This window comes from Mucilaginibacter rigui, assembly GCF_014773275.1.
GTDB classification, from domain to species: Bacteria; Bacteroidota; Bacteroidia; order Sphingobacteriales; family Sphingobacteriaceae; genus Mucilaginibacter; species Mucilaginibacter rigui_A.
This window is the reverse complement of record NZ_JACWMW010000001.1, coordinates 346,030-461,372: the sequence shown is the minus strand read 5'-3', so window position 1 is coordinate 461,372 and position 115,343 is coordinate 346,030. Positions and strand designations below refer to the sequence as shown.

Here is a 115,343-nt window from a genome sequence, read left to right as displayed (position 1 = left end):
GCTGTTACGTACTGTAGCGCCAAGTTTATTCCACACGCCTTTTAGTTTCCACTCATATAAAAATTGCGTGTGGTTAGGGCCATCCTTTGTTATAGAATGCCGCATGGGTAGGGCACGATAATGTTCTTTATATAGGTTATTGGCTATCAGCACAATCATACTTTTGGGCACTATCTCGCTCACAAATACCGCCCCGCGTTTCCATTCTTTTCCATCAAAATGGCGTACGTAAAAGCGCAGGTTAACTTCTTCAAAATTGACATGGAACGGCCATTTTATGCCCAATACACGGGTATCTTTAAACATAAAACCCACCATGCTTACCAAGGCTTTACCCTCCTCCCACAAATCAACCTCGGTAGCAGCGGGCAAATAGGGTTTTAATATCTCGGGGTCAACCTCATAGTTAAGCATCACCAGGTTGCGCCATTGGGCGGTTAAAAAGCGGGATTTAGAAGTGGGCATATTGGTAAAATTAAAAAATGCACGTATTGTTTTTTTTACCACAAAGGTCATAGAGAGAAAACACAGAGACTTCTATAAATATTAATAGGTAAAAATCACTGTGATCTCTGTGAAACCTTGGTGTACTTTGTGGTTAAATCATTAACCAAAAAGGCCACAGAAATTTAAATCTCTGTGACCTCTGTGAAAATCTTTGTGCCCTCTGTGGTTAAAATCACCACAAAAAACTATTTGCCTTTATAATATTTCATTGCCTCAGGTATCAACTTTTGGATGTTGGCTATACGTGTGGCATCACTTGGGTGGGTGCTTAAAAATTCTGGCGGGGCACCCTGGCTTTGTGCTGCCATACGTTGCCAAAAGGCAACTGCCTGGCGTGGGTCATAACCGGCCATAGCCATAAAGGTTAAGCCAAGCCTGTCGGCCTCATTCTCTTTATCGCGCGAATATTTCAGGGTAGCCAATTGGCCGCCAACACCATATAGTGTACCTATTAAGGCCTGCGTGGTTTGCGATTTATTGCCTGTTGCAGCGTTAATTGCTGAGCCGCCTGCCTGTACAGCCATTTGCTGTGAAAGCGCTTCGGCAGAGTGATGGGCAATAGCGTGCCCAATCTCGTGGCCCATAACAGTTGCTAAACCGGCATCAGTTTGTGTAACAGGCAATATGCCGCTGTAAACAGCAACCTTACCACCCGGCATACACCACGCGTTAACTTCTTTACTTTGTATCAGGTTAAACTCCCATTGGTAATTGTACTGATCGCCGTAACCATTAGCTTTTAAATATCTATCAATAGCTACAGCAAGCTGGTTGCCAATACGTTTTACACGCTGTGCATCGGTACCGCTGCTAATAACTTTTGTGCTGGGGTCTGATAACAACTGGCGGTAACTTTGCGCCGCGGCAGGGTTTATCTGATCATCGCTTACTAAGCTTAATTGCGAACGGCCTGTAAGCGGCACTGTTGAACAGGCGTAAACGGCAATAGCTATTACAGCCAGTGCCAATAGGGGTTTAATTCTCTTCATGGGATTCAGGTGGTTTTCTTTTTAAATAAATTAACTTTCGACTCCTTACCCTTTAATAATCGTTCAATATTTTTTTGATGTGTTACTAATACCAATATAAAAATACACATCCCATATATAATGACCGATTTAATATACACCGGAAAAATAAATGTTACACCGATAGGATATATAAACCCCGCTAATATGGATGCTAATGATACATATCTGGTTATTAGCAACGTTACAATAAATACCAATACGCAAAGTAAGGCAGCCGGTAAGTTTATAGCCAATATCATTCCAAAAAGTGTGGCAATACCTTTACCACCCCTAAATCCGGCAAATACCGGGAACAAATGGCCCATTACTGCGGCTATACCAAGCGCCAGTTCGTAGTTTGTAAAAGCGATAGAATGGTAGGCTCCCGTTGTGGTAACCCCAATAACATAAGCCAGGTTGGTGGCTGTCCACCCCTTTAAAATATCGAGCAGCATAACCGGGATACCGGCCTTTTTGCCCAAAACCCTAAAGGTATTGGTAGCCCCGGCGTTACCGCTGCCGTATTCGCGTACGTCTACATTGTAAAATGCCTGCCCTATCCATACTGCAGTAGGAATTGATCCGAATAGGTAAGCCAGAATAAGCGCTGAAATCGAGTAGATTGATAGCATCTGCCTGCAATATTATTAATTTGATGTTATACTACCGCAATATATCATTATAATTTTACAGCCTTTAAGCTGAGGTCTAAACTTTTTATAGAATGCGTGAGGGCACCTACCGATATATAATCTACACCGCATTCGGCATAGCCGCGTATATTATCAATAGTTATCCCGCCCGATGCTTCGGTAATGTACCGGCCTTCTATCATATTAACAGCCTGTTTCAGATCTGTAAAGTTAAAATTATCAATTAATATACGGTTAACATTGCCGGTTTGCAATACCTGTTCCAATTCATCAAGGTTGCGTACCTCAATTTCTATAGCCAGCTTTTTGCCGGTTTGCTGCAAATACCTGTTGGCATTTTCAATTGCCCTGCGGATGCCGCCCGAGTAATCCACATGGTTATCCTTTATCAGGATCATATCATACAAACCAAAACGGTGGTTAACGCCCCCACCTATGCGAACGGCCCATTTCTCCAGGTATCGTAAACCAGGCGTGGTTTTACGGGTATCTAAAACTTTTGCGTTGGTTCCTTGTAAAAGGTCAACAATTTGGCGGGTAGTAGTAGCAATACCGCTCATGCGCTGCATACAGTTAAGCACCAGTCGCTCGGCTTTTAAAATAGCCCGGGCATCACCCTCAACTTCAAATGCAACGTCCTTAGGTTTAACTTCGGTGCCATCCTGTAAAAACACATTCAGTTTCAGGTTAGGGTCAACCTCTCTAAAAATTTCTGCAGCGAGTTCAACACCTGCCAGTATGCCGGTATCTTTTACCAATAACTTTGCTTTGCCTTGTGTGCCGGCTTCAATGGTAGCTAATGAAGTATGATCGCCGTCGCCAACATCTTCACTTAAAGCATTAACTATAAATTGATGTATAATTTCTTTGTCCAAACCTTTGTTTTTTTGAGCTTCAAAAGTAAGAACAATTGATGATTAATTAGGTTTTTTCGGTTTCAATACGCAACTCAATGACAACCATTACCTTATTAATTTCCCTGAGGGTATATGATATGCGAAACTTGCCTTTATCAGTACTTAAAATAGCCACGCCAAAGTTATAATTGGGGTTTGAGCTAACGCGATGTAACAGCTTTACCGTATGTGGTTTATTCTCTTTAAAAAACTTATCCAATATCATTTCAGACTGCGCCTTTGAGTAAACATTGGTTTCGTCTAAAATATTCATATCAACGTTTGATGAGAACATTTTGGCAAGCTCATGCGCATTGCCTTGTTTAAGCAGGTCGGCAATTTTTTCAATATCATCCGCCTTTACTGCAAGGGGCAGTAAAAATAAAAGCGTTACCAGCGGAAAGTATTTTAGTTTCATATATGTATATGACCAATAACTTACAAAATTGTTGTAGCAAAAAATAAAACGCTGTTAAAGTACAATGTTTAAACGTTGCTTTTATATTTGCATTGTGGAAAACAATAAAAAAGTTGCATTAATTATACTCGACGGCTGGGGTTACGGCCGTAACGACAGATCGAACGCGATAGTAGCGGCAAATACGCCGTTTTTCGATTCTATGATAGCAAAATATCCAAACTCCAAACTGGAAGCATCGGGCCTTGCCGTTGGTTTGCCCGAAGGGCAGATGGGTAACTCGGAAGTTGGGCACATGAACCTTGGTGCAGGCCGAGTAGTTTACCAGGAGCTTGGCCGCATAAACAAGGCGGTTACCGATAACGAATTTGTACAGAACGAAACCCTGCTTGAAGCATTTAACTATGCTAAAAACAATAATAAAGACCTGCACCTGATAGGCCTGGTGAGCGATGGCGGTGTGCATGCGCACATTAACCACGTAAAAGGCCTGGCTGATGCTGTAAATGCATTAGGCTTGCAAAGGGTATTTATTCATGCGTTTTTGGATGGCCGCGATACCGACCCTAACTCGGGAGCTGGTTTTATTACCGAACTGCAGCACCATATTGCCGATACCCCTGTTACCATTGCTTCGGCCATTGGCAGGTATTATGCAATGGACCGCGATAACCGCTGGGAACGCGTTAAAAAAGCGTACGACCTGCTGGTGAAAGGTGAAGGTGAGGCATCAAAAGACATCATCTCTTCTATCAAAACATCATACGCAGCCGGTGTTACCGACGAATTTATACTGCCAATAGTAAAAACCGGCGACGATGGCCAGCCTGTTGCTACCATAAAAGATGGCGATGTGGTGATCTGCTTTAACTTCCGTACAGATAGGGGCCGCGAAATTTCGCAGGCACTTACCCAAAAGGAGTTCCCGGAGTATGATATGAAACCGCTTAACATCGATTATGTAACGATGACATCGTACGATGAAACTTTTAAAAATGTAAAAGTGGTGTTCCGCAAGGACGATCTGAGCAAAACATTGGGCGAGGTTTTAGAAAGTGCCGGTAAAAAACAGATCCGCATAGCCGAAACTGAGAAATACCCGCACGTAACATTCTTCTTCTCCGGCGGCCGCGAAACTGAATTTAACAATGAGAAACGCCTTTTAGTACCCTCGCCAAAAGTTGCTACTTACGACTTGCAGCCCGAAATGAGCGCCGAAGGCATTCGCGATGCCATTATCCCTGAACTGGAAAGCGGCTGGCCCGATTTTGTGTGCCTAAACTTTGCCAATACCGATATGGTTGGCCATACAGGCGTTTTCAGCGCGGTAATGAAGGCTGCCGAAACTGCTGATGCCTGCACAAAAGCGGTTGTTGAAACCGGCTTAAAAAACGGCTACTCGTTCATCATTATTGCCGACCACGGCAATGCCGATTACATGATAAACGAGGATGGATCACCAAACACGGCGCATACCACCAACCTGGTTCCTTGTATTATTATTGATAATGATGTAAAACAGGTAAAAGATGGTAAACTGGGCGATATAGCACCAACCGTTTTAAGCATTTTAGGCGTGCCTATCCCGGCCGAAATGACTGGTAATGTACTGGTATAAACCCATCCAAAAATATACTATTTATACAAGCGTGCTGCTGCTTTTATGCGGCAGCTACGCCTGTACTAAGCCCGAAATAAAGGAAACCGGTGCCCGGTTAAAATACTTCGACCTGAAGGAGTATTTTAAGAATGAAGCTGCCCGGCTTAACAAACAAAACCCCGAAGTTGATAAAACAGTTGGCCATAACGGCACTGCCGAAAACAAAAAGGTGCATATTGGTGACTGGGAAAAAGAGCTAAACCTTTTTACCGAAAGCGATATCAATAAACCCGCCTGGAAGCTTAGCTACAACGTACAGGCCAATAACGACAGCATTGTTTACAAAGCCAAATACCCTGAACTGGAAACCCGCGAGATCATCATCAGGAAAAAGGCCGGGCAGGTAACCGAAATAACTATTGTAAACAACACCCACAACATCCTTTACAACACTACCGAAAAATTGGTATATGCGCCAAACGCCTATTATTTAATTGAGAAAATGCAGCAGGTAAAAATAATGGGGGCCAACAATTACCGTGTTAAAGGTAATTTTTAATGATGCCCGTTAGCAGTTGCCAGCTTTTCTTTAGATAGCTCTATCAGAGCAGATATATCAGACCTTCCCGGATTATCATTCAGTACTTTTTCCAGGTCGGTTATGGAAGCCTTTAACGAGTTAATGCCGCGTGCTTTATCATAATTATGCGCGTTCTTCTGATCCAGCTTAAAAATGCCGTATTCGCGGTAGGCAATGCCCCGTGTCTGGTAGCATTTACCGTGGTCGTTAGGTTCAATGGCGATAGCTTTGGTCAGGTCGAATATAGCCCCCAGCAGGTGTTTCTCGCGCTCAGTTGGCGACAGGTAGGTATCCTTCCCTAAATAGCCCTTTGCCCTTGCACGGTAGTAATATGCCGAAGCATCAACCGGGTTTATGAAAATAACTTTTGTATAGGCGGCTATTGATTTGCGGTAGTTCTCGCTGTGATAATAAGAGTAACCCAACATCCAGTAAGCGTTTGCGTTGGTAGAATCAACCATACAGGCCTTTTCCAGTTGCGCAACGGCAGCTTTAAAGTTACCATCCATAAATGCCTGCTGCCCCAAACGCACATAGGTATTCTGTGCCGACGACGTTTCGAACGAGGTAAGTATAAAAAAAGATATTATAGCGGATAGCCTCATTTAATACTTTCGGGATTTAACCGATAACAATACATTAACTACTAAGTAGCTAAATTATTATCCGGCGCGTGCAATTTGTTAATATTTTAGGTAATGTATACAACTATTTTTAATAAATATTGGGTTAGTTATTTTTCATATCCCATAGGCAAATAAAGTTTTCTATTATTTAAAAGATAATGCCTGCTTGTTCGTCTTAAGCAATATAGGCTGTAAAATCCCACTACAATTAACAGTAAGAAATGAATACTATAAAATATAAAAAGATAGCCATTATTGGTGGTGGCCCGGGCGGTTTAACCCTTGCCCGGCTTTTACAATTAAAAGGTGCCGATGTAACCGTTTACGAACGCGACCTTCACCAGGATGCCCGGGCACAGGGCGCCACGCTCGACCTGCATGAAGAATCGGGCCTGGCCGCTTTGCAGGCAGCTGGCTTAATGGATGAGTTCAGAACAAACTACCGCCCCGGGGCTGATAAAATGCGTGTTACAGATGAACATGCAAACATTGTTTTGGATGACCACATAGGAGAGCAGGACGAGACATACCGCGGCCGCCCCGAAATAGACCGCGGCCCCTTGCAGAAATTATTGCTTGAGTCGCTTACCCCCGGCACCGTAGTTTGGGATAGCCAATTTGTATCACTTACCCAATATAACAACGGCTGGAAAATTGAGTTTAAAAATGGCAAACTGGCGGTTGCCGACCTGGTTATAGCCGCCGATGGCGCAAATTCAAAACTACGCCCCTACCTTACCCCCGTTAAACCCTTCTATTGCGGTTATACAGCTGTAGAGGGTGCAGTGTACCACTCAGAAACAACAATCCCCGAAATGCACCAACTTTTAAGTGGTGGTAAAATTTTTGCCATGGGCGATAACAGGAGCCTTATAGTAAGCGCCAAAGGCGATGGCAGCATGATATTTTATCCCTGCTTTAAGGCCGATGAAAACTGGGTAAAAGATTCGGGCATTGATTTTACAGATAAAGCCCGGGTACTTGCCTGGTTTAAAACCGAATTTGCAAACTGGGGAGATATATGGACCACGCTATTTGAGCACGCAAGCGGCACTTTTGTACCCCGCCCCTTATACGCTATGCCTTTAGAGCAGGCATGGGAAGCGCAGCCCAATCTAACCATGCTTGGCGACGCCGCCCATCTGATGCCACCGTATGCCGGAGAGGGGGTAAATATGGCCATGCTTGATGCCTTAGAGCTTAGCAATGCCCTTACTGATGAAAGCTATCCCGATACCCTATTGGCCATTGCGGCCTTTGAAAAACAGATGCGCAGCAGGGCAGCCGTAGCCGCGAATGAGTCTATCCAATCGTTAGAGATATTACATTCGCCGGGAGCTATTGATTTTATGGTGCGGATTGCGGGATAAATTTAATTATAGCGAAAAAGTTATCTGATGTATTTGGTTTATACATTTTTGTTAAGTTAATTGCGTTAATACTTAAGCAAGCATAGTATTAACCAATTTATCAAATTATGGACTTTTTTAAAGAGGTAGCTAACGAGTTTACAGGCTTTTGGGGACTTGGCGGTTTATTAGACATCATCAAATCGGGCGATTACAGTAAGTTTCTTACTTATGGTGGTATCACATCATTGCTGGTACCCCTTACCCCTTTTCTGCTTTTGCTCGAAATTATACGTGCCGCTTTTTACAAAAGGTTTAAGGTTATCCATTATAAGATCTCTTTCTTTACCTATGTATTAAATGCCTTTGTAGGCCGGGTAATATCCATTGCCATGATAGGGCTTTGCATTAAATGGTTTTTACCCATCGCACTTTTAAAAACCACTTTTACCTGGTATTGGTTTATTTATGGCTACGTGATATGGGAGTTCGCTCATTTTATATATCATTACCTGGCGCATAAGGTTCGCCTGCTTTGGTGCCTGCACTCTACCCACCACGCGCCCGAAAGCATGAATCTTTCGGTTACCTACGCACACTTTTTTTTAGAAGCCCCCTATGCCGACCTGATCCGTACCAGTATTTGTATTTTGCTGGGTGTAAACCCTGCCATGCTTTTTGTAATTATGTTTATTGACGGCACCTGGGGCGCTATGATCCACGTTGGCGAAAACATTATAAAAGATGGCCGGCTTGGCTTTTTAAACAATATTATACTTACCCCATCGCATCACCGGGTACACCATGCCCGCAATATTGTGTATATGGATACCAACTTTTGCAACCTGCTTAATATATGGGATAAGGTTTTTGGCACTTACTACCCCGAAGATCGCAGCATCCCTATTGAGTACGGCATTAGCAGGCCTATGATCAAAAACAGCTTTTTGGATGCTTATTTCGGCGAGATAGTAGCCTTAGCCAAAGATGTTTACAGGGCACCGGGCATCAAAAACAAGGTTTTCTACATTTTTATGCCACCCGGCTGGAGCCATACCGGCGACCATAAAATGACCCATGTGGTACGCAAAAAATACTTTGAGGAACTGGAAGCGGAAAAAGCTAAAGGAGAAAAAGTACTGGTGTAAATTGTGTTTGATTAAGTTTCACACAATAGTTAATTAGGGTAGCCCTTACAGGGCAAAGCCTTATTTATTTGCTTTTCTACAAAGCGGTTGTCCCTACAGGACATAATTACCCTTTTACATTTATATTTTTATGCCCCATCAGGGGCTATCGCTTTGTAGTAACGGTTCCTATAGGCCTTTTGCTCCGTAGGAGCTACCCTAAAACCTGGAATGTATAAACCTGATAGCAGATACCGGACCCCGCGCCTAATGCAGTGCGCGTGTAAGCGGATGCCAGGGCTGGTAACCCAAAGCGTCACTGCCTTTGCTTTATATACAACTATATACACAAATTCCCCCGCATGACTTTTTTTCCACTTTAGTCAAAAACTTATAAAAAACTGTCTCAATTATTTAACCTCCATAACACGCAATAAATCAACAAATTACAAACACATGGCGTTTACAGGGGCTAATTAACTTATATTGGCATAGCTCTTGAAACTGTATATTTGAATAATTAACTACTGCTGATTAACCCATAATTTTAAGGGCGGAGTTTCCGCACCTGCCAATATGACGTTACCGGCATACATAAAAGGTGATTGATGAGTTTTGATCCATTCGATTTTAAGAATACCATGCCTTCCATTAATGAGGATTCTGAGTTCTTCCCACTAATGTCATCAGAGGATGAAGAAGAAATGAATAATGAGCAGGTGCCCGATATTATTTCTATACTTCCGCTGCGCAATACGGTATTATTTCCGGGCGTTGTTATCCCAATTACTGTTGGTCGCGATAAATCCATTAAACTGATACGCGATGCCAACAAAGGCAACCGCCTTATTGGTGTTGTTGCCCAGCAGGATGTAAGTATTGAGGACCCTACCTTTAGCCAGCTAAATAAAGTGGGGACGATTGCCCTCATCATAAAAATGCTGCAAATGCCCGATGGTAACACCACTGTGATACTACAGGGCAAAAAACGTTTTGTGCTCAAAGAAGAAGTACAAAGCGAACCCTATATAAAGGCCACTATTGAACCGTTTAAAGAGATAAAGGCCAAAGAGGATAAAGAGTTTAAAGCCATGGTATCGTCTGTTAAAGACATGGCTATGAACATTATACAGCTATCGCCAAACATACCGAGCGAGGCTGGTATCGCTATCCGTAATATCGAGAGCACATCGTTCCTGATCAACTTCATATCATCAAATATGAATGCGGATATGGCTGATAAACAGCAGTTACTGCAAACCCCCAGCTTGCGCGACAGGATAAATATGGTACTGGAGCATTTAACGCTCGACCTGCAAATGCTGGAGCTTAAAAATCAGATCCAAACCAAAGTAAGGGTTGATCTTGACAAACAACAGCGCGATTACTTTTTAAATCAACAGCTAAAAACCATACAGGAAGAACTTGGCGGCACATCGCCCGACCTGGAAATAGAGAACCTGCGCCAACGTGCCCTGAAGAAAAAATGGGACAAAGAAGTGAAGGCACACTTTGCCAAAGAGCTTGAAAAACTTACCCGCACCAACCCTGCCGCGGCAGATTATTCGGTGCAGATAAATTATCTGGAACTTTTGCTTGACCTGCCCTGGAATGAATTTACAAAGGACAATTTCGACCTTAAAAGGGCACAAAAGGTACTTGATAAGGATCATTTCGGCCTTGATAAGGTAAAGCAACGGATCATTGAATATTTGGCTGTTTTAAAACTAAAACACAACATGAAAGCGCCCATCCTTTGCCTGGTTGGCCCTCCGGGTGTTGGGAAAACATCGCTGGGAAAATCAATAGCAAAAGCTTTAGGCCGTAAATATGTACGGATGGCGCTTGGTGGCGTACGTGACGAAGCCGAGATACGCGGGCACCGTAAAACTTACATAGGAGCCATGCCGGGCAGGATCATACAGTCGGTTAAAAAGGCAGGTGCTGCAAACCCGGTATTCATACTTGATGAGATTGATAAGGTAAGTACCGATTTCCGTGGCGACCCTTCATCAGCCCTGTTAGAGGTGCTTGACCCTGAACAGAACAGTACTTTTTATGATAATTATGTAGAGCTGGATTTCGACCTGTCGAACGTGATGTTCATTGCTACGGCAAACTCGCTAAGCAGCATACAGCCAGCCTTGCTTGACCGTATGGAGATCATCGAGGTGAACGGTTACACAGTTGAAGAAAAGATTGAGATAGCCAAGCGCCACTTGTTGCCAAAACAACGCGAAGCACACGGTTTAACCGTAAAGGATGTTGTTATAAAAAGCGATGTTGTTGAGAAACTGATAGAAGATTATACCCGCGAATCGGGTGTACGTGCTTTAGAGAAAAGGATAGGATCTGTGATACGTGGCGTTGCCAAAAACATTGCCATGGAAGAGCCTTACAACACGCTGGTAAGCAAAAAAGAAGTAGAGAAGATACTGGGTGCCCCGTTCTATGATAAAGACCTTTACGAGAATAACGACACCGCCGGTGTAGTAACGGGCCTTGCCTGGACATCTGTTGGCGGCGATATATTGTTTATAGAAGCCAGCTTAAGCCCGGGTAACGGTAAGCTAACTTTAACAGGTAGCCTTGGCGATGTAATGAAGGAATCGGTAACCATAGCATTGGCTTACTTGCGTGCCCACGCTACCTACTTTAACATCAACCCAAAACTGTTTGAACAGTGGGATATCCACGTGCACGTACCTGCCGGCGCTACACCTAAGGATGGCCCATCGGCAGGTGTTACCATGCTTACAGCACTGGTATCGGCATTTACGCAACGTAAGGTAAAGCCACATTTAGCCATGACAGGTGAGATAACCCTGCGCGGCCGCGTATTGCCTGTAGGCGGTATCAAAGAAAAGATCCTGGCTGCCAAACGTGCCAATATCAAAGAGATAATTTTATGTAAATCGAACCAAAAAGATATCCTTGAAATTAAGGAAGGTTACATTACCGACCTTAAATTCCACTACGTTACTGATATGCGTGAGGTAATAAACCTGGCGCTATTGGATGAACTGGTAAAAGAGCCGCTTGACTTAACGGTGAAGGAAAAAGAGCCAAAGGCAGCACTAAATTAAATAAGAGATGCTGAATTGAGTTCAACATCTTTCAGTCACTTTCGCACATATACCAAATTACATATGCTGTTATGGCCTAATAAATTTCGGGGGGTGACCATATATAAAAAAGCAGGGATAAATACCTGCTTTTTTATTTTAAACCTATTTCGGTTTGTTAAGTCAAAAACAATACCTTCATAGCCATTTAAACCTTATATGATTAAACTATTAAAATCTTTTATGCTGATTGCATTGTGTATCAGCTCTATCTCTGCCAATGCCCAGCAAGCAAGCACTACCAAAACCGATTCAATTAAAAACAATTACGCCAACAAACGTGTGCAAAATGTATTTTTTGAGCTACTGGGGCCAGGTTCTGTTTATTCTGCCAATTACGATACCCGTTTCAGCAAAAAACAAGATGGGCTTGGCGGACGTATTGGGGCAAGCTTTTATGCAGATGGTGAAACATCTTTTTTCACAATCCCTATTGTAGTTAATTACCTGTTGGGTAAAAATGGCAAATATTTTGAGGTGGGGGCAGGTATCACCTATTACACCTTCAAGTCCGACTCGTATTACACTTTTTTTAATAACAGGGGATCAAGTAGTTACGATGTTAACGGTGTTAGCTATTACAAAGGCGCAAGCCGCGACAACGGCGTGCTGGGTAATTTAAACTTTGGCTACCGTTATCAACCTATAGATGGTGGCTTTAGCTTCAGGACAGGCGTAAGCCCGGTATTTTCTACAGAAAGGATTATACCTTACTGGCCTTATGTAAGTTTTGGTTACGCTTTTTAAATAAAAGCGTGGAATACCATCCTGCTTTTTTTACATTAGCATACTTTTATAATCCTGATGAATAAAAAACTATTCCTGTTAGCCGCAAGCCTTTTAGCGGGCATCGGCTCATACGCGCAAAACCGCACAAACGAGATCGGCTTCCAGTCTGATAATGATTCTTTTCTTGGCCAGGGGTCTGACCGTTACTACACCAACGGTTTCTTCCTATACTACCGTCATGCAATGGATGTAAGCAAAATGAAGAATGATAAACTGGCCAATGCAGTTTTTGGTTTAGAGCTTGGGCAAAAGATCTATAACGCGCAATCGGGCCAGTTGCCATCGGCTGCAGAGGTTGACAGGCCTTTTGCCGGCTATCTATACCTTGGCGCATCAGCCAACCTTTTATATAAGGATGAAACTACCCTTAAGCTAACTGCTAAGGCCGGTATAGTTGGCCCCGCTGCAGGTGGCTATCCTATTCAAAAATTCATTCACAATACCTTTGGCTTTTATGAGCTAAACAGCTGGCAGTACCAGGTACGCAATGCGCCACAGTTAAATTTAAGTGCCGAGGTAAACAAACTGCTTGCCCGTGGCTCATGGGCCGACCTTACTTTTACGGCTTACGTTAACGCCGGTACAGGCTTTAATGCCGCAGGTATTGGGCCAATGGTGCGTTTGGGTAATTTTAACCAGTTATTCCAATCGGTAAGCACGCAAAGTTCAGTAAGCAAAAGCAGCAACAATACCTTACTGCATAATAACGAATTTTTCTTTTACTACAAGCCACAGATAAATGCGGTAGCATACGATGCTACCGTACAGGGGAATATTTTTAAGGACCACCCTGAACCCGGCACACAGGAAATTGTTGGCGATATTAACCACCTGGTATTTAGCAACCAATTAGGCGTTGCCTTAACCACCAGCCGTTTTGTGTTTGATGTTGGCGCAGTAATTAATACCCGCGAAGTGAAACAGATGGTAAAAAGTACCCACCAATGGGGATCATTAACAGTGCTGTACCGCTTTAATTAATAATCAAAGTTAAAAACCCACCGTCATTTAATTAGTCATTCAGCTTTAACCCTTCAACGTAACAGTTATTTACTGTAAACATCAAATAACAATGAAACCTATCCTCGCGTTGCTTGCCAGCCTGCTATTTTGTTCCGCATCTTTTGCTCAAAACATAGAAACAAAACTATGGGCATATGCAAAAAAACAATACCCCGACGATGCCAGCATGCAAAAATTCGTTTATGAGCAACAAAAAAAGGGGTATAATTACATGACTACCGTTACTGATGCAGAACTTAAACAGTTTGCCGAAAAGGAATATCCTGATGATTACAGCATGCAAAATTTTGTTTATGATAAACAGAAAACAGACAAAGCCTATATGAAAATTGTGACCGATATGGAGCTAAAGCGTTTTGCTATCAAACAATACGCGGAAGATTATTCGATGCAAAAATTTGTGTACGATCAGCAAACACTTGCTAAAGAATACATGCGGCATGCCACCAATAGTTCCGCTAAAGAAGATGCCCGTAAACAATATCCTGAGGATTATAGCATGCAAAAATTCATTTATGAAAAGGCTGTTAATAATTAATATGTTATTACAAAGAGCCCGCAATAAATAACATTCCGTTAAAAATCAAAACTCTTTTTGCGATCAGCTTTCTTGGCTGATTGTATTTTTTTGTTGCCCAGGCGTGCCAGCTTGGCCGCTTTACTTATTTTGCTGGGCTTACGCATTTTGGGTTTATGCAGGGCAGTAGTAAGCAGTACGATCAGGCGCTCTACCGCTATCTCCTTATTCAGGAACTGGCTGCGCTCTTCATCGCATATCACTTGCACAAGGCCATCTTTATTAAAGCGGTTCTGCAATTTATCGTTCAGTAAAAGCTTTTCCTCCTCGGTACATAATGTGGAGTTATTAATATCAAAAAGCAGCTCAACCTTGGTTGATACCTTGTTTACATTTTGCCCGCCTTTGCCCCCGCTGCGCGATGTTTTGTAATAAATTTCGCGTTGCAGGTCGGCCTTATTTAAATTCATAGCGTAAAAGTAATTAATGGTTCATTGAGTTGATTAGGTGAGTGGTGTTTTTTTATCCTAATCAACAACTCCCCCACCAACTAATTGCTAAAAACCGTAACTTCGTTACCCGATGAGCAAAAATATCGTGGTAGCTATTGATGGCTACTCATCATGTGGTAAAAGCACGCTGGCCAAGGCATTAGCCAAAAAGCTGCACTATATTTATGTTGATAGCGGCGCTATGTACCGCGCTGTTGCCCTGTATTTTTTAAGGAACAATATTGACACGCAGAATCATGCGCAGATAGAAGAGGCCTTAAAAAACATCCATCTTAATTTCCATTCGCGCGATTACGAGACTCACATCACCCTTAATGATGAGGAAGTATCTGAAGAGATCCGCCAGATGCCTGTTTCTGAAAAAGTGAGTGAAGTATCGGCAGTTAAAGAAGTACGCCGCGAAATGGTAAAACAACAGCAGCGCATGGGCCAATCAAAAAACATAGTAATGGACGGCCGCGATATTGGCACAGCAGTTTTCCCGGATGCCCCTTTAAAAATATTCATGACCGCCGACCCGGCCGTACGTGCCAAACGCCGTTATGACGAGATCCACCTGAAAAACCCTGAGGTTACCTTAGAGGAGATATTTGAGAACATTGCCCACCGCGATTACCAGGACACCACCCGCGAGGAAAGCCCGCTTGTACGCGCGCATGACGCAATTATTTTAGATAATACTGATTTAACCCCTGATGAGCAGCTGCAGTTTGCGTTGGATAAGGTGGAGAAGCTGAAGGGGTAGCTAAAACGCGATACTGAGCTTGTTTCAGCATCTCTCATGCTTAGTTTACCGCTATAATCATCCGCCCGCTCAATTGCCGCGGGGCGCTGTTACTTTAGTTAGGGAAATCTCACGAATTATAGTCAGAAAATTGGTGGCAAGCATATCTAAGATTGCTTCGCTCGCAATTACGCGCAGGAAAGTCTTGGCTCTTGATTCTCTTAACCTCCTGACTCCTAAACCTACGCCCCTACCTTAACCGTATGCACGCCAAACCTGTTCAAAAAATCAACACCTTCATCGCTGGCTAAGCCTTTGTACTGAGCGTACGATTTATCAAAGTAAACATGTTTGATCCCTGCCGAGAAGATAAGCCTTGCACATGGCAGGCATGGCGATAGCGTGGTGTACAGCGTTGCCCCTTCCAGGTTGGCACCGTTCTTTACGGCGTACAGGATGGCGTTCTCTTCGGCGTGCAGGGCAAGCGAGCAGCTTCCTTTCGAGTCGCGGGCGCAGCCGGTTTCGGGCCATTCCTCGTCGCAGTTATGGGTACCTGCAGGCGGGCCGTTATATCCGATGGATATAATGCGCGTGTCCTTAGCTAAAACGGCACCGACCTGGGCCTTAACGCAGTGTGAGCGTTTGGCCAGGTCGGTTGCCAGGTTCATGAAAATATTTTCGAAACTTGGTTTCATGTTATAATCATTGGGTCATTGAGTAATTGCGTCATTATCAAAAAATGACTCAATGACAGCGAAGCGAATGACTCAATGACAAATCAAATTAGTGTCCTCCTGATGCTTCCATATTATCTACATCAATACCTTGTTTTTTAAGTATCGAACCTGCTTTAAGAGCGAAGAACGCAAGGTAAGCAAATCCTATAACCGGGATAATATATGAATTGTGGATACCGGCTGTATCTGCAAGAATACCCTGCACCGGCGGAATGATTGAACCACCCAATATCATCATAATTAAAAATGCCGAACCCTGGCTGGTATATTTACCCAAGCCTGTAACCGATAAGGAGAAGATTGACGGCCACATAATAGAGCAGCATAAGCCACCGCTAATAAACGCGAATACGGCTACCATACCTGTTGTTGCCAAACCTATAATCATAAATATAGCACCCAGTACACCAAATAATGCCAGTGTACGTACCGGTTTTTGATTACCAATAAGGAAACCTATAACCAATATAGCCACACAACCTGCGTAAGGGTAAAAACTGTGTACATCTGTACCGCTTATACCGTTAACAAGTAATACAACGCCAAATGCAATAAATGGCACTATAACAGTAAGTAAAAACTTCACTTGTTTAGATAAGTTGAACGCGGCAATAGCCCCCGTCCATCTACCTATCATTAAGCTCCCCCAATAAAGAGATATAAATGGCGATACCTGGTCGGTAGTAAAGTTGCCGAATTTTGGAGTTTCCAGTAAAGCGCCCATGTTACTTTGAATAGTAACCTCAACCCCTACATAGGTAAATATTGCAAGCATACCTAAAATAAGCTGTGGATATTGCATTGCCCCCCAACCCTCTTTTTTCTTGCTGCTGGTTGATATAGTTGTCAATAAGGTAATCAGAATTATAGCAAGTGAAGCATAAACCATGTATGATTTGTACTGGTTTACATGTTTCACGTAAAACACAAAATCGGCTTTCTCCTGCGGGGTGATATTCGCAATTTTATCTATTTGCTCCAACGTTTCGCCGCCATGGTCTTTATACAATTGAGCGTTTACGGTGATGTTATTTTGTTCTGCGGTTTTGTTACCAAAATAAGTACTTACTGGCCCTGCGGCTAATATTAGTAGGAACGCTATAAAAATAACGCCCAATGGCCTATTGGCTTTATTACTTGGTTCTATCTTTTCATCGCTGGTTACACGTGGCAATTTAGAGATCCAGAAGAATATAGCTACGGCAATAAACAACCCGGCCAATATCAAATAGAGATTATTTACCGAGGATATCTGCACATCCTTCGCGGGTATTTTTGCTGATGCCGAGCCAAAAAGAACGATACCTACTATAACCGGCCCCCAAATACTACCAAAGTTATTCACACCACCAGCAAAGTTTAATCGGTGAGTACCTGTTTCGGGGCTACCCAGGGCTACTACAAACGGATTGGCAGCGGTTTGCTGTAACGAGAAACCTAATGCTATTATAAAAAAGGTTAATAATATAAACGCGAATGAACCTGAGTTGATGGCAGGGATCATGATCAATGCACCAACAGCCGATATTAGCAAACCGTAAATAATACCATTTTTGTACCCTATTTTATTAAGGATATCAATTTTAGTAATTGCCGAAGCAAAGTATAAAATTAACGACCCGATGAAATAACCACCATAAAAAGTAAAGTCTATAAGCTGCGATTCGAACTGTGATAAGTTAAAATGCGCTTTACAAAACGGAATAAAAATACCATTTGAAGCTGCTAAAAAGCCCCAGAAGAAAAACACGGTAATGATGGTATATAAAGCCGAACCATTACTCTTTGAGTTGTCTTGTGCCATTGTTTAATTAAGGTTAATACTATTGGTGTGTTTAAAACACTAAACATAAATCAAATTTTATAATAATGGCTATAATTTTTTCAATTTATAAATCACAATATTAAGTTTTGTTGTTTAACAGATAAAAGTTGCATATTAGTGTCCTGATTTTTTTACCTGACGGGATTTAAACAAGGATATATAAGCCTATATTGATGATAGAAGCCATTATTTCGGGAATTGGATTTGGATTAGTGCTCACGTTTATAACAGGCCCGGTCTTTTTTGCTCTTATTAAAACCAGTATTGAAAAAGGTTTCCATGCAGGCTTATCACTCGCCCTTGGTGTGGTAATGAGCGATATGGTATTTGTAGGCGCCATCCTTTTCGGCTCACAATATTTTGATATTTCTACTAAGGATAAAACCATCGCCGGTATTGTAGGCAGTATCATCCTGTTCAGCATTGGTATTTATTATATCTTCAAAAAAGCCGATGTAAACTACAATAGTTCTATCCCGAAAAAAATAAACCACGCGGGGTACTTCCTTAAAGGTTTTGTGATGTGCATTTTTAACCCAACCGTGCTGCTGCATTGGACGGTAGTTATCGGCGTAGCCAGTACCCAGTTCCACGAGGGGATACATAACCGCCTGCTCAAAATAGCGGTAATGTTCCTTACCATCCTTATTATCCAGTTCGGTTTAGATGCCGTTAAAGCCTTTTACGCCAACAAGCTCCGCGAAAAAATATCCCCTAAATTTGTACACCGCCTAAACGAGGTTGCCGGTATAGCCCTCATCATTGCATCACTGGTATTGGTAGACAGGCTGGTTACACATTTTATCTTTTCGGCACCAGCGGTAAGTTAAAACAACAAATAAGCTATTAAACAAAGAAAGAGCGATAGAAAATCTACCGCTCTTTTATTTTAAAGGATTAGAAACCACTCTCCAATCTCTATTCTCTAATCACCAACAATTACATGTAAGCCCTTTGGTTATTACCTTCCATCCAGTTAACAAAGGCGCGGTTTACCACCTTGTTACCACCCGGGGTTGGGTAATCACCACTAAAGTACCAGTCGCCGGTATGGTCGGGGCAGGCTATGTGCAGGTTATCAAGGGTTTGATAAAGCACTTCAACCTTAGCCTTAATATTTGGCGGGGTAATGATCCTGGCTATGCGGTCAGATATCTCCTGGTCGGTAAATGGTGCGTAGATAGCTTTTACATAGTTCTCTACTTCCTCTTTAGCCAGTTTAGAGCTATCCTTACATTTTTGATAAACCTCTACAATAATATTTTCTTTGCCTTGCTCCTTCAACAGGCTTATCGCAGCTTCAAAAGCCACAAACTCGCCCATACGCGACATGTCGATACCGTAGCAATCCGGGTAACGGATTTGCGGGGCAGATGATACCACCACAACCTTTTTAGGGCCAAGGCGGTCAAGTATCTTCAGGATGCTTTGTTTTAACGTAGTACCACGCACTATAGAATCATCCAGTACCACTAAAGTATCCGCATCTTTATTGATGAGGCCGTAAGTAGTATCATACACGTGGGCAACCATTTCGCTGCGGTCGGCATCCTGTGTGATAAACGTACGCAGCTTAACATCTTTAATAGCAATTTTCTCCACACGTGGGGCAAGCGCCAAAACTTCTGTTAATTCTTCTTCACTAATTTTATCGTCGCGGTTCAGTAACCTGTCGCGCTGATATTTTTTTATGTACTTATGTACACCTTCTACCATGCCATAAAAAGCAACCTCGGCAGTGTTTGGTATATAGGAAAATACGGTGTTTTTAACGTCGTTATTAACGGCATCCAATATTTGCGGGCAAAGCAGCCTGCCTAATTGCTTGCGTTCTTTGTAGATAGAAGCATCGCTGCCACGGGAGAAATAGATGCGCTCAAACGAGCATGCTTTTTTCTCCAGCGGCTCGCTAAACATATCCTCGGTTATCTTACCGTTCTTTTTAACAATAAGCGCATGGCCGGGTTTTATTTCGCGAATGTCCTCTATAGGGATATTAAAGGCCGTCATGATAGCGGGGCGCTCTGAAGCGGCAACCACTATTTCATCGTTATAGTAATAATACGCCGGGCGTATGCCAACCGGGTCGCGCATTACAAATGCATCCCCGTGGCCTAAAATACCTGCAATAGTGTAACCACCATCCCAGTTCTTTGCCGATTTACGCAGTATCTTGGCAACATCCATATCGTTAGCAATCATCTTGCTAATCTCCATGTTGTCGTCTAACCCTTCGCGTTTGTATTGGTCAAACAGGCCCTGGTTCTCGGTATCAATAAAATGCCCTATCTTTTCCAGCACGGTCACCGTATCGGCTTTCTCTTTAGGGTGCTGGCCCAGGTCGTAAAGTTGTTGCAGTAGTTCATCAACATTGGTCATGTTAAAGTTACCGGCAATAACCAGGTTACGGGTCATCCAGTTGTTTTGGCGAAGAAAAGGGTGGCAGTTTTCAATACTGTTTTTGCCGTGTGTACCATAACGCAAATGGCCCAGTAACACTTCGCCGGTAAAGCTTACGTGTTCTTTGAGCCATTCGGTGTCGGCCATTTTTTCAGGCGTTTCCTTTTGTATCTCAGCAAACTTTTTCTGGATGTACTCGAAGATATCAGCAACAGCATTTGATGCCATTGACCGGTGCCTGCTTATGTACCGTTTACCAGGCTCAATATCCAGTTTAATGGTAGCAACGCCCGCGCCATCTTGCCCGCGATTATGCTGTTTTTCCATTAAAAGGTAAAGCTTGTTTAAACCGTACAGCGCAGTGCCGTACTTTTTCTGATAGTAAGAGAGTGGCTTTAAAAGGCGGATAAATGCCACACCGCATTCATGTTTAATCTGATCGCTCATGATTGGGAATGAGCATGCAAAGGTAAAATTTTATCTTATATAGTGTTTAAACATATTGTCATTAGTTAGTATTTTTTATGATGTGGAAAACTTACGCCTGATTGATACGATTTTAACCTGATTTGTAGGCCTTTCCTGATTATCTCAGGCCCTTTCGAGACTGTGACGAACAGAACGTAACCTCAAAATGCGGCATAGCGTAACGCACGGGTAGCACAACACCAGGGTAAAGCACTAACTTACATAGGGCGGTACCAAGCCGCGACTTTCTTTGGTTACTTTCTTTTGAGAGAAAAAAAAGTAACATTCACTAACGATTCATATTACTCAGTCCCATTCCTAATGAAAAACTGCTTTTGAAAAGCACAGGCAGTAAGTTTTGGAAAAGCCAGCCCCACTATCCGACGAACGGCGACGAAACTGACCCAATATTCGTTAAATTTACCTGCATGAAAGTAGCCCTCGCCTCCCCTGCATTCCCCAAATCAATAGCAGATGGTTTAGCAATAACCGAGAGACTGGTAAAAAATGCCGCCGCGCAACAAGCGGAGATCATCTGCTTTCCGGAATCCTTTATACCCGGTTACCCACTGGCAGATGTTAAAGTTGAAAAATCATCCCAAGAAGAATTACAAGCAGCGTTGAACAAGGTTTGTGAAATAGCCGCTACCAATAACATTGCTATTATTATGCCGATGGATTGGTATGAGGGCGACAAGTTTTTAAACATTGCCCAGGTAATATCTGCCACAGGCGAAGTATTGGGATACCAAACCAAAAACCAGCTCGACCCAAGCGAAGATACCACCTGGCAACCCGGTACAGGGCGCAGTATTTTTGAGGTGAACGGCGTAAAATTCGGCATAACCATTTGCCACGAGGGTTTCCGCTACCCCGAATCAGTGAGGTGGGCGGCACGCGAAGGTGCAAGTATTGTATTTCACCCTCACCTGTCAGGCAGCGATACAGAGGGAGTACAACTCTCCGATTGGGGTAATATCAATAGCCCCTATTACGAAAAAGCTATGATGATGCGTGCGCTGGAAAACACTATTTACTTCGCCAGCGTAGGTTACACCATGAAGTACCAGAAAGCAGCAACATCATTAATAGCACCCAATGGTAAATGTGTTGCCTACCAGGCCTACGGCATAGAGGGTGTTATTGTGGCGGAGATTGATACGGAGATGGCAACTGGCTTATTGGCTAAACGGTTTAAACCCGAGTTGTACCAGAAATAGATTTGTAATGGTGTGCCTGTTGAACCATTAGCCGCATTGCTAATTCTTAGACAAGCACAGTCTGAGAACTCCAACATATCACTTCGAACAGGTACAAGGAGAAATCTTATAAAACATGCTTGTGGGTTACATGCAAAGCGTAAAAGATTTCTCCTCGCTGTCGCTCGTTCGAAATGACACACGGTTATCTATTTTGAGAACCCAACCATCCTATGCAGCGTACCCGGGTCATAAACTTTACCGGCTTTTATAACCACTTTAACATTGCGAACATTGCTGATGTTGGTTAGCGGGTCGCCATCTACAATAATAATATCGGCGTTTTTGCCGGTGGTTATCGAACCCGTTTGTTTACCCAGCCCCATAACTTCGGCCGGTGTGATGGTGCCTGTTTTAAGCGCCTGCGCCGGGGTAAGGCCAGCCTCTACATAAAGCTCCAGTTCACGGGCTACGCTAAAGCCGGGGAAACCCATATCAGTACCGGCCACAATAGGAACACCGGCATCATACAGCTTTTTAACGATCATTTTCATACTGCCAAGCATCGGCGCTATTTTAGCAACCGTTGCCGAATCTTCCCCGTAGGTTTTAAACTGGGTTTGCAGCGGCAATGGCAAGGTATTAAATGCAGGCTCCAGCCTGGTGATATCATCTTTTACGTTACGGCAAGCCAGTTCATAAACCCCAACCGTTGGATCGATAACGGTGTTGTGGTCTTTTATAAATTTAATAGCCGCTATGCTTACACTATCGTCAAAGTTCACAGAGCGGTCTTTATTCTTTTTCATGATACTGTACACGTATTGCACGTGGTTCACCATGTTCATACCCGAATCAACGCCCGATTTAAGCGTCATCCCGTTAGGTATGTGGCCCGTAACGGTTAAGCCTTGTTTATGCGCTTCATCGCATATGGCTTTTACGATAGCCGGTTTGGCCGAACTATATATCTTGATCTGCGCAAACCCTTTTGCTTTGTAAGTATCAACCGCTTTTATAGCTTCTTCCCTGGTATCAGCCTGTATAATACCCAAGGCCATTGGGCCCTTTCCATCAATAATACCGGCCATTAATATTTTAGGCCCTATACCTTTACCACTATCAATTGCCTGCTGTATGGCATCAATAAAACCAAGTTCGTTACCGCAATCGCGCACGGTAGTTACGCCTGCTGCCAGGTAAGCCGGCCCCCATTCGGTTTGCTCGAAATGCGCGTGCATATCCCACAGGCCGGGCATAATGGTTTTACCTGTAGCGTTTATTACCTGTGCACCTTTTGGTATTGGTGTCCCGGCTTTCCCAATTTTGGTTATCAATCCATTTTGCAGCAACAGCACGCCATTTGGTGTTGATGTACCATTCACAACATCAACTATATTACCACCTGTAATGGCAATGGTTTGGCTTGCTGCATTTGGTGCATGGGCAGCTTTAGTAAACGCCGCCATGCCGTAACCTGCTGCTCGTTTTATCAGTTCGGGCAGCAGCGTTTCGTACTGTTCGCGCATCATTTCGGTTTTATCTCCTTCGGCATCAATGGTTAGGATGCAGATAAGTTTGCCCGCATTATCCGTCCATACCAGTTCATTTCCCCAGATCAATCCGCTAATGGTATAGCGTTTAAAAGTGATAGGTTTACCATTGAACGTTAGGTTATCAACCCCGGTATTTTTTATTTGTAAAGCACCAAATGGCAGGGTGGTAATACTTGGCGGTTGTTTTTTATTGTTCCAGTATTGCAGCAGCGCCTGCTGTACCGTGGCAGGCGAGTACCCCGTAACAGGAAAGGTAAAACCGCTAATCGTTTTTTTATAGGTAGCGTCGCTAACCTTCATATCGGCAACATTGCCATTTATCCGGATAGAATCATTTATTACTGAGAACCTGGAAGTATTGCCTTTCACAAAAAGCTCAATTGGTTCGGCTACCGGGTTAACCCGCAGTATCGCCTTGAGCGGAACGGGGCTCCCCCTATCAACAAACTTAAAATCCACTACATATTTTTTACTGTCTTTATAGTTATAGATCTTGTAAGTTTCCTTACCAATATGTTGCTCAAATTTATGCAGTAAGAATACACCGCTGTCTGCAGGAATATCCTGTGCCCGGGTTTGAGAAAGCATGAAAGACAGAAAGAGTAATGATAAAAGGTTTTTCATAGTGATATGGGTTACTTACTCAAATATAAAAGTATTATGAACAAAAAAGTCCGGCTTTGAGGCCGGACTTTTAAATATCTACTTTTTCAATTACAACCTTTCGCCATGCTGGCTAATATCCAAACCTAACACCTCGTCTTCTGTTGATACACGCAAAGGTGAGATCATATCGGTGATCTTTAACAACAACATCGACCCAAAGAACGAGAATAATGATGTTGCCACCAATGCCAACAATTGGATAAAGAATAAATGCGTGTGACCAAAGAAAAGACCATCGCCGGTAACATTGGCCGGGTTAACTGCCTGGTTGGCAAACACTCCGGTTAATAACATACCCACCATACCACCTACACCATGGCAAGGGAACACATCAAGCGTATCATCTATAGAAGTACGTGTACGCCATTCTACCACCAGGTTACTTACAATGGCGGAGATAATACCAATAGCCAGTGAATGCGGAACGGTTACAAAACCCGCTGCCGGGGTAATAGCCACCAAACCAACTACAGCACCAATACAAGTGCCCATGGCCGATGGCTTGCGGCCGCGCAGCATATCAAAAAATATCCAGGTAACACCTGCTGCTGCCGATGCTGTTGTACTTGTTGCAAGCGCCGTTACCGCCAAATGGTTTGCTCCAAATGCCGAACCGGCGTTAAAACCAAACCAGCCAAACCATAATAAACCGGTGCCTATCATCACATAAGTGATACGCGCAGGCGAATGATTGGCCTCATTACGGCGTTTCAGGAACAAGGCCGATGCCAGGGCGGCCCAGCCTGCCGACATGTGCACTACCGTACCACCTGCAAAATCTAATACACCCAATTTGGCCAAAACACCATCGGGGTGCCATGTTGCATGCGCCAATGGCGAGAATATAAAAATGGAGAACAGTACCAGAAATATAATATACGAATTGAAACGGATACGCTCTGCAAATGCCCCTGTAATTAGTGCCGGCGTAATAATGGCAAATTTTAGCTGATACATAGCAAAAAGCAGCAGCGGGATAGTTGGCGCTGCCGGCCAGCTGGCGTTACCCAGCATGCCTTTCATCATAAAAAAGGTTGATGGGTTACCAATAACCCCTCCAATACTGGTTCCGAAGGCTAAACTGAAGCCAAATATCCCCCAAAGCACCGTAATGATCACCATACATACAATACTTTGCAGCATTGTAGAGATTACGTTCTTTTTGTTCACCATTCCGCCGTAAAAAAAGGCAAGTCCGGGGGTCATGATCAAAACAAGAGCTGTGGACATCAGCATCCACGCAATATCACCCGTATTAAAGTTAGATTTTACCGATTTATCGTATTCAACCGATGGAAAAATAAACGTAAGTGATAAAATCACCAAAATTACAAAAAAGGGGAAGTAACGTTTCATATCAAATTAAAACCATTTATTTAAAACGGCCTCAATTTATACATATTTTACAATATATTTTATGAAATATTTAAAAAAAGGAAATTTTTAAAGGAATTTAATCAATAAATCAGGAAAAATTCCAAATATTATTAACAATAATGCAATCACAGAAGAAAAAACTACTAAATTAGTAGAATACGAAATTTCGTTCGGGATAAATTCCGCCCTTTTCAAAAATAAGTTAAGCGGGATCTTAATATAATAAAACAAGCCAACTACCGTGGTTACCGCGCCGGTAATTAATAAGGCCATCAGCCAAACATCATGCGTTTGCTGGTAAACACCATACACAGCCGAAAATACAAACACCTTACCGGTAAAACCCGCGCTGATAGGGATGCCCGTTAATGATATCAGTACAATGACAAAACAAACAGAAGCCAGCGGGTATTTAAAGCCCAGGCCTTTATAATCGGATATATTGGTAATATTCTCGTTATTTTCGAAGTAATTAGCCAGCATCAGGGCGGCTATATTGGCCAGGCCATACATAAACAGGTAATAAGTTAAAGCCGACAAGCCCTGAGGGGTAAAAGTTACCAATGCCATTAAAGCAAACCCGGTATGCCCAATACCCGAGTAGGCGAGCATCCGCTTTACATTATTTTGCAAAACTGCGGCAAAATTACCGCCTATAAGGGTAATAACACCAATTACTGATAGCACCAGCCTAAAATCAAAGGCTTTCCACTGCAGGAAAAAACCGTTTTTTGATACAAAATTTACCAACAGGGCAAAAGCGGCTATTTTAGGCAGGGTTGACAAGTAGGCAGTTACCGGCGTGGCTGCCCCTTCATAAACATCGGGCACATAAAAATGCACCGGCACAAACGATAATTTAAACCCAATGCCAATAAGCACCAGTGCCAGCGCGAACGATGCGCTTAAGCTATTAGTATGCAGTAAGGCATCCGCCATTTCTTTCGAGAACAACTCCAACGAACCTGTATAAGCATATATTAAAGAGATACCATACAACATTACCGCCGATGCAGCCGCACCAAACAGTACGTATTTTAAACCCGCTTCGGTGCTTTTAGCATTTTCGGTACGGTATGATGCCAGCAGGTATGATGCAATAGATACCATTTCTATGGCCAGGTAAACAGATAGCAAGTTGATGGCCATCGTCATTATATGCAAACCCAAAACCGATCCTATTACAATACTATACAGATCAGACAAACCCTTTTTATGCGCTTGCAGTTTTTTATCCCAGGCAAAATACAGCAGCAGTATAATGGCCAGTACATCAATAACAAATTTAAAATTGATAGCCGTACGGTGCAGCATCAGCATATTGCCGAACATGGGCACTGCGTAAGTACCTGCCAAAGCAACCTGCTGCAAATCTTTAAATATCACCAAAAACATGCCCGCTATAGCTACTGTACGGCAAAGCTTAGCCGAATTTTTACCGAATAAAAGATCTGTTACCAACACTATAATGAAAAGCACGGTCAAATAAACTTCGGGCATAAAGTAAGGCAGACTGCCTATTACTTCATTTAACTGATCGTGAATATGTGGTAACAGATCGTTCATAAATAGACTAACGTAATACGTTTTGAGTAAATGCCACCAACGCCAATACCGAATCGTTCACCTTACCTAATACCAATGAGGGCATAATCCCTAAAGCCAAAGCAATAAGAGCCAAAGGCAACAGGGTTACAGTTTCGCGCATGTTCAGGTCTTTCAGAGCAATCTTCCATACTTCGCCCCCTTTGAGGGAAACAGTACCGAAGAACATGCGTTGCAGTGTCCATAAAAAGTAAGCAGCGCTCAGTAAAATACCTACCGAACCGCAAACCGCCATCCAGTATGGCAGCAGGCCATTTACCGAATGTGATTTGAATGCGCCTGCCAATGTGAACGCCTCGGCCACAAAAGCCGAAAAGCCCGGCAATCCTAATGACGCGAAAAACGCCACCATTACATAAACCGTATAGCGTGGCATCAGCGTACCCAAGCCACGGAAATTATAAATATCCCTGTCATGCACCCTATTATACACCACCCCTACCAGGAAGAACAGCATAGTTGATAAAAACCCGTGACTAACCATTTGCAGCACCGCGCCGCTAATGCCCTCGGCAGTGTTTGATGCAAGGCCAAGCAACACAAAGCCCATGTGCGATACAGATGAATAAGCGATCATCCGTTTAAGGTCGCGTTGGGCAAGGGCGTTGAACGCGCCGTATAATATGGATATCACCCCAAGCAAGCCGAGCCAGAACGCACCGGATAAAGCAACCTCAGGGAAGATGCCCATACAGATCCGAATAATCCCATAGCCACCTATTTTTAACAGGATTCCTGCAAGAATAATAGATACCGGAGTTGGCGCTTCTACGTGTGCATCGGGCAGCCAGGTGTGTAAAGGCACTACCGGCACTTTAATAGCAAAGGCTATAAACAAAATTACAAAGCCAACCGTACGTGCAGGCATACCCAATATAGTAGCATGGCTCAACACCGAAAACACCGATCCTTGAATATAATTAGCCGGGTTCATCATGTGAATGATATTGAAGGTATGGTTGCCTGTAACCGGGTCTTTCACCGAAAGGTATAAGCCCACCATCACCAGCAGCATAAATACCGAACCAAATAAAGTATAAAGGAAGAACTTAATAGCCGCATATTCTCGCCGTGCACCGCCCCACATGCCTATCAGAAAGTATAACGGTAGCAGCATCAGTTCGTAAAAGGTATAGAACAGGAAGAAATCCAATGCGCAGAAAACGCCCACCACAGCCATATCCAGTAACAGGAACAGTGCGAAGAACCCTTTAAGGTTGCTGGTTATCTCCCATGATGCAATGGCGGCTATTACCATTACCAGCGATGTCATCACCAATAAAGTTACCGAAATACCATCAATCCCTACAAAATACTCTATCTGCATTTTACCTAAAGTACCCAGGTCGAGGCTGATCCATGGGAGCTTTTGGACGAACTGGTATTGACCCTCATTACTGATGCCCGCGAAGGATGCTCCTGTTTGAAAGTGCATGTAGATATAAACACTAAAACACAGCTGCAACAGGGTAGCAAATAACGTGATGTATTTGAAACTTGCACGCATAGATGATGGCAGCAGCAAAATAAGCAGGCCAAACAGTATGGGTGTAAATATGAGCAGGGTTAATATATTCATCAGGTCCAGATCAGTTTAAAGATAAACACAGCAATGAGCACCAGCAACATGCTGAATAAATAATATTGAATTTTACCGCTTTGAAACCGGCGGGCAAAATTACCTATAGCTTGTACAATGCCGGCAATCAGGTGCAGCAGTCCGTCTACGATATGCTTATCGAACCATGCGGCAATACCGGCCAGCGCTACGCCGATTTTCTCAAGTAAATTTACAAAGCCGTCTATGATGTTTTTATCGAACCAATAAAGAGCATTGCTAAACCACATCACAAAACGCACAATAACGTGGTTGTAAAACTTATCGATATACCATTCGTGGAATGATAAGCGGTAAAGAAAGCCTGTTTGCGGGAACGACCAGCTATTGCGTTTTGCGTAAGCCACATAGGCGCCATACATAACCACCACACTTAAAATAACAACCAGCACCGGGATGATAACATGATACATATTCTCGCGCGCTAAATGATTAACAGGTAAAAAGCCTTTAAACAACCAGGCATCTTCATAAAACACCGGGCTGTAAGAGAATACCGGGAACAAACAGCAAATAGCCAAAAACACCAGCGCCAGTTTATATTGCCAGCCACCATCGCCCATGTGGATATGGATGTGCGGGTTCATTTTTTTCAGGCGGAACTCGCCAAAGAAAACTTTTACTATCAATCTCGCTACATAAAAAGCTGTAAGCCAACTTGTAAGTAAGGCCACATATGGCACCAGTTTTAAAATGCCGGCCTTACCGTCGCTCCAATCGAACGCCTGGATCAGGATACCGTCTTTTGACAGATAGCCCGATGTGAGCGGGAAACCGACCAATGCCAGTCCGCCAATAAGGGCAGCAATAAAGGTTAACGGCAGCTTTTTGCGCAGGCCGCCCATATGCAGGATATTTTGCGGGTCGATATTGAGGTTGTTATCGTCCTTGATGTGTTTCATCTGGTGTATAACAATACCGGCGACAAGGAACAGCAGGCACTTAAAAAACGCATGCGTTGCCAGATGGAACAAGGACGAGGCATAAGCCCCAACCCCCATAGCCATCACCATAAAACCTAATTGCGATATGGTGGAATACGCCAGAATACGTTTCAGATCATTTTGTGTAAGCGCGATGGTTGCAGCCATAAACGCGGTAAAGCAGCCTATCACAGCTAATACCGTTAACTCCGCTTCGTTAAACATAGGGTAGAACCTGCCCAACAGGAACACACCTGCGGCCACCATGGTAGCGGCGTGGATGAGTGCCGAAACTGAAGTTGGCCCTTCCATCGCATCGGGCAACCAGGTATGCAGCGGAAACTGTGCCGATTTTGCAGCAACAGCCAAAAAGATGCCACCAAAAGCGATGTATTGCCAAATGGCCGGGATGCTTCCTAAGGCTGATACCCATTCGCCATTGGCGATGTTTGATAACGAGATGAGTCCTTGATTACCGAACAACGTTTCTAAATCAAATGTATTAAATTGCGTGTACAGGATAATGATCGCCGTAAGCAAGCCGATATCCCCTATCCTGTTCATGATAAAGGCTTTTTTGTTGGCGATGATAGCGCTCCCGCGGGTAAACCAAAATCCGATAAGCAGGTAGGAGGAAAACCCCACCATTTCCCAAAAGGCATAAAGCAGTATCAGGTTATCAACCATTACCAAAGCCAGCATGCTAAAGCAAAACAGGCTTAAATAGCGGAAGTAACGGCTGTAACCCTCATCATCCTTCATGTACGCAGTAGAATAGATATGCACGGGTAAGGCAATAACCGACACCAGCAGCAACATCAACACCGAAAGATTATTAAGCAGGATACCCGCCTGCACTTTTGTAGCACCAATGGTAAACCAAACCTGCTGCGCATGGATGGTATGGTTATCCCAAACCTTAAAAAATACATTGGCAGCCAAAACGGTACTTGCTAAAATAGCCAGTGCAGATACCCAACCCGAAGCCTTGCTTTTACCCAGCAGTAAAAAGTTTACCACAAAGGCAGCAAAAGGCAATACCACTGCTATAATAGCAAGGGTTACGGTTTGCGAGTCGTTGTATGGTAGGGTTGGATTCAATTTTGTGCCTGGTCTAATTCAATGGTTACTGTTGCCCGTTTGCGGCTTTTACGTGTACTGCTTGGCCCGGTAAAAGTTGCCGCTTTAATACCCGAATTATATACTTTTAATAAGTTTATCAGGTCTTCTTCTTTCCCGCCTGTTAAAATAGTGCCATCACCTAATACATAATCTACCCCGGCATCATTGCCTCGGCGCCCCCTGATGTATTTTTTGTAGGCTTTTGATAATGTTCCCAATTTCCATTGGTATAATTTTTTACCATAAACCTTTGTAGTTACGCTTATGGTTGTATCATTATCTTTAGAACCGGCAAACTTAGGCTGTATCAGTGTATCTATGCTTAATATTTTTGCAGGGTCTATATCTTCAACTTTACCATAGGTAACCTCTTCATTAAACATAAATGGCTTTTGGTTACCCTGCTGTTTTGGCAATGGCAGCAAAGTGCCCGGCAGGTCGGCAGGCAAAGCTTGTTTGGTTTTAATGATCAACGCACCGGCCGCGGCTTTTTGCCCGTACATCATTTTGGCACCCTTGCTTTTTACAACCGATATATCCAGGATATTCTGGGGTTTAAGATCTTGCAGGCGGCCATTGTATACGTTGTCGTTCACCAATACAAACGGGCGGTCTTTTTCGTCAGGTGGGTCGGTTAGCACCAGTTTTTTTGTAGTACTATCCACCCTAAAAAATGGATAGGTAGCGCGTTCCTCTTCCTCAACAGGTTCTTCCATACGGGCATCCCCTGCGTTAAGCCGATGCCTTGATGAGCGTTTTTTAGAATGCTTAGCAGTGCTCTTTGCCTTCTTTTTTGTTGCATGCTTCTTACGTGTTTGCGCAAAGGCACACACAGAAAGTAACATCAGCAATATTAAAAGCAGCTTTTTCATTGTTAATCTTTCAACTGGTTAATTTTATCCGGATCAATAGTTTTGTACTGTCGGTACACATTCAATATAATAGCCAACGCTACAGCAGTTGTAGCAGCGGCCAGTACAATAGCAAACAGGGCAAACATTTGCCCGCCGTTGTTAATACGGTCATACTTACCAAAAGCTACCAGGTTTAATATGGCAGCGTTCAACATTAACTCAATGCCTATCAGTATTTGTATGGCGTTCTTTTTTGATACAATGATGAACAAGCCGATGCAAAACAGTACCACGCTTACTATCATAAAATCATTAAGGCCTATCATGCTTTCGCGCCCTCCTTGCGGGATAAGTGCGCAGCACCTACCAATGCTATCATCAGCAAAATAGAGATCACCTCGAAAGGCAGCAAATAGCGCGTCATTAAACTAACGCCGATATTATTGATAGTACCATTTACCGGTACCACATTCTTTGTTGCAATAGCAGCTTTCACCCATGGCAGGTTATTTACATCAGCATTAAAAACTACATTCAGCATTACCACCAAAAACAGGGCGGCCAATAAAAAAGCCGGTAAATTCTTCAAACTGATATATGGCGTGGTGTGTTGTTGTGCAATGGCCAGCGATTCTTTACCTGAGAGCATAAAAGCGAATAATATCAGCACCAATATCCCACCTACATAAATAACTATTTGGGTAACGGCCACAAAATCGGCCAGGGCCAATACATAAAGGCCAGCCAGGCCAAACAGTGTTACAAAAAACATGAAGATGCTGCGCACCAAATTTTTACCCATAGCCACAACCAGGGCCGAGCCCAGCGTTATAAACGCCATTAAGTAAAACATGATCTGTACTAAGTTCATGCCCCGCCCTCCTTCGCTTTCATGGCTGCTAATTTGGCGGCTTGTTTTTCGGCTTGTTGCCTTTCCAGCAGTTCGCGCTTTTCGGCAGCAAACTCGGGCGACATATCCGAAAATTCGTAGTTCAGGTCTTTCAGCTCAAATACTGTTTTATCGTATTGGTTAGTCATAACAATGCACTCCGTAGGGCATACAATAGTGCATAAGCCGCAGTACATGCACTTGGCCATGTCAATATCAAACTTGGCCGCGTAAAGCAGTTTTTTCGACCCGTCGGATGTTTCGCCGATCGAACCCTCGGTTGATTTTATAGACTCGATATCGATGCAGTTAACCGGGCAAATTTTGGCGCATAGGTCGCACACAATGCAATCGTCTATTTCCACATCCAACTGGTAACGGCCAACTTCGGGTACCGGTAGTTCCTGTTTGGGGTATTGTATTGTATTGGTATTATTTTGCTGACTAAAGTAATTGTCGTTAGTGATGGGCGTAATATTACGCTTTGCGTTTGAGGCAAACAAAGCCCTAATGGTAAGGGATAACCCTTTCCATGCTGTAGTAAAACCGTTTATTGCCCTTTTTATCAAATCCTAAATTCTAAAACCCTAATCCCTAAATATTTCTTGTCTCTTTTTTCTAAAAATCTTTCCTCGCAACAAGCTACATTACCCATAAACGCCATATACCCGAGATCAGCATACATAAAAACGCCAGCGGGGTTAATATTTTCCAGCACAGGTTCATTAATTGGTCAACACGCAGGCGCGGCAGCGTCCAGCGGATCCACATTTGTACACCTACCAATAATAAGGTTTTTATCAATATCCATATAATTCCCCATACGGTGCCTGTTGTCCACGTTGCCAAAGTTACCGAACCCATGTTTGGTAACGGCGTGTTCCATGCCCCTAAAAATAAGATCACCCCCACCATTGACACCAAAAACATCATGGAGTATTCGGCCAGAAACACCAATGCAAACTGCAAACCGGTAAACTCGGTGTGGAAGCCTGCTACAAGTTCAGATTCCGCTTCAGGTATATCAAAAGGTGCACGGTTACTTTCGGCCAGCGAAGCAATGAAATAGATGACAAAAGCCACCAGTAAATGCGGCGCCTGGAAAACATTCCACGATAGGAACCCCCCTATCTGTGACACGTCCAAAAAGCCAAAAAACTTTGCTTTATCGGGCGATAGGATACCCTGCTGCATGGCTATATCCTGCAGGTTAAGGGTTTGTGCTATCATTACTACGGATATCAATGCAAACCCCGCCGGTATCTCATAAGAGATAATTTGCGCGGCCGAGCGCATTGCGCCCAGTATAGAATACTTATTATTTGACCCCCACCCTGCCATTAATATGCCGAGGGTTTCGATAGATACGATAGCGAAAATGTAGTATAAACCTATGTTGATGTTTGCGGGGATCAGTCCGGGTGCCCAGGGCAATGCCGCAAAACCAAGGTACACGCCAATGAAGATGATGATGGGTGCCGCCAGGAACAAGATCTTATCGGCCCCAGCCGGGATAATGAGTTCCTTTTGTACCATCTTAAGCATATCGGCTAATACCTGTAAGGTGCCATATTTGCCTGTTTCGGTTGGCCCGAGGCGGTGTTGAATAAACGCACTCACCTTACGTTCGGCATATACGCCAAACATGGTAAACAGGCCTACAAAAGCAAATAAACCTGCTGCTACAATAAAATATGTAATGTAAAAATTCAAGGGCCGTTTACGTTGGCTGCAAACTTAATAAATGCTAAGGATAGTTGACTGTTTTGGTAGTGCTTTTTTACGCTGCGCGATGATTTAACTGATTCCCCTGATCACACCGATCCATGCAAAATTTCTGTTTGCACTCCCGATAGCCATCGGGGTACATATCTATCAACACTCTTCCCTTACATCAACAAACTCACTCTTTACCTGGGTACCAAAGAATAGGGTTGCATGATGGTCAAAATCCGGGGTATCGTCAATAGTGGTATAAAAAAACCGGTGCCCATTTTTACTCAGCCGCTGTTCCATCTCAGGATGGCGTTGCAGATAATCAACCAGGCTGGTGGCTACAATATCGCCCTGGGCAACAACATTAATACCGGCAGGCAGGTAGGCCTTTATCTTATCCTGCAATAGCGGGTAATGGGTACAGGCCAATAATATAGTATCAATACCAGGCGATTGCTGCATCAACTGATCCAGGTACAATTTTACATAATAATCAGCTCCGGGTTTATTGTATTCGCCGTTCTCTATCAGCGGCACCCAAAGCGGGCAGGCCTGCTGGTAAACTTTCAATTCAGGGAAAAAGTGTTCTATCTCTAACAGGTACGAGCCTGATTGTACGGTGCCTTTTGTACCCAACACACCAATTTGTTTGGTTTGGGTATAATTGCCAATAACCTCGGCTGTCGGGCGTATCACACCAAGTACACGCTTATCGGTATGCAAGCCGGGCATATCCTGCTGTTGTATGGTGCGCAGTGCTTTTGCTGATGCAGTGTTGCACGCAAGTATTACCAGCGGGCAACCTTGTTTAAACATCCATTGCACACACTCCCATGTGTACTGGTGTATGGTTTTGAATGATCGGTTGCCATAAGGGGCACGGCCGTTATCGCCAAGGTATAAATAATCATAACGCGGCAACTGCTCCACAATTGAACGAAAAACCGTTAAGCCACCTATACCCGAATCAAATACGCCTATTGGACCGCCTGATAACATACTAACAAAAATAAAAAAGCGCCCCGTAATAGGGGCGCTTTCTAAATAATTTAACTTTTAGATTATTTTAATCCTAATTTAAGCTTTACAGCCGGCATCAAATCATCTGCCGGAGGCGAAACTAATAACTGTGTTTGAGCAGTATTAAGCACATAGGTAAAGCCTTTTTCTTTAGCAACGGCGTTAATAGCTACATTTGCTTTATCGGTTAATGGTTTATAAAGTTCACTGGCTTTATTATCTACTTGCTGTTGTGCACTGGTTTGTAGATCCTGTATGCGTTTTTGAATGTCCTGCAGCTCTGCCTGTTTTGTTGAACGGACAGCATCAGTCATTTTATCCTGTGTAGCCTGGTATTCTTTACCTTTATTCTGAAGCTCAGTATTCATTGTAGAAAGCTGATCAATAAATTGCTTTTGATAAATTTCAAGCTGTGATTTAACAGTATTAAATTCAGGCATTTGTTGTACAAGTCCCTCGAAATTGATATAGCCAATTTTTGATTGTGCCTGGGCAAAGTTGCCTGCAAATAACATTCCTGCTGCAACTAAAGCAACTTTAAATAGTTTTTTCATTTTTGTTGTTCTGTGTTTAATAATAGTCCTAATATATATATAATTTTTATTTGGCAAATACTCCCGGTTTTAAACCTAACCTTGTAACCACCTCATCGCTTTTATTATAACGCGGGCTGGCATACAACATGATCACTTCACTGTTTTTGTCAAATATCATATCAAGGCTTTCACTTTCGGCAACTGCCTGTACAGCTTTAGACACTCTATCCTGAATTGGTTTAATAAGCGCTGTACTTTTCTTAGAAAGTTCGCCATCCGGGCCAAAAATCTGGCGCTGATAATCTTTAGCTATTTTCTCTTTATCAACAATTTCCGCTTCGCGGCGTTTGCGCATATCAGGTGTCATTAAAACCTGGTCGGCCTGATAGGCTTTGTACAAACGGTCAATTTCCTGAAAACGGCTGTCAACATCTTTTTGCCATGATTCTGATAACGATGCCAGTTGCTTTTGCGATGAAGCATATTCAGGCATGTGTTTTAAAATATAATCAGAATCAACATATGCAAAGCGTTGCGCCAACGCTGCTGTGCAGGCTGCAAACGTAAAACAAAGTATTAAAATTATCTTTTTCATAAACTGCTGTACAAATTTAATTAAATCCTCCGCTTAAGCTTTGTGAAATTGTAAAATGGAAATGGCCTTTATTTGCATCAGGCTGGCCCGGTATCTGATCGAAACCGTAACCGTAATCTAAACCTAACAAACCAAATATCGGTAAAAATATCCTTGCACCAACACCCGCAGAGCGCCTTACATTAAACGGATTAAATTGGTTAAAATTATCCCAAACGTTACCACCCTCAACAAACCCAAGTAAGAATATAGTAGCAGACTGGCCTGTAATTACAGGGTGCCTTAATTCCATTGTGTATTTATTGTAGATAGCACTACCCTGGTTTGTATTAGCATTTTGGTTTGAACCTACAGGCACAATTGAGAAGTTTTCATAACCGCGTAAGCCTATTATATCTGTACCTTGTAAAAACTGGTAGCTCTGCATCCCGTCGCCACCCAGTTTAAAGCGTTCGAACGGTGATGGACCAACCAATTTGTTATACTGGCCCAGGTAACCAAAACGCACCTGCGACATTAATACCAACTTACCGGTTATACGCTGGAACCATTGTGCATCAAACTTCCATTTGTAGTACTCTACAAAATGGTAACGCTGCTCTGGTGTAGCTATATTATAGTTTATGCTATTAAATAACGAATATGGCGGAGTTGCCTGTATAGTTAATTTGATGTTTGAACCCGACGTTGGATAAAGCGGCATATCTATCGAGTTACGGCTAAGCTCCTGCGTTAATTTAATGTTATATGATGTACCGTTTTGGAACAGGTAACCGCCGTAGTTATCCAGGTCATAATGGTCAACGTTTAACGAGTAGTTTAGCTGGAAATAGTTATCAGGCCAGTTTAAGCGCTTACCTAATGTTACCCCAACACCGTTTATACGTAATTTGTTATAGTAAGGGCTTGATTTAGGGTAGTACTGCCCTGTTGAGCTCCCTTGTGTATACGCTGATACTGCAAAGTAGATTGGCTTTTTACCACCCAGCCACGGTTCAGAGAAGGTGAACGAGAAGTTTTGATAAGTACGGCCGCTTGACTGCCCCCTTAAGCTTAATTTTTGCCCGTCGCCTTTTGGTAATGGTTTGTATGCTTTTAGGTTAAACAAGTTACGTAACGAAAAGTTATTGAATGTTAAACCCAGTGTACCTACCAACTGGCCTCCACCAAAACCACCCGATAGTTCTATCTGATCTGATGGCTTCTCAACCACATTGTAAACTAAGTCTACGGTACCATCCACAGGGTTAATGTTTGTTGGCCTTGGTTCGGTTTTTTGCTCATCAAAGTTACCCAGTTGTCCAATTTCGCGTGCGCTGCGTATCAATAATTCTTTATTGAATTTTTGTCCCGGTTTTGTTCTTATTTCGCGCCTTACTACTTTATCGTTAGTAACATCGTTACCTTTTAGTATTACACGGTTAATGGTGTATTGCGGTCCTTCATATATCCTTATATCAAGGTCAACAGTATCGTTATATATTCTGGTTTGTACAGGGTCGGCATTAACGGTAAGGTAACCATTGTTTAAATAAAGAGACAAAACATCATCATTATTTGGCGTTGGCCCTGTTAAACGTTTGTTTAACTCGTCTTCGCTAAATACTTGTCCTTTTTCTATCTGTAATATTTTCGCCAGCGTTTCTGAAGGATACTGAGCGTTGCCCGAAAATTTAATGTTACCAAAATAGTATTTAGGGCCTTCAAAAACTTTTATTTTAACATCAACCGTTTTCTCATCATGTTTGGTCACGGTATCTGCTAAAACTTCGGCATCACGGTAACCCTTGGCCTGCATTTTTTCTACCAGGGTTTGTTTATCTTCTTCGTATTTATCCTGCTTAAATTTTTTAGACCCAAATATATTATAGAATTTTTTAACACGTGTATTCTTAAGCATCTTAGCAAGCTTAGCATCCGAGAACGCCTTATTACCTTCAAAATCAACACTGTTTATCTTAACCTTCGATTTTTTATCAACCGCAACATCAAGTATTACACTATTAGCATCCCCGGGATCTTTGGTTTGAGTAATTTTTACCGTTGTATTCAGGTAACCTTTTTCATTAAAGTGTTTTTTAATGATAGCGGTTGTAGTACTTAACAGGTTTTCGTTTACAATCTTCCCTGTTTTATCATTTAGTTTTTTATTTACGTCTTCTATTTCGCCTTTACGGATACCTGTTATGTGAAGGCGCGATAAGCGGGGGCGCTCAACAACGGCAATTTCCAGATAAATGGTATCCATATTTATTTTGGTAACATTTAACTGTACATCATCAAAAAGGCCCTGTTTGTACAGATCCTTTATTACGTTGGCGTTAGCCTCGCCCGGAAGATTTATTTTATCGCCTTTGTTTAATTTAGAGATGGTAAGTAATACATCTTTATCTAAAAACTTGGCGCCTGATACGGTTATGCCACCTATAATATAATCTTTTGGATTAAGATAGCTCAAACTATCGGCAGGTATAGACCCAGACGACGGCCTGATACCATTAACCTGTGCCAGTGCTGCCGTGCTTATAACAGAGAAGAGAAGAGCAAAAAAAACTTTATTCATTCGAATATTTTAGTGGGCTAAAAATAATTTATACAGTTGTTAAAAAGTGTTAAAAGTAAAAATTTAGTTTACCTGCTCGCTTGTCATCCCAAAACGGCGTTCGCGTTTCTGAAAATCAAGTATAGCTTCATACAAGTCTTCACGCCTGAAATCGGGCCAAAGCTTTGCGGTGAAGTATAACTCGGCGTAGGCAATTTGCCATAGTAAATAATTACTTATACGATACTCGCCACTCGTCCTGATCAACAGTTCAGGGTTTGGCATACCGCCGGTATATAAATTATCTTCAAACAATTGTTCATCAATATCGGCAGGGTTCAATTCCCCGCTTTGTACTTTAGCTGCCAAAGCTTTAGCAGCATGTACAATTTCGCCGCGCGAGCTATAGCTCAGCGCAAGTGTAAGCACCAGCCCGGTATTAGCGGATGTTTTGCTTATAGCGTTTTTTAGTTCCTGGTGGCATTTGCCCGGCAGCATGTTTAAATCGCCAATGGCATTTAAACGTACATTGTTCTTCATCAGCTTAGCAATTTCCTTGTTAAGGGTACTGATAAGCAACTCCATTATAGCGGTAACCTCAAATTTGGGCCGGCTCCAGTTTTCGGCACTAAAGGTATATAAGGTTAAATATTCTATACCCAGTTCGCCCGCTCCCTCAACAATATCCCGTACAGACAGCACCCCGTTATGATGGCCAAACACCCTTAACTTGCCTTTTCCCTTGGCCCATCGGCCATTGCCATCCATAATAACTGCTATGTGGCGGGGTAATTTCTGAAGATCTATCTGGTCCTTATAACTCATTTCCCGAACGGTTTTAACAGTTGCATACCAACTGTTGCACCTATTGCTTTATTAATTTTTGAAACGTTTTTGGCAAAGCTTTCAACAACTTATGCGCTTTTTTTCAGGTGACAAAGGTAAAACTTACTTTGTATTATTTTAGTATGCTGCAAAAAAGAAATAATTATCTCCAATACCCTATAAATAAATTCTATTACTCACTATAAGCAGGTTATAAAAACAAAACCCTTTTCTGCTACAGCAAAAAAGGGTTGGTAATAATGAGTTATCCTTTTATTAGTTATTGATATGAGGTTTAATATGCCTGCCTGTCTTTTAACAAACTGATATCCTTTGGTGCTATATCGGCAATAGCGTATTGCTGTACATTGGTAATGGTCATTTCGTCGAGGGTGTTAACCAGATTCTCATAAATTGAGCTTTCTGCAGGTTTTATAATCACCAGCATACTTTTACCGGTTGTTTGCTGCACATACCTGCGGGTATCAAATATGGCTTTGCGCAGGCCGCTGCTGCTGTAGTTGGTAAGCGTAGCGGCTATTATAGGTTTGTCGGCCATACCCAAATAATACATGGCCTGGTTGTTTTTACCCAGGCAAATGGTCATGGTGCGCGATTGGGGTACCGGCTCCTGTAAATCACCAACCGGCATGGCTACATCCATTGCTTTAGGCTTGGTAAGTGTGGTGGTGATGATAAAAAACGTAATAAGCAGGAACGCCAGATCTACCATCGCGGTAAGGTCTACCCTTAAGGCGGTTCTTTTTGTGCGTTTTTTGCTTCCTGATTTTTCCGGGTTTGAATTTAATTCGGCCATGATAGTACAGTTTAAGGTGAAACAATTGGTTAGTAATTATTAAACGTATAAATGTACTGTAAATTTTCAATAATACAGAATTTAATTCTGTATTATAATTAAATTATGATATAATATTTTAAGATATTGATTTTTACTTAATAATAACACTGCTGCGTTACAAAAGTGTACGATATAGTAAAGCCGGCAAAAATGTAAAAATCACGTGGCCTGTAGTCGCCGCGTTGGGTACCCGGTGTACCTATTTTATTGATTGAACGGTCTGCAAGTTGTACGGCTGTGGCGTTAGGCAAAGCACTTGCCGGTGCATATGTCCCGCTTACATCGTCCAGATAATCTGTACGGGTAATACGGTAACCTATATCGGCAGCTAAAGTCCATTTGCCTGATATATTATACTTTATACCTGCACCAAAAGGCAAAACAAGGGTATACTTTGCATAGGGGCTGGCCTGCCCTTCGGTACGGAGCTGCCTTAACCCTACCTGGTTGCCATTTAGCATTGCCCTTGGCGCAAATGATGTGAAACCACCACCAGCATATATATAAGGTGTATACAGGTTTTTACCAGCATCGGGTATATAACTCATAAAGTTAAACTCGGCCACAAGGCTCAGTTCCTTTAAAGGCGTGGTAAAGCTCAGGTTGCGGTCTCTAAACTGCTGATAATCTGATGTGATATCATCACCGCTTATTTGCCCGAAGCTGTAACTGAGTTTTGCGGCCAGATACCTGTTAAAATTGCGTTTTACAAATAAGCCGGCAAAGCCGCCGCTTGGTTTTACAGGGTTATTAACATTCAGATCGCCTATGTAGCCTGCCATGCCTGCGCTCCCTCCTACCTCCCAGGTTTGGGCTTGTACATTTAAAGAAATGAACAGGATAAATAAAGCAGCAATGTATTTAGGCATCAAGGGGCAAATTTAATAATTACGGGCGTCTAAACCCCATAATAGCTTTTTCCTTAACGTAGATAAGTAACTTTCATTATTTAACCGCACCAGGTTAAGCCTGAAACCGGCCTTGTAAACTTTAAACTGCATGGGTTTATCAACAATAACGGTACGGCTATCGCAGGATACTATATAGTTATTGCCGCGATAATCAATATCAAGCGTTAGGGTGCTGGTATCTGGCAACACAACCGGCCTTACATTTAGGTTATGCGGCGCAACGGGTGTAAGCGCTATACTGTTTGATTGCGGGAATATGATAGGCCCGTTACAGCTTAACGAGTATGCTGTTGAGCCTGTAGGTGTAGATATAATGATACCATCGCCCCAGTACGAGTTTAAAAATTCGCCATCAAGCGATACATGTGTGGTTATCATTGCCGAGTCATCACGCTTGTGGATGGTTACATCATTCAGCGCGAAGTTATTATCGCCAAATATTTTTTGTTCAGACTCTATCACCAGCAGTTCGCGGCTATCAAGCGAAAATTCTTTATTTACTACAGCGTGAATAGCTGCCGCAATATCACTTTTATTGATACTGGCCAAAAAGCCCAGCCTGCCAAAGTTTATCCCGATAACAGGTACACCCGAATCGCGGATTACGGTTACCATATCCAGCAATGTGCCATCCCCTCCAAGGGTTAAGAAAACATCAACGTCGTTAGGATCGGTACAGTTTAGTAGTGTACAGGCAGATGTATCAACGTTCCCCTTTAAAAAATCATTTAAAATTGGGTGAATACAAACTTCAACCTTATGCTGTGCAAGACTATCAAACACCTGGCGGATGTACGGGAACACCGATGGATCGTTAAACTGCCTGCCGTAAACTGCTATTTTCATATTTGTAGTACGAATATCGAACTTTGAAAATAAAGTACAGCAGTATAGTTTCAAATAATACTGCTACACGCAATATATTAACTACTGATACCTAAATATACCCTGATATGGGTATTTTATTATCGATTCTTTTTTATTTATTTAACCCCAATTAGAACAAAAACAACAAGCCTGTAATGAAAAAAATTAAACAGATTTCGGTATTATTATTCCTGTTGATCTCTACAGCTACAGGGTACGCGCAAAACAATCAGGATGCTGAAGAAGAAGTAACCACAAAAATAGAATACATATATAAAAACGTAAATTGTTCTAATCATAAAAAATGGCTCGAAAAACAAGGTTTTAAATATGACCGCATGCTTAAGATAGAGCAAACTAACGCTTACGTTTATAGTATAGAGGATGAAGGTATCAGCGTTTTTTTATACTGTCATAATAACGAAGCAGTACATATGAGTTTTAATGTACCGGAAGATGTATTTAGTGAAGCAAAAGATGCGACAAGCAAAAACAGGGAATTTAAAAAAATTAAGCAAACAAGCGAAGACGTTATTTTCACAAAAGGATCATACGCCTATATTTTCAGCAATAAGAATCACAGCATAGGCATCCGTGTAAAAACAGGTGACGATTATTGATATTGGCTACAATTCAACTTAGTATGTATAAAAAAACGCTAACCCATGTAAAATAGGTTAGCGTTTTTTTATACCGGTATTTCCGGAGCTACAAGTTCAGGTAATTCATAAACGAATCAAACCTGTCCATCGAGTTATCGTTATGGTCAGTAAAGTTAAAGGTGGCCTTAACATCATATTTATAGCGTTGAAATGTGGCAAGGATATTAGAGATATCCTGCTTGTTCACCTTTAGGGTAACTTCCATACGGGTGCTATCCGGGAATGTACGGGTGTAAGAACTCAATACCTGGGCGTTATCTGACTCTACCACCTGCGACATATGCGCCAGTGAGTTATTTTTGTTATCAACCTCAAGCACAATAATGCCGCCCGGCTCAGATGCCGAAGTAAGTTTGGCAAAATACTCGTTCATACTGTTGATGGATATTAAGCCCAGGTAATCTTTTTTTATGTTAAGCACCGGCACCACGGTTAGCTGGCGCTCATAAAATAAACGGATCACATCATATATATGCTGCTCTTCCAGCACATAAGGGTTAACCAGCGAAAGCGCTATGGCACCAATGGGCGAATTATAATCAGGTTCCTCTATCAGGTCGTCCTCGCTTACCAGGCCTAAAAATTGTTCTTCGTTTACAATTGGCAAGTGGGCCACACGAAACTCCGCCATACGGTCAAACACTTTCTGTATACTATCAGAGGTATGTACCGGCGGTATCGCGTTAGCTATCAACTCAATTGCAAGCATATTTTATTTTTTTAATTTCTCTAAAAACTGAGCCAGATACTGGTTAAATTCTACCGGCCGCTCCATCATTGGCGCATGGCCGCATTTATCTATCCAGTGTAACTCCGAATTAGGCAACAGTTCGTTAAACTCAACCGCTACTTCGGGCGGGGTTATCTTATCGTCCCTACCCCAAATTAACGATACCGGCATGGTTATCTTACGCAGCTCATCTTTCATGTTATGGCGGATAGCAGATTTTGCCATAGCTAATAACCTGATCACTTTATGCCTGTCGTTGATCATCGCATGTATATCCTGCACCATTTCCTCGGTAGCAATTATAGGGTCGTAAAAGGTGTATTGAACTTTTTCTCTTACAAAATCGATACTCTCGCGGCGCGGAAACGAACCGCCAAAAGCATTTTCATACAAACCCGAACTGCCCGTTAATACTAAAGCCTTTACATAACCCGGGTGTGCAAGTACATAAACCAGGCCAACATGCCCACCCAGCGAGTTACCAAGCAACACCACATTGCTAAGTTTTTTAAACTTTATAAACTTATGTACGAATTTTGACAGTGCCCGAACTCCCGTTGTTAACAACGGCATATCATATATAGGTAATACCGGTATTAAAACCCTGTAATTGGCGCTAAATTCATTTATAACCGCGTCCCAATTACTTAAAGCGCCCATAAGGCCGTGCAGCAGCAATAATGTTTCGCCCTGCCCCTCTTCAATGTAAGTAAAACCCTTTTCCTCTTTAAGCGCAAAATCCATAGTATGATCGGTATGTAAGTAATACTGTAAATATATCAGACCAAATTCAAATTCAGTCTAAAATGTTGTAAAATTATAAATTATAAAAATAGTTAGCGCCGTTTTATCTCAACAATTATTATGGTGCAATTAACCTAACAGTTGTTTTACAACCTCAGAAACTGTTTTACCATCAGCCCTGCCGGCCAGTTCCTTGTTGGCAACGCCCATTACCCTGCCTATATCCTTAACCGAAGTTACACCAAGGCGTTCTATCACCTCCTGTATAAAGCCTTCAATCTCAAACCTGGTCATTTGTTGTGGCAGGTATGGTTCTATTACATACATTTCGGCCATCTCAATATCGTAAAGATCTTCGCGGCCTTGCGTTTTATATATATCAGCAGATTCTTTGCGTTGTTTGATAAGCCTTTGCAACACTTTTATTTCGGCATCCTGCGATAGTTCTTCGGCAGCGCCCTTTTCTGTTTTTGCAAGCAATAAAGCCGATTTAATAGCGCGAAGCCCCCTAAGCCTGTCGGCTTGTTTGCTTAACATGGCTTGTTTTATATTCTGGTCTATTTGGGTTAATAATGACATCTTATTTGTGATTTTAGATTTACGATTTCAGATTTATTTTCATCTGCACATCTGCGTATTTGCACATCTGCACATCTATTTCCTTACAATATTAGTAGCCGTTGCCTGCGCAGTTGGCATAATTACCAGGTCGCTGATATTTACATGGGCCGGGCGCGATGCTACAAACCAAATGGTTTCGGCAACATCATCAGCCACCAGTGGTTCAAAACCCTCGTATACTTTTTTAGCCCGGTCCTTATCCCCTTTAAAACGCACTTCCGAGAACTCCGTCTCCACAGCACCGGGGTGTATAGCCGTTACCCGGATACCGTGTTGCACTAAATCCATCCGCATACCTTTATTTAAGGCATCAACGGCATGTTTGGTTGCACAATATACATTCCCATTGGGGTAAACTTCTTTCCCGGCTATCGAGCCTAAGTTAATGATATGCCCATGGCCGTTTGTTATCATCCAGTTTGATACCACACGGCTTACATAAAGCAGGCCTTTTATATTGGTATCTATCATGGTTTCCCAATCGTCGTAATTGCCGTTCTGTATCGGATCAAGCCCCTGGCTAAGGCCGGCATTGTTTACCAGCACATTAATCTTTTTCCATTTAGCGGGCAGCCCCTCCAGGTTTTGAATAACCTGTTCGCGGCTGCGTACATCAAATGATGATACGGCTACTTCTACGTTATACTTTTTATTAAGCTTTTGTGCCAGCGCCTCCAGCCTGTCCATACGGCGGCCGGTAAGTATAAGGTTATATCCTTCGCGTGCAAATGTGTGGGCACAGGCCTCGCCTATCCCTGCGGTGGCGCCTGTTATTAATGCAATCTTTGCCATAGATAAGTTAACTATCGGCAACGAAATTATGTTTTTATGTCGACTTTATTTGTCTTTTTACCGTAAGGATAGTTTTTGCGGGGTTTGCCATTCAGCATCCATTAATTTGGTTTATGGTATTCACGTGATACAAACTTTAAAATTATCCGCGAAATTTGAATAATCACGGCTTATTGCCATGGTGCATAACAAAACATCACACTATATATGGAATACAAACAATTAGGAGGTTCGGGATTACACGTGCCCGTACTTAGCTTTGGTACTGCCACTTTTGGAGGCAAAGGCGATTTTTTTAAAGCATGGGGCGATACTCAGCTTGATGATGCAAAAAAACTGGTACGCTTATGCCTTGATGCCGGTGTAAACCTGTTTGATACTGCTAACGTTTATTCGCGCGGCGTTTCTGAAGAAATATTGGGGCAGGCGCTTGAAGGTTTACGTTCAGAAGTTCTGATCTCAACCAAAACCACCTTCAGAATGGGCGACGGACCAAACGACTATGGTTCTTCGAGGTTCAACATTATACGGTCGGCAGAGGACAGTTTGCGCCGTTTAAACACCGATTATATTGACATTTACCACATGCATGGTTTTGACGGGGTTACCCCGGTTGAAGAAACCCTGCGCGCGCTTGACGATCTGATAACCAGCGGTAAAGTACGGTACATTGCCTGTTCAAACTTTTCGGGCTGGCATTTAATGAAATCGCTTTCTATCTCCGAAAGATATGGCTGGGCCAAATATATCGCTCACCAGGCTTACTACTCGTTATTAGACAGAGAATTTGAATGGGAACTAATGCCTGCCGGAATAGACCAGAACGTTGGCACCATTGTTTGGAGCCCATTAGCATCGGGCCAGTTAGGCGGTAAATACCGCCGTGGCCAGCCTATTCCGCAGGATAACCGCCGCAGCCAGGGTGGCAGCCACGGACCGGAGACCGACATGGAACGCCTTTATACTATTGTAGATGCCCTTGACGAGGTAGCCGAAGAAACAGGCAAGTCTGTAGCACAAGTATCTATTAACTGGTTATTGCAGCGCCCAACTGTTGCCAACATTATTATTGGCGCACGTAACGAGGAACAACTTAAACAAAACCTTGATGCCGTAGGCTGGAACCTGACTACCGAGCAGGTTAAAAAGCTGGATGCCGCCAGTGACCGCGACCCCATATACCCTTACTGGCACCAACGACAGGATACAAAATTGAACCCGACACCAAAGTTTTATTAAAATAGAAAGGCCCCGATAAATCGGGGCCTTTTAACATATATGTCATTGCAAATAGCGTAGCGCCGTGGCAACCACATAGACATAACGGCTATGCTGAGATTGGCACGCGGCCGCTCATAATAACATAGTTTTAGATTTCTATAACTGCTTTATCCTGATATTTTTAAAGTAGGCTTTATGCCCATGATCCTGCAGTGCGATGTGGCCAATTTTTGACATGCCATACTCCGGGTGATCTTTCCATTTGCCTTCGGCTTTTTTCTTATCCCAATCGGCGTCCCAGGCGGTAAACTCCACTATTTTTTTACCGTTTAACCAGTGCTCAACATGGCCATGGTTAAACACAATACGGCTGGTGTTCCACTGGCCTACAGGCATTACTTTTTTAAGATCATTAGGAATGTGCATAGCGTAATCGGCACCGGTTTTTTGCCATTCCTCCAGTTTATCAGGCACCCATCCAATATCGTCGATGATCTGGTACTCGGGGCCGGTAAGGTAAGAGGCTTCATATTTTGGTTCTTCAACCACGTGATATAAAACGCCACTGTTACTGCCTTTATCTATCTTCCACTCCCAGGCCAGCTCAAAGTTACTGTATTGCTTATCGCTAACAATATCGCCGCCTGTATCGGTTCCTTTAACCGTACCCAGGCAAACCAACGCGCCGTTCTCAATTTCCCAGTTCTTTACCTCTCCTCTTTTATTAAAACCGTGCCAGCCTTTTAGGTTTTTACCATTAAACAAGCTCACCCATCCGGCTTTTTTAGCCTGTGCAAAGCTTTGCGAACCCACAAAAACCATAGCGGCGGCAAGGCCTATTATTTTAAAGTTCCTATTCATGCTATACAAGGGTTTAACTTATTTACTAACCATCTTCATTTTTTCAGGGTCCCAAAACATAGGGCTGTTTTTATAATAGCTATCGTTACACAAAAGCGCCGGCGCTGCCGCACGGTAACCAAAAATGGCGTCCTCGGTTACTTTACCGTTATTACGGATAGCAGTTATCCAGTTATTCATATGATCATACGGGCCACCAAGGTAACCTTTCTCGGCATTGTAGGTAATTTCTTCGGGCGGTAAAATATGCTTACGGGCCGAATCTGTTTGGCCTGCTTTTCGTAATTTTTCGATATAAAACGGATCGTCCGACTGGATAACTTTGTTACGTTTCAGGGTTACACTATCCCAGGTAATGTCCATCGAGCCTTCGCTGCCTACCAATTTAAGATAGGTAGTACCGCTGGTGCCATCTACAAAGTTGCAACGCAACGACAGATTGAACGCCGGGTGGGCTGCGGTTTTACCATAATCAAACGTACCTAATAAAACATCGGGTACTTCGCGACCGTCGTTCCAGTAACGTAAACCGCCGGATGCATATATTTTGTTAGGCCCCATTGAATCGGTAATGAAGTGCAAGCTGCTAAACAGGTGAACAAATAAGTCGCCTGCCATGCCGGTACCGTAATCGGTATAATTCCTCCAGCGGAAAAATCTTTTTGAATCGTAAGGGCGTTTTTGGGTGTTACTTACATAGGTTTCCCAATCTACAGTTTGTGCTGATGCATCGTCAGGTATGGGGTATTGCCAAACCTCAACCGGTGCGCGGCGCGCCCAAAAACCTTCGGCATAGTTTAGTTCGCCAATGGCGCCGCTTTTAAGTAACTCATGGGCTTTCTCATTTCCTAATGATGATACGCCCTGGCTGCCCACCTGGAATATCTTCCCGGTTTCTTTCTGCGCTTTTATTACCGCAGGGCCTTCGGCAACAGAATGTACCATCGGCTTTTCGCAATACACGTGTTTGCCGGCATGCATAGCATCAACAGAAATTTGCTGGTGCCAATGGTCAGGCGTGGCTATAATTACTGCGTCAATATCTTTACGGTTTAATATCTCTTTATAAATTTTTGTAGTGAAAATATCTGCGCCCCAGCGGGTTTTTGCTTCTTTTAAGCGGCCGTCGTATAAATCGCATACGGCAACAAGTTTCACACCCGGCACCTGTAGGGCAACAATGGCATCCTGCGTGCCCATACCGCCGGCACCTATAAGTGCTATATTTACCTGATCGTTAGGGCCGTATTGGTTATATTCTTTTTTTAAATAAGTAAAGCTGCCTGTATGTTTATCGGCCGCAATTAAGCTACTGCCCGCAGTTACAGCGGCAGCGGTTGTAGCCAGTTTTTTTAAAAAGCCCCTACGTGATGCTTCAGAGTTTTCTTTCATAATGATGCGTTAAGGTATTTAATAATATATGGTAATGAATTAGGTAACCGGGTAAGCATGCCCGAAAAGTGAAGGTATAGTTTTTATGTAATAATTGAAAAAGAATTATAAATAGCTAATGAATGATAGCTCTTGGTAAGTACATTATCATAATTCCTACTATCAACCCCGGGCTATGTGACTATCGATCACAAACACTTATCTTTGCCGGCATACTCATGAGCAAAACTGTAACACCATACCAAAACCAGCAAGGCACCAAAAAAGAACAGGTTGCCGATATGTTTAACAACATCTCAAAAACTTACGATTTTTTAAACCATTTCATGTCGCTGGGGATAGATATCATCTGGCGTAAAAAAGCCATTAACGAACTGAAAAAAGACAAACCACAACTAATATTGGATGTGGCTACCGGCACCGGCGATTTTGCTTTTGAGGCTTTAAGCATCCTGAACCCAAAAAAGATTATAGGTGTGGATATTTCGCGGGGCATGCTTGATATAGCTGATCAAAAAATAGCTAAGCGTGGTTTAAGTGATAAATTTGAAGTAAAACTGGGCGACTCCGAAAAGCTGCCATTTGAGGCGAACGAGTTTGATGCTGTTACTGTTGCTTATGGTGTACGTAATTTTGAAAACCTGGAAACCGGCCTGGCCGATATTCACCGTGTGTTAAAACCGGGTGGCAAGGCCGTGGTACTGGAGTTTTCAAAACCCAAAGCGTTTCCGGTAAAGCAGCTTTACGCCTTTTATTTTAACTATGTAACACCGGGTATTGGCAAGCTTTTTTCTAAAGATGCCAGGGCTTATACTTACCTGCCAGAGTCGGTTGCGGCCTTCCCGGATGGTGAAGCCTTTACCGGCCTGATGCAAAAGGCTGGCTTTAAAAATACCAAAAGCCGCCCTTTGGCGTTTGGTATCTGTTCAATTTATACTGGCATTAAATGATCAAAACCCGCCTCTTCATCACATTACTATTGATGGGCTGCAGCAATTTTTTGTTTGCGCAGGCATGGGGTGGCGGCGCCGACCAAAACGACCTGAGTTTTGGTTTCTCTTTCGCGTACGTACAAAGCAGTTTTAAAATAGTAAAACAACCTAACTGGCGCGAACCTTTTTTTGATACTGAGTTGGGTAGCAATGCCACAACGCCATTAAAAGGCATTAGCTCTAAAAACATGCCGGGTTTTGCCGTAGGGTTTTTAACCCGGTACCGTTTAATAGAGCATTTAGAGGCCCGTGTTACGCCATCGCTGGTATTTTCAGACCGATCTGTAAGTTATGCGTTTGAAAACCCGGCGCAGGATGTTACCAAATCTGTACAAACCACTACGGTTGATTTTCCGCTGCAATTTAAACTAAAATCAGATCGTATTGGTAACATGCGTGCTTACCTTGTGGGTGGTTTAAAATATTCGGGGGCTATAGGCTCAAAAAGGGATGAACCCAACACCGCCCCTACCGAACGTTTATTAAGGAACATACGCGGTTACTCATCATACGAGGCTGGTATCGGTTTCGATATTTATTTCGAATTTTTCAAACTATCGCCCGAAATAAAACTGACCAACAGCTTTGGCAATATGCTGGTGGCTGATAATACACCTTATGCCAACCCTATCAGCAAACTATCGCTGCATACTTTTATGTTTAGCCTGTTTTTTGAATAGGCTGCTAAGAAAGCCTTTTCTCAAAACAAACAAACTTTAATCCCGGCCTAAACTCCAATGTAATTTCGCCTTTTAAACTATAACCAAGTTTTGGAAAAAGTTGTTGGGTAGCGTGGTTTTGTGTATTGGTATCAATGCGCAAGATGCCTATACCACGATCAATAGCTACCACTTCAGCCTGCTGCAGCAGATCGGCAGCCAAGCCCCTACCCCTAAAATGTGGGCTCACCGCAAGCCTGTGCGTTACAATAGCGGTTTCATTAACATCCAGTCCAACCTGCGCATACTCCGGATACTGTTCAGTTGTGATAGCAGTTACACCGGCAATTTGGCCGTCAAGCTCGGCCACCCAAAGTTGCCCGGCTTTTATATCTTCTTCAAAAACCTGTGGGTTGGGGTAAGTATCGTCCCATTGTAAATTACCTGCTGCACGCATTATGGGTACAACATCGGCTATTACCTGCATAATTGCGGGGATATCTGTTAAAGTGGCAAGGCGTACGCTCATTCTGTAAAGTCAAAATTAAAAAAATCGAAAAGCACGGGAGTCTCAAATCCCATAGATTAAATCACACCTAAATTAATGGTTATGCTTTTTATGAATATCCTTCACCAGGCACAGCTTTTTTATTTCATCAATACGGATAGGAAATGGTGCATATTTTAAACGGCCCGCAACCATTTCTGTTACATTATCAGAGTGGGCTATCACCTCTTCGGGGTTATCACTGGCCAGCAGGCGCTTGTACATGCGGTAATCGCCCCATTCAATATAATACACCTCACCCGGAAGTATTTTTTTATCACTGATTATCTTAAGGGCTACCCAGCAACCGTTCTCAAGGTAAGGGTACATCGAATGGCCCCAAACCGGCAGGGCAAAATCACACTCCTCAATCCCCGGAAAATTCATGCGCCCAACCGACTGCGAATCGTTTATGTCATTATAAACCTCTACGCCTGATGCGGTAGCGATGATATCATACATAGGGATACCCTCTTCGCGATGGGCGGTAACAGGTTTATCTGCATTCTTTTTGGTACTTCCCAAATACTCGCTGTACTTATCTTTAAAGATCTTAAGTTTCTCCGGGTCGATATTTTGGCGGCTTTTAATAATCTCGGTAATAGAACTTGCCGAATTAAAGTTCAACGCCTCAGCTAACTCGCTATTATTATTAAAGGCACGCCCGCGCAACTGATTATACAGGATAATGAACTCCAGTGTTTCAGGGCGTACTGTTTTTATTTTATTCGGTTTTGACAGGTCATCCATAGCAATAAAAATAATTACAGATATTTCTTTATTTTATTAAAGATATTTCTTTATATTTGTTCATTCGATAATTGCTAATTTAAAACTAATAATCAACAATCAAAACACAATGCGTACAGAATTTAAAGAAAGTACTTTATTGCTTCAGGACTCGGGGCAAGTTTATTCAATGCCTTTTTTACCAAACTATTAAATACAATAAACCAAAAAACATGTATATAGCCTACTCTGCACTACGCACCAAACCCAAAAAAGGTAAGCCCGATTTATTAAGTAAAGAATTAACCCAGCGCTACCAGGGCTACCAAAATGCATGCACTAAATACAAGGCCGAGATTGCCGAAATACAAAAGTATATACCCGGATGGTTGCCGCCTTTTGAATTAAAAGCATAATGCTAAAATCCCCCCCTCTGCTAATTCCATAATCAAACTAAAAACAACACCATGATAAAGATTGCACAAAAATTAAAAAACCAGCTGTGGTGGCTTATCATCACCGTAGATTACAATTACAGCCGCATCAGCATTGCCGACCATGACATGACCGATGACACCCTAACCCTTTGGCTGGAGGATAAACATGATTTTAAAAACTCACTGGATGAATGCCTGCAGTTGGATATTTCGCTTAAGAATTTCGCGAAAGTGATTAAGGCCGAAAACCTAAACAGCTACGAGGGACAGCGATTACACCCAAACAAACAGTTTGTTTACAAAACCCGCGTACAGATCAACGAAGCTATTACCTGGTATAAACAGGATGCAACCCTTGTAGAGCAACAATGGGCGCGAGAAGCGATGTTACGGACCATTTTAACCCAATTAGTGGAAATAGACGTTGCTGTTGACAAAAACTGGTAGCCATTATGCCATTCAGCATTTTTAACATATTATTATAAAAGTATATGTCACCTGTAAGAGGTTATTTGTTCCACACAACCGCATAGAAGATTGAGTGAGGTTGCTTGTATATTATTTAGATTTAACCAACTCTTCTTTATTAACTTCTATCAACTCTTCCACTTCGCTTACTGCTTCTGCAGGTGCAGTAGCGTAGTTGAGCTTTCGGAATCGCCATATAGCAAATGCTGGTTCCTGGAAACGATTTATGAGTTTAAAAAATTTGGGGAAGTTGTGTACTTCATTAAGCAGTACGCCGGTAACGATGCCATTATTGTCAAGGATCTCGCGGATGGTATATTCTTTATCCTTCGTTATCCATATCTCAAAATCGCGTCTTATCTCCTCGTTCTTATCAGGATCAATCTTATCGTTAACACATATCACTTTATCGCCAGGCCTCATAGTAAGTCAAAATTAAAAATTCAAAAGTAAAAAACCTCATTTATTCAACATTAAACCAACCGGCTTAACATAATGTTCTTTTGACTTTTGACTTTTGACTTTTGACTTTTGACTTTTGACTTTTGACTTTTGACTTTTGATTTTTGACTTTTGACTTTTGACTTTTGACTTAATTCCCTGCCGGCATGGATACAAAAAAGGCTGTACCCGCACCGGGAGCGCTTTCAACCCAAATACGGCCGCCCTGCAATTCGGTAAACTCTTTACAAAGCAACAAGCCAAGGCCAACCCCTTTTTCGTTATCTGTGCCAAAAGTTGATTGGGCTTGCAATGAGAACAACTCATTTTGTTTGTCAGAACTCATACCAATACCGTTATCACGGATAATCAACCAGCATTCGCTTCCTATTTGTTTAGCCTTAAAGGATATTTGCCCGCCTGTGCTAGTAAACTTTATAGCATTACTGATCAGGTTTCGTATCACCAGTTGCAGCATATCGCTATCAGCAACAATTTTTATACCCCAGTCAAGTTCAGTGATTAGTGCGATATCTTTTTTTAGGGCAATTGCTTTCTCTAATTCAATTGTATTAAACAAGGCATCGCGCAAGTTAACATAACTAAGTTTAACATTTACGCCATCCATCTGCGCTTTCGACCATACAAGCAGCTTGCCAAGCATATCAATGGTACGGCGGGTAACTTTTAACAGATCGCCCTCCACCATACGGCGTTCAGCAGTATCCAACTCATATTCGGTCACAAGTTCAAGATAATTCTGGATATTACTCAAAGGCGAACGCAGATCATGTGCTATGATAGACATCAGTTTATTTTTTTCTGAATTTATGCGCTCCAGATCGTGATTTTGTTTGGTAATATGGCGATTCTGTAGTTCTATAGCATTAGCTTTTTCAGAAGCAGATCGTTTTTCATGATCATAATTACGCTTCAGATAGGTAATGGTATAATACAACACAATAACTACCACCACATAAGCAGATGACAGGTCCCAGTAACGGCTTTCGCGACTAATGTAACTATTGGATATCCACCCGGGGCGGAAATACTCCACCAGGTGCATGCCAATAATGATAGACAGGTTTACAGCTATCCACATTTTTTGCTGATTTTTGGGCACTACGCAAAGCACTAGCAAAATAGACAAGCCCATTAACAAATCGGTTGGGCCATAGGTACCCGAGTTATAAACAAAATTTATGGCAAAAAGCAGGTTACCAATAATAGTAAAAATGGTTATACTAGATTTTACCTTACGATGATAGCGCGACCGATAGTAAAGGAATAAGAAAATTATAAGCGTTATCAGGCTAAGCAGGGCAATATATGGTAAGCCAATAAGGTAGTTGAAGGGAACATTATAGGCAAGCGCCAGGCTGGCTATAAGGCAAAGAGCATGGAATATCCTGAATTCAAGAGGGAACTCCGCAGTTGAGCCTGTAAGCCTTATCCAAAGCCTGTTTATGTTAACAAATAGGCGCAAATTATTGATCAGTTAGGGTTATACAAGATTACAAATAAAAATTTACAGGGCGAGCCTTAGCTAACAAAAACTTTCTTAAAAAAATAAAGATTTTCTCTGATTGTAATAAGCATAAAAAAAGCCCCGCATTGCGGAGCTGATCTTATTTCAAAGAAAAAATATTATGGGGCTTAATTGCGGCTAAAACCGCCTCTGCCGCCACCACTGTTAAAACCAGGACCTTTATCCTCGGCTATATTAACTGTTATGCGTTTGCCATAATAGCTTTGGCCGTTCATGCAACGGATGGCTTCTTTAGCTTCTGCTTCATTAACCATCTCCACAAAACCAAAGCCCCTGCTCTCTTTTGTTTCACGATCTTTAACGATCCTGAGGGACTTAACAGGCCCAAAATCACCAAAAACCGCATTTAATTCGGCCTCACTTACTTCTAACGGAAGGCCTCCAATAAATACTTTCATTAATCTCCTTTTGTTTTTCTGTAAAGATACGAAAAATAGGCCGATTTTCACAGCGTTGCGGCCAAATGGCAGGCATGTAAGGTGTTTTTTACAATGTGGTGTCAATACAACACTGGCGTGATATTACTGCTTTTTAAGCTTCAGTTCAAAGATACCTTCTACCCTGTAAAGCGATGAATTAGGGTCGTCATCTTTTGAAAGAAAGGTAAAGAAATTACCTTTTGCAAGCATATCATTTTGGCGGTACTGCACCAGGTTTATCTTCCCGGCATCACCGGGTTCGGCGTATTGTGTAAGTGTGTATTGCCTGGTGTGCATTACATCGGCCATCATTAATAACTGGCCGCCTGCTACGGGCCTCGTTAAGCTATCTGCCGCTGCCCCTTTTGAGCTTACGCCAAAACTCATCGTATGTTCTTTATTAATTGCGGTAATACCAAAATAGCGGTTATCGCCGGCACTCATGTTCACAAATGCTACCGAGTCTTTAGCGGCATCAAAGGTGTAGGTTGTATCCTTCATTTTAATAGTAAGGGTACCTTCTGTTGCCAGGAAGTTATCAGGAGAGGTTGCGCTTAAAGCGCTATCTGCATTCAGGGCTATTTTTTTCTGATCTACCGCCTGCTCACCGGTATCTTTTTGGCACGACACTACAAGCACCGAAAGGAGCAGGACAAGTGAAACATACCAATTAGTAAACCGTTTTGAATGCATAGGTAAATGGATGCTATAAAAATAGATAAAAAATATTGCGTTTATGCCTTGTGTGTACTTTAAACACAATTATTTAACATTTTTTAACTATATTATCTAAACGTATTAAAAAGCGCAAAGGTTTGCCTGGTTTATTAAAAAACTAACATTTATTTTAGTAAGTATTAAACGCTCTGTGAGTTAATTTAATGCGCCTTTAAAATATTTCGCCAACGGTTACAAAAACGCCTTTTGAACCCTGGTTACCCATACCATAATCAATAGCAATATTGGTTTTAGATACTTTGTTTAATTTTATCCGTAAACCGGCACCATACCCGGGCTGCACTTTCTGCAGGGGCGAACCCGGTGCTGCCGAAAACGATTCGGCATTGAAGAATGCAACACCACCCAGCAATCCATTTTTAGTTATATGGTAACGGTATTCACTCTCCAGATATACCATTTGTGCACCTCTAAACCTACCCTGTATGTATCCCCTGCCCGTTCCGTTATACTGGTCCCAGGTGTTGGCGGGTAGGTCGAGATACGGCGGCTTGCCATTAAGTACAACCCAATTGTAGCTCCAAAAGGCTATCACGTTATGGGAAGACGCCGGAAACCTGTAATACTTACGTACATCAATGATCAAAGAGCTCCATGCCGACGTGCTGCCCAAAAAAGTTTTGTTATTACGGTATTGCACAGCCCCATAAAACCCTCTTGTTGGGTTAATGGAATTATCGCGCATATCTACAAGAGCATTCAGAGTGACCCCTGATGAAACGGTACTTGTTTCGGGGCCATAAAGAGTATAGTCTGACACGCTGCCGTCGGCATTACCTGTTTCGGTTATGTTAAAGTGGTTATCATAAATAAACCCCGCACCGCCATACAGGTTACCCGTAATACGGGTAAGTATAGTTTCGTGAAAGCGAAACAGCGTGTAATCCATCGGGTTTTCATTGGCCGACCGGGAATTACTGCCTAAGCCAAACGTGCTTTGAGGGTACTTGTAATATTTAAAATCGCCTATAAAATTGAATTGGTTACCCGCCGTCCAGATGTTTGACTGCAGGGGAATGATGATCTGCTTGTTTTGCGTATATGCCGCGTTTGACGATATGGTTGAAATACGCGAATTATCTGAAACGCGGAAGGCGATATTTCCCGAAAGGGTTACCGCCAGTTTTGTTTGCAATGTATAGCCAACGGCAGGCAAAACAGAGAACACCGGCTTTGAACCTATTACAGTAATGGCTTTATTATCAACAGTACCCTTTTTATTAAATACAGATCGGATGACATCATACAGATCCTTTTGCGCGGAAGTATCCTGCTGTGCAACTACCAGCGTATCATTCATACGGCGCCGGGTTAGCGGCACGGTACTCTTATCCTGTGCTTGTATCAGTAATGGTAAAAGAAGGATCGCTATCAGCAGTAGGGTTAATTTCATTGCCGGGTACAAGGTTTTAATGCTGAAGTAAGCACTGTAAAGATATATTTTTTGTAAACGATAGACTACCACTTTAGGCCATGTGTTACAATTCTAATTATATTATAACAAATAAAGAAAATTCTGTAAATAGTTTGCTTGTGTAAAGAATTAATTGTATATTTGTATATAATTTATGCCGTTCGGCATATTTAACATTAAACGCAAACTTTATGAAACAACTAAAAACAATCAAAGCTTACAGGGCGCGTATCAAAAAATATTTTACCTCCCTGCAGGGAGTATATCATATGGAGAAAGTACCGGTAAAAGGCTCTAAAGAGCCTACCGGTATGATAGACCATAAGGTGTGCGACCGCGAACCTGAACCACCTACCCTATCCGGATTGGCATTAGCCCTGAATTTTACCAGCATAACCGAAATGGAAGCTTACGAGCGCGAAGGTAAATTTGCACCTGTAGTTAAAAAAGCCAGGTTAAGGGTTGAAACGGAGTATGAAAAAAAGCTACACTTCCAGTCGTCTACAGGGGCTATATTTTTTTTGAAAAACCTGGGCTGGAATGAAAAAACCGAAGATCTTTTACAGGATATACCCAAAACTATAAAAATAGAAATTGTTGACCCGGGCACTAAACTGGCAGGCACCGAGAAAGAAGTTGACCTTTAATCCTTCTGCCCCTTATCTAAAACTTATGCATCCAAAAACTACTGTCTTATTCAAAAACAACTACAAATCTACCGGCCATGTGGTTATTAACCAGGGCGGCACCAGTTCGGGTAAAACTTATGCCATTGAGCAGGTATTGTTTTGCCTGGCTGCCGAAAACGAAAAACAGGTGATCACTGTTGTTGGCCAGGACATCCCGAACTTAAAATCGGGCGCATTGCGCGATGCACAGGCCATACACAGCGAATCGGACATACTGAAACGCCTTGTTAAGAATTTTAACCATACCGACCGCATCTTTCAATTCAAAAACGGTAGCATTATTGAGTTCAAAAGCTACGCGAACGCACAGGACGCAAAATCAGGTAAGCGAGATTACCTTTTTATAAACGAAGCCAACGGCATTGAGTGGGATGTTTATACAGAACTTGCCCTGCGCACCAAAAAACGCATATTTATCGACTATAACCCAAACAACGGGTTTTGGGTGCATGATAAGCTGATAGGTAAACCGGGGGTACAACTTTTTATATCCGACCATCGGCACAACCCCTTTGTTGATGACGCGATGCGTGAAAAAATAGAAGGGTTAAAAACGGAAGACCTGGAACTGTGGAAGGTGTACGCCCGTGGCATTACCGGCAAAATAACCGGGCTGGTGTTTGATAACTGGCACATCTGCGAATATATACCGGAGGATGCTAAACTGATAGCGGCCGGGCTCGATTTTGGGTTTACCAACGACGAGACCGGTTGCCTGCAGGTTTATAAACAAAACGGTGAGCTTTGGGTGGATGAACTGATCTATGAAACACGCCTGACCAATACCGATTTGGCACGCAGATTAGCCGGTTGCGGCATTAGCAAAGCAACAGAAATAATTGCCGATAGCGCCGAACCAAAATCGATAGAAGAGCTTAAACGCCTGGGCTGGTTGGTTACCGGCGCTAAAAAAGGTGCCGACAGCATTAAAAACTCGATAGATATACTAAAACGCTACAAACTAAACGTAACCCGCAACAGCATAAACCTGCGTAAGGAATTAGGCCGGTATAAATGGCAAACCGACAAAAGCGGCAATGCTATTAACCAACCCGTTGATACTTATAACCACCTGATAGATCCGTTACGTTATGTAGCGTTAAATAAGTTAAACACAAAAGGTGGCAATGGTGTAAAAAGCAGGTTACCACAAGCTTCCCGGCTACAGTATGACGATGTACTTACACAGATGATAGGGCTTTCTTAAAGCAATACTGCAATCAACAAAACTGGTGCGATCCCAATAAAAATATGATAGAAAAAACACTTAAAACCACCCATGGCAAGCTGCGGGTAAAGATCCCCTCGCAATTAAATGAAGTTACACTGGGGCAGATGATGGCCTTACAGGATAACACAAACCTTGGCGACCTGGATGCCATCAGTATCCTGTCGGGCGTGCCTGTCCCCGATCTTCAATCAGTGCTTGATGCGAGCGATTTTATGCAATTTGCGGATGCAGTGCTGTCCTTGTCGCACCAAATAAAGTACCTGTATAACAGCGATGAGATCCCAAAAACAATCACCGTTGAAATTGACGGAAAGCAGATCAAAATAAATGTTATCCGCAACCTCTCGATAGAACCTGCGGGTGCATTTATGGCTGCCCGTGATGTGATTGCCGATGAAATAGCCGACCATATTAAAATATATGGCGAAGAAAACTGGCAGGACTACTTTAACCCTTCGCTTGCCGCGTGCTGCAAGGTGCTTGCCTATTACTTTTACAGCCATGTAACCGGCAACAGGTATGATGAATATGCCGCCGCTGCTTTTACCGAAACCATTAAACAACTCAGGGTAACGGAGGCACTGCCCATAGCCAAACATTTTTTTATGAGCTATCCCAACTTATCGAAACCGAGAACAGGCTTCTGGCATCGGCTGCAAACGCTTTGGAAAAGCGTGCGGGCATCCAGGCATTCGAAAAGTTTAAATATATCAACACCGTAAACTCATTGGCCGGCGGCGATATCACCAAATGGACCGACATCCTGGCCATGCCATACGAGCGCATCCTCACCAAACTGTTGCTCAACAAAACCGAAGCCGAGTACCAAAAAAGGTATAGCGAAATGATGCAACAGTAGGCAGTTTGCTAAAAGCATCGTCATGCCGGGCTACCTGTCCTGTGTTAATCTACTCACCCCGGCTACGCTACGCTGGCCGACCCTCTCTGCTTCGCATAGAGGGTAAGGAAATAACCCTCTTTCCGCGCAGCGAAGAGAGGATGGTAAAGCGTAGCAATGACCAGGTAAGTAAATTGCGAATTGACATACCTTCTCATTATTGTCTGCCTGAGCCTGCTGAAGACCTGAACGCTATGCTTATCAACTAATGGTTATACAGGCTCAACATGAAATTAACTAATCACAAATCAACCAATCACTATTATACCAACCATGCGTAACCAAATAGAAGCCATAACACAAACCCTAAGCGCTACCCCGTCGTTTTTATACGGCACCGAAAAAGAACTGAACGCACTGGCAGATGACACCGTTTTTCCCTGCGTTTTTATGTACCCCATGCAGCCCATTGTGGTATCGCCGCAGGTAAACGGGTCGGTAGATAATGTATTTACCTTGTACCTGGAGTTTTTATATAAAACAGAATTTGGCCAGTTCACTGCCGAAAACGAAACCTACGTGCAACAGGCCCTGCGCATGGCAAACGAGTTTATAGTAAAAGCCGCCAAATACCGCGATGGCGAAGGCCGTTACTTCCGCATTAAGGCCGGCGAGAAAGCCAAATGCCTGCCTGTGTACAACAAGTTTGATGTAAATACCACGGGGGTTGGCCTCACTATAACCCTTAACACTATGTATTACGATGTATATTAAGTTACCCATTCATTTATCAATCAATTTTAAACCACTAACAAAATGAATTTAACAGCACGTATAGAAGTTGTTCATTTGCCGGCCACCACTACAGATGCCAATGGGAGCATGTATATGCATGCAAAAGTATATGTAGCCATTGTTAATGCCTTAACCGGTTTACCCGCCAACGGCAATAACTGTATTGTAACCTATACCATTAACGATAGTATAAACGGCATTACTACCCAAACAGTAACCGTCCCCGGTATGCAGTCGCTTATTTATACCGGCGAAATTGGGCACGTTATTTTTAACAGCAGCCACCGGGTAGTATCATCCACCAGCAAAAACTTCAACTTTATAGCGCTTACCGGCGGAGATGGTGAAGACCTGCCGCCGCCACAGCAGGCGGGTGATATTGAGATAGTAAGTATTACTATCGACAGCCCCGAAACCGCCCCCGGCGCACATAACGGGCAAATTACCGTTAATGCCACAGCTACTTATCTCCCGCTTGCTTACAAACTTGATGGCACATTAACACAAGCATCAAATATTTTTACCGGGCTTGCAGGCGGCAGCCATACGGTTATGGTGATAGATGCCAACGGCCAAAGCATCAGCCAAACCGTATTTATTCCAACAGTTAATAACCTGTTACAGGCAGATCCATCGGTTACCTTGCCGGGCGGCAACACATCCCGCTGGAACGCGGCGTTTAACCCGATTGTTTTTACTTACCAACGCCGCGATTTTAATGTTACCGGTTTGCAGTTAAACACACTTGATGGTAAAACCCGGGTATTGGTAAATACCGATGTATCATCGGTTACCCCGGGCGACCATATCTACATAGAAACCGATACCTGTACGGGTACTTTTAAGGTAACTGATAAGTATAGTGCCGGGGCGTTTGTTATTGATACACCCTTTACCACAAGCAGCACAGGTTTTATTAATATTAACCGCTTAAGGCCATATTATAAAGTGCTTACCCGTATTACATTTTATGATAAAATTACCGGCAGGGAAAGCACCATTACCTCAAAAAACCGCCCCAATAATAAGGGAGTAACCCGGGCCGATATTTCAAACTTTTTACAAAGCCTTTTGCGCGCTAAAGATGAAAGCGATTACACCCAAACAAACTACCGTGATGACAACCTGAGTGCCAGCTACCAAATTGCCTACGCCGAAGAATGGGACGGGCATACCCCATTGTTCAACACCATTGAACATCCATACTACGTGGTTTATGCTGCCAAACAACTTGGCGAACGCTATGCCGGCAACCTTGCTGCATACGTACCCTTTGCCAGCGTACCTCCCGGTGGCGATAAAGCCAAATGGATAAGCGATTTTGCCGAACCAGCCTACAGTAATGGCTACCCCTTTGATATCAGCTTTATCTATAGTGATGAACTGGTTGGCCGCCAATTATATGCCGATTTTACGTTATTGGATATTAACCGTAACCCACTACCCGGCGGGCCGCAAACCAGCTACCTGTTAAATGATGATGGCTCATGGTTGTTAAACCAGGATGGCAGCAAAATGATAATTGCCAGGCAAAGCCAGGCGGTAGTACCGGTGCCCGGGCAATTGGGGCTAAACAGGCTGCTTATTGAAGGGCCTTTTGCTGATGATGTGTATTATGTTAATGTAACGCTGAAATACGATGATGAAAACGATATTACCCACGCGGTTACCCAAACCCAAACCATACGGGTGGATGACGCGGTAGACGCCCAATCATTATACCTGCGCTGGATTGGTTTAAACGGCAGCTGGAACTACTACCGTTTTGTTTACAACCAGGAAGTGAGCCTTGATGTGCAGAATGCTGTTATCATAAAAAACTACGTAAGCGACTGGGAACACCAGGACAGTATTGAAGAAGTTATAAGCAAAACTGCCGGGCAAAAGGTAAAAGTAATGGCCGAAGACCTTTCCGTTACGGATATAAAAGGCCTTCAGTCCATAAAATATTCACCAAAGGTGCAAATGCTGGTGGGTAAAAACCCGGTTAAATGGCAAACCATCGTTATCAATACCGCAACCTACAGCGAGTACGAAACCCGTAATGGGCAGGCGCCATTCAGCGTAACATTTAATATGCCGGGTATTAATATCCAGGTGCAATAGAGATGGTTACCTGTTAATAGATTATTTATTTTTCCTTTACAAGAGAAATATGGCGTTCAAACCGATCATATGGTTTGCCATTATAGTTTTCTTTAGTGTAAACATATATTTGATCGGTAAATTCCAATTCGCTACCGGCAAAATTGGTAATAAGCGACATAAAGCTTCGCTCGCTTACCAACGTGTGCCCATTATGATAAAAAACACTTGAAAAATGAATCTTGGAGTCGGTAACATCATATTTAAACTCCCTAATGGTTTTCCCTTCTAAAGTCATGCTTCCTGTGCCATCACTATTAAAAATCATATGATCCACATAACCACCTGTAGACTGGTTAGAGAGTGTTGCGACTATTTGAACCCCGTTAATAAAATCGGTACTTAAAGAAGTAAGTTTCCAGTTCCCTGATATATCAAAGGTTTTGGGGGTTGTTTTAGCTTCTTTTTTGCAAGAAGAAAGGCCAATAGTTGCAATTAATAATAACAAGTAAATTTTTCTCATACGCTGATTTTTTTCGCGAAGATAATAAAACACAAGCCAAATGAACCAACTACAACTATATATAAACGACGAACTTGTTGACCTGGCCGACGACAGTCCCGTAGCCCTCACCTTCCAGATAAACAACCTGGCCGAAGTGAAAAACCAGCAGGGCAATACCAGCAACCAGTTTAAGCTACCCCTAACCCAGCGCAACCGGCAGATATTGGGTTTCCCGGACGAGGTGGCATTTACTACCGCACTGCCTTATGATAACTACCAGGCCAAACTGATACAGGATGGGCTGGAGATAGTGCCATCAGGTTTAGCCGTTTTAAAAAGCGTTGATGATGATACCGCCGCCATAACCGTACTGAGCGGCAACGTTGATTTTTTCGACGCCCTGGATGTAAAGATCTATGACATGGGCGATAGCACTACAGACACCGGTAAACAAAAGGTTTTTGAACCCTATATGCACACCTGGAATGTGAATAGCGTTGCAGCATCGCAAACACATACGGAAGGCTGGATCTGGCCGGTGGTTGATTATGGTTTAATCCCTGCCGATTTTGTGAACAACCCGCAGATTGATGTACGCTACATGCGGCCCGGTTTTTTCCTGAAAACAGCTATTGATATGTTTGTTGCCCAAGCAGGTTACAAGGTTGATCCCGATTCATTTTTACTGAAGCAGCCCATGTACGAGAAACTGATCGTGCAGTTTGCCGGCGATAGCTTTGAGCATGGTACCGATTATCAAAAGTCGCCGGATGAGCAGGGGGTATTGGCTACCCTGGGCCGTAACTTCCAGGTCTCCCATCCCGATGCCAAAAACCCAACTGGTATCATTCCCTTTATAAACGTGGTGAATAATAAGAATGGTAACTACAACCCGTCTACAGGTATATATACTGCCACATCCGTAGTAAAAGTTAATATATCCTTAAAAATACCAACCTTTTATTTTCACGGGCATATATCCAGTAGCTATGGCTCGGAGGTGGATATCATCCTGAGGTTTCATGACCCTGTGAATGGCGACTATAATTTCCCACCCGCAACATTTAACCTTATCGATGCCACTCTTGATCCCTTTAACGGCTTCCCCCGCCCCTTCGGTTATAAAAACTATTCCGACCCCACAACCATATCTGCCGAAGCCGATATGGCCCCGGGATGCCAGCTAATGGTGATGTATGAGTTTAGAAACTACAGCGGTTCTGATTTCAGCATGCGGGCGGATACCGAGCTAACCATCACCGCCGATAACCATGATGTATTATATGGCCAGCAAGTGCAGTGCGAGCGCATCTTCCCGGATATCACCCAAAAAGATTTACTTAAAGATACCCTGCAGCGTTTCGGCATCATCTGCCAAACTGATAATACCACGCGCATGGTTACCTTCTCGTCTTTCAGGGATATTGTAGAGAACATCCCCCGGGCGCTTAACTGGACGGGCAAATGCCTGGACCAGGGTAAAACCGTAACCTTCCAACTGGGCAATTACGCGCAGGTAAATAATTTACTTTACAAAGAGGACGAGGGCATTTTTCCGCAAAAATTTGGCAACGCCCAAATAAAAATAGCCGACAAAACCCTGACCCTCAGTGCCGACTTGTTTGAGAGCCAGTTTGCCGCCACCCTTAACCGCCCCTACCTAAATGGCAGCATAGCGCAGATATTAAAGGTAGATACCAAGGACGACCCCGAAAACATCGACTTTAATACAAGCACCCAGCCCCGTTTACTCATCAATGAGCAGTACGACCTGAAACAGTTCAGCAAACAAATAACCTTTACCGATGGCACAGTATCAAAGGCATATAATGATGTAATATCGGTACCCTATTTTTATAAAACCGGCGGCGAACACAACCTGCAATGGGAAGACCTGCGCCTGCAGTACTACCCCGAACTGGAAAAAATACTGCAGCAAACCAAAAAGGTTGAGCGCTATTTTATGCTGAGCCCACGCGACATACTCGAACTCGACCTGCTCATCCCAATTTACCTGGAGCAGGACGGCGCCTACTACTACATCAATAAAATTGACAGCTGGCGCAAAGGCCAGCCGGTAAAGATTGAGCTGGTGAAACTGGGGTAGTGGCAGAGAGTCAGGACGGTTAGAATCAAGAGTCAAGACTTTGCAGCCGGGGAATCAGCAACAATGCGCTGGGCTTATCCTGATTTCTGACTCTTATATCTTGATTCTACATAAAAAAGAGAGTCAGGACTTTTAGAAGCAAGAGTCGAGACCTTACATTCGGGAAATCAGTAACAATGCCTTGAGCTTATCTTGATTCCTGACTCTTACACCTTGATTCTCCTAAGAAAACAACCCGTGGGTTATTTCTTCAATAGCATCATCAGCGTAAAAAAATATGGTGAACATGCCTTGCGATTGGGTAATACGCAGTATATCCTCGCGCTTAATATGGTTCTCGTTAATAAAACGGGTAAGGCGCTCGTGGGCGCTAAAGTAGTCGGATTTTAAAACGATCATGGTGTTTATAATTTTAGATAAGATTATAAACAAAGTAGAATTGTTACAGTGAATCTACCTACTGGTTGAAGTTTGCAACTTAGACCTAAATTGTGCAAGAACAATTCTTGCACAATTTCAGGTCTAATTCTGCTCTTGCTTTTGATTTATTAAAACCATATTTTATATTTACCAATAAAATTAGCAAAACTTAAAATACGGCAGAAGGAAATAATCCTAAAGCTGAGGTAAAGCTTAATGGTTAGTTTATACCATGCTTATCAATTAATGATTGGCAATTAGCAAAAATTGTTTTTTAAACATCTCAGCGTTTTTAGGCTTAATATCACAATCGAAGTTACCTGTAGTGGTCTCAACTCTTAAAAACACCAAATTACCAGTAGTTAATTTCGATATATCTTCAGCAGTAATATCATACAGTCCATATGAACTTCCTACAACAGCAACACTACTGCCCGAAATATTATAATCATTATTAGAGCAAGTAAGCGTCACTATTGAATTATCAGCTAACTTAAAAGATGCTTTGCTGCCGGCAACCATGGTAGGATAATTTTTTTGATTCGTAGTTTGAATATTCAAAATTAAAGATTTTGAACCTTTGTACGATCTAACCCAACATACTACGCCTTCACCTTGTCCTGTTAAATAGTTGCCATGTAAATAAAGTTTTTCTTTTGAAGTAGACCATACAGTATCACCGTTAAGCTTATCTATACTTGGTTTAAGAAGTTTTTGTGCTGATACTACAAAAGGCAATAGCATAATAATAAGTAGTAGTGTTTTTTTCATAAGGTTATTAATGGTTGTTTAATTGAATTTTTGTAAACATACAAAGTTAATAATAGCCATACAATGATTAAAAAAATAAACTAATTCTGTTGCTGTCGGTTTATCCTTCATTTCGTCACTATCGATATTGTTACCAACAACCTTAGCATGGTAAACGCATGCACTGTTTATATGAATGGTGACTAAGGCACCAAATCAACAAGGGCAAACGGATATTTAAATCTTATTTTGTTTCTGTCTTTGATTTACAAAAACCAATTTTTATATTTACCAATAAAATTAGCAAAACCTATGTTATCACATAAAAAAAGAAATATCTTTATCATTATTGGAATATCCATTGCTTCATTGATTAGCATAGGCATCTATAACGAAGAATCGCTTAAAACTTATTACAACGATTTTAAATATGAGCGGTTTAAACAGGGAGACAAAATTTACGCATATAAATACTTTGTGGATGATATAAGTCATTCAAAAATAGAATTATATCGTTTGGTAAAGTCAAATTCATCTTCGGATATGAAAATAATAATAACCAACCAAGCTTTTATGAGCGACAGCATGTTTAAATATAAATCGTCTTTTATGGGTACTATGATAAAAAAGAAATTTGTTCCGCTATCTGATAAAGGGGTAAGCTATATAAAAAAGTTTTATGCTATAAGTCCCAATTTAAAAGTACTGCATATTTTTCCGGAAATAAAATTCGACTTACCTACTGGCTACAGTTATATAGATACAAATTACTATATCCCTTTTGCTGTTGCATCTGCTAAAGAAGAAAATACTTTTTAACAATGTTTTACAAATTCCGACAATTTTTTTTATCAACAATTATGCCAATTGGCATTAATTACATTTAATCCAAAACAGCTAATTTAATCGAGCAGTTTTCACAATACAGTATTTATTTTACCGTGTAGTAAAAAAGTTCCAAGTTTCCAACGCTGTTGTAAATAATTTTCAAAACGTCGCTTTGGTTAATATTATTATCATTTATAAAGTCACAAAGACTTTCCTGCATCGACCATCCGCCAAAGGTTTTATACTTAAGTTTTTTCATAGTTAAAAATTGGAATTTTTACAGTTAACCATGTCAAACAGAATTGACAAGGCCTATCTATTTAACAAACAATATACAATTATATGTCAAACAATTCATACCAATCTCCTTTTGACGATGAGTCGTCGGAGCGGCTGTCATTTATCTGAAAGCCCTGAACGAACTACGAGTATCTATAACCGACCTGGGTAAGCCCCCTACTGGTCGAAGTTTGTAACTTCGTCCTAAAATTGGGCAAGAATTCTTCTTGCGATAATATTTAAACCTTATTCTGTATCTGCATTTGATTTATTAAATCCATTTTTTATATTTACCAATAAAATTAGCAAGCCTTATGACCTCTTCTAAAAAATATATCTTATTAGCTATTGCGGTTATTATTGTCGCGTTAGCTGGTATTGGTTTTTATAATCGCGAATTAATAAAAGTGTATTATACTGATACTAAAGAGCGACCTTTTAAAAGCGGTGATAAAGTTTACGCAATTAAAGCTTTTTCTATCATGAACGATTCGACGGAATTTCTTTTTTTCAGACTAATTAAATCTAAAACTACATCAGAACGACAAATAATTTATAACGGCACTTATATAACCGTAAAAACTTTTAATAAGAACCATTCAACCGGTTTAGGCAGTTTTATAGAACGCGAATTCTTTTGGGGGACTGGAGAATTAAATGGGAAGACCACAAATGTAATAGCGCAACTATATGCAGTTATTCCTGATAAAAACTTGATAGAACACAGCCCTACAAAAGACACAATGCCCGCCGGTTTTGAATATGCCAATGATATGCAATATGTTGCCGCGTATACCACATCTACTAAAAATCAATTCAAAAAATTTTAATAATAACACTTAAAATAAAGTTTATAATCCTACTGGTCGAAGTTTACAACTTCGTCCTAAAATTGGGCAAGAATTCTTCTTGCGATAATATTTAAACCTTATTCTGTTTATGCCTTTGATTTATTAAGACCAATTTTTATATTTACCAATAAAATTAGCAAAAACCTAAAATGAAGAAAATATTATCATTATTACTTATCATACTTGTTAAAACAGCATTTTGCCAAACGGAACAATTAAAATCTCGTTCACCCAGAGAAACCATTGGCGAAACATATTTTGTATTTGCTGCTCCGAATGCTAAAATCTATGGCAGCCTTACTGATGAAAAAGACGAATTTATAAAAGTAAACGATCACAAAAATCTAAAACTTAAGTTAATGAAAATTGATGAAACTAACGGTACGCAGATAGCTCATTTTATAGATTCGGCAGGCAATAAATATAATCGAGGTTTGTTTGAAGGATGCTTCCCGTACATGGTGCCACAAAAGGACTTTGAAGAGGCTCGAAAAATATATTCAGGGAAAACTGTTTGGATAAACCCAAGTATTGTGCCTGCAACAGCAGGTGATGCAAGAATTGAAGAAACTAAGGTAGAGCGTTTTAAAAAATACACAGTTACAACAGTTTCATTGTATAAAAATAATGATGAACCTATTAAACTCACTTTAACGCCAGAGAGCGGCCCGGCATTAACTATTGCTGCAAGCTTAACCGGCACTAATGTAAGTTACATGGAAAAGGCATGGCTATTACCCAAACTTCTTTTTTTGCAAGACCCTAAAACTCTTTACAACTTTACGCCACAAACCTGGGCCAATATAAAAAAAGACTACCTGGTACCAGGCATGGATAAAGATGCTGTAAGGCTAATTTTGGGTAACCCGGAATCGATAAATAACTCCAGTAACACAGGCAAGTACGCAACTGATCAATGGGTTTACCCATACGAATACGTTTACTTTGAAGGCGGCAAATACAAATCAAGAAATTCTAAAAATTAGCCTGAGGCTAATTTTTTAACTAAATTATGCCAATCGGCACTTAAAACATAATTATATTTTTATGGCAGATAATATCAGCAAAAATGTTTTAACTGATTTTCAGGATAAAACAGAACAATTAAAAACTTCGGTAGCGCAGCTATCCCAATATCTCGAGGAGCTTGAAAAGAAACAAGTGGAGATGGGTAATGGCGTAGCCAAGTATAGTGACGAGTTCAAAAAAGGGGCTATCAGTATTAACGAAACCCAAAAAGCCTTAAAAGGCTTTAATGCTCAAGTAACAGAGAACAATAAAACTCTGTTAAGTGCCAAAGGGTCGATGCAACAAAACAAAGATTTGTTAGCAGATTTAGAGAAACGATATGAAAACCTGTCGCGTTCTGAAGGGGATAATGCAAAGCAGGTAAAAGAACTTAACATTCAGATAGGGCATTTATCTGCCACTATCGAAAAACAGGAAGATAAAGTTGAGAAAAGCAGGGAAGTTTTTAATTACCATGAAAAATCTGTAAAAGCTCTTGAAAATGCTTTTGATAAAGTAAAGGATAGTTTAAGCAAAGAGAATGACTCGTTCGGGGCAACGCTTGGCGAAGTTACCGAGGGTTTTAACGCCATGAAAACTGGGGTTGCCGCCGTAAAAACCGGTTTGCAAAGTATTGATGGCGCCATTAAAGCTACAGGCTTTGGCTTACTTATGTTAGTTCTTAAATCGCTTGTTGAATACTTTACCAATACAACCGAAGGTACAAAAAAGCTGCACGGTGCAATGGCAGTTATTGGTAAAGTTGTAGAAGTAGTTAACGCCGCGTTTGGTAAACTGGGTGGCATTATAGTTGATGCCCTTAGCCACCCAATGGATAGCCTTAAAAAAATAGGGGACTTTTTAAAAGAAAACCTTATAAACAGGTTTAAAGCTATCGGTGTTATTTTAGATGGCATCATTCACCTTGATTTTAAAAAAGTAGGTGATGGCCTTATTCAAAGTGTAACAGGGGTAACAAACGCTACTGATAAAATAAAAACGGCCTATAATAAAACTAAAGATGCTATTGTTGCCGGCGGTAAGGCTATAGTAGAAACCTATAAAAAAGGTGCTGAAGAAGGCGGCAAAGCTGCAAAAAGCCAGGAACAGTTGGGTAAGGAGAAAGAAGAGCGTTTGGCGCAGCAACAACGTAAGCGGGAAGAACGCCAACGGAAAGAAGCCGAGGCTACCGAACGTGCAAAACAAAAGCGCGCTGCCGATTTAAAAGACATGCAGGCTAACGACCAGGTTTTAAACGATTTGGAAGCCCAAACCCAGGCACGCAATGCACAGAAAGTACTAACCGAATACGAAAGTGATGTAAAAGTTATAAAAGATTTTTATGCTGAAAAATTAGAGGCATACGAGAAATTTATTAAGGCTTACGAAAAGCAGGCCGCTAAAGATCCCGAGTATAAAAAACTTAATGCGCATGGTTATGATAAGGCACAGAAAGCTGTAGCATCTCTTAAAACCAATGAAAATAAGGAACTGGAAACTCTATCTGATAATTTCCAGCAAAACGAATTGAATAAATTAACCGCATACAATAACAAGCTAAACGACATAACCGTAAACGCAAAAAAAACCGTCAGGGAACTGGCCATAGCACAGGTTGATGAAAAATATAAAGCTGAAGAAGAGGCAATAAAAAAGGCCTTGAAGGAAAGTATTGGCCGCCAATATAAATTGGAAAACACTAACGCTAATGACCTAAAAATGCAAGAAAAAATAGCACAGGAAACTGCTATACAAACCGCTGCCCAAAGCGCGTCTTTTGCTTTAGATAAACAGAAAACGGCAGAGAAAGATGATATTAATAGCGATTTTAATGCTAAGGATCTGCAGGAAAATATAAACGGTAATGAACAAAACGGCCATATTTTTAAGGCATTAGCGCAACAGCAACAACTGCTCGAAATGGAGCACAAAGTCGCAGTTGCAGCCGCCGAAAAGCGCGGAAAAGACACCACTTTAATTGATGAAAGCTATGCCAAAAAGAAAGCCGAGCTTGAAGACAAACTGGTTAGCTCAAAAATACACGCCGGCGATAAATACATTGATGCCGTATTAAAAAACAGCAAAAAAGATTCGGCTATTTACAAGGCGGCTTTTCTGGCCAAAAAAGCTACCGCAATTGCCGATACCATAGTAAGCACCAAACGTGCCGTAATAGATTCACTTAAGGCATATAGCGGCATACCGTTTATTGGGCAGGCGCTGGGTATAGCGCAAGCTGCATTTATGGCTGCACAAGGCGCAGCATCCATTGCCGAAATTGCCAAACAAAAGCCAGGCTTTGCTTCGGGTGGCCGTTTCGTGTCCGATGGTCGTGGGGCATTGCTGCCCGGTTACAGCCGTACCGACAATACCAACGCCTACCTGCGTAGCGGCGAAGCGGTGGTAGTATCCGAAGCGATGCGCAACCCATGGGCGCGTAACCTGGTCAGCGCCATCAACGTGGCCCACGGCGGCCGCGATTTCTCGATGCCCAACACCAGCAGGGGTTATGCCATAGGTGGTATATTTACCGATGGCGGCAACGCCAACCGCTATTACAATCAGCCCGTTAATGATGCTAAGGAACTGGCCAACACCCTGGCCTACCAAATGATCAACAACTTCCCCCCTATTTATGTGGATGTGAAGGATGTTAACAATCAGCAGAACATTTTAGCCCAAACGGTTAACAGGGTGAACCTTTAGTAACCCCCTACCCCCTTGAAGGGGGAACCGAATTTTAATAAACAAATAAACTTAACCTATAAAAGCATCCCCTTTAGGGGACGGGAGGGGCAAATGAACATTCAAACAGCAAACACACTTTTCGACGAGGGAATCTTCTCGGCTATGTACAAGGCCGGTTTCATCACCACCAAAGTATTCACCTATCGCGAGATCTACTTGTGGGTGAACGCCCAGGTACAAACCCGCGGCATCAGCAAAAACCAGGCGGTATTAGAAGCCGAAGTAAAATTTGAAAAAGACGAACGCACCATCTGGCGCGCTATGAATTGTTTTTCGGAGTAATGAGGTGCGGGAGATTGTGATGTGGGTGCGAAGAAAATATCCTACTGACAAAACAGTGTCACCACTTCATTTAATAATAGTCCCGATATTTGTATAGTTCGGTTTGTATTACGTTTCCAACTCATGTCAGTCTGAGCCTGTCGAAAACCTAACAAAGCGGCTAATGGTTCGACAAGCTCATCATGACAAATAACCTTGACGACCGTGATAACGGAAAAAAGATTACTGACAAACTACTGTCACCATTGCAATCAGTAATAGTCCCGATATTTGTATAGTTAGGTTATCACCACGTTTCCTACTCATGTCAGTCTGAGCCTGTGGAAGACCTAACAAAGCGGTTAATGGTTCAACAAGCTCACCATGACAAATGCCCTTGACAACCGGGATAACGGAAAAAAGATTACTGACAAACTACTGTCACCATCGCAATCAACAATAGTCCCGATATTTGTATAGTTCGGTTATCACCACGTTTCCAACTCATGTCAGCCTGAGCCTGTCGAAGACCTAACAAAGCGGCTAATGGTTCAACAAGCTCACCATGAAAAATGCCCTTGACAACCGGGATAACGGAAAAAAGATTACTGACAAAGTACTGTCACCATCGTAACCAATAATAGTCCTGATATTTGTATAGTTCGGTTATCACCACGTTTCCTACTTATGTCAGTCTGAGCCTGTCGAAGACCTAACAAAGCGGCTAATGGTTCAACAAGCTCACCATGAAAAATGCCCTTGACAACCGGGATAACGGAAAAAAGATTACTGACAAAGTACTGTCACCATCGTAACCAATAATAGTCCTGATATTTGTATAGTTCGGTTATCACCACGTTTCCTACTTATGTCAGTCTGAGCCTGTCGAAGACCTAACAAAGCGGTTAATGGTTCGACAAGCTCACCATGACAATTAAGAGCTTAAACTATGCCAAACGGCATTTAAAACCAATCGTATCTGAACCATGATTTCCTTGATTTCAAGATTTCTAAATCAAGGCCCTCAGGAAATTCCTTAAATCAAGGTTCAGACACCCTAACCAGTGCAATCACTAAATCACTAATTGAAAAAATGAAAATATACCTATACGATACCGAAACGGATTGCATTGGCTCGGGGAGCCTGTCGTCCGCCTATGTAAAATCACAATTAGATGCAGCTGCCGGCGCCGATGTTGCGGTACACATCAGTTCGGTAGGTGGTTCGGCCTTTGATGCCATAGCCATTTACGACCTGCTGAAAAAATACCCCGGCAACGTTACCACCTATATAGATGCCCTTGCGGCGTCGGCAGCGTCGGTAGTGGCCATGGCGGGCAGCAAAATAGTAATGAGCAAATACGCCCTGCTCATGATCCACAAACCTATGGTGGGCAGCGGCGGCAATGCCGATGAGCTTTTAAAAGATGTGCAGATGTTAAATGTAGTGCAATCGCGCCTGGCGCAGATCTACATGGACAAATCCGGGTTGGACGGAGTTACCGTTAATAGTTTGATCAACTCCGTCACCTGGATGACTGCCGACCAGGCCCTGAACCTGGGCTTTATAGATGTAATTGAAGATTACAGCGAAACCATCATTAACAGCGCATTAATAAAAAAATATACCGATACGGCACCGGCAGTTTACCAGCGCTGCATCAACAAAATCTTAACAAACAAAAGCAATATGAACATGGACAACAGAGAATTGATTGAAAAAACCACCTCGGTTTTAGACAAGATCATGAACTTTTTTAAACGGGTGGTAAACAAACAAACCATTACAGACAAAGGCACCCTGCACCACAGCGGCGAAATGGGCGAAGGCTGTGAAGTTTACCAGGACGAAGAACTAACCGAACCAGCCGTAACCGACACCTACACCACTGCCGAAGGCCAGCAATTAGCCATAAATGAAGGCAAAGTGCAAAAGGTAACACCTGCTGTTGCAGATGATGAGGACGAAGAAGATTTACCAGAAACTAAATTTAAATCAACAAAAAAACCGGGCGAAATACAAAATAAACTACAGCAAATAAAAGCCCGCCTGCATGCCCAAAACACACTGCTTAACGAGGCAAAAGCCGCGTTAGAAGAAGCCCAGGCCCGCCTTACCAAAACCCGAGAAGAGGTGAAGAACGAAATAAAAAGCGACTTTACCCCCGAAGGATCAAAACGCAGCAGCAAGGCCAAAACCGAAACACAACCCTTCTTTGCCCCCCAAAGTACACTGGCACAAAACGCGGTTAAAAGAGCGGTAGGGAAATAGTTGGCAGTTATTGGTTTGCAGTTAGCAGCCAATCCTTTCTACAATACAATCTTATCCATTGCAAACTGCCCACGGCAAACGGCAAACTAAAATCAACAATACTAAATTAAAAAATGGCTCAATTTACATTCACAAACAACACCTATGCCGGCGAAGCGCTGGCGGGATTTATGGCAAGCACGCTGCTGGAGGCCGACTCCGTAAAGCGTGGGCTGCTAACCGTTATTAACGACGTAAAACAACGCAAGATCATCCTTGATGTGGACGACGACGTGGTGCTGCAAAACCCATCGGGCATATTTGCCGACCAGGGCACCACCGCCACACAAACAGAAAGTTACCTTGACCCGGTTGTGTACGAATTTATGAAACAGGAACAATGGGACAAGCTGGTACAATCGTGGGAAAGCCAGCAGCTTAAACCCGGCGCGTTCCTTGATTACGAAGGCGTTGTTGACCTGAGCGACTTTATGGTGCAGCGCTACTTAACTAAAATACAAATAGCTAACGAGCGCTTGTACTGGCTGGGCAAAGGTTCTACCAAAGAGGCGGCGTTTACAGCACCATTCACCGGTTTATTGCCGTCTATCGCGGCAGCAAGCGACGTGTACAAAGTAGGCCTGGGCAAAGCAGAAACCTCAATGGTGGCAACGGCTATCAGCGCATTGGGCGTGATAACGGTAAGCAGCACTTCAACCTTAAGAGATGGCGATGTGGTAACCATTACCGGCGTAACTGGTGCTATTAAAGACACTACAAATGGTGGTGCAGGTATCGATGTAGCGGGTCAATCGTACTTTATACAGGTAGCCAGTGCAACCACATTTAAACTGGTGCGTAACTACAACGAGGTGAACACACGCAAAGCGGCAATCTTTAGCGGCACAGCAACTGCAGCAACCGTTAGCTACATTAATGCAAGCAACGTATTAGGCGTATTAACCGGCATCTATGCCCAATTAGACCCTGCCGACCGCAGCCAGGAAGATTTTAATCTGCAGATCCCTTTACATGTTGGCTATGCATATGCACAGGCACAGGCAGATAAAGCCGTAAACGTACTAAACGCCTTTACCGACCCTAAAAAGATGGATTACCTGGGTGTACCGCTGCAACTGATGAACCACTGGCAGGCCAACACCATTTTGGGTGCAAGGTCGTCAAACCTGTTCCTGGGGGTAGATCTTTTAGGCGATGCTTCAGAACTATCAACCGTTTACATGAAGCCCTACACCAACGATAACGTGGTGCGCATGAAAGCCCGTATGAAAGCGGCCGTAAACTTCAAATTCGCTAACGAGCTGTTTTACCTATCTGCTTAACAGCTTGAGTGATGTATTGGTTGATTGAGTGAGTAGTTCTTACCTCTTCCTTATCAGCCAGTACAACCAATCAACTATTCACTTAATCAACTACTTAACTAATCAACAACATGTCAATTTACAATAAAATAAACGCCGGCTTTAGCCTTGGCACAAGCGAACCTGTTACCGCAGGTATAGAAGATGTGGTATACATATTTAACGAAGACGATTTTGTACTCACTTACGATACCACCAACCCGCTTATCATTAAAGATATTACCGCGGTTGCCACAGCTAAGGTTTATAAATTCCAGGGGACTAACAATAGCTTCAACACGATGAGCAAACTGGCCAAAACACAGGTTGGCCCGCGTTATACCGAGGAGATAGATTTTAACATTGCCGGTTTATCTACTGATGTTAAGGCACAATTAATGGCGATGGGCTACGGCCGCGTAAAAGCAATAGCTGTAAATAACTACAAAGACAGCGACTCAGCAGTTGAGCTATTCGGCGCTGTAAACGGCCTCATCGTAACTGAAGCAGAACGTAACGCAGCCGATGAAACTTTAGACGGCGGTTACAAGATCAAGTTAACCAACCCGGATAAGCTGAAAGAGCCATATCCTCCACGTGCTGTATCAATTCCACCCGTAAGTGGCACAGCAACTTATGCCAGCACTATTGCCGCACTTGAGGCGTTGGTTGCTGCCTAATATGTTTTGATTGATGGGTAACAATTGCCCGTTACCCTCTCTCAAGCAATTATCACTTAAAACAAAACCCGAATGACCAAAAAATATATTCTTAAACCGGGTACTCATCAATTTGCGCCGGGTTCGGCAGCAGTGCACAGCAACAATAACCTTACCGACGAGGAAGCTGAATGGTATTTACAACGATATCCGCATATAGCAAAGCTGTTTGAAAGTATGGAAGACGGGAAGTCGGGAAGCCAAAAAGATGAAAAACCTGGTGTTAAAATCAAACGAAAAAGGATTCCCAAAAGATCGGTGGAATCATCAAAATCAGAATAATCTTATAAATTATGAAAACCTACTTACCACAAATTGAACGGCGTATACTGGTAAGGCCCAATCAAACCTTTGGCATACTCAATTACGATACGGATAACGCCTATCCGCAACGCATGCTGGAATTAGTGGGCCAATCTCCTACCGCTAAAGATTGCTGGAACAAGCGGGCCAAATTTATTGCCGGTAATGGTTTCGAAGAAACATCATTTGGTAAACACATCATCAACAGTAAAGGGTTAACCGTAACAAAACTTTTAAAAGCTATTGCTACAGATAAAGCCTTGTTCCGTGGCTTTGGCATACATGTTAATTACAACGCCAATTTTAAAATTGCATCGGTTAACTATGTAAAGTTCGAAGACATCCGCATGGGCGATACAGACAGTGCTGAAACCGCCGAAAAGTTTGCCATTTATAACGACTGGGGCCGAAAAACCTGGAAAAATATCATGCGCAGCAAGATCACCTTCCTGGATAAATACAACCCCGATGAAACGATCATAAAACAACAGGTTAAGGCTGCGGGCGGCTGGGATAATTACAAAGGGCAGCTCTTTTATTTTAACCCCGAAGTTTGTGATTACCCGTTGATAGAGGCCGACTCTGTTTGGGAAGATTTTGAGACCGAGGCTGGCATCAAGATCTTCAATAACCGCGAGGTAACAACCGGTTTCCTGCCGTCAACCATGCTGTTTATGCAATCGCGCCGCGAGGAAGCGGATAACAGCGCGGACAATGGCAAATCGAACACGCCATCCCAGTTAGAAAAAGACCTGGGTAGTTTCCAGGGGGCAAAAAGCGCTCAAAAAATAATTGTGATAGAGTATGAGGACGAAAGCGCCAAACCCGAGTTTCAGCCGTATGCCATTCAAAACAACGATAAGCTTTTTGAAACTACAGAGCGGTCTGTAGAAGCACGCATCATCAAAGGATTCTCCGTCCCAAGGGAATTGATCAATGCCGAAAAATCATCAGGGTTAAGCAATGGAGGTGAAAAAAAAGAAGCTATCCGCGAGTTTAATGACAATACTGCAGCCGACAGGCTGGAACTAAGCGAAGCTATGGAGGAGTTATTCAGCCATTACTTTGTTAACATCAATCCAAAAGCAAACTGGGCCATAACCCCAATACCGGCAACTGTAGCAGATGATGCCATAGGAATTAAAGCAGGCGCTGCTATTAACCAACTGCTGCAATCGCCAATTCCCGCAGAAACAAAAATAGCCACATTGATCTACGCTTACGGCTTTAAACAGGCTGAAGCAGAAGCCATGTGTGCCTGAAAGTGCCAGCCGGCGAACAAAACATAATTCACACGAATAAACTAAAACTTCTCCGCCGGCTGGCGGGGACTGGAGGACTATGCCATGTTAAATTTAATTACCCCCGAAACCTTACAGCGATACGAAGATATCGCCGTAAACATAAAGCCCGAGCGTATAAAGGTATTTATTAAAAAAGCTCAGGAACTTGATTTGAAGCCATTTTTAGGCTACATCCTGTATTACGACCTGATTAAGCATTTAGAGGATGATGGGATCTTAAAAGATGATGCCCCGCAACACTATAAAGACCTGGTTAATGGTTGCGAATATTTAGATGATCAAGGTTATGTTGTTTTATACCAGGGATTACAGCCTGTGCTCTCCTACTTTGCCTTTGCCCGATTTATTGAGGCCGACAGCATACACTACACAGCAACCGGCCCTGTGACCAAACGTTATGACAATGCAGATGCTTTACCTGCAAAAAATATTGTAAAGCTGGTACAACAACAACGCAGTACCGCCAATGCTTATGCTAATGAAACCGAACGGTTCCTGTCTGATCACCAATCCGATTTTCCGGTTTGGCATTACAACCGTAAAAACAAAAGCGCCAGGCAGGCGGGGCCGCGTATCCGCTCGATTGATATTACTGATTTCAACTTCCCCGCCGACAATTTTAGCACCAACCAATTAATAACCGATTTTTTAAATTAATGGCAACAGACAAAAAAATAAGCGAGCTACCGGTAATATCAACCATAGCTGCGGCCGATGTTTCCTTACTTGTACGCAGCGGAACCGACTATCAATACAACTTTACCACCCTGCTTGAGTTTATTCAGGAAGGTATAAATCCCGGTGCAAATATTTCATTTGGCACTACCCTCCCGCAAAATACAAACGGCAAAAATGGCGATGTTTTTATCAATACATCTGCCGGCTCATTCGCGCTAAAACAATCCGGCACATGGTCTGTAAAATATACTTTACCCATTAGTAACGGCAGCGATAGCACAGTTTTGTATGGCTCTGGTGTACCAGGAAGCAGCATAGGCAGCAATAACGATACCTATATCAATATAGATACCGGCATCTTTTATCATAAGGCCTCAGGAACATGGACACAAGTATTTTCTATGCAAACCGGCCCTCAGGGGCCTAAAGGCGATAAGGGAGATACAGGCACAACCGGTGCAAATGGTAAAACTATTTTGAATGGCACCTCAAATCCGTCAAACTCCACAACCGGCACCAACGGCGATTTCTATCTTAACACAAACACCTATCAGCTATTCGGCCCTAAGACAGGTGGCGAATGGGGACTGGGAACCTCAATTATCGGCTTAACCGGTGAACAGGGCGAACCCGGCCCTCAGGGTGAAGACGGACCTAGCGGAGAACCCGGGGTTGGTGTTGCAACAGGTGGCACAACTGGCCAGGTATTAAGTAAATTAAGTGATGCTGATTTTGATACGGGTTGGGTAGATGCAGCGGAAGGTGGAAATCTACATGCGCCAAATGGTATAATTTCAGGATTGGAGCTATCTGTATCTGGCGGAAATGTTACTGTAGCAGCAGGATCATGGAGAATCAATAATAACGTTTATCAGATTCTAACCAGTACCAACTTGGTCTTAGCCGCTGCAGATGGTATAAATAATCGCATCGATCTTATATATGCAGATGTAATTAATACAATTGCTTTGCTTACTGGTACTACGTCAGCTAATCCTGTGAAGCCATCATTACCATTTGATTGTATCGAAGTGGGTTTTGCATTAGTCACCCCTTCTGGCAGTGAAACAACCCCAGCTCCTGGTGCTGAGTATTTAACAAGATCGCAGTTTATTGATACTATTGGCGACAAATCACAATTATCTACCGCCGCAAAGAACAATCTTGTTGATGCAATAAACGAGGTAAGTACAAGTATTGGTAGCATCAATCAGGAAAGTGTAATTCTTAAAATTTTTAAAAAATCAAATTATAGATAATCATGGCAGCTTATAACGAAATAGTAGCTTTTACAAAAGGAATTGGTGTTAGGCCAATATCATTCACAAGTGCAGATGGCACAGCAGCAAAACAAACTTATGCACCCGCAGACCCCGCAAGTAGGATTAATTTTTTGGCAATATCATCAAGCGCGGCAACGCAGAAATACATGTTATTACAGTTGCATAATGTTATAAGCGGGGAGATTGCACCAATGGGCACTATCACTATACCCGCCAACGCTGGCACTAATGGTTCGGTTCCGATAGTTTCGGGTTTAAACAGAGGTAACCTGCCGTGGCTGCAAATTGATAGCGACGGTAACCCGTTTATTGACCTGAACTATAATATGAATTTAGAAATGAAACTGCTAAGTGCATTATCCGCAGGTGAAACAATTACGGTAACAACAAGCGGCGGCTCATACGCAGCATAATTATGGCATCAAGAAATGGATTAAACCCTAAAATTAGAGGGTCAAAAGGTGTTGGCTTTAACAGGGCGTTGCCTGCACCTTTCGGTTTTGATAAGAGCTTTAAGGGGGTCAATGATACTGACTATTTTACTGTACCCGGTTTAGTTGGTCAGTTAGTGCCTATGACATTCACGTTAGAATTTTGGACTAAACCTGCCCTTGCAAACATTGGCGCATACCAAGGGTATTTCCTATGGGTAGATAGTTCGGGTAAATCCGCATATGTGCAAATTAGGCCGCCGGGCGAGAATTGTTTTTCATTTTTTTTCCCAGCCAATACTAATGTTACCACGACGCAATTTGTTTTAGACGTGTGGAATCATATTGTGTTCACAGTTGATTTTGTTGCGAATAGAGCCAAGGCTATAGTAAATGGTAATGTAGCATCTGCTATATCCGTTTCGGTTGGCGCCTACACTCAGGCACCTTTTAACGAAATAAGATTATTAGACAGAAATTCAGCTGGTAGCGGCAAACTGGTCGTTGATGAATTTAGGGTGTATAATAGGATAATAAGCGATGTTGAAATAGTATCAAACTATAATATTGGTTTGGGAAATAATGCTTCCATTACTGAGGGTTTATTAACCTGGTATAAATTTGAAGCATTTGAAAATTTGGATTTTTCGCTATTACAGGACAATTCAGAAATGCATGTTGGTATGCGTGATTATTCAGGGCATAACAACCATGCATTGCCTAATCCGGGTATGGTTACAAACCCGGCATTACCGAATTATCCCCTAAATTATTTTTGATGCGTTTTTTTAGTCGAATAAAAGGCTTTTCAACTAAATGGTAAGATACTACAGCAATTACCGACATCAGTATTAAATTTTGCCACATAGGTAGGGACTTAATTAAACGATCACCGGGGGATGAAAATAGTTGCTGCCAAATGTATAAGCTGTAGGATATTAAACCGATGTAAGTAATTAACGGATTAGCCAACAACCTTGTTAAAATACTTGCCTTGTCTAAGTTTAAAATAATGACTATTCCAATAATTAATGGGAACAACAAGAGGCCACAATGCGGAATATTGATCGTGGAAGTTTCAGTATGTATTAGTATAGCAACAATTAAAAGCAATAAACTAAAATACCGGTTGTTTGAATTAGACTTAAATTGAAAAAAGCCTTTAAACATCATAATAGATAAAAGCGAACCAACTAAAATACATACCGTTTTGCTTAGCAAATTTATTATGGCGAAAGCGGCGGCATGCACTATTGAGTTGCTGTAAAATATCCCCGTCTTAGTGTACCCTAGTAGGGCTATAATTGGCACTAAAACTATAATCAGAATAATAGTTTTAATGTATTTATTTAAATCGTATACCAACAGGAAAGGAAAGGTAAAATAAAATTGCTCTTCCACCGAAAGACTCCAAAAGTGGGCAACAAACCAGTTGTAAGTATTAAGCTTAGGGATATTTTGATAGAATAAAGAGGCAGATAAAAATGCGTTAAAAGGGATTTTTAACGACAGACAAGCGTTCAAAATAGCCAATACGATTAAGAACAGGTAAGCTAAAGGGAGTATTCTTAAAATACGCCTGATGTAAAAATGTTTTAATGAAATGCGGCCAGTTTTGATTTTTTCTTTAAGTAGCAAAGACGTAATTAGAAAACCGCTGATAACAAAAAATATTTCAACACCTGTGTCTCCGGGAAAGCTTTTTGCATAAGGAGACCCCTTGAAAAAGTGGCTAAATAGAACGATAATGATTGCGACCCCTCTTAACCCATCGAGACCAGGTAAATGATTTGGCTGCAATAAGGTTGGTGTAACTATAAAATCAGAAAAAAGTTTAGTGTTAACTTTTTTTAAAAACTTAAGCATGAAAATAAAAATGGCTTTCTAAATAGCGAAAGTAAGAAATTTAATAACGCCCCGGCTCCTTTCCTATAATTCTCACAAACAAAAAAAACAATGCACGAGCATCTTGCCGAGACCCGGTAAATGATTTGGCTGTAATAAAGGCAGTACAGCTATTTCATTATAAAAAAGCTTAGAGTTAAATTTTCTAAAATATTCAAGCATTAATAAAGGTCTTATAAAAACGAAAATAATAAAACAATTATGAAACTAAGTAATAATGGTATCAAGCTCATTAAGAGTTTTGAAGGCCTTAAATTAAATGCCTATCAAGATGTGGCCGGTGTTTGGACCATTGGATATGGTTCTACCCGTTACCCGGATGGCAGGGCTGTAAAACACGGCGATAAACTAACCGACGAAGCACAAGCTAATACACTATTCATAAACACACTAAGCAAATATGTTGAAGCAGTTAACAAGGGTGCAAAAGTAGCCTTAAGCCAAAATCAATTTGATGCGTTAGTTTCTTTCATATACAACGTGGGTACCGGGGCAGTAACGTCTTCAACTTTGTTTAAAATGTTAAACGCCGGCAATTATCAAAATGCCGCAGATCAATTTCTGTTATGGAATAAAATAACAGATCCACAAACAGGCAAAAAGGTTCCCTTCAAAACTCTTTCACTAAGGCGCGCACAGGAGCGCGCATTATTTCTATCAGTATGACATCTATTGAACACCGCCAATTAAAAGGCATAACAATTAAGAATATCGTGGTCACCATTTTAAGCACAGCCAGCATCGTTACATCTGTAATGACGTCTTACTTTCAATTAAAAAGTGATATAAGCGAAGTAAAGGTTCAGCAAGAAGCTCAAAACCGGGTTAATGAGGTCCGCCTCCGCGTTTTAGAGGGGCAGGTAACTGTACTACAGCGGGAGGTAGAGGATATTAAATCAGTAAAAAACAAACAATAATAAATATGAGTATCAAATCATTCTTAACTAAACTATGGGGAGCCATAAAGTCATTATTTAATAGCTTTCCGGATAAACTAAAAGCGGCCGTACACATTGGCATCATCATTACAGAAAATATAAAAACTATTATCGACTCCCCTATTGCCGATATACTTACCGCTATAATTCCCGGCGAAATTGATGATAAAATAAAACAGGCATTGCGTGCAGGTATCCCTGTTATATTAACCGATCTAAAGCTTACCGATCAATGCAGCGACTTAACAGATCCACAGGAAATAACCAAATGTGCTGTAGAAACTTTAAAAACGCTGGATGGAGAAATCAAAAGCGCTTTTTTACATAATCTATCAATATTAATTGCACAGGTTGCGGCAGATGGAAAGCTTAGCTGGGCTGATGGGGTTTGCATCCTGGAATGGTATTACCAAAACAAATTCAAGATCGCTAGCAAGTGATTCGGAATGTGTGTGCCCGGAACGAGATTCGAACTCGTACATCCTTACGAATGCCACCCCCTCAAGATGGTGCGTCTACCAATTTCGCCACCCGGGCTTTTATCAAGTACAAAGTCTTAAGTCAGCAATCCTAACCTCCCGGCATTGAACTACAGACTTAAGACTTTTAATGGATGTGCCCGAAGAGAGACTCGAACTCTCAAGAGACAATTCTCAACGGCTTCTGAGACCGCAACGTTTACCAATTTCGCCATCCGGGCATTTTATGAGGTTGCAAATATAATTGTTTTATGCAATGCGGCTAAAATAAATGCAAAAAATAAGCTTCATATTGGCAAACCCAATTTCAAACGGTAACTTAGGCTATCAATTATAAAATTTATGGTTAAAAAACTCTGCTTAATAATAATGATAGCAGCATGCTCAATATCGGCATCTGCGCAAAATGCCGACGCCATATTAGGTAAATGGTTAAGCGCAAACGGCGAAGGTCAGATACTGGTCTATAAAAAGGAAAGTAAATTCTTTGGTAAGCTTTCATGGATAAAAGTACCTAACAATGATAACGGAAAACCCAAACTAGATGATCGTAACCCTGATAAAAACCTGCAGTCGCGCCCCATACTTGGCCTCGAACTATTAAAGAATTTCACTTTTGACGGCGATAATGTATATGAAAATGGTACTATTTATGACCCCAAAAGCGGCAAAACTTACAGTTGCAAGATGACACTTAAAGGTGATATATTAAAAATACGAGGTTACATAGGAATATCATTACTAGGCCGAAGCGAAAACTGGACCCGTGTAAAATGAAGATAAAATACATTACTTATATATTAACATGTCTTTTAGCCTTTTCAATAAGTGTAAATGCGCAAAAGGTTATACCTATTCAGCAAAATAAACCAATTAGTATCCGGGGCTTATCTGTTGTTAACAATAAAATAGCGTGGGTAAGCGGTACAAAAGGCACTATTGGTATAACAAAAGATGGAGGCGCTAATTGGGACTGGCAACAAATTAAAGGGTTCGAAAAATCCGATTTTAGAGATATTGAAGCCTTTTCAGATAAAGAAGCAGTCATTATTTCATCAGGTTCACCAGCGTATATTTTAAAAACTATTGATGGTGGCACCCATTGGGAAACAAAATACAAACAAACAGACAGCACTTACTTTTTAGATGCTATGGATTTTTCGGACAAGCAACATGGCTTTGTTCTGGGCGACCCAATTGGTGGTAAATTTTTATTGTTAGAAACCATAAATGGCGGCGCAACATGGAATCCATCCAATAATCCACCTATTGCACTGAAGGACGAGGCTGCCTTTGCAGCGAGCGGCACCTGCCTGCGCGTTAACACCTCAATTACTATCGTTACCGGAGGCAGTAATAGCCGTATGCTTGTTTCGCCAATAGAAAAACAGGAATGGACAAGCCGGAGTTTACCACTTACCAATGGCTCTGCAAGCCGTGGGGCATTTTCGGTTGCTTATGGCAATAACCAAACAATTATTGTTGGCGGCAATTATGCAAAAGATAAGCTGACAGATTCGGTGGCTTATCTTATTCCCAAATCCAAAGCAAAATTTAAAAAGGAGCTACCTACGGTTGGCCCAGCGGGGTATCAATCATGTGTTGAATATATAAAGGATGATATTTTTCTGTCAACCGGCACCTCAGGAACTAATATCACAATAGATGGTGGTAAAACATGGCGTAAGATTGATGAGGTAAGTTATAACGTTTGCCGAAAAGCAAAGCGCGGAAACCTTATTTTGCTTGCCGGGGATAGAGGCAGATTAGGATTTTTTAAATTTTAAATTTGTGTGTGTGAAGCACTTATTGTAAAGTTTACAATTTATTAAAAATAGGCTTGCAGGCAATTATAAATAATCCTATATTTGCACCACTTTAAACGGAAACGATAACACATCGAAAAAGTTAAAAGTTGATTCCGTAGCTCAGCTGGTAGAGCATAACACTTTTAATGTTGGGGTCCTGGGTTCGAATCCCAGCGGGATCACTTAAGGAAACAACCACTTCAGGTTGTTTCCTTTTTTTATACCCATAAGAACCTCATAAGCAGCGCTGGAAGTGGTTTCTTGCTAATCTTAGCTACGAGATTACCTCATTTTATCCTATCGTATCAGAAATGATAGTCTTTCGCATGAATAGTTAATAATTGTGACATTAAAAGTGCAGACTTTTTGCAGTAAATGCCTACTGGCCAAGTAATGTTAGCATTTCGTGTCATATTATCACCGGTGAGTTTTACCGCTTTTAATTCAGGGTGGTTAAAAATCGAAGAGCCCATGAGTATGGTCGCCCAGTTGCCGCTGCCCACTAATTGTAAAAGCATATTAATGTCATTTACTTCCATTTGCATATCAATTGTTACATTGTGCTGTAACAGCAAACGATCAAAGTAATTACGAATACTAAATCCTTTAGACGGTAATATCAATGGCACATCTTTTAATTCTTTGACACTGATTTGCCGTTTTGCGGCCAGAGGATGACCACCATGTACAATCAGCGCCAGGCACGAAGAAAAGAGTCGTTCGATCTTATAGCCGCCTGGTTTTTCTTCCTGCGAGAAGGACAGCATCATGTCGATGCGGCCTTGCTCAAGTTTATCCAGCAGATCTTGTGTGGTACCAAAAATGATTTCCAGGTAAATATTCGGAAACTGCTTCGAAAAATCCATGATAGCCACGGCCAGCAGATGTGTTAATCCATAGGTAACCCCGATCTTCAGAGTTCCTGTACTGAGGCTCATCAGATCTTTTAATATGTTTTTACCATCGTTGGCATCTCTGACCGTTTTATTAGCATACGGCAAAAACATCCTTCCGGCTTCTGTTAGCCGAACCCGCCTGGCAATCCGGTCAAATAAAGGTATGCCCAGTTCATCTTCTAACTGTTTGATCTGTTGAGATAAAGTACTTTGTGTAATATATAAAGCCCCTGAAGCTTCCGTGAAATTTTCCAGTTCTGCTGCTTTAATAAAGTATTTGAGTTGCCTAAGTTCCATATTTAAAAATAACAAATTGATCGGTTTTAACGATCAATTCTATCGAAAATAAGAGTTTAGACGATTACTATCGAATGCTGACCTTTGGTTAATCAAACAATAAACAACATATGGAAATCTTACAAAACTCAGAAAATGCGCTTTCGCATTCAACTGTTAAAGCTGTTATAAATGCGCCGATTGAAAAAGTAAACATTGCCGACTGGTTATTTAATCTGCCGGATGAAGAATATCAAAAATGTTCCTCCGCTCATATTGCCGCGGGGTTTACCCGTACAATGAATGGCGAACCTATGTCCATCAACGTTGAAACTATTGGCGGTGCATTAATAATTCAACATTATGTAGCTACAGAATACAGGGCTGATTATTGCCGGATGTTATCTGTATCTGATGCAATCTCCGCAAATGGCCGCAGTAAGGTTCAGGTATTATGGGAATTAAAAGCCGTTAAATTAGATGAAAATACCTGTGAATACATCAATGAAATTCATGCTACAGCTACGCCCGATTTTTTTGACTTTATAAAAGCACATAATATAACTTTGGCACAGGCCGCTCATGACCGCCAGGTTGCCTCAGACGCGCACAACCACGAAGAAACACCGTTGTTTGCAAAAAGTATAGAAAAAAAAGCACTCACCGGTAACTACGGCATCTGATAAAAACTTTTGAGCATGATCTTTACCCGGTACATGTTTACTGTAAGGACATCGTGATAAAAGCGGCCCTTGAATACGGTGGCGATAACTTTGTAATGGCCAGCAATCGCTTTAATGCTTACTGCAATTTCAAAAATTCGGCAGGCACCGCGTCAGTAAGCCAAACCTTGTTTTCAGACAGGTAGAATACATACCCCTTCTGATGCATTTCGGCTGCAAGTACGTTAAAAACTACCGGCTTACCGTGCCTGCTGCCCACCTGTTTGGCAGTTTCAATATCACGGCTTAAATGCACATGCCGGCGGCTGCGTTTTTCGAGCCCGGTAGCTTGAATAGAAGCAACGGACTTTTCACCCGTGCCGTGATATAGTACCTCTGGTGGTACCTGAGCCTGGTAGCCCAATTCAACCTCAACCGAGTGCCCCTGGCTGGCGCGGATCTTTTGCCTGCTCTCATCAAAGGCAAAACGCTTTTTACTGTTGGTTTCAACTACATGGTTTAACAGTTCTGCATCTAAACTATGCCCATGCGCATTAACCTGCTTCAATAGTTCATCAACGCTTACCCAGCCCTGCGCATCCAGTTCTATACCAATTAGCTGCGGCTGGTGCCTTAGTACAAGGCTTAAAAATTTACTGATGTGTGCTGTATCTTTCTCTTTCATCGTTTCATTTAAAGTTAAGGTAATAGCAGGTGGCGTTGTGCTGTCCCTGCCGTAATTATCTAAAGTTTTTGCCAGTTGGCTTTTTAACTGTTTTACCAGTACCCTTGGCCCCAGCACACGCATTTTAGCGCCAAAACCCAATAACTCGCGCTCCAACTCAAAATTCAGTATTACCCTGATGCTGAATATTTTTCCATTCCCATCTTCGCTCAATAATTTTTGCGTGTGATGCAGGGGTTTGGTTACCACGTAAGGTGCGCTCGCTGCATCTATCCAGAAGATCACCTCACAATCGCGCTGGCCCGGTGATTTGGTTACCCCTATGCAATCATTATAGTAAGTAGCCAGGTTTAAAGTAGTATTTGGCCGGTAATCTTCCGGGTGCTCTTCAATGGTCTGTATCCTGTCGAGCGCTAATGTAAGCAACGGAGCGTTCCTCGCATGCGATCGCCCCAATACAAACCAACGGTTGCGGTACTCTTTCAGCAAATATCCGCTGAAACAAAAAGTACTGGCCTCCCTGGCTTTAAACGACTGATAGGTAATGCACATTGTTTTTTGCGCTACAACCGCTTTGCGGATCGCCTCTATCCACTCCAACCCTTTCAGGTTATCATTCTTCTCAAAATCAATAACCGGCGTGCCCTGCGTTTTTTGGCTGTATATCTTGTCCTCCAGCTTACTCACCATTTCGTTAAGGTCGGTAAAGTGGTTAAAGCCTTTAAATTGCTTTAATAAGTCCGATACCTCACTCAGTACCTGCATATCCTGCTGGTTAAGCGGACTATTGGTAATGCTGTAGTTTTTATCGCTGTAGGTATAGTACTTTTTATCAACTACTACAATAGGCGCTTCGTAACCCAGCTTATTGCTGCGCATCATCTCTATATCGGCCTGTACGGTACGGCGGCTTACACCGGTATCAATACCCTGGTATTCGTAAATGGCATCACTGCAGGCATCTATCAGGCCGTCAAGCGTCCATTTCTTGTGGCGGTTTTGCAGGCACTGATCAATGGTGCGATAGCGGATAAGGGCGTTGCGGTTAACGGGCATGCATTTAAAATTACTTCGCGAATTTACTCACCCCGACATCACTCTGCTTGTCGACCCTCTCTGCTTCGCAAAGAGGGTGAGAAGAAAAAGCAAGCCCCTCTTTCCGCCACAGGCAAAGAGAGAGTGGTCCGGCGCAGCGTAGACCGGGTGAGTCAACTAAGCGGCTTTGAAAATATTTTGCTGAATTTATAAATTATTTTTTACTACGCAAATAGATTGCGCACTTGATGTTTCTCTTTGTACTGTCGAAAGGCTGAACGCGTTCACGAACGCCCCCTCTCCCGATATGGGGAGAGGGGTTTTGGCCCGGAGACTTTAATGGTTAAATGATACCTTTAGTACTAAGATTATGGAAAAGGAAAAAATAGGCAACAACGAATTAAAAGCATTAGGCATTAATGATGTGGAGGTATTGGTAAACTTCAGTCGCGTGGCTAATGGTTTATTAAAGCACGCTGTTATGGACAAAGCCAATATCCTTGCTAATTTGGAAGCTTTGATTGACGACCCTATGCCCTACACCTTAAAGAAGGGCGGCAAGTTTAAAAACCTGGCCGAGAACGTGATCGCCATGCGTAAAGAAGGCAAGTTTGTAAAACAGGAACGCAGCAACTTTAAGCTGAAGGAAGAGATAGCAGAATTCCCGGTGTGGGGATTAGAAAATATTGAGGTGGGTGCCTTAACACAAATGCGTACCGCCATACAATTGCCCATTGCCGTTGCCGGGGCTTTAATGCCCGATGCGCACCAGGGTTACGGCCTCCCTATTGGCGGGGTGCTGGCCACTACGGCCAATACCATTATACCGTTTGCGGTTGGGGTTGATATTGCCTGTAGGATGTGCTTAAGCATTTTCGACCTGCCTGCCGAAGCCATTGATACCGAAACCGACAAGCTGAAGAACATACTGGTTGATAACACGTACTTTGGGATGGGTTGTACCACCAAATCGTACTTCGATAGCTCGTTGTTTGACAGCAAGACCTGGGGCGAAACCAAGTTGATCCGCACGCTTAAAGATAAAGCTTATGCGCAATTAGGGACCAGTGGTACCGGCAACCACTTTGTGGAATGGGGCGAGTTGGACCTAACCGAAGGCGCTTTAAATGATATCCCAGCAGGTAAGTATTTGGCTTTATTATCGCACTCCGGGTCACGCGGTTTCGGTGGTAGTGTGGCCGACTATTACAGCAAAATAGCCATGACCAAAACCAAGCTCCCTGCCGAAGCCAAGCATTTGGCCTGGCTGGACCTGGATAAGGACGAAGGACAGGAATACTGGATAGCCATGAACCTGGCCGGCGAATATGCCAGCGCCAACCACCACGAAATTCATAACAAAATTGCCCGCGCATTAGGTGTAAAACCTATCAGCATGATTGAGAACCACCACAACTTTGCCTGGAAAGAGCAACTGGCCGACGGTACCGAAGTAATGGTGCACCGGAAAGGCGCTACCCCGGCCGGCGAAGGTGTGTTAGGCATTATCCCCGGCAGCATGAGTACGCCCGGCTTTTTGGTGCGTGGTAAAGGCGATGCGGCCAGCATAAATTCTGCCAGCCACGGTGCGGGCAGGGCCATGAGCCGGAGCGCGGCGTTTAAAACACTGGACAAAGCCGCCATTGCCGCCAACCTAATTGATAAACGCATTACCCTAATGGGCAGCGATGTGGATGAGGCACCGATGGCCTATAAAGATATCCACACCGTAATGGCCGCACAAAATGATTTGGTGGAGGTGTTAGCTAAATTTGAGCCGAGAATTGTTAGGATGGCAGATGCAAGGGAGAAGCCGGAGGATTAGCCCCCGCCCCCCTGAAGGGAGAATTAAATAATCCCCCCAAACGTTGAGGGTGCGGCTGTCATCCTGAGCCTGTCGAAGGAAATGCGCAAAGGCAGGGAGGGGTTTAACCGCCAAAGTTCCCCCTCAACATTAATAATTAAAAGAAGATAATTAATAAAGTCAAAATGAAACCCATACCCTCAACTGCCGAAATACTGGCTTTTAAAGTGCTTGGCCGTGCTATAGACAAAACATGGGTTAACTGGGCTTATGATATGCTTGAAGCCGGTTTTGAAACAGAAAACTTAGTAATACTTGCCGGTGAGATACAGCCATACAACCAATTCGAACTGCAAAGCTTAACGGATAGGGTTTTCATTGAGCTCAATCTGGCTTTGAACAACCGCGAGCGAATCCTGAAAAAATATGTTTGCTATTTAGTGGATAAGGCCCTTACTGGCGAAGTTAAATTTATTGCCATGTTGGGCATCGTAAAAGACATGTACTTTGAACTTGATCACGATTCATCCTTTGGTGGTTTCTACCTGTTGTATTGGGCTTATGATGACCTGGAATATTCCGAACAGCAATGGTACTGGGATGGGGCAACACGCGAAAACATTGATGAAATGGCCAGAGATTATTTTATACAATGGAAAGCCGAATGTGCTGAACTTTTTAACAGTAATATTTAACCACTATGGTTCCCCTTTTGAGGGGGGGGGGTTAGGGGTGTGTTTTTTGATTATGTGTGTGTATTAGAAAAGCAAATACAGCGGTAATATCTTAGGGTAGCCCCGCTTTCCCTCCAAGCCGCTGATGGAAAAGGGCTTTCCGTACAATTGGGTTTAGGTGGGAAGGGTTTTGGTGTTAGGGCATAGATGGTAAGTATTTATTCAGTATTATTTGCTACTTTTCAACATTACACCAATTATATTAGTAATTGAATTTAAATTTCTGATATTTAAATAATTAATATTATTTAATACTAATAATACCAATTATAATAGTATAAATTCAATAGGAAAATAAGGCATGATTGCAAAAAAAGTACCTGTTATGGAATTGGTTAAATTCAGAAGACTCTCTGAAAAAAGCCAAGCAACCTTTGTAAACAATTTAAAAATACCTAAAAAACCAAAATCAGACAGCGGTGACGGCGGTGGAAATTATTGGGTAAGAAGCATAAGTTGTGTAAGTAACGCGTTTAAAAAAAATGATAACAAGTTAATACAAGATAAAATTGACGAGGTTACAAATGCATATAATTCTGCAAAGTTGGAGAGAACACGAACTATGCACAAAAGAAATCTTGAAATACTATACAATTATATAGGTTTTGATTTTGAAAGTTGGTGGCCAACAAGTAATATACAAATTCTTGCCAATCCTCAACTTACATTGACTATTAAAGGCATTCCAATACAGGTAATTCCCAGTTGCATTTTTTCTTACGAAATTGACGGTGAGCAAAAAGTGGGTGGGCTTTGGTTTGTTTGTTGGTTAGATGGTTTTAAGCCTGATGACTTAGGTATTTTTTCAGAATCTCTATTTAGATATCTTTCATTCTTATTTGAAAAACGACATACAATAGAACCCAAAGATTGCTATATAGTTGACATTTCAACTATGGACCGTTCCACTTATCAAGAACTTTTAGACGGCAAAATTGATGCTATGCTTGAAAATACAATTAATACGCTTAATAAATATTTATAATTAATAATCTATCCTCCCCACTGGTCGAAGTTTCCAACTTCGACCCAAAATAGGTTAAGCTTTCAGCTTAACAACAATTAATGCCAATCAAACCCGCAAACCCGGCATTGCTGTGCCTGCGGTGTCCTGGCCAATTTACCGCACTTAGGGCACAGGTTGAAAAACACTTCGTTAGGATGCTCTTTTAATATGCGTTCGGCGCAGCTTAATATAAACTGTACATATCCTTCGTCCAGTTGCGCTAATATTTCAGGCTCTTCGGTTAGCCATTGGTTGCGCAGGTATATTTTAGTTCGCAATTCGCTATCAGGCAATTCATGTAACTTCAATGCATGGCGATGATGCTTTAACGCGATCATCTCCGGTTCGGTAAGCAGCCCTAAGTAATGCTTAATGATATAATTTGCTTGTTCGGGCGTTACGGTTTCCATATCGTAAATATCCTAAACCTTTTCAAAAAGAGCCCCCATTTATAAAAGTTTCCAACCCTGTTCTAAAATAGAACTAATTATCAGGCACAAAAAGGTCGTTTCAGGGGCGAAAAAGGTCGTTTTTGAAACGTTTGGCAGAAGTTGAAAACTGCCATTTAACATATTAAGCTGGTTTTCAAACGTTTAAATAAAAACCACAAATTGCATTTTTATAAAATCATTAATAATCAATGCATTAGCAAATATCCACAAGCGTTCACGGCAGTGAACGTGAACACTTTAAATTTGGTATTGGTATATTTATTGAAACGTATAGTATACAATTAAACAAAAAAGAGGTGCTTTTGGCACCTCTTTTCCCTTAAAATCAAAACACTAAATCTCAATTAAATACTAATTAGTGTTGTGCCCACCATAGTGGTGTTAAAACAGCATCTGCGCCACCTAAGGCCGCTACCGCTTTGTTATATCCGGCTGCATTACTATTTTTCAAGTTAGACGGATATTTTACACGCTGAGGCAAGAATTTGATATTCCCGGTCATATAATTACCGCTGTTTAAAGCTGGCAGATCCGGCATTGTTTGTTCAACCGCAGGATTTTCAAAGAAAGGCAACCCCAACCTTCTGTGGTCGCTCCATGTTTCTAATGGCAACCAAGGTAATTGCGCCAAATATTTCTGGGTAATGATCTTTGTTAAATGATCATTTCTAACCATACCTGATTTATAAAGATCATTTTTAGGATAGGCAACAGCAACAGTCCCGGCTACGCCGCTTATGCCATCCTCATAATTCATCATATGAGTTGCAGGTGGTTCTGTTACGTTATCCCAGTTAACAGAGGTACCTGCACGGTTATAATCTGTAGAGGCCAGGTAAGTGCTTAAATTAGCTGATGTACCAAAGTATTCAAAGCTTTTAGAAATACCGGTTTCGTAAGCAGTTTTAGCACTAACAGGTGTAGCCCATCCACGTTCTGCAGCTTCTGCTAAAAGGAAGTATGTTTCCCATGGGCCAAAAAACACCCTTTTGTTTGTACCATTCCTGTAAACTAAATTTGTTAACGGCTTACAGCCATTTGTAACAATAGGCTGGTTAAGCGCTGTTTTTTCACCCCAGTTACCGTCAGACTTAGCGTTCCAGGTGTACTTGGCATTAAGCGTTTTTATAGTAGCACCCGAAGCATCTTTTATAGGGCCGGTAAAAGTAGTGAATGAGCCACCTATAGCTGGGTAATTTGCATTAGTGATATCACCCGGGATGCTGAATATTTTATAAGCGCGCGGGTCAATTGTATTAGGTAAACCATTTAACCAGTAACCAGCCATTGGGTCGTTAGTTTTGGTGGCAAGCTGTGCTGTATATCTCTGTCCTAACCAATCAGCCGGTTTAATTGCAGCCTGGTAATCGGCACCTAACTGATCTGCAGATTTTACACTACCTAAACCAACGGCCAGGTTATTGTAAGTTGCAGATATTGGTAAACCCATCCATGATGATTCTTTTCTGAATACACTGCTAAGCGGGTTATAGCTATTTGGCAACTCCTGTATAGCAAACATGTCAGCAGCATCGGTGATGTAATCACCACCGTTAGCAGCATCCTTAAATTCAGCTTCGGCTTTTGTCGCATCAACTTCTGATAACCTCATAGCTAGACGCATACGCATGGAATTAGCATACTTACGCCATTTAGCATAATCATAACCATAGGCCGGATCTTCTTTTTTCACCACATCCGTATTAGCTACTGCAAGGTCAAGCTTTGAAGCCGCATCTTTTAGCTCTGCAAGGGCGAAATAATAAACCGTTTTAACATCCTGAAATTCAGGGTTTTTGCCTTGGAAAGCATCCGTTGGCATAGGGCCAAAAGTATCGCTAAACTCACTCATCAAATAAGCTCTCCATATCCTTGCCACTTGTATAAGATTGTTGGTATATGGTTTAGATGTGCCTTTTGCAATTTGGTCTGTACCAATTTGTATAGCTGTATTGATATTATTTTGCCATTGCGATGATTGCCTGTAATATTCAGACGCCCAATCGTCAACAAACGAACCTTGAGAGAAGGTTTCACCATCCTCATCCTGTTGGCCACGGCCGCCCGGAACCCAATACAGGATAAACATACGTTCTGACAAGCCCGGATCTTGCTGGGCGCCTATAATTGAGTTATTTATAAAATACTCGGTTTGAACCTGATCCGCGCTTGCAGCGAATGGGTTATTATTCATCTCATCAAACTTCTTGCACGATGCCAGCATCATTGTGGCCGTAAGCACAAGGCATGATTTTTTTAATATCGCTTTCATATCTATGAATTTTGTCTTTTTAATGTGGTATTAGAAACCAATGGTTAGGTTAAGTAAAAACGTGCGTGTGGTAGGTGCGCTTCCGCTTTCGTATCCGGTGGCGTTGCTTCCAGTTGCATAAACAGACTCAGGGTCTAAGCCATTCATATGGCTTTTTATTAGCCATAGGTTATTGGCAGATACACCAACGCGTGCCCTTTGTATACCTATACCAGATAAAAAGTTTTTAGAAAGGTCATAACTTAACTGCACATTTCTAACACGTATGTTTGATGCATCATATAAATTTGCTTCGGTAATACCCTGGTTACCAGTAGTAACTGCCTGCCAGTATAATTGAGGGTTAACCTCTTTTGTATTTTGCACATAACCAGATCCGCTTTGTATCACACCCGGTACTACCATGTTCGCCCTTTCGCCATTTACTACAGTTTTATTTGACGTACCAGATGCTTCCATATGTGCTATTGTGCTTGAGAAGATTTTCCCACCAAAACGTGCATCAATCAGGAACGAGAAATTAATCCCTTTATAAGAGAAAGAGTTGGTTACACCTAATAAACTTGTTGCCTGCTGGTTACCTAATACCTTGTTATCGCCAACTTGTGGTAAACCGGCATCACTTAACAATAACTGACCGTTATAAGGACTGCTTGGATCATTAACCCGTTTAAAGCTCGATCCATAAATAACACCATAGAGCTGGCCAGCTTGCGCTAAAACAGATACGTTATCATAGCTACCTAACGGATATTGGGTAACATCAGGTGTGATAGATTTAACCAGATTACGGTTTAGTGAGAAATTTACTGTAGTATTCCAGTTAAAACCATTCTGGCTTCTTAATATCTTACCATCAACCATTAACTCCAAACCTTTGTTCTGGATATCGCCGGCATTAATTTTCCTTGCCGTATATCCGCTTAGGTTATCCATTGGCAGGTCAATAAGCTGCCTTGTTGCGTTTGATTTGTAAACCGCAAAATCGAAACCTAAACGGCTGTCAAAAAAGCGCATTTCTAAACCTGCCTCGTATGATTTTATCAGCTCGCTTTTTACAGTCGGGTCAAATAATATATCATTACGGCTTGCATTGGTGTTGTTATTAGGGTCTTTGCTTATTACGTAAGTATTATACAACTGGTATGGTTGTAAATCGTTACCTACCATTGCAAATGATCCTCGGATTTTACCATAAGTTATCCATGACGGTAAATTACCATTTCTGTTTAAAGCTTCTGAGAATACAAAAGATGTACTAACAGATGGGTAGAAATAAGACCTGTTTACTTTGCTTAAAGTAGAGCTCCAGTCGTTTCTTGCTGTACCATCTATAAATAACAATTGGTCATAGTTTACACCAACTGATCCATAAACCGAATAAATATTATGCAAAAACAAACCTTGGTCAAGACTTGGGTTACCCACCGCATTGTTTATTGAAAACAGGTTAGGTACAGTTAATGTACCGGCGCTTCCGCTAAAGAAAGACTGTTGCTGGTTCATTAAGTTACCGCCTAAGGTTGCTGTAACACCCCATTTACCAATCAGGTTATCTTTTTTAGCTGATAATAAACCGCTGTAGTTGGTTTCTGTGAACGAAGTTCTGCGTAAACCATATGACCCTGTTGAAGATGCTGTAGCACCTGCATATTGCCTGCTATCAGAATTTGTGCTGTAAATATCTGCACCACCTTTACCTTCAAAGCTCAACCAGTTATTAAACTGATATTTAACTGTTGCATTTAACAGGAACCTGTTCCTTACATCCTGATTTTGAACATATTTGGAGGCCCAATACGGGCTTAAATCCTGCCCATCGTGCCACCAATTCATATTACCGGCTGCATTTATCGGATTTTTATAATCCTGAATATTAATCGAAGTAGGTAGCGTTTCTAAATAATAGAAATAGTTATTAGGGTTGTAACCTGCCTGCGGGCGGTTACGCGCGGTTGAATTAATGTACTGTACTTTTGTATCAACAGTCCACCTGTCGTTAGTGCCAAATTTGCTAACTGTACGCGCCATTAGGTTATTACGGATAAGCTTAGCACCCGGAATATAACTTTTATCATCCAAACGGTTATATGATGTATAAACCGATGTGGTTTTGTACTGCTGTTGTAATGATATACCCTGGTTTGATGTTAAACCGGTTCCAAAAAAGTTACTGATGTTATCATTATAATTTTGCGGAAAAGTTGTACCGTTAAGTTTTGTTTGCGTTTGTCCGCTATTTTTTTCGCCCCAACTAAGTGTAGATGTAGCATCATACTTACCCTGGGTACCTTGCCCAAACTGGGTTTGCATTTTTGGCCTTGCAAAAATATCTTCAACACCAAATGATGATGTAACAGTTATACCTAAACCACTTTGTGATTTACCGGTTTTAGTAGTAATTAAAATTGCACCATTACCAGCTCTTGAACCATAAAGCGCAGCTGCCGAAGGGCCTTTTAACACACTTACGCTTTCAATATCCTCTGCATTTATATCAGCCAAACCGTTACCCATATCCCTGCTTGGGTTGTAGTAATCGTTGTTACGGCGACCGTTGCCATCCATTTCGTTACCAATAAAGTTATCCATTGGTACACCATCAACAACAATTAGTGGTTGGTTATCGCCGGTTAATGAGTTATTACCTCTTAATGTGATCCTTGAAGATGCACCCGGTCCATTAGCCGAACGGGTAATTTGCAAACCTGCTACCTGGCCAGAAAGCGAGTTCACAAAGTTTGGCTCTTTAGCATTTACCAGTGTTTGGCCCTTTACCTCCTGCACAGCGTAACCTAATGATTTCTTTTCCCTTTTAATACCCAGGGCCGTTACAACAACCTCATTAAGCGAATTTTCGCTACTTTCTAATACAACGTTTATGGTTGTTTCGTTACCTACAACTATTTCTTTGGTTTTAAACCCAACAAAAGAAAAAGTTAAAGTTGCACCGGGCTTAACAGACAGGTTAAACTTTCCATTTACATCGGTAGATATACCATTTGTTGTGCCCTTTTCGGCAACATTTACACCGGGTATGGTTTGCCCGGACTTTTCAGATACCGTACCGGTAACTGTTTTTTGTGCATAAGCAGCTATTGTTATCATACTGAATAACAATAAAGCAATACACCTTAAGTACATTTGTTTCATTTGTAAGAATTTAATTGGTTAACGATTAGTTGGTTATTTGTGGTTATACGTATTCTTGTTATTTAAAATTACAGTTCTCTATCACCAGTGTCGCAGCTCCTAAAAGCTCTGGATCTGTGTCGAGGTTAGAAACTTTGATTTCGGTATGCTCGGCAAGCCAGGGGATACAAAACTCATTGATGGCCTGTTGTATAGGTGCCATTAAAATTTTACCCGCAATAGCTCCCCTCCCGCTTAAAACAATTAGTTTCGGGTTCATAATATGGATCAAAGTTGCCATACCTTTCCCTATCAGGAAGGCAGCATCAGAAAGTATGGATACCGCCAGCGGGTCACCAGATTTGGCAGCCTGCAAAAAATGATCGCCCGATAAACTGCCGGTTTCTTTAAATACTTGCTCCATGCTCGAGCTCGTGCCCGATTCCATCTCAGATTTTGCGCGTTCTAACAGCACTAATAAAGAGGTGTCAACTTCTAAACAACCTCTTTTACCGCAAGAGCATATCTTGTTACTTTGTGATAATGGAATATGGCTAAACTCGCCTGCGTACCCGCTATGGCCCCTAAAAAGGCTACCATTTACAATCATCCCCAGGCCCGTTCCCCAACCTACATTTACAACAAGTACATCTTTTAACTTACGTCCCGCGCCAAACTTCAATTCGGCAAGTGCTATCAGGCTGGAATCGTTATCTATAAAAACTGGCAGGCCAAGTTCATGCGACAGGTGTTTGGTTAAATTAACACCGTTTTTTGTTTTAAAGAAGGTATGGTTTATGCCTTGTTCGGCATTTACAAAGCCCGGCATACCAATCCCCATGCCCAGTATCTCATCAAGTGGTACGCCCGAGCGGGAAATATAATCTTTTAAAAATCCTGTGAACGCGCTTATTAGCGATGACGAATCATTAAGGATGATCTCTTTTTTCTCGGGTGCTGTTTTTATATCATTCGCCAGATCATAAATAACTACCTGGGTAACTATCTGGTCAACAGCTACAGCTACAATATATCGTTGTTTTTGATTATTTAATGAAAACGCCAGTCCGCGCCTACCGCCCGTAGATGGAGCAAGGCCATATTCAGATACATATCCTTCTTCTATTAAATTGTTAACTGTGTTGGTTATTAAAGGCAGGCTTTTATGTGTAAGCCTGCTTAATTCAGTAAGCGACAGGCTTTTATTATAATAAAAGTGCTTCAGCAGGTCTTTTCGCAAAAGCCCGTGTTTTTTAATAACAGTCATTAATTTAGGAATAGTTCCCCAAACTTAAAATATAAATTTTAAAAATCAATAAACTTTTTAATTTTTTTAAAAACTTTATTGATGTTTATCAGAATATTAATTAGTGTCAATTATACTTTTATTCTGTAATGTTAGCCGCTATTGTTTATCTCAATAATATGCCTTAATATTAACGTAACACGATTTGTTACCGAACCTACCCGGAAAACGATGAAAAAAGCCTTACCTTTTTTATTATTGTTTGTTTTTTCAACGCTTTTTTGCAGCGCGCAGTCAACAGAACTGACTGGCATCAAGAGTTCTCTACCTCATATTCGCGATAGTTTACGGTATGTAGATGCCCTTAACCGGATTGCAATGCTGATGTACGAACAAAATATAGACAGCACTTTTTACTATACCCGACAAGCGCGTGCCGTGGCCGAACACTTTGATTATCCCCAAGGAAAAGCCGATGCCCTAAATAACCTTGGGGTATTTTTCGATATAAAGGGTAATTTACAACTTGCCTTAAGGTATTATAACGAGGCTTACGCAGTTTACCGGCGCTTAAAAGACTCAGCCAATAGTGTTCAGTCATTAATGAACATTGCCATGGTTTATAAAGAGTTAGGCAAAGACGGGCGTTCCATACAACGTTTTAACGAATCCCTTTCACTTGGCAAAAAGTTACAACACGATTCGATCATGTCGCTGGCTATTTACAATTACCTGCTGTCGTATCCTGCGCGCTTCAATCGTGATGCGAGGCACAACTATATTGGTAAAGCCCGGGAAATAGCCATGAAGTACAATGACCAGCGAAGCCTGGTAGCAATTGACCAACTGGTGGCCGATGACATGATAGCGCATGGTAACCGCCAGGAGGGTTTAATATTACTGGACCATGCTATTGATACAGCCATAACCAACAAATTGTATTACGTTTCGATGGATATGCTGATAGACATGGGCGACCAGCTTGCCGAAAACCAACCGGCAAGGGCCGCAGCCTATTACCGCCGCGGGCTGGCCATTGCAGGTCAAAACGGGTATCTTATTTATAGCCAGCTAATAGCGCGTAAATTATTCAATTTTTATACTGACAGGCGCGATACGCTAACAGCATCTGTTTATAGCCGCCACCTTATTAACCTCCATGATGAACAAGAAAAACTAAACAATACATCAGGGATAGATTACCTGGACTACGCACTAAAAGATGAGCAGATTAAATCATTAACTACGCGGTCAAAATATCAAACTGCATTGCTTATCATCTCCGTTCTATCTTGCCTCCTTGCAATAGCAGTTATCGTCGTTATAAGGCAACACTTAAAACGTACCCGGCGATTGAACCAGCAGGTAACCAGCCAAAACAGCCAAATGAAAAGAACACTGGGTGCGCTTGAACAGAGCCAGGCAGACAATACCCGCATGATGCAGATAGTAGCGCATGACCTGCGCAACCCAATTGGCGCTATGTATTCTATGGCAGCGCTGATGCTGGAAGAGCCTGGCCGGCCGAAAGAAGACCTGACGATGTTGCAAATGATTAAACAATCCAGTAAAAACTCACTTGATTTAGTCAGCGACCTGCTACAGGTACAATTCCGTACCGAAGAATTACAAAAAGAGCCCATCGATATAGCAGAAATGCTGCAGTATTGCGTTTCGCTGCTGCTTAATAAGGCTAAGGATAAAGAACAGCACATTAACCTGGAGACAATACCTGTTATACTGCCGGCCAGCCGTGAAAAGCTGTGGCGGGTTATTAGCAATCTGGTGGCCAACGCAATTAAATTTAGCCCTGCAGGCGCCTCTATTATTGTTAAAATGGATCGTGATCCTCAAAGCGTACGCATCTCTGTAAAAGATGAAGGTATTGGCATCCCGCCTGAAATGCAGGAAAAGATATTTGACCTGTTTACTGAAGCCAAAAGGCCCGGAACAGCAGGCGAACAGTCTTTTGGTCTGGGCCTGGCCATTTCAAGGCAAATTGTAGAAGCACACGGCGGTAAAATATGGTTTGAAAGTAACCCCGATACAGGCACAACTTTTTTTGTGGACTTGCCGATAGAAACATAATTCCATGTAACCCAGGTCGCCGGAAGCCTTAATTATTACAGCACCATATAATGTAATGAATAACCATGCAGTACTAATTTTACTTTTTTTGCAGGCCTTATAATTTCGGGTATTAACCTCACGATTATTTCACCTGGATCCTGGAAGTTTTCCCCGCTATTATAGGTTTTGCTGTTCTGGCACTTACTTACAAACGTTTTAAGTTTAGCTACTTAACGTATATAATGATATTGGTGCATTGCTATGTATTATTTATAGGCGGGCATTACCCCTATGCCGAGGTACCGGTTTTTAACTGGATCCGTGATGCATTTCATCAAACGCGGAATAATTACGATAAGGTGGGGCACTTTACCCAGGGTTTTGTACCGGCCATGATAACCCGCGAGATATTTATCCGTCTTCAAGTTGTAAAAAAACGTAATTGGATGGCATTTTTAACTGTTTGCGTGTGTACTACTATTAGCGTACTATATGAGTTTTTGGAATGGTTTGTATCCATTGCGTCCGGCCAATCAGGAGATTCGTTCCTGGGTACTCAAGGTTATATTTGGGATACGCAATCTGATATGCTTTATGCTATGATAGGTGCAATATGCATGGTAATTTTTATGGCAAAAGTACAAGATAAAGCAATAAGCAATATCAGGGTAGCCTAAGCATGTATTTACAGGCAACCATATGCCTCCATTTCTTTAAACAATACGCTTTTTCTTTGTGCATTAAATTAATGAACCGGGGGTTTTAAGTATTTATTTTAAGGCTTTGGATGTGATACAAGTTCCTATATTTACAATATCGGGCAACCGTAAACGTTTTTGTTATTTATCAAACCATTCAAACATGAAGTTCTTAAAAACATTTTACCTACCATTTGCACTCATACTATCTGTCGCTGTACTCCCGGCCTGTAAATCAAAAAAGGTGATGAAACCATCGCCGCCATTTATAGCACCCGCAAGCACTACGCCAACTACACCGCCACCTCCGCCACCGGCACCTCCGAAGCAAACGCCGCCACCGCCGCCTGCTCCTGAGAAACCCGACTATAATTTCAAAAATATTCAGTTTGAGTTTAACTCGGGTATATTAAAAACAGACGCTTACCCTATTTTAGATAAAGCTGCTGCCGAAATGAAGAAAGACCCATCAGTAAAATTTGTACTGAATGGCAATTCATCTGCTGAAGGTAGCGAAGCACATAACATGAGCTTATCTATTGAGCGTGCAAACTCGGTTAAAACCTACCTGGTAAATACCGGCGTAAGTGCTGATGTACTTGCAGTTAAAGGTTATGGCGAAAGCAAACCAATATCTCCAAATACCGACGAAGCAAGCCGCGCGCTTAACCGCCGCGTTGAAATAAAATTGCAATAACTTTTGTTTAGTTAAGTGTAAAGGGCGTGGTGTTATAAACATCACGCCCTTTTTTATGTTGAGCTTGTATACTTTATCACCTTTATAAAGCACTAAACTTAAAAAATTGGATAACAAAATCTACCAAAAGCTCCATTCGCAGGGGTATCTTAGTGATGACTCTTATAATAAGATAAGCCAAAAGCACCTCACAAAATTATTCCCTGTCCACTGGGAGCTTAAAACCCTGCTTTACCTGGGCGTAATGTTGTTATCAGGCGGGTTGGGGGTACTTATCTATAAAAATATTGATACCATTGGTCACCAGGCCGTACTGGCTTTTATAGCACTTATAAGTATTAGCTGTTTTGCGTATTGCTTTAAAAAGAAACGGCCATTTACTTGGCATAAGGCAAAATCACCCAACACCGGTTTCGATTATATTTTGTTACTGGGCAGCATCAGCATGGTAACGTTTGTTGGCTACCTGCAATACCAATACCAGGTATTCGGATTAAACTATGGCATGGCTACGTTTATACCCATGCTGGCTTTATTTTTTATTGCTTATTATTTCGATCATCTGGGTATCCTGAGCATGGCCATAGCCAGTTTGGCTTTATGGATGGGCGTATCTGTAACCCCAAAAACTTTGCTGGCTTACGGCACATTTAATAGCAGGCAAATCATATTCACCTATGTGGCTTTTGGGCTAATACTGTTATTTTTTGCTTACCTCACCCAACGGTTCGATATTAAAAAGCATTTTAAATTCACTTACCACCATTACGGTATTCATGTAACTTTTATTGCCTTGCTGGCCGGGTATTTTTACAATTATGAAAGCGCTGCAAATGCTGTGTGGCTGGTGCCTTTTGTCGCCCTGGCTATCTATATCTATTTTGATGCCCGGCGCGAACGGTCGTTCTATTTTATACTACTTACTATATTGTATGGCTACTTCGCCCTGGCAAGTTTAATCACAAGGATATTATATGGTTATATGAAATATGATGCCATCTATCTGTTGCTGATGTGTTTTATAGCATCAGCAATTGGGTTAATATTTTTACTGATAAACATCAATAAAAACTTAAAGCGGGATGATCATATATAACAAAGAATGGCTTAATAATAAACATATAGTCGATCTGCTTAAAACCGACTATACTGCCGCCCGCATTACAAAAGACGAGTTTATTAAAATAAAAACAATCCACCCGGTTGGCTTTTACACGCCTGGGCTAATGGTACGTATAGGTTTGTTTATCCTTACACTCATCATAGCCATTGTTGCTACAAGCCTTTTAGTTTTAATGGCTTTTGTGAGCGTGCATATTATGGGAAGCCCCGGCTGGCCTCTATTTTTAGGCATAATATATTATGTACTGTTAGAGTTTCTTACCAAAAGCAAACACTATTTTCATTCTGGTGTGGATAATGCATTACTTTATTCATCGGCGGCACTGCTTGGCGGCGGGTTTATATGGATCGTTATTGATTCGCACTTCACCACCGGCGACAATCTGCTTGGGGCTATAACTATTGCCATACTTTGCATTTACCTAACCCTCCGTTTTGCCGATGTGGTTACGGCTGCAGTTGCCTGCGGGGCCATATTTGCATGTGTATATTTCTTTTGGGCACTAATAGGCAAATTTGGTTTGGCTACTATGCCTTTTGTGATGATGATAGCCGCGGCCTGCGCCTACTTTGGTTTTAACCGTTTTGGTAAAAATGCAAAGAGCCTTTATTATATCGATTGCATAGGCATTGTAAAGCTTATTAGCCTGCTTACCCTGTATGCTGCCGGCAATTATTTTGTGGTGAACCGCTTAAACAATATGCTTAATGCACTGGATGATTCGCATACGGCAATCCCATTCGGTTTTATCTTTTGGGTCTGGACGATTGCATTACCTGTAATTTATATCCTGTTTGGCCTAAAACGAAAAGATACCATGCTATTGCGTACAGGGATGGTTTTGGTAGCGGCCGCTATAGCAACCTTCAGGGTTTACTATCACTTACTACCTATCGAAATTATGCTTACCCTGGCAGGGATAATTATCCTTGCCGGCTCATATGTTATTATCAGCTATTTAAAAACACCGAGACACGGCTTTACCTATACCGAACCGGAAGAAATCAATAGTGCCGACAGCCTTAATTTAGAAGGGCTTGCTATTGGCCAGGCTACATCGCATTTACCGCCAGTAGGGCAAGGGCATGCTGCCAGGTTTGGTGGCGGAAGCGGCGGTGGAGGCGGCTCGAGCGATAGTTTTTAAATTGATAATTATTTCTTTACCAGATCTGCCGGGTTTACAGGATTACTTAGCAGATGGCCAAATAGTTCCCAGCGCTTGGCGGGGTCTTTAGCACCACCGTTGCGCTCTATATAGTCCTTCACCAAATCCTGCCCGTAATTGTAGTTGATCACATAACTACGGTATTTTTTGATAAAACTGATAGATTTATCGGCTGTTTCATCATTCATCAGGCAATACTTTCTGAGGAAGTTGCGCGCCTTGGTTTCGCTCATGGTATCGTTTATTAAACCACGGGCTGCCTCGTTACGGGCGTAGTTAAGATGGCCTTTTATAGCCAGCGCTTTAAAATACATATCTATGCCTGTGGTATCTAAGCCGGCAAGCGGCAGCAATACATTTTTAGCAAATTTAACTTTATCATCACCCGGGAAGGCTACCTCAATACCGTAATTGGCGCTCCCCTCGGCAATTAGCGATTGCGGACTAAACAGCGGATACAGCGAGATCTCTACCCATCCCCTGTCGTGGTATAGGTTTTTCTCCAGCAGCATATTGTAAACGTGGTGGCCGGGGTAGCTTTCGTGGCTGCCTACATCAATGGCGCGGTCAATAAATATTTTTATATCGGTGTTTATTTGTACCGTGCTTTGGTATTTACCCTTGTACCAATTATAACCGTTCCAGGGTTTATTGGTCACATATTCTAAAGTAAAGTTTTCGCCGGCAGGTAACTTATAATGGGCAAGCGTGCGTTTACGGGCCTCAGCAATGGCAGCTTTCATTACCTCATCAAGCTTTTCTTTGGGGATGATGAATTTATTGGCCAGTTTCTGAAACCTGTCGTTAACATTGCCCTTGCCCGGCAGCATGCTATCCAGCTTATCTATATCCGCTTTAAAAACCTCTTCGGCATAAGATGGCGCTGCCACACCAAACAGCTCGCGCGATTCTTCATCAAACGAGCGATACTCTTGCCCATAAATCCTTACCCTGCGGCCAAATGCAATTAGTTGGTTGTACATCCAGTTGGCGCGGATCTTGTTTGAATCTGCCGAAGCATCGGCTATCAGCTTTATATCGTTCATCAGGCTGTTTATATTGGCCAGGATGCTATCAAGAGGGAAAGTTTTGGTGGTAATTTCTTTTGGTTTCAACGAGTCGGGGCCGTAGTAGGCATCAACAAAATCGCTGTCGTACTGGCCTATGGTTAGCCCAAGCGTTACATACTCTTCGGCAAGTTTGTTTAGTTTTTTGCCTTCGGCCGTATCAGATGCTTTTTGCTTACACGACAGTACAAACAATACAGGTACCAGGAGCAATAATTTTTTCATAGAGCAGATGTAAATGTACCGCGAAGTTAAGCATTCCTTTTAAAACTGCCGTTGCGTAGCAACACGTCTTGTTCTCCTCAATTAAATACCGCTATTTAATTATGCGGTTTATGTACATTTGGGCTGCAACACCTGTTACATGCCAGCTCACATCAAATACTTCCTGCTCTTCGTATTTTTATTAACAGTTCAATCATCTTTCGCGCAAGCAAAACTGCCGGTTATTAAAGCCACCTCAAAAAGTGCATCTATTAACGATGGCGGTTTCCTGCAAAAAAACACGTGGTCGCTTTCGCCGGGTATCAGGCCGGATGTTTACACTGCCGACAGGACCCGCCAACCCAAATGGGTTACCTTTTATACCGATATTGATTCGATACGGGTGAAAGTTAAACCCGGCAGCAGGTTTAATTTTGTAGTATTGTTAAACGGTAAAGATTCGTGCTTTACGCAAATTGCAAGCGGTATACCAGCCGAAAGCATGGTAAAAAACAATATCGCCACACACGACACTATCCCTTTTACCCTCACTGCCGACAACGCCATTAGCGTAAAAACAGTTATGAATAATGCAGACACCTTATTGCTGCACTTTGATGCCAGTTCCTTCGATTTTCATTTTACCAGAGACGCCATCCTCAAAAAAACCAATTTGCTGGTTAACCAGGCCGATGCCTTAGCGGGTAAAGCAGCCCCTAATTATAATAATTTAAACAAAGCAACAAAACTGCAAATGGGCAGTATGGTTTGGCATGATGTAGAGATTTTACCTACCCTGATAACTGCGGATGGTATGGACGGCCGCTTTGGCTGGAACCTTTTTGAAGGCAAACAGGTTGAGGTGGATTATGATCAAAATATCATGATCATCCACTCGCAACTACCAAAAGATCTGAAAGGTTATGCCAAATCAAAAATAGCGTTTACACGCTCTTTCCCAATCATTAACGGAACTTTCGAAATAGCCGGTAAAAAATACACCGGTAATTTTTTGATGGATACAGGATCGGGCCAGGCCCTTATTTTGGATAGCGCATGGGTAAGTGAGAAACATTTCCCTAAAGACCTTAAACTGATCAAATCAACCATACTAAGCGACCCGCGAGGTAATAAATTTGAAATTAATATAGTACGCGCCCCGCTTTACCGTTTAAATGGTTTTGCTTTGACTAATATCCCTACCCTACTTTTAGCCGGCAAAAACCCTATGGGGCTCCAGATCAACTACCTGGGCAATGGTCTCCTGAAGCGTTTTAATATGATCCTGGATTTTGAAAAGGATATTATTTACCTGAAGCCTAACAAATTAACCCCGTTAAAATATAAAGGCGATTCTTAAACCGTGGGCAAGCGCCAGTTATTGCGTACAGCCAGTATGCGGATGGTACAGATAAGCACAACAGAAACAGCTTCGGCTATTTGCGGCTCTACCACCGGCAGCAAAAGGATATAACAAACGCCGCCCGCTATACAAGCTGTAGCATAGATCTCTTTGTGGAATAAAACCGGGATATGGTTAAGCAGCATATCGCGTAGCACACCGCCAAAGCAACCGGTAATAGTGCCCAGGGCAATACAAACGCCGGGGTTAAGGTTAGCCGCCAATCCTTTTTGAACACCAATTACAGTAAACAGGCCCAGGCCAAGTGCATCAAACAAAAACAGGGTAACCTTCAGGTTTTTCACCAGGCGTTTAAAGCTGATGGTAAGTATAGCCGTAGCCAGTATGATAAGCGGGGTACTTACGTCACGCATCCATGATACGGGTGTGTTGCCTATCAATACATCGCGCAGGGTACCGCCGCCAATAGCGGTTACAAAACCGAGGATGAGCACACCAAACAAGTCGAGCCGCTTTTGCATGGCCGAAAAAGCACCCGATATGGTGAAAGCAATGGTGCCCAGTATCTCAATAATGGTTGAAAAGCTTAAGTGCATACAATTTGTAATACAAACCTAAACTTTTGTATTGATATAACCGTTCGCTTTGGTTTTTCAGGCTCAGATACCTATCATTGCGAAATATTATCTTTTTTACCCATCATGACTAAACAAAAAGGATTCACAACTACCCTGTTACATGCCGACCGCCTTCGCAAACCGGAGTTTGGCGCTTTACATCAGCCAATACATACCGCAGTAACCTGGGGCTTTGATGATGTGCAGGACCTGGTAAACGTATTCCAGAATAAAGCAAAAGGTTTTGCCTATTCAAGGCAGGGAAACCCCACCACAGCCGCTTTAGAGGGCAAGGTAACCATGATGGAAAACGGGTTGGCTTCTGTAAGTTTTTCTACCGGGATGGCCGCTATTATGGCAACCGTTTTTGCACTGGTAAAAAAGGGCAGCCATATTATTGCCAGCTCTTACCTGTTTGGCAATACCCGCAGCATACTGCAAACTTTTACTGAAATTGGGTTAGATATCTCTTTTGTAGATGCCACATCTGTTGAAAATATAAAGGCGGCATTCCAGCCAAACACCTGTATGGTTATGGTAGAAACCATTGCCAACCCTGCAACACAAATTGCCGACCTGGAAAATATTGGTGATTTTTGCCAGGAGAAAAACCTCATATACGTGGTTGATAATACCATGACCTCACCTTACCTGTTTAAGCCAATTACAGTTAAGGCATCATTGGTCATCAACTCGTTAACCAAATATATTGGCGGCCATGGCAATGCGCTTGGCGGCAGCGTAACCGATACCGGCCTGTACAATTGGGCAAGTTACCCCGGCATTGCAGCCGTACTACGTGAACAAATAAAACCCGAATTGCTTGGCATTACCCAGATCCGTAAACGCGGCCTGCGCGACGGCGGCGGCACATTGGCACCCGAAGCAGCACACAGCATATCGGTAGGTGCCGAAACTTTGGCCTTAAGGCTGGAACGCTCTTGCGGTAACGCGGCCGCGCTGGCCGAATACCTGCAAGCCCACCCGCTGGTAAGCAAAGTTTATTACCCGGGGTTAAAAGATCACCCACAGCACGGGCTATCTAAAAAACTGTTTCGTTATAACGGCGGGCTGATGAGCTTCGCCTTAAAAGATGGAGTTGATGTATTTGCCTTTTTGAACCGCCTGCAAGTGGTTATTAAAAGCAGTAACCTTGGCGATACCCGCACCCTGGCTATCCCCGTTGCACAAACCATATTTTTTGAGCTTGGCATTGAAAAGCGTGCCGAAATGGGCATCCCCGAAGGGATGATCCGCCTATCAGTTGGCATTGAAGACCGTGAAGACCTGATGGAAGATTTTAAGCAGGCACTTGATGGTGCTAACTAAGCCTAATCAGCTTTAATTATATGAAAGGCAAACGAACCATCGTTTGCCTTTTTTGTTATCATAACAATGAAACTTCTCAAATTATTGCTTTTGGCAGGTGTGCTTTCCCCGGCGTTCGGTTATGCGCAAAAAGCTTACGAGGCGGTTAAATACACGGGCAAAGTTCAAAACATGGCAGTGCGTTTTATACTGGCTAACGGTTATTTAGGTGCTTCCGAAGTAAAGCTAACGGATGGTAAAACCCATAAAACAGCCTCTTTTATGCCTGAATACGGCTATGCAGACGACAACAAAAACTTAACTTTTTACAGGCAGAATGATGCTACTAAAACAGCTTATTTTGCAATAAGTGGTATGGAAGAATTGTTTGAAACCCCGCCTGTAAAAATTAAAGGCATTTATTATATAAAAGAGAAAGCCTACCGCTTTGTACTGAAACGATAATACTATCTGATCGCCTGTACCTTTGCAGGTGGTTGCTGTACTGCCGCCTTTGCAGGTTCGTTACTGCATTTACCCAGCAACACATAAATTACAATAAATATTACGATGGTTGAAAGGCAGCCGCCACCCAATTTTTTAGCGCCCCAGGCCGCTATTATCCCTCTGAAAAAATTATTCATATATCGCTAACATAATTTGGGCAGGATAGTTTTCTGCTGATGCTTAGGGCAGCTTCTTTTTAACGTTAATAGTTTGCTCGCTGTACAACACGTCCTCCTCCGTTAGCCCTTGCGCTATTATCCTGAAACGCCCGGTAACATCGTTGGTAAAAAACCAAAGACTGGTTTCGCCCAATGAGTTTACCGGCACATTGTATTTCCAGTAAATAGTTGATTGATATTCGGGAATATTATCCTTTGCGGTGTCATAATCAGCCACATAAAACTCTTTGTTAGCGTAGATCCCCTTTATCTGTACCATACTTGGGTACTCTTTTGGCTTAAATATTACGCAACCGCGGTAAACAGTGCTTATAAGCCGTCCGTTTCGCCAAATTTTAATATAATCGCCCTTTTTTAAAGGACGGTTTTTATTATCGCCAGAGTGGAAACCGCAATTCAAAATATCGTTTACACATATATAATCGCCACACTCGTTTGTGCTTAAATTATTATCGAGCGTGTATTTTGGCAAACTGGCATAAAGCAAACCATCCTTAACTGCTTTTATCTTCACTTCCTGCAACTGCCTGGTTTTATCAAGCCCCTGCACTACAAGGGCTTCATTAGTTTCAGTTACGGCAGGCATTTCAACACTTTTAAGTGACATCGTATCTGCCATGTTTTTTGTCATCCCCTCAAACGGGTTGTTAAAGTGAATAACATACGGGTCGGTTTTTTCTTTTCCGCTTATATACAACGTCATATTTTTATCGGCCGGGGTAACCATACCCTGCTCATCCATTACAAAATGGCCGGTGCTGTCTGTGCGTATTATACTGGCCAGGGTATCGGCAATAGCGCTCAGCATTATCGGTTTTTTTAAACGCTTGCCGGCAAATGTTACATCGCCGTTATAGGCTATGGTTTGGTACTGCCTCAGCGTATCTGCCGGCTGTGTTTTAAGCATTTCCTGCCAGGTGTAACGGCTCCAGCCCTTTATTAGTAATACATTATTGAGGTATTCCTTATCAGCCGCATCGTTTCCCATCAGGTTATCTTTTAAGGGGATATCCTGTAATTGGCTGGTTAAATAATAATAGCTTTCAATATTATTGGGGTGTTTATAACTCAGCCGGTTATCCTGCACACAAGCTATAGAAACATAGCCTTTAGCCGCGTTGCCCGAACTGCCGTTTAGCTTTAGGTTAAGCTTAACCTTTTGGCGTGTGGCATATTCGTTATTATCTGTTTTAATACTGAGGTTCTGCCTTTTATCATAATGCGCAAAAATGGCGCGTTCGGCAAGCGGCCTGCCCAGGCTATCCAATACAGTTATCATATTCAACCCGCGCGGAAGATCGGCGGTGGAAAAACTTGTTACCAGGCCCTTTGGGTAGATTTCTTCATCGAGCGTAATAAATACTTCTTTATAGTTGTGCACCAATATCTTCACCACCTGGTAGCGGGTGCTTTGCAGCTTCAGGGTGATGCTATCAGTTTGCAAGGCATCTGCAACCTGTAATGTAATACCCTGCGGCAGCGCGTTTGGCAAAGCACAAACAGTATCAACTACACCCGCCCTTATCACTTTTACCTGATATTTACTATTCACTTTTGGCGTAAGTTTAAATACGCCCATGCCGTAACTATCGGTTGCAATAGTATCTACAGGTGTGCCGTTACTTAATAGTATCCCATTTATCTTTAACGGTTCGCCGCCGGCGCCCCTGGCCTCCCAGCCTATCCTGCCAGTTTTGCCCGCAACTAAGTAGCCGCCTTCGGGATAAAACCTTACATGTGCTTTTTGCTTTTTTATGGGTATGCTTAAACGGATGCTTTCCTTTTGTTTTCCTTCGCCAACCTCAGCAATCAATACGTGATTTTCCGGCGATACCTGGTTTTTATCGATACTTAAAATATCCTCGCCGGTAACACCGGTTTTGCCGGTTGCCAGCGCAGCCCGTTTTTTGGCTGTGCCCATTTTATAACTTACCGGGGCTTGTATCACGGGCAGCTCTTTCGCTTTAGCGGTAAGCAACGTGCTTATTTTACCGGGCTGTGCTTTTGTACTGTCCAGTAAACTTAGCGACAAGGAAAATGCGGGTTCGTTGGTGGTTTTGATGGTTACCGATTGCTTGAACACAACCTCGGGCTGCCCCTTTAGCAAACGGTTGGTATAGGCAACAAAATGATAACTGCCTGCCGAAACAGAGTCCGGAATATAAATATTCCCAAAACTTAGCCCGCCATCCATTATAAAATTGGCTTGCGCCGCAATTTTACTATCCTCGTCATTAATAAGCGAAACCGAAAGGATGTGATGCTCCTTTATCGCGTTAGCATCAATATTAAGCAGGTAACCGGTAAACCAAACCGTTTCGTTATTGGTATAAATGGTTTTATCAAGATGAACAAATAATGTTGGCGTAGCCTTCTTTACGCCGTACAGGTTTATTTGACTTTCAATCGGGTCTGCATCTTCATGCGCAACCTGCGCAATACAGGATAACGATAGTGAAATTAATAATAGACAGGTAAAAAGGCACCGGTAAAATTTCTTCATCAGCTAAAAATACCTATTCTGTTTTAAAAAAGAGACAAACCAACTAATGGTTTTATTAGTGACCGGCCTTAAATTGGGCTCGGGATAAAAGGTATTTTGTAAGATCGGCCGCTGCTTTATCATTATCAAAACCGGCGGGCAACCGGCCGTTAACATATTCGTTATACAACCATGGGTCGCCAACGGCAAAAACAGTTCCCTTACCATATTTTACAATGGCTGCAATAGCAGCCCCGTTTGACGATCTTAATATAACGCGGGCCTTTCCGGTAAGAGCAATGCTGCATACATCTTTCATAAAAGCTTTCTGCGCTGTTTTAAAAACCGGGTTATTGTTTATTACAATAGCGCCGTCGGCAAAATGAGCATCGTCAATAACATGGTTTTGCATATCGTTATTAAAGTGCAGCCCAAACTTGCCGGCAAGCAGGTTAAAGTGAGGGAGCTCTACATTTGCGCTGTCATTAGCCATCAATACAAGCACACCACCTGTTTTTACCCAACGCGCAATGTTATCGGCATCGATTTGCCGGATATAGTTCGGAGAAGGGTTTTCTTTTTTTGTATCGGGGTCAACAATAATATAAACGCTGGTTCCTTTTAAGTTTTGTAGTGTTGGGGCTATCTCCAGGCTACTTAGTTTGGCACCCTGCGATTTGAAGATACCGCCCCAGATAGAAAATCCGGAGTTATCCGTATCATCCCACATATAATGGAACCTTTTGCTTTGGCCATCTTTAGTTTTATGCACCTCGTGGTTAAAATAATAATCGAGCGTAACGGTTTGCGCCATTACCCTTGCGGT

General features: G+C 42.2%; 112 protein-coding genes and 3 tRNA genes (2 of these 115 only partly in view). 56 read left to right on the top strand and 59 right to left on the bottom strand.

Annotated elements, in window-relative coordinates:
• The 5 genes from IDJ75_RS02120 to IDJ75_RS02100 form a co-directional block, all read right to left on the bottom strand.
• A protein-coding gene (locus IDJ75_RS02120; RefSeq protein WP_191173966.1) for a YqjF family protein crosses the window boundary here: on the bottom strand, nt 1–465 show its 5' portion. Its footprint begins 288 nt before the window's first position; 465 of the gene's 753 nt are visible here — the first part of the coding sequence; it begins with the start codon at nt 463–465; the stop codon falls past the left edge of the window.
• 227 nt (nt 466–692) lie between these two features.
• Nucleotides 693–1,496 (bottom strand): M48 family metallopeptidase, encoded by an 804-nt coding sequence (locus IDJ75_RS02115; RefSeq protein WP_191173965.1) that lies wholly within the window; start codon nt 1,494–1,496, stop codon nt 693–695.
• A 5-nt stretch (nt 1,497–1,501) separates the two neighbouring features.
• Complete coding sequence (gene plsY, locus IDJ75_RS02110; protein ID WP_191173964.1) at nt 1,502–2,149, bottom strand: glycerol-3-phosphate 1-O-acyltransferase PlsY; 648 nt, start codon at nt 2,147–2,149, stop codon at nt 1,502–1,504.
• Between the two features lie 47 nt (nt 2,150–2,196).
• The gene (gene nadC, locus IDJ75_RS02105; protein WP_191173963.1) at nt 2,197–3,045 is read right to left on the bottom strand and encodes a carboxylating nicotinate-nucleotide diphosphorylase; all 849 of its coding nucleotides are present in this window, start codon (nt 3,043–3,045) and stop codon (nt 2,197–2,199) included.
• A gap of 46 nt (nt 3,046–3,091) precedes the next feature.
• Entirely contained in the window at nt 3,092–3,484 is a 393-nt protein-coding gene (locus IDJ75_RS02100) for a DUF4783 domain-containing protein (RefSeq protein WP_191173962.1), read from the bottom strand.
• Between the two features lie 64 nt (nt 3,485–3,548).
• On the opposite strand from IDJ75_RS02100, the gene gpmI reads away from it, so the two are divergent.
• Nucleotides 3,549–5,102, top strand: a complete 1,554-nt coding sequence (gpmI, locus tag IDJ75_RS02095; RefSeq protein WP_191173961.1) for a 2,3-bisphosphoglycerate-independent phosphoglycerate mutase — start codon at nt 3,549–3,551, stop codon at nt 5,100–5,102.
• Nucleotides 5,089–5,643, top strand: coding sequence for a hypothetical protein (locus IDJ75_RS02090; protein ID WP_191173960.1), 555 nt, complete (start codon nt 5,089–5,091; stop codon nt 5,641–5,643). The genes gpmI and IDJ75_RS02090 overlap by 14 nt, the downstream gene beginning before the upstream one ends.
• On the opposite strand, the gene IDJ75_RS02085 is transcribed toward IDJ75_RS02090, so the two are convergent.
• Nucleotides 5,640–6,269, bottom strand: a complete 630-nt coding sequence (locus tag IDJ75_RS02085) for a tetratricopeptide repeat protein (RefSeq protein ID WP_191173959.1) — start codon at nt 6,267–6,269, stop codon at nt 5,640–5,642. The two genes, IDJ75_RS02090 and IDJ75_RS02085, sit on opposite strands and share 4 nt — an antisense overlap.
• Nucleotides 6,270–6,511: 242 nt before the next feature.
• Between IDJ75_RS02085 and IDJ75_RS02080 the strand changes: the two genes are divergently transcribed.
• The 6 genes from IDJ75_RS02080 (at nt 6,512) to IDJ75_RS02055 (ending at nt 14,241) form a co-directional block, all read left to right on the top strand.
• The gene (locus IDJ75_RS02080; RefSeq protein ID WP_191173958.1) at nt 6,512–7,660 is read left to right on the top strand and encodes an FAD-dependent oxidoreductase; all 1,149 of its coding nucleotides are present in this window, start codon (nt 6,512–6,514) and stop codon (nt 7,658–7,660) included.
• A 107-nt stretch (nt 7,661–7,767) separates the two neighbouring features.
• On the top strand, nt 7,768–8,787 hold the full coding sequence (locus tag IDJ75_RS02075) for a sterol desaturase family protein (protein WP_191173957.1): 1,020 nt from the start codon (nt 7,768–7,770) through the stop codon (nt 8,785–8,787).
• Nucleotides 8,788–9,374: 587 nt separating this feature from the next.
• On the top strand, nt 9,375–11,852 hold the full coding sequence (gene lon / locus IDJ75_RS02070; protein WP_394368087.1) for an endopeptidase La: 2,478 nt from the start codon (nt 9,375–9,377) through the stop codon (nt 11,850–11,852).
• 198 nt (nt 11,853–12,050) lie between these two features.
• Nucleotides 12,051–12,638 (top strand): hypothetical protein, encoded by a 588-nt coding sequence (locus tag IDJ75_RS02065; RefSeq protein ID WP_191173955.1) that lies wholly within the window; start codon nt 12,051–12,053, stop codon nt 12,636–12,638.
• A gap of 57 nt (nt 12,639–12,695) precedes the next feature.
• A complete protein-coding gene (locus tag IDJ75_RS02060) occupies nt 12,696–13,661 on the top strand; it encodes a lipid A deacylase LpxR family protein (RefSeq protein ID WP_191173954.1) in 966 nt (321 codons plus the stop codon).
• Nucleotides 13,662–13,752: 91 nt separating this feature from the next.
• Nucleotides 13,753–14,241 (top strand): hypothetical protein, encoded by a 489-nt coding sequence (locus tag IDJ75_RS02055; RefSeq protein ID WP_191173953.1) that lies wholly within the window; start codon nt 13,753–13,755, stop codon nt 14,239–14,241.
• A gap of 38 nt (nt 14,242–14,279) precedes the next feature.
• On the opposite strand, the gene arfB is transcribed toward IDJ75_RS02055, so the two are convergent.
• A complete protein-coding gene (arfB, locus tag IDJ75_RS02050; protein WP_191173952.1) occupies nt 14,280–14,690 on the bottom strand; it encodes an alternative ribosome rescue aminoacyl-tRNA hydrolase ArfB in 411 nt (136 codons plus the stop codon).
• Between the two features lie 112 nt (nt 14,691–14,802).
• Here arfB and cmk point away from each other — a divergent pair, with 112 nt between their 5' ends.
• Nucleotides 14,803–15,477 carry a (d)CMP kinase gene (gene cmk / locus IDJ75_RS02045; protein WP_191173951.1) on the top strand — a complete coding sequence of 225 codons (675 nt, stop codon included), beginning with the start codon at nt 14,803–14,805 and terminating at the stop codon, nt 15,475–15,477.
• 221 nt (nt 15,478–15,698) lie between these two features.
• Here the strand turns inward: cmk and IDJ75_RS02040 are convergent, their stop codons facing one another.
• Together IDJ75_RS02040 and IDJ75_RS02035 are read right to left on the bottom strand one after the other, a co-directional pair.
• Entirely contained in the window at nt 15,699–16,151 is a 453-nt protein-coding gene (locus IDJ75_RS02040) for a deoxycytidylate deaminase (RefSeq protein ID WP_067059845.1), read from the bottom strand.
• 88 nt (nt 16,152–16,239) lie between these two features.
• On the bottom strand, nt 16,240–17,997 hold the full coding sequence (locus IDJ75_RS02035) for an MFS transporter (RefSeq protein WP_191173950.1): 1,758 nt from the start codon (nt 17,995–17,997) through the stop codon (nt 16,240–16,242).
• 194 nt (nt 17,998–18,191) lie between these two features.
• Between IDJ75_RS02035 and IDJ75_RS02030 the strand changes: the two genes are divergently transcribed.
• Nucleotides 18,192–18,848, top strand: coding sequence for a LysE family translocator (locus IDJ75_RS02030; RefSeq protein ID WP_191173949.1), 657 nt, complete (start codon nt 18,192–18,194; stop codon nt 18,846–18,848).
• 109 nt (nt 18,849–18,957) lie between these two features.
• Here IDJ75_RS02030 and IDJ75_RS02025 read toward each other — a convergent pair whose 3' ends face one another.
• Entirely contained in the window at nt 18,958–20,865 is a 1,908-nt protein-coding gene (locus IDJ75_RS02025; RefSeq protein WP_191173948.1) for a class II glutamine amidotransferase, read from the bottom strand.
• 449 nt (nt 20,866–21,314) lie between these two features.
• Here IDJ75_RS02025 and IDJ75_RS02020 point away from each other — a divergent pair, with 449 nt between their 5' ends.
• The gene (locus IDJ75_RS02020; protein ID WP_191173947.1) at nt 21,315–22,106 is read left to right on the top strand and encodes a carbon-nitrogen hydrolase family protein; all 792 of its coding nucleotides are present in this window, start codon (nt 21,315–21,317) and stop codon (nt 22,104–22,106) included.
• Nucleotides 22,107–22,294: 188 nt separating this feature from the next.
• On the opposite strand, the gene IDJ75_RS02015 is transcribed toward IDJ75_RS02020, so the two are convergent.
• From IDJ75_RS02015 to IDJ75_RS01930, 18 genes are all read right to left on the bottom strand, one after another.
• Nucleotides 22,295–24,265 carry an amidohydrolase family protein gene (locus tag IDJ75_RS02015; protein ID WP_191173946.1) on the bottom strand — a complete coding sequence of 657 codons (1,971 nt, stop codon included), beginning with the start codon at nt 24,263–24,265 and terminating at the stop codon, nt 22,295–22,297.
• Between the two features lie 90 nt (nt 24,266–24,355).
• Entirely contained in the window at nt 24,356–25,663 is a 1,308-nt protein-coding gene (locus tag IDJ75_RS02010; RefSeq protein WP_191173945.1) for an ammonium transporter, read from the bottom strand.
• A gap of 87 nt (nt 25,664–25,750) precedes the next feature.
• A complete protein-coding gene (locus IDJ75_RS02005) occupies nt 25,751–27,250 on the bottom strand; it encodes an NADH-quinone oxidoreductase subunit N (protein ID WP_191173944.1) in 1,500 nt (499 codons plus the stop codon).
• A gap of 7 nt (nt 27,251–27,257) precedes the next feature.
• Nucleotides 27,258–28,868 (bottom strand): complex I subunit 4 family protein, encoded by a 1,611-nt coding sequence (locus IDJ75_RS02000; RefSeq protein WP_191173943.1) that lies wholly within the window; start codon nt 28,866–28,868, stop codon nt 27,258–27,260.
• Nucleotides 28,868–30,931, bottom strand: coding sequence for an NADH-quinone oxidoreductase subunit 5 family protein (locus IDJ75_RS01995; RefSeq protein ID WP_191173942.1), 2,064 nt, complete (start codon nt 30,929–30,931; stop codon nt 28,868–28,870). The genes IDJ75_RS02000 and IDJ75_RS01995 overlap by 1 nt, the downstream gene beginning before the upstream one ends.
• Complete coding sequence (locus tag IDJ75_RS01990) at nt 30,928–31,824, bottom strand: hypothetical protein (protein ID WP_191173941.1); 897 nt, start codon at nt 31,822–31,824, stop codon at nt 30,928–30,930. The genes IDJ75_RS01995 and IDJ75_RS01990 overlap by 4 nt, the downstream gene beginning before the upstream one ends.
• A gap of 2 nt (nt 31,825–31,826) precedes the next feature.
• On the bottom strand, nt 31,827–32,132 hold the full coding sequence (gene nuoK / locus IDJ75_RS01985) for an NADH-quinone oxidoreductase subunit NuoK (protein WP_191173940.1): 306 nt from the start codon (nt 32,130–32,132) through the stop codon (nt 31,827–31,829).
• The gene (locus tag IDJ75_RS01980) at nt 32,129–32,677 is read right to left on the bottom strand and encodes an NADH-quinone oxidoreductase subunit J family protein (protein WP_191173939.1); all 549 of its coding nucleotides are present in this window, start codon (nt 32,675–32,677) and stop codon (nt 32,129–32,131) included. Before IDJ75_RS01980 ends, nuoK begins: the two co-directional genes overlap by 4 nt.
• Nucleotides 32,674–33,264 (bottom strand): 4Fe-4S dicluster domain-containing protein, encoded by a 591-nt coding sequence (locus IDJ75_RS01975; protein ID WP_191173938.1) that lies wholly within the window; start codon nt 33,262–33,264, stop codon nt 32,674–32,676. Before IDJ75_RS01975 ends, IDJ75_RS01980 begins: the two co-directional genes overlap by 4 nt.
• A 73-nt stretch (nt 33,265–33,337) precedes the next feature.
• Nucleotides 33,338–34,408: an NADH-quinone oxidoreductase subunit NuoH gene (nuoH, locus tag IDJ75_RS01970; RefSeq protein ID WP_191173937.1), complete on the bottom strand. Its 1,071-nt coding sequence runs from the start codon at nt 34,406–34,408 to the stop codon at nt 33,338–33,340.
• A gap of 162 nt (nt 34,409–34,570) precedes the next feature.
• Nucleotides 34,571–35,410 carry a glutamate racemase gene (murI, locus tag IDJ75_RS01965; protein WP_191173936.1) on the bottom strand — a complete coding sequence of 280 codons (840 nt, stop codon included), beginning with the start codon at nt 35,408–35,410 and terminating at the stop codon, nt 34,571–34,573.
• Between the two features lie 62 nt (nt 35,411–35,472).
• The gene (locus tag IDJ75_RS01960; RefSeq protein WP_191173935.1) at nt 35,473–35,985 is read right to left on the bottom strand and encodes an OmpH family outer membrane protein; all 513 of its coding nucleotides are present in this window, start codon (nt 35,983–35,985) and stop codon (nt 35,473–35,475) included.
• A gap of 46 nt (nt 35,986–36,031) precedes the next feature.
• Complete coding sequence (locus IDJ75_RS01955; protein WP_191173934.1) at nt 36,032–36,562, bottom strand: OmpH family outer membrane protein; 531 nt, start codon at nt 36,560–36,562, stop codon at nt 36,032–36,034.
• Between the two features lie 16 nt (nt 36,563–36,578).
• Nucleotides 36,579–39,125, bottom strand: coding sequence for an outer membrane protein assembly factor BamA (bamA, locus tag IDJ75_RS01950; protein WP_191173933.1), 2,547 nt, complete (start codon nt 39,123–39,125; stop codon nt 36,579–36,581).
• A gap of 63 nt (nt 39,126–39,188) precedes the next feature.
• A complete protein-coding gene (locus IDJ75_RS01945) occupies nt 39,189–39,929 on the bottom strand; it encodes an isoprenyl transferase (RefSeq protein ID WP_191173932.1) in 741 nt (246 codons plus the stop codon).
• Between the two features lie 295 nt (nt 39,930–40,224).
• Nucleotides 40,225–40,746, bottom strand: coding sequence for a biopolymer transporter ExbD (locus IDJ75_RS01940; protein ID WP_191173931.1), 522 nt, complete (start codon nt 40,744–40,746; stop codon nt 40,225–40,227).
• A gap of 137 nt (nt 40,747–40,883) precedes the next feature.
• Complete coding sequence (porG, locus tag IDJ75_RS01935; protein WP_191173930.1) at nt 40,884–41,657, bottom strand: type IX secretion system protein PorG; 774 nt, start codon at nt 41,655–41,657, stop codon at nt 40,884–40,886.
• A 12-nt stretch (nt 41,658–41,669) separates the two neighbouring features.
• Complete coding sequence (locus IDJ75_RS01930; protein ID WP_191173929.1) at nt 41,670–42,545, bottom strand: NAD kinase; 876 nt, start codon at nt 42,543–42,545, stop codon at nt 41,670–41,672.
• A 176-nt stretch (nt 42,546–42,721) separates the two neighbouring features.
• Here IDJ75_RS01930 and IDJ75_RS01925 point away from each other — a divergent pair, with 176 nt between their 5' ends.
• Nucleotides 42,722–43,186, top strand: coding sequence for a hypothetical protein (locus IDJ75_RS01925; RefSeq protein ID WP_191173928.1), 465 nt, complete (start codon nt 42,722–42,724; stop codon nt 43,184–43,186).
• Between the two features lie 88 nt (nt 43,187–43,274).
• Here the strand turns inward: IDJ75_RS01925 and IDJ75_RS01920 are convergent, their stop codons facing one another.
• From IDJ75_RS01920 to IDJ75_RS01905, 4 genes are all read right to left on the bottom strand, one after another.
• Entirely contained in the window at nt 43,275–43,937 is a 663-nt protein-coding gene (locus IDJ75_RS01920; RefSeq protein WP_191173927.1) for a CBS domain-containing protein, read from the bottom strand.
• Between the two features lie 3 nt (nt 43,938–43,940).
• The gene (locus tag IDJ75_RS01915) at nt 43,941–44,702 is read right to left on the bottom strand and encodes an alpha/beta fold hydrolase (protein WP_191173926.1); all 762 of its coding nucleotides are present in this window, start codon (nt 44,700–44,702) and stop codon (nt 43,941–43,943) included.
• Between the two features lie 129 nt (nt 44,703–44,831).
• On the bottom strand, nt 44,832–45,281 hold the full coding sequence (locus IDJ75_RS01910) for a GatB/YqeY domain-containing protein (protein WP_191173925.1): 450 nt from the start codon (nt 45,279–45,281) through the stop codon (nt 44,832–44,834).
• Between the two features lie 75 nt (nt 45,282–45,356).
• Nucleotides 45,357–46,115 (bottom strand): SDR family oxidoreductase, encoded by a 759-nt coding sequence (locus IDJ75_RS01905; RefSeq protein WP_191173924.1) that lies wholly within the window; start codon nt 46,113–46,115, stop codon nt 45,357–45,359.
• 207 nt (nt 46,116–46,322) lie between these two features.
• Here IDJ75_RS01905 and IDJ75_RS01900 point away from each other — a divergent pair, with 207 nt between their 5' ends.
• Nucleotides 46,323–47,354 (top strand): aldo/keto reductase, encoded by a 1,032-nt coding sequence (locus IDJ75_RS01900; RefSeq protein WP_191173923.1) that lies wholly within the window; start codon nt 46,323–46,325, stop codon nt 47,352–47,354.
• A 138-nt stretch (nt 47,355–47,492) separates the two neighbouring features.
• Here IDJ75_RS01900 and IDJ75_RS01895 read toward each other — a convergent pair whose 3' ends face one another.
• Together IDJ75_RS01895 and IDJ75_RS01890 are read right to left on the bottom strand one after the other, a co-directional pair.
• Complete coding sequence (locus IDJ75_RS01895; protein WP_191173922.1) at nt 47,493–48,197, bottom strand: 3-keto-disaccharide hydrolase; 705 nt, start codon at nt 48,195–48,197, stop codon at nt 47,493–47,495.
• Nucleotides 48,198–48,215: 18 nt separating this feature from the next.
• Nucleotides 48,216–49,589, bottom strand: coding sequence for a Gfo/Idh/MocA family protein (locus IDJ75_RS01890; RefSeq protein ID WP_191173921.1), 1,374 nt, complete (start codon nt 49,587–49,589; stop codon nt 48,216–48,218).
• A gap of 218 nt (nt 49,590–49,807) precedes the next feature.
• On the opposite strand from IDJ75_RS01890, the gene ubiE reads away from it, so the two are divergent.
• Nucleotides 49,808–50,539: a bifunctional demethylmenaquinone methyltransferase/2-methoxy-6-polyprenyl-1,4-benzoquinol methylase UbiE gene (ubiE, locus tag IDJ75_RS01885; RefSeq protein ID WP_191173920.1), complete on the top strand. Its 732-nt coding sequence runs from the start codon at nt 49,808–49,810 to the stop codon at nt 50,537–50,539.
• A complete protein-coding gene (porT, locus tag IDJ75_RS01880) occupies nt 50,536–51,261 on the top strand; it encodes a type IX secretion/gliding motility protein PorT/SprT (RefSeq protein ID WP_191173919.1) in 726 nt (241 codons plus the stop codon). Before ubiE ends, porT begins: the two co-directional genes overlap by 4 nt.
• A gap of 4 nt (nt 51,262–51,265) precedes the next feature.
• Here the strand turns inward: porT and IDJ75_RS01875 are convergent, their stop codons facing one another.
• On the bottom strand, nt 51,266–51,769 hold the full coding sequence (locus IDJ75_RS01875; protein ID WP_191173918.1) for a GNAT family N-acetyltransferase: 504 nt from the start codon (nt 51,767–51,769) through the stop codon (nt 51,266–51,268).
• Nucleotides 51,770–51,841: 72 nt separating this feature from the next.
• Nucleotides 51,842–52,537, bottom strand: coding sequence for a S24 family peptidase (locus tag IDJ75_RS01870; RefSeq protein WP_191173917.1), 696 nt, complete (start codon nt 52,535–52,537; stop codon nt 51,842–51,844).
• Nucleotides 52,538–52,749: 212 nt separating this feature from the next.
• Here IDJ75_RS01870 and IDJ75_RS01865 point away from each other — a divergent pair, with 212 nt between their 5' ends.
• A complete protein-coding gene (locus tag IDJ75_RS01865) occupies nt 52,750–52,932 on the top strand; it encodes a hypothetical protein (protein WP_191173916.1) in 183 nt (60 codons plus the stop codon).
• A 51-nt stretch (nt 52,933–52,983) separates the two neighbouring features.
• The gene (locus tag IDJ75_RS01860; protein WP_191173915.1) at nt 52,984–53,400 is read left to right on the top strand and encodes a hypothetical protein; all 417 of its coding nucleotides are present in this window, start codon (nt 52,984–52,986) and stop codon (nt 53,398–53,400) included.
• A gap of 111 nt (nt 53,401–53,511) precedes the next feature.
• On the opposite strand, the gene IDJ75_RS01855 is transcribed toward IDJ75_RS01860, so the two are convergent.
• The 5 genes from IDJ75_RS01855 to IDJ75_RS01835 form a co-directional block, all read right to left on the bottom strand.
• Nucleotides 53,512–53,844 (bottom strand): hypothetical protein, encoded by a 333-nt coding sequence (locus IDJ75_RS01855; RefSeq protein ID WP_191173914.1) that lies wholly within the window; start codon nt 53,842–53,844, stop codon nt 53,512–53,514.
• Nucleotides 53,845–54,013: 169 nt separating this feature from the next.
• Nucleotides 54,014–55,348: an ATP-binding protein gene (locus IDJ75_RS01850; protein WP_191173913.1), complete on the bottom strand. Its 1,335-nt coding sequence runs from the start codon at nt 55,346–55,348 to the stop codon at nt 54,014–54,016.
• A 170-nt stretch (nt 55,349–55,518) separates the two neighbouring features.
• On the bottom strand, nt 55,519–55,809 hold the full coding sequence (locus tag IDJ75_RS01845) for an RNA recognition motif domain-containing protein (RefSeq protein ID WP_191173912.1): 291 nt from the start codon (nt 55,807–55,809) through the stop codon (nt 55,519–55,521).
• A 123-nt stretch (nt 55,810–55,932) separates the two neighbouring features.
• Nucleotides 55,933–56,523 carry a hypothetical protein gene (locus IDJ75_RS01840; protein WP_191173911.1) on the bottom strand — a complete coding sequence of 197 codons (591 nt, stop codon included), beginning with the start codon at nt 56,521–56,523 and terminating at the stop codon, nt 55,933–55,935.
• Between the two features lie 196 nt (nt 56,524–56,719).
• Nucleotides 56,720–57,961 (bottom strand): BamA/TamA family outer membrane protein, encoded by a 1,242-nt coding sequence (locus IDJ75_RS01835; RefSeq protein ID WP_191173910.1) that lies wholly within the window; start codon nt 57,959–57,961, stop codon nt 56,720–56,722.
• 212 nt (nt 57,962–58,173) lie between these two features.
• Between IDJ75_RS01835 and IDJ75_RS01830 the strand changes: the two genes are divergently transcribed.
• The 6 genes from IDJ75_RS01830 to IDJ75_RS01810 all read left to right on the top strand — a co-directional run bounded on the left by IDJ75_RS01830 (nt 58,174) and on the right by IDJ75_RS01810 (nt 63,641).
• Nucleotides 58,174–58,629, top strand: a complete 456-nt coding sequence (locus IDJ75_RS01830; protein ID WP_191173909.1) for a terminase small subunit — start codon at nt 58,174–58,176, stop codon at nt 58,627–58,629.
• A 25-nt stretch (nt 58,630–58,654) separates the two neighbouring features.
• Entirely contained in the window at nt 58,655–59,878 is a 1,224-nt protein-coding gene (locus IDJ75_RS01825) for a PBSX family phage terminase large subunit (protein ID WP_191173908.1), read from the top strand.
• 44 nt (nt 59,879–59,922) lie between these two features.
• On the top strand, nt 59,923–60,624 hold the full coding sequence (locus tag IDJ75_RS01820; protein ID WP_191173907.1) for a hypothetical protein: 702 nt from the start codon (nt 59,923–59,925) through the stop codon (nt 60,622–60,624).
• Between the two features lie 5 nt (nt 60,625–60,629).
• Nucleotides 60,630–60,761: a hypothetical protein gene (locus IDJ75_RS21270; protein ID WP_262892084.1), complete on the top strand. Its 132-nt coding sequence runs from the start codon at nt 60,630–60,632 to the stop codon at nt 60,759–60,761.
• Nucleotides 60,762–61,073: 312 nt separating this feature from the next.
• Nucleotides 61,074–61,514 (top strand): hypothetical protein, encoded by a 441-nt coding sequence (locus IDJ75_RS01815; protein ID WP_191173906.1) that lies wholly within the window; start codon nt 61,074–61,076, stop codon nt 61,512–61,514.
• Between the two features lie 42 nt (nt 61,515–61,556).
• Complete coding sequence (locus IDJ75_RS01810) at nt 61,557–63,641, top strand: hypothetical protein (RefSeq protein WP_191173905.1); 2,085 nt, start codon at nt 61,557–61,559, stop codon at nt 63,639–63,641.
• A gap of 25 nt (nt 63,642–63,666) precedes the next feature.
• Here IDJ75_RS01810 and IDJ75_RS01805 read toward each other — a convergent pair whose 3' ends face one another.
• Nucleotides 63,667–64,143, bottom strand: coding sequence for a hypothetical protein (locus IDJ75_RS01805; RefSeq protein WP_191173904.1), 477 nt, complete (start codon nt 64,141–64,143; stop codon nt 63,667–63,669).
• A 40-nt stretch (nt 64,144–64,183) separates the two neighbouring features.
• On the opposite strand from IDJ75_RS01805, the gene IDJ75_RS01800 reads away from it, so the two are divergent.
• The gene (locus IDJ75_RS01800; RefSeq protein ID WP_191173903.1) at nt 64,184–66,232 is read left to right on the top strand and encodes a hypothetical protein; all 2,049 of its coding nucleotides are present in this window, start codon (nt 64,184–64,186) and stop codon (nt 66,230–66,232) included.
• Between the two features lie 222 nt (nt 66,233–66,454).
• On the opposite strand, the gene IDJ75_RS01795 is transcribed toward IDJ75_RS01800, so the two are convergent.
• Nucleotides 66,455–66,631 carry a hypothetical protein gene (locus tag IDJ75_RS01795; RefSeq protein ID WP_191173902.1) on the bottom strand — a complete coding sequence of 59 codons (177 nt, stop codon included), beginning with the start codon at nt 66,629–66,631 and terminating at the stop codon, nt 66,455–66,457.
• A 264-nt stretch (nt 66,632–66,895) separates the two neighbouring features.
• Nucleotides 66,896–67,423: a hypothetical protein gene (locus IDJ75_RS01790; RefSeq protein WP_191173901.1), complete on the bottom strand. Its 528-nt coding sequence runs from the start codon at nt 67,421–67,423 to the stop codon at nt 66,896–66,898.
• Nucleotides 67,424–67,714: 291 nt separating this feature from the next.
• Here IDJ75_RS01790 and IDJ75_RS01785 point away from each other — a divergent pair, with 291 nt between their 5' ends.
• The gene (locus IDJ75_RS01785) at nt 67,715–68,221 is read left to right on the top strand and encodes a hypothetical protein (protein ID WP_191173900.1); all 507 of its coding nucleotides are present in this window, start codon (nt 67,715–67,717) and stop codon (nt 68,219–68,221) included.
• 112 nt (nt 68,222–68,333) lie between these two features.
• Here the strand turns inward: IDJ75_RS01785 and IDJ75_RS01780 are convergent, their stop codons facing one another.
• Complete coding sequence (locus IDJ75_RS01780) at nt 68,334–68,489, bottom strand: hypothetical protein (RefSeq protein WP_191173899.1); 156 nt, start codon at nt 68,487–68,489, stop codon at nt 68,334–68,336.
• Nucleotides 68,490–68,823: 334 nt separating this feature from the next.
• Between IDJ75_RS01780 and IDJ75_RS01775 the strand changes: the two genes are divergently transcribed.
• The 13 genes from IDJ75_RS01775 (at nt 68,824) to IDJ75_RS01715 (ending at nt 82,486) form a co-directional block, all read left to right on the top strand.
• On the top strand, nt 68,824–69,339 hold the full coding sequence (locus IDJ75_RS01775) for a hypothetical protein (protein WP_191173898.1): 516 nt from the start codon (nt 68,824–68,826) through the stop codon (nt 69,337–69,339).
• Between the two features lie 170 nt (nt 69,340–69,509).
• Nucleotides 69,510–70,346: a hypothetical protein gene (locus IDJ75_RS01770; RefSeq protein WP_191173897.1), complete on the top strand. Its 837-nt coding sequence runs from the start codon at nt 69,510–69,512 to the stop codon at nt 70,344–70,346.
• Nucleotides 70,347–70,407: 61 nt separating this feature from the next.
• Complete coding sequence (locus IDJ75_RS01765) at nt 70,408–73,074, top strand: coiled-coil domain-containing protein (protein ID WP_191173896.1); 2,667 nt, start codon at nt 70,408–70,410, stop codon at nt 73,072–73,074.
• Nucleotides 73,075–73,167: 93 nt separating this feature from the next.
• Nucleotides 73,168–73,398 carry a hypothetical protein gene (locus tag IDJ75_RS01760; RefSeq protein ID WP_191173895.1) on the top strand — a complete coding sequence of 77 codons (231 nt, stop codon included), beginning with the start codon at nt 73,168–73,170 and terminating at the stop codon, nt 73,396–73,398.
• Nucleotides 73,399–74,470: 1,072 nt separating this feature from the next.
• A complete protein-coding gene (locus IDJ75_RS01755) occupies nt 74,471–75,649 on the top strand; it encodes a head maturation protease, ClpP-related (RefSeq protein WP_191173894.1) in 1,179 nt (392 codons plus the stop codon).
• A gap of 113 nt (nt 75,650–75,762) precedes the next feature.
• A complete protein-coding gene (locus tag IDJ75_RS01750) occupies nt 75,763–76,971 on the top strand; it encodes a hypothetical protein (protein ID WP_191173893.1) in 1,209 nt (402 codons plus the stop codon).
• 110 nt (nt 76,972–77,081) lie between these two features.
• A complete protein-coding gene (locus IDJ75_RS01745) occupies nt 77,082–77,669 on the top strand; it encodes a hypothetical protein (RefSeq protein WP_191173892.1) in 588 nt (195 codons plus the stop codon).
• A gap of 72 nt (nt 77,670–77,741) precedes the next feature.
• On the top strand, nt 77,742–77,990 hold the full coding sequence (locus IDJ75_RS01740; RefSeq protein WP_191173891.1) for a hypothetical protein: 249 nt from the start codon (nt 77,742–77,744) through the stop codon (nt 77,988–77,990).
• Nucleotides 77,991–78,001: 11 nt separating this feature from the next.
• Nucleotides 78,002–79,273, top strand: coding sequence for a hypothetical protein (locus IDJ75_RS01735; protein ID WP_191173890.1), 1,272 nt, complete (start codon nt 78,002–78,004; stop codon nt 79,271–79,273).
• An 84-nt stretch (nt 79,274–79,357) separates the two neighbouring features.
• Nucleotides 79,358–79,972 (top strand): DUF6712 family protein, encoded by a 615-nt coding sequence (locus IDJ75_RS01730; protein WP_191173889.1) that lies wholly within the window; start codon nt 79,358–79,360, stop codon nt 79,970–79,972.
• On the top strand, nt 79,972–81,252 hold the full coding sequence (locus IDJ75_RS01725; protein ID WP_191173888.1) for a collagen-like protein: 1,281 nt from the start codon (nt 79,972–79,974) through the stop codon (nt 81,250–81,252). Before IDJ75_RS01730 ends, IDJ75_RS01725 begins: the two co-directional genes overlap by 1 nt.
• Nucleotides 81,253–81,254: 2 nt before the next feature.
• On the top strand, nt 81,255–81,689 hold the full coding sequence (locus IDJ75_RS01720) for a hypothetical protein (protein ID WP_191173887.1): 435 nt from the start codon (nt 81,255–81,257) through the stop codon (nt 81,687–81,689).
• A 2-nt stretch (nt 81,690–81,691) separates the two neighbouring features.
• Nucleotides 81,692–82,486, top strand: coding sequence for a LamG domain-containing protein (locus IDJ75_RS01715; RefSeq protein ID WP_191173886.1), 795 nt, complete (start codon nt 81,692–81,694; stop codon nt 82,484–82,486).
• Here IDJ75_RS01715 and IDJ75_RS01710 read toward each other — a convergent pair.
• Entirely contained in the window at nt 82,443–83,573 is a 1,131-nt protein-coding gene (locus IDJ75_RS01710; protein WP_191173885.1) for an acyltransferase family protein, read from the bottom strand. The genes IDJ75_RS01715 and IDJ75_RS01710 overlap by 44 nt on opposite strands.
• A gap of 240 nt (nt 83,574–83,813) precedes the next feature.
• Between IDJ75_RS01710 and IDJ75_RS01705 the strand changes: the two genes are divergently transcribed.
• From IDJ75_RS01705 to IDJ75_RS01695, 3 genes are read left to right on the top strand one after another with little or no spacing between them, the layout of a single operon-like run.
• Nucleotides 83,814–84,278: a lysozyme gene (locus IDJ75_RS01705; RefSeq protein WP_191173884.1), complete on the top strand. Its 465-nt coding sequence runs from the start codon at nt 83,814–83,816 to the stop codon at nt 84,276–84,278.
• Complete coding sequence (locus IDJ75_RS01700; RefSeq protein ID WP_191173883.1) at nt 84,275–84,529, top strand: hypothetical protein; 255 nt, start codon at nt 84,275–84,277, stop codon at nt 84,527–84,529. Before IDJ75_RS01705 ends, IDJ75_RS01700 begins: the two co-directional genes overlap by 4 nt.
• Before the next feature lie 5 nt (nt 84,530–84,534).
• A complete protein-coding gene (locus tag IDJ75_RS01695; protein ID WP_191173882.1) occupies nt 84,535–84,990 on the top strand; it encodes a type 1 periplasmic-binding domain-containing protein in 456 nt (151 codons plus the stop codon).
• A gap of 13 nt (nt 84,991–85,003) precedes the next feature.
• Here IDJ75_RS01695 and IDJ75_RS01690 read toward each other — a convergent pair.
• Together IDJ75_RS01690 and IDJ75_RS01685 are read right to left on the bottom strand one after the other, a co-directional pair.
• A tRNA-Leu gene (locus IDJ75_RS01690) sits at nt 85,004–85,087 on the bottom strand.
• Between the two features lie 79 nt (nt 85,088–85,166).
• Nucleotides 85,167–85,250 (bottom strand) — tRNA-Leu (locus tag IDJ75_RS01685).
• A gap of 148 nt (nt 85,251–85,398) precedes the next feature.
• On the opposite strand from IDJ75_RS01685, the gene IDJ75_RS01680 reads away from it, so the two are divergent.
• The 3 genes from IDJ75_RS01680 (at nt 85,399) to IDJ75_RS01670 (ending at nt 87,019) form a co-directional block, all read left to right on the top strand.
• On the top strand, nt 85,399–85,806 hold the full coding sequence (locus IDJ75_RS01680) for a DUF2147 domain-containing protein (protein ID WP_224746449.1): 408 nt from the start codon (nt 85,399–85,401) through the stop codon (nt 85,804–85,806).
• Nucleotides 85,803–86,816 (top strand): WD40/YVTN/BNR-like repeat-containing protein, encoded by a 1,014-nt coding sequence (locus IDJ75_RS01675; RefSeq protein ID WP_191173880.1) that lies wholly within the window; start codon nt 85,803–85,805, stop codon nt 86,814–86,816. Before IDJ75_RS01680 ends, IDJ75_RS01675 begins: the two co-directional genes overlap by 4 nt.
• A gap of 130 nt (nt 86,817–86,946) precedes the next feature.
• Nucleotides 86,947–87,019: transfer RNA gene (locus tag IDJ75_RS01670), tRNA-Lys, on the top strand.
• Nucleotides 87,020–87,142: 123 nt separating this feature from the next.
• Here the strand turns inward: IDJ75_RS01670 and IDJ75_RS01665 are convergent.
• A complete protein-coding gene (locus tag IDJ75_RS01665; RefSeq protein ID WP_191173879.1) occupies nt 87,143–88,030 on the bottom strand; it encodes a LysR substrate-binding domain-containing protein in 888 nt (295 codons plus the stop codon).
• Between the two features lie 110 nt (nt 88,031–88,140).
• Here IDJ75_RS01665 and IDJ75_RS01660 point away from each other — a divergent pair, with 110 nt between their 5' ends.
• Nucleotides 88,141–88,692: a hypothetical protein gene (locus IDJ75_RS01660; RefSeq protein ID WP_191173878.1), complete on the top strand. Its 552-nt coding sequence runs from the start codon at nt 88,141–88,143 to the stop codon at nt 88,690–88,692.
• A gap of 118 nt (nt 88,693–88,810) precedes the next feature.
• Here IDJ75_RS01660 and IDJ75_RS01655 read toward each other — a convergent pair whose 3' ends face one another.
• Nucleotides 88,811–90,412 carry an RNA 2'-phosphotransferase gene (locus tag IDJ75_RS01655; RefSeq protein WP_191173877.1) on the bottom strand — a complete coding sequence of 534 codons (1,602 nt, stop codon included), beginning with the start codon at nt 90,410–90,412 and terminating at the stop codon, nt 88,811–88,813.
• Nucleotides 90,413–90,761: 349 nt separating this feature from the next.
• Here IDJ75_RS01655 and IDJ75_RS01650 point away from each other — a divergent pair, with 349 nt between their 5' ends.
• The 3 genes from IDJ75_RS01650 to IDJ75_RS01640 all read left to right on the top strand — a co-directional run bounded on the left by IDJ75_RS01650 (nt 90,762) and on the right by IDJ75_RS01640 (nt 93,914).
• Nucleotides 90,762–92,216 carry an RtcB family protein gene (locus IDJ75_RS01650; protein WP_191173876.1) on the top strand — a complete coding sequence of 485 codons (1,455 nt, stop codon included), beginning with the start codon at nt 90,762–90,764 and terminating at the stop codon, nt 92,214–92,216.
• 164 nt (nt 92,217–92,380) lie between these two features.
• Nucleotides 92,381–92,890: a hypothetical protein gene (locus IDJ75_RS01645; protein ID WP_191173875.1), complete on the top strand. Its 510-nt coding sequence runs from the start codon at nt 92,381–92,383 to the stop codon at nt 92,888–92,890.
• A gap of 340 nt (nt 92,891–93,230) precedes the next feature.
• Nucleotides 93,231–93,914 (top strand): hypothetical protein, encoded by a 684-nt coding sequence (locus IDJ75_RS01640; RefSeq protein ID WP_191173874.1) that lies wholly within the window; start codon nt 93,231–93,233, stop codon nt 93,912–93,914.
• A gap of 77 nt (nt 93,915–93,991) precedes the next feature.
• On the opposite strand, the gene IDJ75_RS01635 is transcribed toward IDJ75_RS01640, so the two are convergent.
• The 4 genes from IDJ75_RS01635 to IDJ75_RS01620 all read right to left on the bottom strand — a co-directional run bounded on the left by IDJ75_RS01635 (nt 93,992) and on the right by IDJ75_RS01620 (nt 101,058).
• Nucleotides 93,992–94,345: a hypothetical protein gene (locus IDJ75_RS01635; protein ID WP_191173873.1), complete on the bottom strand. Its 354-nt coding sequence runs from the start codon at nt 94,343–94,345 to the stop codon at nt 93,992–93,994.
• Nucleotides 94,346–94,742: 397 nt separating this feature from the next.
• Nucleotides 94,743–96,659, bottom strand: a complete 1,917-nt coding sequence (locus IDJ75_RS01630; RefSeq protein WP_191173872.1) for a SusD/RagB family nutrient-binding outer membrane lipoprotein — start codon at nt 96,657–96,659, stop codon at nt 94,743–94,745.
• Nucleotides 96,660–96,689: 30 nt separating this feature from the next.
• Nucleotides 96,690–99,767, bottom strand: coding sequence for a SusC/RagA family TonB-linked outer membrane protein (locus tag IDJ75_RS01625; protein ID WP_224746448.1), 3,078 nt, complete (start codon nt 99,765–99,767; stop codon nt 96,690–96,692).
• A gap of 103 nt (nt 99,768–99,870) precedes the next feature.
• Nucleotides 99,871–101,058 (bottom strand): ROK family protein, encoded by a 1,188-nt coding sequence (locus IDJ75_RS01620; protein WP_191173870.1) that lies wholly within the window; start codon nt 101,056–101,058, stop codon nt 99,871–99,873.
• Nucleotides 101,059–101,421: 363 nt separating this feature from the next.
• Between IDJ75_RS01620 and IDJ75_RS01615 the strand changes: the two genes are divergently transcribed.
• The 5 genes from IDJ75_RS01615 (at nt 101,422) to IDJ75_RS01595 (ending at nt 106,769) form a co-directional block, all read left to right on the top strand.
• Nucleotides 101,422–103,125, top strand: coding sequence for an ATP-binding protein (locus tag IDJ75_RS01615; RefSeq protein WP_191173869.1), 1,704 nt, complete (start codon nt 101,422–101,424; stop codon nt 103,123–103,125).
• A gap of 137 nt (nt 103,126–103,262) precedes the next feature.
• The gene (locus tag IDJ75_RS01610) at nt 103,263–103,784 is read left to right on the top strand and encodes a DUF2238 domain-containing protein (protein ID WP_191174864.1); all 522 of its coding nucleotides are present in this window, start codon (nt 103,263–103,265) and stop codon (nt 103,782–103,784) included.
• Nucleotides 103,785–103,968: 184 nt separating this feature from the next.
• A complete protein-coding gene (locus tag IDJ75_RS01605) occupies nt 103,969–104,502 on the top strand; it encodes an OmpA family protein (protein ID WP_191173868.1) in 534 nt (177 codons plus the stop codon).
• A gap of 106 nt (nt 104,503–104,608) precedes the next feature.
• Complete coding sequence (locus tag IDJ75_RS01600) at nt 104,609–105,598, top strand: DUF2157 domain-containing protein (RefSeq protein WP_191173867.1); 990 nt, start codon at nt 104,609–104,611, stop codon at nt 105,596–105,598.
• A complete protein-coding gene (locus tag IDJ75_RS01595) occupies nt 105,585–106,769 on the top strand; it encodes a hypothetical protein (RefSeq protein ID WP_191173866.1) in 1,185 nt (394 codons plus the stop codon). The genes IDJ75_RS01600 and IDJ75_RS01595 overlap by 14 nt, the downstream gene beginning before the upstream one ends.
• Nucleotides 106,770–106,777: 8 nt before the next feature.
• Here IDJ75_RS01595 and IDJ75_RS01590 read toward each other — a convergent pair whose 3' ends face one another.
• A complete protein-coding gene (locus tag IDJ75_RS01590) occupies nt 106,778–108,082 on the bottom strand; it encodes a hypothetical protein (protein WP_191173865.1) in 1,305 nt (434 codons plus the stop codon).
• 139 nt (nt 108,083–108,221) lie between these two features.
• Here IDJ75_RS01590 and IDJ75_RS01585 point away from each other — a divergent pair, with 139 nt between their 5' ends.
• Nucleotides 108,222–109,421, top strand: a complete 1,200-nt coding sequence (locus tag IDJ75_RS01585; protein WP_191173864.1) for a hypothetical protein — start codon at nt 108,222–108,224, stop codon at nt 109,419–109,421.
• On the opposite strand, the gene IDJ75_RS01580 is transcribed toward IDJ75_RS01585, so the two are convergent.
• Entirely contained in the window at nt 109,418–110,020 is a 603-nt protein-coding gene (locus tag IDJ75_RS01580) for a trimeric intracellular cation channel family protein (protein WP_191173863.1), read from the bottom strand. The genes IDJ75_RS01585 and IDJ75_RS01580 overlap by 4 nt on opposite strands.
• Nucleotides 110,021–110,125: 105 nt before the next feature.
• Here IDJ75_RS01580 and IDJ75_RS01575 point away from each other — a divergent pair, with 105 nt between their 5' ends.
• Nucleotides 110,126–111,370 carry a cystathionine gamma-synthase family protein gene (locus IDJ75_RS01575; protein ID WP_191173862.1) on the top strand — a complete coding sequence of 415 codons (1,245 nt, stop codon included), beginning with the start codon at nt 110,126–110,128 and terminating at the stop codon, nt 111,368–111,370.
• A 66-nt stretch (nt 111,371–111,436) separates the two neighbouring features.
• Entirely contained in the window at nt 111,437–111,814 is a 378-nt protein-coding gene (locus IDJ75_RS01570) for a hypothetical protein (protein WP_191173861.1), read from the top strand.
• A gap of 2 nt (nt 111,815–111,816) precedes the next feature.
• Here IDJ75_RS01570 and IDJ75_RS01565 read toward each other — a convergent pair whose 3' ends face one another.
• The 3 genes in view from IDJ75_RS01565 to IDJ75_RS01555 are tightly spaced (at most 55 nt apart) and all read right to left on the bottom strand, a layout consistent with a single transcriptional unit that may run on beyond the window.
• Complete coding sequence (locus tag IDJ75_RS01565) at nt 111,817–111,993, bottom strand: hypothetical protein (protein ID WP_191173860.1); 177 nt, start codon at nt 111,991–111,993, stop codon at nt 111,817–111,819.
• 43 nt (nt 111,994–112,036) lie between these two features.
• Nucleotides 112,037–114,538 carry a hypothetical protein gene (locus tag IDJ75_RS01560; RefSeq protein ID WP_191173859.1) on the bottom strand — a complete coding sequence of 834 codons (2,502 nt, stop codon included), beginning with the start codon at nt 114,536–114,538 and terminating at the stop codon, nt 112,037–112,039.
• 55 nt (nt 114,539–114,593) lie between these two features.
• Nucleotides 114,594–115,343 carry the 3' portion of a DUF4350 domain-containing protein gene (locus IDJ75_RS01555; RefSeq protein WP_191173858.1) on the bottom strand. Its footprint extends 48 nt past the window's final position, so the window shows 750 of its 798 coding nt (coding positions 49–798); its start codon lies off the right edge, out of view — the gene reads right to left on this strand; its stop codon occupies nt 114,594–114,596.

Coding starts and splice junctions, on each gene's coding strand:
- IDJ75_RS01665 (WP_191173879.1), bottom strand. CDS start 88,030: ATGGAACTTAGGCAACTCAAATACTTTATTAAAGCAGCAGAACTGGAA.
- IDJ75_RS01900 (WP_191173923.1), top strand. CDS start 46,323: ATGGAATACAAACAATTAGGAGGTTCGGGATTACACGTGCCCGTACTT.
- IDJ75_RS01905 (WP_191173924.1), bottom strand. CDS start 46,115: ATGGCAAAGATTGCATTAATAACAGGCGCCACCGCAGGGATAGGCGAG.
- IDJ75_RS02075 (WP_191173957.1), top strand. CDS start 7,768: ATGGACTTTTTTAAAGAGGTAGCTAACGAGTTTACAGGCTTTTGGGGA.
- IDJ75_RS01770 (WP_191173897.1), top strand. CDS start 69,510: ATGAAGAAAATATTATCATTATTACTTATCATACTTGTTAAAACAGCA.
- arfB (WP_191173952.1), bottom strand. CDS start 14,690: ATGAATTTAAATAAGGCCGACCTGCAACGCGAAATTTATTACAAAACA.
- IDJ75_RS01745 (WP_191173892.1), top strand. CDS start 77,082: ATGTCAATTTACAATAAAATAAACGCCGGCTTTAGCCTTGGCACAAGC.
- cmk (WP_191173951.1), top strand. CDS start 14,803: ATGAGCAAAAATATCGTGGTAGCTATTGATGGCTACTCATCATGTGGT.
- IDJ75_RS01625 (WP_224746448.1), bottom strand. CDS start 99,767: ATGATAACAATAGCTGCTTATGCACAAAAAACAGTTACCGGTACGGTA.
- IDJ75_RS01805 (WP_191173904.1), bottom strand. CDS start 64,143: ATGAGAAAAATTTACTTGTTATTATTAATTGCAACTATTGGCCTTTCT.
- IDJ75_RS02065 (WP_191173955.1), top strand. CDS start 12,051: ATGATTAAACTATTAAAATCTTTTATGCTGATTGCATTGTGTATCAGC.
- IDJ75_RS02010 (WP_191173945.1), bottom strand. CDS start 25,663: ATGAAACGTTACTTCCCCTTTTTTGTAATTTTGGTGATTTTATCACTT.
- IDJ75_RS01695 (WP_191173882.1), top strand. CDS start 84,535: ATGAGTATCAAATCATTCTTAACTAAACTATGGGGAGCCATAAAGTCA.
- IDJ75_RS01700 (WP_191173883.1), top strand. CDS start 84,275: ATGACATCTATTGAACACCGCCAATTAAAAGGCATAACAATTAAGAAT.
- IDJ75_RS01800 (WP_191173903.1), top strand. CDS start 64,184: ATGAACCAACTACAACTATATATAAACGACGAACTTGTTGACCTGGCC.
- IDJ75_RS01715 (WP_191173886.1), top strand. CDS start 81,692: ATGGCATCAAGAAATGGATTAAACCCTAAAATTAGAGGGTCAAAAGGT.
- IDJ75_RS01990 (WP_191173941.1), bottom strand. CDS start 31,824: ATGAAAAAGCTGCTTTTAATATTGCTGATGTTACTTTCTGTGTGTGCC.
- IDJ75_RS02025 (WP_191173948.1), bottom strand. CDS start 20,865: ATGAGCGATCAGATTAAACATGAATGCGGTGTGGCATTTATCCGCCTT.
- IDJ75_RS01840 (WP_191173911.1), bottom strand. CDS start 56,523: ATGCATTCAAAACGGTTTACTAATTGGTATGTTTCACTTGTCCTGCTC.
- IDJ75_RS01730 (WP_191173889.1), top strand. CDS start 79,358: ATGTTAAATTTAATTACCCCCGAAACCTTACAGCGATACGAAGATATC.
- IDJ75_RS01575 (WP_191173862.1), top strand. CDS start 110,126: ATGACTAAACAAAAAGGATTCACAACTACCCTGTTACATGCCGACCGC.
- IDJ75_RS01780 (WP_191173899.1), bottom strand. CDS start 68,489: ATGAAAAAACTTAAGTATAAAACCTTTGGCGGATGGTCGATGCAGGAA.
- IDJ75_RS01615 (WP_191173869.1), top strand. CDS start 101,422: ATGTACGAACAAAATATAGACAGCACTTTTTACTATACCCGACAAGCG.
- IDJ75_RS01635 (WP_191173873.1), bottom strand. CDS start 94,345: ATGGAAACCGTAACGCCCGAACAAGCAAATTATATCATTAAGCATTAC.
- IDJ75_RS01570 (WP_191173861.1), top strand. CDS start 111,437: ATGAAACTTCTCAAATTATTGCTTTTGGCAGGTGTGCTTTCCCCGGCG.
- IDJ75_RS02015 (WP_191173946.1), bottom strand. CDS start 24,265: ATGAAAAACCTTTTATCATTACTCTTTCTGTCTTTCATGCTTTCTCAA.
- IDJ75_RS01980 (WP_191173939.1), bottom strand. CDS start 32,677: ATGAACTTAGTACAGATCATGTTTTACTTAATGGCGTTTATAACGCTG.
- IDJ75_RS01705 (WP_191173884.1), top strand. CDS start 83,814: ATGAAACTAAGTAATAATGGTATCAAGCTCATTAAGAGTTTTGAAGGC.
- IDJ75_RS01650 (WP_191173876.1), top strand. CDS start 90,762: ATGGAAAAGGAAAAAATAGGCAACAACGAATTAAAAGCATTAGGCATT.
- IDJ75_RS01585 (WP_191173864.1), top strand. CDS start 108,222: ATGCCAGCTCACATCAAATACTTCCTGCTCTTCGTATTTTTATTAACA.
- IDJ75_RS02080 (WP_191173958.1), top strand. CDS start 6,512: ATGAATACTATAAAATATAAAAAGATAGCCATTATTGGTGGTGGCCCG.
- IDJ75_RS01675 (WP_191173880.1), top strand. CDS start 85,803: ATGAAGATAAAATACATTACTTATATATTAACATGTCTTTTAGCCTTT.
- IDJ75_RS02100 (WP_191173962.1), bottom strand. CDS start 3,484: ATGAAACTAAAATACTTTCCGCTGGTAACGCTTTTATTTTTACTGCCC.
- IDJ75_RS01565 (WP_191173860.1), bottom strand. CDS start 111,993: ATGAATAATTTTTTCAGAGGGATAATAGCGGCCTGGGGCGCTAAAAAA.
- IDJ75_RS01860 (WP_191173915.1), top strand. CDS start 52,984: ATGATAAAGATTGCACAAAAATTAAAAAACCAGCTGTGGTGGCTTATC.
- IDJ75_RS01595 (WP_191173866.1), top strand. CDS start 105,585: ATGATCATATATAACAAAGAATGGCTTAATAATAAACATATAGTCGAT.
- IDJ75_RS01605 (WP_191173868.1), top strand. CDS start 103,969: ATGAAGTTCTTAAAAACATTTTACCTACCATTTGCACTCATACTATCT.
- IDJ75_RS01855 (WP_191173914.1), bottom strand. CDS start 53,844: ATGAGGCCTGGCGATAAAGTGATATGTGTTAACGATAAGATTGATCCT.
- IDJ75_RS01955 (WP_191173934.1), bottom strand. CDS start 36,562: ATGAAAAAGATAATTTTAATACTTTGTTTTACGTTTGCAGCCTGCACA.
- IDJ75_RS01640 (WP_191173874.1), top strand. CDS start 93,231: ATGATTGCAAAAAAAGTACCTGTTATGGAATTGGTTAAATTCAGAAGA.
- IDJ75_RS01865 (WP_191173916.1), top strand. CDS start 52,750: ATGTATATAGCCTACTCTGCACTACGCACCAAACCCAAAAAAGGTAAG.
- IDJ75_RS02085 (WP_191173959.1), bottom strand. CDS start 6,269: ATGAGGCTATCCGCTATAATATCTTTTTTTATACTTACCTCGTTCGAA.
- murI (WP_191173936.1), bottom strand. CDS start 35,410: ATGTTATCAGGCGGTCCAATAGGCGTATTTGATTCGGGTATAGGTGGC.
- IDJ75_RS02115 (WP_191173965.1), bottom strand. CDS start 1,496: ATGAAGAGAATTAAACCCCTATTGGCACTGGCTGTAATAGCTATTGCC.
- IDJ75_RS01960 (WP_191173935.1), bottom strand. CDS start 35,985: ATGAAAAAACTATTTAAAGTTGCTTTAGTTGCAGCAGGAATGTTATTT.
- porT (WP_191173919.1), top strand. CDS start 50,536: ATGATCAAAACCCGCCTCTTCATCACATTACTATTGATGGGCTGCAGC.
- IDJ75_RS01790 (WP_191173901.1), bottom strand. CDS start 67,423: ATGAAAAAAACACTACTACTTATTATTATGCTATTGCCTTTTGTAGTA.
- IDJ75_RS01915 (WP_191173926.1), bottom strand. CDS start 44,702: ATGGATTTTGCGCTTAAAGAGGAAAAGGGTTTTACTTACATTGAAGAG.
- IDJ75_RS01815 (WP_191173906.1), top strand. CDS start 61,074: ATGCGTAACCAAATAGAAGCCATAACACAAACCCTAAGCGCTACCCCG.
- IDJ75_RS01725 (WP_191173888.1), top strand. CDS start 79,972: ATGGCAACAGACAAAAAAATAAGCGAGCTACCGGTAATATCAACCATA.
- IDJ75_RS01810 (WP_191173905.1), top strand. CDS start 61,557: ATGAATTTAACAGCACGTATAGAAGTTGTTCATTTGCCGGCCACCACT.
- IDJ75_RS01775 (WP_191173898.1), top strand. CDS start 68,824: ATGACCTCTTCTAAAAAATATATCTTATTAGCTATTGCGGTTATTATT.
- IDJ75_RS01740 (WP_191173891.1), top strand. CDS start 77,742: ATGACCAAAAAATATATTCTTAAACCGGGTACTCATCAATTTGCGCCG.
- IDJ75_RS01945 (WP_191173932.1), bottom strand. CDS start 39,929: ATGAGTTATAAGGACCAGATAGATCTTCAGAAATTACCCCGCCACATA.
- gpmI (WP_191173961.1), top strand. CDS start 3,549: ATGTTTAAACGTTGCTTTTATATTTGCATTGTGGAAAACAATAAAAAA.
- IDJ75_RS01830 (WP_191173909.1), top strand. CDS start 58,174: ATGAAACAACTAAAAACAATCAAAGCTTACAGGGCGCGTATCAAAAAA.
- IDJ75_RS02005 (WP_191173944.1), bottom strand. CDS start 27,250: ATGAACGATCTGTTACCACATATTCACGATCAGTTAAATGAAGTAATA.
- IDJ75_RS01750 (WP_191173893.1), top strand. CDS start 75,763: ATGGCTCAATTTACATTCACAAACAACACCTATGCCGGCGAAGCGCTG.
- IDJ75_RS01785 (WP_191173900.1), top strand. CDS start 67,715: ATGTTATCACATAAAAAAAGAAATATCTTTATCATTATTGGAATATCC.
- IDJ75_RS01765 (WP_191173896.1), top strand. CDS start 70,408: ATGGCAGATAATATCAGCAAAAATGTTTTAACTGATTTTCAGGATAAA.
- IDJ75_RS01590 (WP_191173865.1), bottom strand. CDS start 108,082: ATGAAAAAATTATTGCTCCTGGTACCTGTATTGTTTGTACTGTCGTGT.
- IDJ75_RS01735 (WP_191173890.1), top strand. CDS start 78,002: ATGAAAACCTACTTACCACAAATTGAACGGCGTATACTGGTAAGGCCC.
- IDJ75_RS01875 (WP_191173918.1), bottom strand. CDS start 51,769: ATGAGCGTACGCCTTGCCACTTTAACAGATATCCCCGCAATTATGCAG.
- IDJ75_RS01720 (WP_191173887.1), top strand. CDS start 81,255: ATGGCAGCTTATAACGAAATAGTAGCTTTTACAAAAGGAATTGGTGTT.
- nuoK (WP_191173940.1), bottom strand. CDS start 32,132: ATGATAGGCCTTAATGATTTTATGATAGTAAGCGTGGTACTGTTTTGC.
- IDJ75_RS01795 (WP_191173902.1), bottom strand. CDS start 66,631: ATGATCGTTTTAAAATCCGACTACTTTAGCGCCCACGAGCGCCTTACC.
- IDJ75_RS01680 (WP_224746449.1), top strand. CDS start 85,399: ATGATAGCAGCATGCTCAATATCGGCATCTGCGCAAAATGCCGACGCC.
- IDJ75_RS02060 (WP_191173954.1), top strand. CDS start 12,696: ATGAATAAAAAACTATTCCTGTTAGCCGCAAGCCTTTTAGCGGGCATC.
- IDJ75_RS02000 (WP_191173943.1), bottom strand. CDS start 28,868: ATGAATATATTAACCCTGCTCATATTTACACCCATACTGTTTGGCCTG.
- IDJ75_RS01655 (WP_191173877.1), bottom strand. CDS start 90,412: ATGCCCGTTAACCGCAACGCCCTTATCCGCTATCGCACCATTGATCAG.
- IDJ75_RS01835 (WP_191173910.1), bottom strand. CDS start 57,961: ATGAAATTAACCCTACTGCTGATAGCGATCCTTCTTTTACCATTACTG.
- IDJ75_RS01910 (WP_191173925.1), bottom strand. CDS start 45,281: ATGTCATTATTAACCCAAATAGACCAGAATATAAAACAAGCCATGTTA.
- IDJ75_RS01755 (WP_191173894.1), top strand. CDS start 74,471: ATGAAAATATACCTATACGATACCGAAACGGATTGCATTGGCTCGGGG.
- IDJ75_RS02040 (WP_067059845.1), bottom strand. CDS start 16,151: ATGAAACCAAGTTTCGAAAATATTTTCATGAACCTGGCAACCGACCTG.
- IDJ75_RS01825 (WP_191173908.1), top strand. CDS start 58,655: ATGCATCCAAAAACTACTGTCTTATTCAAAAACAACTACAAATCTACC.
- IDJ75_RS01870 (WP_191173917.1), bottom strand. CDS start 52,537: ATGGATGACCTGTCAAAACCGAATAAAATAAAAACAGTACGCCCTGAA.
- porG (WP_191173930.1), bottom strand. CDS start 41,657: ATGCCTAAATACATTGCTGCTTTATTTATCCTGTTCATTTCTTTAAAT.
- IDJ75_RS01760 (WP_191173895.1), top strand. CDS start 73,168: ATGAACATTCAAACAGCAAACACACTTTTCGACGAGGGAATCTTCTCG.
- bamA (WP_191173933.1), bottom strand. CDS start 39,125: ATGAATAAAGTTTTTTTTGCTCTTCTCTTCTCTGTTATAAGCACGGCA.
- IDJ75_RS01895 (WP_191173922.1), bottom strand. CDS start 48,197: ATGAATAGGAACTTTAAAATAATAGGCCTTGCCGCCGCTATGGTTTTT.
- IDJ75_RS01940 (WP_191173931.1), bottom strand. CDS start 40,746: ATGGCCGAATTAAATTCAAACCCGGAAAAATCAGGAAGCAAAAAACGC.
- ubiE (WP_191173920.1), top strand. CDS start 49,808: ATGAGCAAAACTGTAACACCATACCAAAACCAGCAAGGCACCAAAAAA.
- IDJ75_RS02030 (WP_191173949.1), top strand. CDS start 18,192: ATGATAGAAGCCATTATTTCGGGAATTGGATTTGGATTAGTGCTCACG.
- IDJ75_RS01890 (WP_191173921.1), bottom strand. CDS start 49,589: ATGAAAGAAAACTCTGAAGCATCACGTAGGGGCTTTTTAAAAAAACTG.
- IDJ75_RS02035 (WP_191173950.1), bottom strand. CDS start 17,997: ATGGCACAAGACAACTCAAAGAGTAATGGTTCGGCTTTATATACCATC.
- IDJ75_RS02055 (WP_191173953.1), top strand. CDS start 13,753: ATGAAACCTATCCTCGCGTTGCTTGCCAGCCTGCTATTTTGTTCCGCA.
- plsY (WP_191173964.1), bottom strand. CDS start 2,149: ATGCTATCAATCTACTCGATTTCAGCGCTTATTCTGGCTTACCTATTC.
- lon (WP_394368087.1), top strand. CDS start 9,375: ATGAGTTTTGATCCATTCGATTTTAAGAATACCATGCCTTCCATTAAT.
- IDJ75_RS01925 (WP_191173928.1), top strand. CDS start 42,722: ATGAAAAAAATTAAACAGATTTCGGTATTATTATTCCTGTTGATCTCT.
- IDJ75_RS02090 (WP_191173960.1), top strand. CDS start 5,089: ATGTACTGGTATAAACCCATCCAAAAATATACTATTTATACAAGCGTG.
- IDJ75_RS01580 (WP_191173863.1), bottom strand. CDS start 110,020: ATGCACTTAAGCTTTTCAACCATTATTGAGATACTGGGCACCATTGCT.
- IDJ75_RS01820 (WP_191173907.1), top strand. CDS start 59,923: ATGATAGAAAAAACACTTAAAACCACCCATGGCAAGCTGCGGGTAAAG.
- IDJ75_RS01630 (WP_191173872.1), bottom strand. CDS start 96,659: ATGAAAGCGATATTAAAAAAATCATGCCTTGTGCTTACGGCCACAATG.
- IDJ75_RS01645 (WP_191173875.1), top strand. CDS start 92,381: ATGAAACCCATACCCTCAACTGCCGAAATACTGGCTTTTAAAGTGCTT.
- IDJ75_RS01845 (WP_191173912.1), bottom strand. CDS start 55,809: ATGAAAGTATTTATTGGAGGCCTTCCGTTAGAAGTAAGTGAGGCCGAA.
- IDJ75_RS01560 (WP_191173859.1), bottom strand. CDS start 114,538: ATGAAGAAATTTTACCGGTGCCTTTTTACCTGTCTATTATTAATTTCA.
- IDJ75_RS01930 (WP_191173929.1), bottom strand. CDS start 42,545: ATGAAAATAGCAGTTTACGGCAGGCAGTTTAACGATCCATCGGTGTTC.
- IDJ75_RS01660 (WP_191173878.1), top strand. CDS start 88,141: ATGGAAATCTTACAAAACTCAGAAAATGCGCTTTCGCATTCAACTGTT.
- IDJ75_RS02020 (WP_191173947.1), top strand. CDS start 21,315: ATGAAAGTAGCCCTCGCCTCCCCTGCATTCCCCAAATCAATAGCAGAT.
- IDJ75_RS01920 (WP_191173927.1), bottom strand. CDS start 43,937: ATGCTTGCAATTGAGTTGATAGCTAACGCGATACCGCCGGTACATACC.
- IDJ75_RS01620 (WP_191173870.1), bottom strand. CDS start 101,058: ATGACTGTTATTAAAAAACACGGGCTTTTGCGAAAAGACCTGCTGAAG.
- IDJ75_RS01710 (WP_191173885.1), bottom strand. CDS start 83,573: ATGCTTAAGTTTTTAAAAAAAGTTAACACTAAACTTTTTTCTGATTTT.